A 115343-nucleotide genomic window follows, 5' to 3' on the forward strand; every position below is an offset into this window, starting at 1 on the left:
TTACGCATTGGTGGATCCTTAATCGATGATTTTAATAAACTGAAAATATTGTATAGATTAACACGGTTTAACGGCATATTTATATTTAGGTGTTTTGCACTGTTACGGTGCGCTAATGTGCGACTGCGCACACTATTGTTGCATTTATAACAATTCAGAAGATATTGAGTTGATTATAGATCGCTTAAAATGAGACGTCTATCGAACTGTATCGTTTGTTAATTCTATCAATTGGTATATTTATTGAACTGTTGTTGTTTGCTTTTTAGGTTGTTAAGTTGTGTCTGCTTGAAGGCGATTTTTTTGGTATCTAATTTGCTATTTGCTTCTCAAATTAAATAATCTTATGGGACAAAAAAATGGATTTAACAACCAAAGAGCGTCATTGGTTACCCCTATTTGGAGCAACTGGAAAGCTAGCAATGAAAAAAGCGTGTTGGCTGAACCGAGGACGAGAAGCGGCCTTAGCGAAAACATTTACCAGCATTGCTAATACACGTGTGCGTATTTTAGAATCTTGGGTTAATACACAGTGGCATTTTTTAGCAGATGCCGCGCTATATATTACTTCAAAAAATAACAGTGAATGGCCGAATGCTTTGCAGGCATTAGTAAAACGAAATAATGATTTATCTGAGTTATTTATCGTTTATGCGGATGGGAGTGTTGGAAGTTCAAGTTGTACTACATTTCAAGGGCGTCAAGTTGATCGCAAAATATTAGACAATGGCATGCAAGCGCCATTTTTACATGGTCCCTACATTGATCAACTAACGAAATCTATTGGGGCATCCAGTTCGTCTTTCCATGATGCGGTTACACTCATGTTCTATCAACCACTTAAAGTAGATGATGAAGTGATTGGTTGCCTCTGTGGCCGGGTACCTAATGATGTCATGGGAGATCTTATTCAGCGTGAAGCTGGGCATGTATATAGTGAATCGGGCGATAACTATATATTTATGGTTGACTCTAAACTTGATCCCTCCATTCAATCTGGCACTGCACTTTCACGCTCGCGATTTGAAGATAACACTTTTTCCCACGGGGAAAATCTAAAATCGGGTGTTACTACTCAGTGGGGGACCGTACGAGTCAATAACCATACTGAATTTGAGATTAGATTTACCGATCCTGCGACAAACAGCTGCATCCAGGTGTAAGAGAGACTATACGTAACGGTGAAAACCTTTATGTTAGCTATCCGGGATATTCTGATTATCGCCATATTCCAGTAATAGGAAAAGGGGTTACGTTTCAGTTACAGGGTTCACCTGATATATGGGGGATGATGTGTGAAGCTGATTTAGAAGAAGTCTATCGGCATCGTTCTTTAACCTACAAACTTGGTAAAAAGATTGCACTAGCAATGGCCTTCCCTGTATTAAGTAGCGTAATTGCGAATAGTCTATTTACGCTTTCTGCGATACAAGCTAATTCGCTGTTGTTGTTAACGTCATTAATTGGCATTGCTTGGTTAAGTTTCGCTGCAATCAAGCCCATCACCAAGCGACTACAACATATGATAGAAGTCATTCAAATGCTCGCAGAAGGGGAGGCTAATTTAAAACAACGTTTTGCGACTGGTGAGCTCAGTGCGGACGAATCAGGCGATTTGGGGCGTTGGATAAACAGTTTTATAGATAACCTCGATAATATGGTTCGTGAGATGATTCACGCTTCGAGTGAAGTTAATGAAGTGAGCGAATCTATGTTACGCCGTTGTAGCCGTGTCGATAGTGCGAGTAAGGCAATGGGCCATTCAATTGGATCGTTGTTGGAGTTATCAAGTGGACAACAGGATGAAATAGCCAATGCGACTATTTCTGCACAAATTATGCAGGAGCTGATGCGTGAAGAGGTGGCTAAATCACAGCAAGAATACGAACAGGCCGTGAGTACGACCGCTAAGATAAAAGAAATTGTATTAGCGTCAGCGCAAAGTGTTAATGATGTTAATGGGCAGATGAAAGAGATTGGTGCCATCGTCGGATTGATAACAGAAATTACCGAACAAACTAATTTACTTGCATTAAATGCTGCGATTGAAGCTGCACGAGCAGGTGAACATGGGCGGGGCTTTTCAGTGGTCGCTGATGAGGTACGTAATCTCGCGACTAAAACATCACAGGCAGCGAACCACATTGGTAATATAACTAAAAAACTAAGCCAGGAATCGGAAATGGCGGTGAAATATATGCAGCAAGGCGTTAAAAATGTAGATAAAGATGATTTTGCCTTAGACTCAGGTGAGCGTAGTTTACAGTTAAAACAAGCAGTTGAAAATATGTTCGAGACGATGAATCAAATTGCCAGTAATAGCCAGCAACATGGTACAACCGCAAAGGAGGCGCAAAACACTACTGCCACAATGGAAATATCATCTCAGCAATTGCTGCGTCGTACCACATTAGTAAAAAATGCCATTTTACGTTTGAACCAGTTAATTGGACGATTTGAGGTGTCAAAACAGGGCGCATAATATTAATCCCTTGCATCTTTTAACCTATTTAGGTGAGCAATAAATGGATGTTAGCATTGCACTGATTGCAGTAACCCGTTGCACAAATTGAACCATTAAGCACCAGGGAAAGCAGTTCACTGCAAGCTAGCATTTATTTAACAAATATGAATGAGTAGATAAAAAAAAGATTTGCTCTGCCTACGGAGTGTTATACCAATAGAAATAAATAGCTGATCTATTTTACTGGTTAAAATAACTTACTTTTTTGTTGTCAGTTTCGCAAAGAGAACAACCATTTTCGTCAACTTACGCCTCAAATTAAGATCACATACTTAATCCGATTGTATTAGCTCAAAATCAGTGCGGTGTTGTAACGCTAAAAGTGAAACCCCATTACCTATTGTGCTGTCTCGCGCCACTATTCGAAATGGCGTTTAACAAAACATTTCGCGTGAAATGGGGTTATTGTTCGTTGGATGGGGCGTTATATTTGTCTTTGTATTTAAACGGCTATGCCAGAGTAATTTAGTGAATGAATATCGTTTACAAAATATCCATCGTTATAAAATTTAGCTCGTGCAGGTGAAAACAGGTACCCCTGTACAAACTGTGCTCCGAACTCACTGCAACATCATACTGTTGCGGCGTTTCTATTCCCTCAAAAATTAGGACGATGCCTCTTTTTTTAGCGAAATTCGCAAAAACTTCAATTAAATCTTGGGTATAGTTGCTAACTAATGAGCGTTGAAATAACGCCATGTCTAGCTTGATGATATCAGGCTCAATTTCAAGCAAACGTTCTATTTGAGAAAAACCAGTACCAAAATCATCGATCGCGACTTGAATGCCCATTTCGCGATAGGAACGAACAAAATGGTTAATGAGATCTTTATCGCCATCATATTCGGTTAATTCTATGATAATCCGACTCGGATCAATACCGCACTCTTTAAGCATACTCAATGTTGGGACTTCATAGCTTTTAAGTTGCAGATGGGGGGCATGTAATGAAAACCATGAAGGTGATATATTTATCGATAAACGTGCATTGCCATCATAGGTTTTAAATTTCTCCAATGCTTTGTTTCTCACTTGTTTATCAAAGCATATTCGTTTATCAATGGGGAGGTTTTCAGATGAAAAAATACTACCAGCTGAAATGTAATTATTCTTATTATTTTTTATCCTTGCAAGGACCTCATTATAGGCGATTAAACCATTTTCAACATTGATGATAGGTTGGAAAAAGGGCTCTAAAATTAGCCCTGTGGTCTTGTTTTTTATCATTTATTGTTCTCAAAGCAGGCTTACCAGTAATACGCAGAGATTGTTCACTCATTGGTTAGGTTGGTAATATTATGCGACAAAATTGTTATGTTTATTCAATACTAGCAAGAATTAAACCAATAATGCTTTTCACTAACTTGTTGATATATATCGTTTAATATGATGCATTTAGGAAGCCAATATTTATTTGCTCAATGTTGGTGCTGAATGATAGCAATGAGGCATTATTATTGTGCTGTTAGCAAATGTGATTAGTGATAGATAAGGAGTTGAAACTAATCGTGTAATTGTGTACTGTTTGTAAATACAGTGCGTATCCGTTTAGTGGTGATTAATGAAGCTTTATATTGCAGAGAAACCGAGCCTTGCAAGAGCGATTGTAGATGCGTTGCCGAAACCTCATCGTAAAACTGAGGGGTGTATTCATGTTGGTAATGGCGATATTGTTAGTTGGTGTATTGGCCATCTATTAACACAGGTTGATCCTGAAGCATATAACGCTGATTTTAAACGATGGAAGTTTGAGCACTTGCCAATAATTCCAGAAAATTGGAAATTAAAATCCGTAACGCGAACAAGCAAACAATTAACACTTTTAAAAAAGCTCATCAAACAAGCGGACCAATTAGTTCATGTTGGCGATCCCGATCGAGAAGGGCAGCTTTTGGTCGATGAAGTGATCCATTTTAGTGGAACCAAAGGGAATAAATTAAAACAAGTTGAGCGTTGTTTAATTAATGATTTAACTATTAATGCAGTGAAACGATCACTACAAAACCTAAGATCAAATCAAGAATTTATTCCTTTATCTACATCCGCCCTGGCAAGGACAAGAGCTGATTGGCTATATGGATTAAACTTAACTCGCGTATATACCTTGCAGGCTCAAAAGTCAGGCTATCAAGGTGTGATTTCAGTTGGGCGAGTACAAACGCCCTTGTTAGGACTTGTTGTGAGGCGCGATAAGGAAATTGAAAACTTCGTGAGTAAACCTTTCTATGAGGTGGAAGCACATTTGATAACCGATCAGCAAAATGGATCAGAGTCCTTCACTGCGAAATGGAAACCGAGTGAGGCTTGTGCCAAATATCAAGATGTAGACGGCCGCGTGATTGTTAAAGGGCTAGCAGATAATGTCGCGCAACGAATATCTAAACAAGATGCCATTGTTAAAAGCTTTATAGCGAAGAATAAAAAACAGATAGCGCCTTTACCTTATAATCTTTCATCATTGCAAATAGATGCAGCTAGGCGTTATAACTATAGTGCTCAGCAAGTTTTAGATGTTTGTCAGGCGTTATATGAACGACACAAACTGATCACTTACCCTCGCTCTGATTCACGTTATCTGCCAAGAAATCACCACAGTCAAGCAAAGGCTGTCGTTCAGGCAATTGCTAAAAACGAACAATCGTTAATAGATGCAGTAAAGGGCGCTGATTTGGCGATTAAAGGGCGAGCTTGGAATGATGCCAAAGTTGATGCCCATCATGCAATTATTCCGACTGACACTAATAAGCCGTTAGGCAGCTTAGATGACATGTCACAGAATATTTATGATTTAATCGCGCGTCAATATTTAGCTCAATTTTACCCCGATTATAGTTATGCCGAGTGCGTCGCGGAAATTGAGATATGTAATGGTTTGTTTGTCAGCAAAGCCAAAGCAAAACTGCGTGACGGGTGGAAGGTGTTATTTAATATTCAAGATAAGGATACGTTTTTACCTAAATTATTAAAAGGGCAGCATTTATTCTGTAATAAGGGGGAAGTCATTGAAAAAAATACCAAACCGCCTTGTTCTTTCAATGATGCAACCCTGCTAGCAGCAATGAGTAATATTTCCCGTTTTGTTAAAAATGATAGTTTAAAGAAAATTCTTAAAGAGACCGATGGCTTAGGCACAGAAGCAACCCGTGCAGGTATTATTGAATTACTATTCAAACGTCAATTTTTAAAACGTAGTGGTAAAATAATTCAAGCAACGGAAGTGGGAATTAAATTAATAGAAAGTTTACCAGAGCAATTAACCTTGCCTGATATGACCGCAGAATGGGAAATGCAACTTAATGCAATTAGCGAGAAGCAACGGACTTATCATAGCTTTATGCAACCTTTACAGGCGCAATTAAATAGTCTCGTTGCCAATGCAATTATGGCTGGCCCACAGGGTTTAGTTAACTTAACAAATGGTGCTGATAATAACCTAAGATATGCTAGAAAAAAGGGGCGGAGGAGAACGGCTAACAAAAAAGTTAAAAAATTTAGCTGAGTATTACCCAACTAAATTAAAAACTGTCCCGAGCTACTTGAGAGTAAACGTCAGTAATAAAAGTCGTATCGACATGCTTGGTAAAAATTTAAGGGTAGTTATCTACATAACGATTTGATGACAAAGCAATGATAAATTATACGACATCTTCATCGATGATACGATGTTTTTCACCCACTAATAGAGCCTGTGAAGCCGTGCGAGCTTGGTCTGTATCGCCAGCCATAATCGCTTCATAAATTGCTCTATGCTCTTCGATGCATACGCCGCCGTCTTTTGATGAGTAGAGGATAAAGCTCATGAAAATAGTGGCTAATACATTGCCGAAAGGCAGATAGAAATCGTTACCAGTGGAAAGGAAAATTAAACGATGGAAATGCATATCCACCTCAGCCCACTTTTTATGATCAAAGTTTTTAGCAACCTCTTCCATCTTTTGAAATGTAGCAGAAAGCTCGATGCGTTGTTCTACTGTGGCGTTTTTCGCTGCTAATGCACAGGCTTCAGGCTCAATAGCTTTACGTAATCCTAGGAATTGACGATAGAAAACGGTTGAGTTTTCGATGCCATCCATCCATTCAAGTAGTTGAGGGTCAAGGAAATTCCAGTTATTTTTTTCAATAACGGTTGTACCAATTTTAGGTTTAGAGCGTAGCAAACCTTTAGATGTCAGTAATTTAATCGCTTCACGTAACGCAGTACGACTAATACCGAATTGTTCACATAAAGCCATCTCATTAGGAATTATTGAGCCTTGTGCTAATTCACCAGACAATATGCTACGTGCAATTGTACGCGCTACTTGCACGTGCAAACTACGTGTTGATCCTGAAATTGTAGTAAAGTTAGAAGAAGACATTTGTTCCCTTAATGTAAATTAGAAAAAGTATAACGGATACCAGAGCAAGAGGTAACGTGAGGTAATTGTTATACACTTTTACCGTGTTTATAAAGCAATTGTTGACTATTATACCAATCGGAGTAAATAGCTGATCTATTTTGCTGGTTAAAATAACTTACTTTATTGTTGTAAGTTTCGTAAAGGGAGCAACGATTAACAAAGCTTACGCCTAAAATTAAGCCATTTTTCCTGCGCAAAATTTAGATCACATACTTAATCCGATTGGTATTATATTAAAATTGCTTAATTAATACAATAATATGATAGTGTGGCACAGTTTGTAGTGTTACGGTTTTTTACAGGATAAATTAGCTAATACCTTGCTGAGTATATCACGGGGATTCAGTAGCTAAATGAGGTAAAACGTCTTGAAGTAATATAGATATAAGAGACAAACGCCTAACAAAATATCTTGAATTAAGACGCCTATAATAACAAGAAGAGGTTAAAATGAGTAAATTAAATCAACAATTAGCAGCACTAAAAATCATTCCTGTGATTGCGATTAATGATGCCGATGATGCAGTTACTTTGGCTAAGGTCCTCATCGAAAATGGTATGCCATGTGCTGAAATAACATTCCGCACACCAGCAGCAGCAGAGGCAATCCGTAATATACGGGAAGCCTATCCAGATATGTTGATTGGCTCTGGTACCATATTAACAACGGCACAAGTAGATCAGTCGATAGCCGCAGGCGTTGATTTTATAGTCAGCCCAGGCTTTAATCCAACAACAGTCAAATACTGTCAACAACGTAATGTACCAATAGTTCCGGGGGTGAACTCTCCAAGTCTAGTCGAACAGGCAATGGAGATGGGATTGCATACATTGAAATTTTTCCCGGCAGAACCCTCAGGTGGTGTTGCAATGCTAAAAGCATTGGCTGCGGTATATCCTGTTAAATTTATGCCTACAGGTGGTGTTACGCAAACCAATATCAACCAATATTTATCAATTTCTGCCGTGCTTGCTTGTGGCGGTACTTGGATGGTGCCAACAGATCTTATTGATAAGAAGCAGTGGGATGAATTAGCTGTATTAGTGAAAGCGGCAGTGGAAAGTGTAAGCTAATGCGAATTGGTATAATGTATGGTCAGCTAGGTTGTACTAATACTAATCTGCATCTAGATGCATCTGATGGATATTTATCACAGATAGGCATTATATTAACTATCTGTGATAAAAATAAACAATTTACAATTGTGGAGCATCGTAGTTATTGGGCTGATCACTATAAACAGAGACATTGTAATCAGCAACTAAGCCGCTATCTGATACACAGTGCGTTTCAAAAAAATCAACGATTTCTTGGCGTTGACAGTGTGCCTCAAAGCTGACTTTATCGCGCCAAATTTCATTAAATACAATAGGAAAACTCTGCCCCTGTGCAAAGTCATTGGGGATATGCCTAGTGACGGTATACTGAATACAGCCATCTTCACGATGGGCGTTAGGTTCGAGTGCCTGTAATACAGTAAAGAGTTCATCAAGTTTTCCCTCTTTAGGTTGAAACATGGCAATACAATAGATTTTTTGCGACATAATATCCTTCATTATTATAATAATTATTAATGGTTATACTTCTTCAACGGGCGCTACGGTTAATAGACCAACTTCCATCGCGATTATCTTAACTTCACTACCCGTGGGTAATGGTTGTTTAGCTTTTACTTGCCAATTAATCCCCGAATAATGATAAGTAATCGTCTGACCTGGTATTAATGGCTGAGTTAAAGCAAAGCGATGACCAATGATGTCATTATTAACCGTTTTTGAGCCAACCTTATTTTGCATTTGTTTCATTGGTTTCCAGCTAAGCAATGCCACGATGGTCGATATGATTGCCGACCATAATAAAGAATTAGGCACCGTATCAGGGATAATGGACATTGCCATTAAAGCACCGGTGACGATGGTGCCGATGCCAATGAAAAAAAGAACAAAGGTTGAAAAACCTAAGACAAGTACTTCAATAGCCAATAAAATAATACCAATAGTGACCAATACCTGTGGTAAATGTGAATAAATATATTCCATCATGCGCCTTTATTTAAGCTATTAATGATAGTCATTGCTTGTGCGACCACCGAAGCGGCATCATTGCCACTATCTGGTAGCAATACAACCGAGGATTCTTTAGCAATTGCGGCTTTCGCTTCAATTGCTTTGGTCGCTAAATCCAGTTGAATGGCTTTTTGTCCTTCGGTGGTATTGGCAGCTTCACCAACTTTACGCAATGCTTCGGCTTGAGCCTCTGCAACAGCAATAATGGCTTGTGCTTCACCCTGTGCTTTTAGCACCTGCTCTTCTTTTTCGGCTTCAGCATTTAGCACCACTGAACGTTTCTGACCTTCAGCAACGTTAATAGCTGCTTGTCTATCACCTTCTGATTCTAAGATTTGTGCTCGTTTAATACGTTCTGCTTTCATTTGTGTTTCCATCGCTTCCATAACGGTTTGCGGTGGAACAATATCTTTTATCTCATAACGTAGTACCTGAATTCCCCAAGGGCCAGAGGCATCATTAATCGCTGCAACGATATTAACATTGAGGACATCCCGTTCTTCAAAGGTTTTATCAAGTTCCATTTTTCCAAGTTCAGAACGCATCGTTGTCTGGGCTAATTGAGTAACCGCAAAGACATAATCATCAACACCATAACTCGCTTTATAGGGATCTAACACTCTGAAATAGAGAACACCATCAACACTTAATGAAATATTGTCTCTGGTGATGGCACTTTGGCTAGGTACATCGACGGCCTGCTCTTTCAAAGAACGATCAGAACCAATATGGTCAATAAATGGAATAATAAAATTTAATCCTGCTTCTCGGGTTGATTGATATTTACCAAAACGTTCAATTAAAAATGCTCTGTTTTGTGGTACAAAAATAATTGATGATTTGAGGATCACAATAACTAACACAAGGATTACAACTTCTACTCTGAATAAATATTGAAATAAAATGTCCATATTAAGTTCCGCTAGTAACAAGAAAGGGTTCTATGATAATAACGGGTTGTATGGGTAAAGGAAAACACAAAACGTGAGTTAGCGCAAAAATCATTGTTAAAGTGTATATTGACGTCTCATAGCTTATATAACAAATAATGGATATGATTATAGTTAAAAGAAATATCTTTTGGTACAGAGACTGTTTAACTCTAGACTCGTAACATTCTGATTATTTGATAATAATTAAAAGTTATGGGGTGCTTGACAGCTTACATTTGTATTTTTCAGCTATGATTATGTTTAAGTGTTAGTAATATATAAATGGAGTTAATTATATCATGCTAAACAGTTCCAATTGCGTCGTAACTTGTTTGCCCAATAGGCTGCAAAAATTCGTTTTGTTCTGCCTATTTTTGCCCATACTAATGGTTACATCTTCCTTTGTATATCCTGCTAGCGAAACCTCGACAGATGAAGAAAATTTGCACAGTTTGCATGATGATATCGATATTTTTCCAAACATCTCAGAAATCATTCCAACTTCCGTTAATTTGACGACTAACTTATCTGTTCAAACTTCATATTTTAATAAAAGAGAATACGATGATAGCGAGTTTACTTTCATAAAAATGAAGTATAAAGATATTGCAGGTAAGGTTGATAAGGTTTATAAGCAATTTAATTCATTAAAAAAAATTGATGAGAATAATTATCTAAAATATTTTGTATTAAAACAGTCATTAATTGATGAAATTGAGACCCTAAAAGAATTAAGTAAACCCTTAGCAAAATCGATACAACTTCTCGATAGTTGGAATGAAAATTGGTTGAAAGAGGGCGTACGTTGGCAACGCTGGCAGGAATATTACAGCCATCAAAACCCATCATCACAACTAACTACTCTCTTTAATTTAGCACTTGGCACCATTCATGATGGAAAACAACAAGTGATTCAACATATCGATCCTCTACTGTCATTACAAGTCGAAGGGGCTGCTATTCAAACAAAAATTAACATAATAACTCAAGAGATAACTTATCTTATTAAAGAGCTTCGAGTCGAGTCGTTATTTGATCAATCACCGCCATTTTATTCCCCCGTATATGTAGACCAATTCAAAACAGAAATGCTAGATAGCACATGGCAAGGGGTGAGCTTATCAACTTGGTTTAATATGCCATTTTTAGCAAGGCATGGTATTGCCTATTCAATTTTATCTATACTATTTGTCATTTGTGCCGTTATTATCAGAAATAATAGAGCAAATCTACTTGAGTCAAAAGAGTGGACATTTTTGGCCAAACGTCCTATCGCCAGTATCTTTTTTATTGGCAGTTTACTCAGTGGAATCCAACTTGAACTGTGGGAAGTGCCTAAAACAGTGGCACTAATTAATTCGATTGTTGGCGGAATAGCTTGTGCTAGGTTATTAGATTATATATTAAGTGAGCGTTGGTTAAAGCAAGCTGTATATAGTGTCATGATTGTCTATCCACTCACGGTGTTATTGATTGCAGCCGGTACACCTCCTCCAATTTTTAGGTTATATGTATTTATGGCTTCTATATTAGGATTGATTTTCTGTATACGTTGGAATAAAAAAAACTACAATAACCATCTCAATGGTAATGATAACGTCATATCGGCTGCTTTATATAATAAAATACTTCATTTCATGTCATTGTTGTTTTTACTCATTATCATTATCGAGTTTTTTGGCCAAGATGGCATTGCTACCTATTTGTTTAAATCGACTATTATCACGATGGCCATCATTGTGCCTATGCTGCTTTTTTTCTTTATTATACGTGGTGCAATGAAGTGGATTTTTAACTCTCCATTGGTATGGCAGATTAAATTAATACGTAATGATGCCAATGAATATGCTCGCCAAACTGGAATATTTATCGAAGTATTGATTATTTTCTTTTTTTTAATACCCGCCATACTGAGTAGTTGGCAATTATACCCAACATTAACAGATGCCATTTCCGGTATTATGGCGTTAGGCTTTAATATTGGAGAACTTAGAATTAGTTTAGGCTTGATTGTTGTTTCTACCTTAACTTTATTTGCAACCGTTTTTATTTCTAAAGTTATTCCGAAAATATTACTTGATGAATCAGTGAGTGGTAAATTGATTGAGCGTGGTGCGCGCACCTCGATAAGCCATTTATTACAATATTTCATCATCATTGTTGGCTTTTTAATTGCCGTTTCAATGATAGGATTTGATTTGACCAAGGTTACTATCATTTTAGGTGCATTAGGGGTAGGTATCGGTTTTGGTTTACAGGGAATCGTTAATAATTTTGTTTGTGGTTTAGTTTTATTATTTGAAAGACCATTGCGAGAAGGGGATACAATCGATATAAGTGATGGGTTATCAATGGGGGTGATAAAAAAAATCGGACTACGAGCAACGATAGTTCAAACCTTTGATAACGCCGATATGATTATTCCAAATGCTGACTTGATTAGTAATCAGGTAACTAACTGGACATTACAAAACCGGCAGGCGAGATTGTCAGTCCCTGTTGGTGTTGCCTATGGTAGTGATGTGGTATTGGTGAATACTATTTTGTTGGAGTGTGCAAAAAATCATCAAGCCGTACTTAAATCACCCCCACCCTATATTTTATTTATGGATCTTGGTGATAGTTCGTTGAATTTTCAATTACGAGTGTGGCTTGCTGACGCGGATGAGCGTATTACTGTACGTAGTGATTTATACCATGACATTGTTAATAAATTTGCTGAAGAAAATATTGAGATACCATTTCCACAACGCGATCTGCACCTACGTAGTGTAGATTTGGATGTATTTAAAAACCTACAAAAACCAATATCGTGAAATTGGAAACAGTTTGAAGAAAAAAAGATCGGTAAAAGTGAGAGGGTAGTTAAGCGAATCGATGCGGTGATAATTTACCATCAATTCGCTTAGCTTAGCAAAGGCGCTACTTATCTGCACGCCCCATAAATTTATGCTCGACTGTATTTATTTTGATTCTTTCACCCGAAGAAATGTGCTCAGGTACTTGTACAACAAGACCCGTTGTCATTGTTGCAGGTTTTGTGCGTGCACTTGCTGAAGCCCCTTTAATTGATGGTGCTGTCTCAACGATTTCAAGTTCAACACTCGAAGGTAATTCAATACCAACAGGTGAACCACTGATTAGGACAACTTGTATACCCTGGGTGTTTTCATCAACAAATAGTGCTTCATCGGCAATACTCTCTTTATTTAGATTGTAAGGTGTGTAGTCCTCGTTATCCATAAATACATATTCGTCACCATCTAAGTATGAAAACATAGCATTACGACGAACAAGATCCGCTAATGTTAACATTTCACTATCTTTGAATGTTTCATCTGTTTTAGAACCAGAAATAACATCGTACATACGCATACGATATAAACTACCGCCAGCACGGCCTTGCGGTACAGAACGTTCAATATCTTTAATGATATATACGCGGTTATTAAATTCTATTGCCGTATTTTTTTTAACTTCACTTGCCTTAGGCATGTTGTGTTCCTTATTTGGATATTTGATGGTTGAAAACTATCTAATTTAAAGCTGAAATAGGGCTAGATACAACGAGCAGGCTTAGGCAAACCTGCAATCTTGGTCGCTTGTTTTGCTGGGCCGTTGGGAAATAATCGATATAAATAACGACTACTTATTTTCTCTTTACCATATTTAATTTCTAATGCCTTTACCAATGCACGAATCGCAGGAGAGGTATTAAATTCTAAGTAAAATTCACGTACAAAATAGATGACTTGCCAATGTTCGTCTGTGAGAGAAATATTTTCTTCTTGTGCAATAAAATTTGCCAGAGATTCAGACCATAACGTGTAGTCCAATAAATATCCCTGAGAATCTGTTGCATATTCTTGACCGTTAAAATACAAGTTATGTTCCTAATTTGCCGATTTACTATTGAAATTGAGTTGCTGTAAAAGAAGTTGTATATCTAATGCAGTAAAAGCGATTAAACGTAACTGTTCGACGATTAAAAGCTCTTCACCGTTAAAATCAATCTTATACTCTTCAAATTTTTCAATAGTATCATTGATTTCGTTCGTATCAAGCAGTTCGATTTTATTTGCTCGATTTATCTGTAAATAGGTGGCATTAACGAGGTTTTGCAAGGCAATATTGTCTTGATAATTATCCATTTTATGGCGATGCGAAGCGAGTGCCGCAATATAGGAAACCAAGGCATCACATCTATTTGCCAATGCATAGGCTTCTTTGTGTAATTTTTGTTTTGAATTAGGCTCAATGAGCATGCTTTGCCAAGCTGTTGTTAACATAGCATCGCTATTAAATGTTTCAAATCGCGTGATCCGGTAATTCAGATTTTCACTGCGGCCATATTGATATTGATCACTGACTTGCTTGAAGTAACGTTCACTATAAGTTAATAATTGATTAACTAAGGCCGGAAAGCGTAAAAATTGCCAGTCTGGAAAAATAAAGGAAATAGCCATCAAACTAAGTATACAACCGAGTAAAGTTTCTCCAATTCTCGCGGGTAATATGACCATACCAGCCCCGTTGAGTAGGTTGAAAATAAACATAACAAAGAGAGTAATAAATATAACGGCTAACCCATAATTGGTACGTAAATAGTTAAAGAACAAAAAGGCAGATAAGAGTAAAAGAATGACTTGAGCCCAACTACTCTCTATGAACATGATAATTGGGTAACAAATTAATATACCGAGTAGGGTGCCGATAGTGCGCTGAACAAGGCGCTTACGTGTTTCGCTGAAACTTGGCTGGCAAACGAAAAGCACGGTGAGTAGAAGCCAAAAGCCATGTGTTAAACTAAATTGATATTGTAATATGTAGGCAATTGATAGACATATACTAATTCGCATTGCATGTTTAAAGGTCATGTTGCTGGGTTTTAGTGCATTAGAAAAGGTTTTTCTGATACCCAATTTTTCAGCTGTTACCATATCCACAGGTACAACGGTTGTTTGTATAGAATTGTCTTGTTGTGCTTTACTAATTTCTTTTAATAAATGACTGATTTCAGAAATATTATCAAATATGGTTTGTAAAGCTTGCATTGCTTCACTCTCTTTTTTAGTGAGGCGATCCTGTTGTTGTAGTAGATGTAGCTGATCTGACAGCGCTCTGACATTCCATTTTAAACGGCGACTGTGTTGATAATTTTTTTTATCGGTAATGGAGAGACCTAATTGATAGCAGTCTTCACTGAGCTGCAATAAAAGCTGGTGATAACCTTCTAAAATCTGACTTTTACCAAATTGACTCTCTAATTGACTATAGGAGTATTGGCTGGCACAAATTCGCTCATGAATTTGTTCAGCGACAAAATATAAGTAATTTAGGCGATTAAGCTCTTCTTGTTTATGAGAAATCTGAAAACGTGATTGAATAATATTTTTAGAGTTTACTAAACGCGCCATAATGGAAATGTTTATCAGTGCTAACTGCTGGCGAATCGCAAAAATATCAGAACGCTTACGGCCTTCCGATTCATTAAATAACATCGCTTTTTGAAGTTGATAACGGCTTAACGTAAAGAATAGTTGTGCTAATTGCACTCTTAATGATTGATAGGGGCTACAAATATTCCAGATGATTGAAAAAAAACCATACCATAATGCACCCAGACTGAAATATAAGGGTTGTATATACCAACTTGTCTCTGTTTGGTAACCAATCATCGTATAAATGGCAATTAAGACAGCGCCAAAACCGATTTTGTTATAATGCGTTCCATAGACAGCTAACATCATAAAGGTGAAACTGGATAAAAATAATCCTATGGCAAACAAAATAGGATAGGGCATAAGTAATTCAATACTGGTAGAGGCGATAAAAAAACAACCAGCAATAGTAACAATAAATTTTCCTCTACCTTTATAGTTATCATCCGTTTCTACTATGGCACTTGCCATTACACCTAAACAAAGATAAATCGATAGCGTTAATGTCTGTTGATTAAAAATATTTTCTAAACTAGGCTCTATTGCTGGGATAAAGGTGATAGCCATTGCTATTAATACCCTAACCCTGCATGTATATTTGTATCGGATATTAATTTACGTAACAGCGAGTTTAAAAAATAATTTGAGTTAGATGTCTGCATCGATTAATTGTGTGAATCCATTAATTATTGAAAGAGGGTACTAGCATAGAAACAAAAATTAAAAGATCGTTGCTCATAAACTATTCATAGATGCTAGATTATTGAATTTTAACCTTTAGCTATACAATAGAAAAGATAAATTACAGTGTTATGATTAATGTGACATATCCGTATTGTTTTGCGACAATAGCGACCCAACATTTTATTTTTAGAGAGTTTAATAATGTCTGCTCAAATCATTGATGGAAAAGCGATTGCAGCCGCGATTACAGATAAAGTTGCCCACGGTGTTCAAGCTCGTGTTATGAAGGGACTGCGAGCGCCTGGTTTAGCCGTTATCTTAGTGGGAGGAGATCCTGCCTCTCAGATATATGTACAAAGTAAACGACGTACTTGTGAAAAGGTCGGCTTTAAGTCCAAAGCGTACGACCTGCCTGTCACCACGACCCAAGAAGCGTTATTAACACTTATTGATCAATTAAATAAAGATAAAGAGATAGATGGCATTTTAGTGCAATTTCCATTACCAGAAGGGTTGGATGAGACACAAGTTATTGAACGTATTCATCCACATAAAGATGTTGATGGCTTTCATCCCTATAATGTGGGTCGCCTTGCTCAACGTATTCCACTGCTACGTTCCTGTACGCCACGGGGTATGATCAGCATGATTGAATATATTGGCGTTGATATTAAAGGTAAACATGCCGTTGTTGTTGGTGCATCGAATATTGTCGGACGACCAATGACTTTAGAATTATTACTTGCTGGATGCACAACAACGTGTTGCCATCGTTTTACAGAAGATTTACAGCAATACGTTAAACAAGCCGATATTCTAGTGGTTGCTCGCGGCAAGGCGAATTTCATTCCCGGTGAATGGATAAAAGAGGGGGCCATTGTACTTGATGTAGGTATTAATCGTTTAGAAAATGGAACAATTGCAGGTGATGTGGACTTTGAAAGCGCCAAACAGCGTGCAGCTTGGATTTCTCCGGTACCAGGTGGTGTTGGACCGATGACCGTCGCAACGCTTATTGAAAATACCTTACTCGCCTGTGAAAAATTTCACAGTTAATAGTATCCAGATAGATAGTAACCAAGAAAAAGAGCTGCGGCTCTTTTTTTATACCCGTTATTTTAATACCAACCAGCATAAGTATCTGATCTATCTTGTTGGTTAAAATAATAAGAGTGAGGACAAGATTTTTTTGGTAAAAAAAAGCCCACGTTACGACGCAGGCTTCATTTTATCTATATGCGAGTTTCTTATTTAGAAACGTGTGCAATTAAATCTAGAACTTTGTTTGAATAACCGATTTCGTTATCGTACCAAGATACTAGTTTAACGAATTTGTCAGTTAGAGCAACACCAGCTGCAGCGTCAAATACTGAAGTTTGAGTTTCACCGATGAAATCTTGAGAAACAACAGCTTCGTCTGTGTAACCTAAAACGCCAGCCATTTCATTTTCAGAAGCGCGTTTCATTTCTGCACAGATTTCTGCGTAAGTAGCAGGAGTTTTTAGGTTAACAGTTAAGTCAACAACAGAAACGTCAGCAGTTGGTACACGGAAAGCCATACCAGTTAGAAGACCGTCAAGCTCAGGTAATACTTTACCTACTGCTTTAGCTGCACCAGTTGAAGATGGGATGATGTTTTGAGAAGCACCACGGCCGCCGCGCCAATCTTTATGAGAAGGACCGTCAACAGTTTTTTGAGTTGCTGTTGTTGCGTGAACTGTAGTCATTAGACCAGACTCAATACCCCATTTGTCGTTAAGTACTTTAGCGATTGGAGCAAGACAGTTAGTAGTACAAGAAGCGTTAGAAACGATATCTTGACCTGCATATTTCTCAGCATTAACACCCATAACGAACATAGGAACGTCGCCAGAAGGACCAGTTAGAACAACTTTTTTAGCGCCAGCTGTGATGTGTTTACGAGCAGTTTCGTCAGTTAAGAAAAGACCAGTACCTTCAGCAACAACTTCAACGCCTACTTCATCCCATTTTAGATCTTCTGGGTTACGCTCAGCAGTTACACGAACAGTTTTTCCGTTAACAACTAGGTTACCGTCTTTAACTTCAACAGTACCGTTAAAACGACCGTGAGTTGAGTCATATTTAAGCATGTAAGCCATGTATTCAACATCGATTAAGTCATTGATTGCAACAACTTCTATATCAGTACGTTCACATGCTGCGCGGAATACGAAACGGCCGATACGACCGAAGCCGTTAATACCTACTTTAATTGTCATTTTTTTGATCCTTATGGATAGTTGATTTTGAAACTTGGCTTCATTATAGTTCTCAAAAATAGCATTAACTTGATATGAGTCAAGTTAATGTGGTTGAGTCATTATTTTTGAGAGCTATGAAACACCAAATTGTAATTTAATTACCATGTTGCTTAAAAATAAAGCAATCAAATAGTTAATTACGCTGCTATTTTATGTTCTAAGCGTTAGAAAAGAAAGCTAAACAGTTTGATAACGGCAATATAAGTCAGATATTGATGGAGGATGCCGAGAATTTAATCAAGTTAGTTTAGCGGATTATATTCTTAAGTTATTCATTTATCGTTATTTAGGCGCAATTTCACACAGTCGATAACAATTTCTACCCGCTTCTTTGGCTAAGTATAATTGTTCATCGGCGATTTTTAAGGCTTCTTCAACACTACTATCGACATCAGGAGTGAGGCAACATATTCCCACGCTAGTAGTTATATAATTTACATTTTTATTATACTCATGAACTATATTTTGGGATTTTAAGTTTTCTTGAAAACGTTCTACGACTTTGATTGTCCCTTCTTTATCCGTATTCGCTAAGCACATAATAAACTCTTCGCCACCAAAACGTCCGACAACATCCTCTGGGCGCATTGCAGAATTTTCCATGATCCGTGCAACTTCTTGTAATACTTCATCACCACGTAGGTGGCCATAATTATCGTTATACATCTTAAAGCAATCTATATCGAATAATACAAATGAGATTGGCAATGAATACCGTAAACAATTTTTCCAATGGGTTGTAGTAAAGCGGTCGATCCCCCTGCGATTTAATAATCCCGTCAGAGGATCTTCTATCGATAGTGATTCCAAGCGATCATTTTCATTTTTTATAAGTTGTAATTCTCTAATCGTCTCTTTTAGTTCTTCAGCCTGTTGTTTAATTAAACAAAATTGTTCAAAAAGATCCTTAAACAACTGGACTTTGCTACGTAAAACAATCGGATCGATTGGTTTCATCATGTAATCTATCGCACCGACTTCATAGCCCCTAAAAATAGCCGTTTCTTCTTTACTATATGCAGTAACAAAAATGATAGGTGTTGTTTTAGTTTTACTGATACTTCTTAGTACTTCTGCGGTTTCAAAGCCGTCCATGACCGGCATTTGTACATCGAGTAAAATAAGGGCAAAGGAGTGTACTGCACATAATGCTAATGCTTCCTCTCCGGAGTTTGCTGAAACTAAGTCAACATCACTTCCGGCAAGGATACTTTCAATGACAAAAATATTTTCTTGTATATCATCAACGACTAAAATTTTTATTTTATCTTTCTTTATCATTGCTGATCCTGCTTTTGTATTTTCAATTTTGTTGATAGTAATGCGCTTATTTCTGTCAAACATAACACACTGTTCGGGGTTAATAATCTCAACGCACTTTCAGGCATTTCTTTTGCGTAAGCTTCTGTTGGCGATTGTATGATGGTGTAGCCCCCATGATTTTTAATAGCAAGTAGTCCCTTCGCACCATCGCAATTAGCACCAGTTAACAACACACCAATTAACGTATCCCTGAATGCATCAGCCGCTGTTTCGAATAAAACGTCAATGGCTGGACGTGAAAAATTGACCTTTTCATCTCCGGATAATGAAAAAGTGTAATCTTTCTCAATTAAGAGATGATAATTGGGTGGGGCAATATAAATACGGCCCGGTAATATTTTTTCTTTATCCTGTACTTGTTGCACTAACATTGTTGCTTTTTCATTGAGAATATTAGCCAATTTACTATCATAATTAGGACTTAAATGCTGTACCACGATTACAGGAATAGTTAATTCTGTTAATTGTGCAAAGAGATAACTAAGCGCCTCTAATCCTCCTGCGGAGGTACCAATTACGATTGCCTGATATTGATGAGTCATCACAAATGTTTATTCATTTTTTGGTATGTTGGCATTTTATTGTCAATGGTGCTGTATTTAGGATAAATATCCGCATATTTAAGTGTCTCTTGGGAACCAAGACAAAGTACGCCATTATTAATTAAACTTTTATCAAACAGCTTAAATACTCTATTTTGTAGTTTGTTATTAAAATAGATGAGTACATTGCGACACACTATTAAATGCATTTCTGCAAAATCGCCATCGGATACAAGGTTATGGTGCGCAAAAATAATGTTTTCTTGTAAGTTAGAATTTAAAATAATTGATTTTCCATCGGTAATAAAATAGTCAGAAAAATCTTCCTTACCGCCCGCAGCAATATAGTTTTTTGAGTAACTTTTCATGATCCCAATCGGGAATATTGCTTCCTTCGCCACATTCAATATTTTATCATTGAAATCAGTGGCATAGATTTGAGCTCAATCATAGAGTCCTTCTTCTTTTAGTAAAATAGCCATCGAGTAAACTTCTTCACCGGAAGAGCAACCCGCATGCCATATTTTTATTTTCGGATAGGTTTTTAGAATTGGAACGATTTCGTTTCTGAGCATTTGAAAGAAACTAGGATCTCTAAACAACTCCGTTACATTGATGGAGAAGTCCGATAATACCCGCTCAAGGTAACCCGGTTGATGAAATAGTAGGTGTTGTAACTGTGATATCGAATCAAGCGAATCGGTAACCACGCGTGCTAGCAAACGGCGTTTTAGATGCGCTTTAGAATAGTTTCTAAAGTCATAACCAAATTGACGATATAGACCTTCGATTAGAAGGTCTAACTCGATATCTTGAACATCGATATTAGGCATCATGCTAACCACACTTTTAATACGGATAATAGTTTCTCTGTATCTATGGGTTTAGTGATATAGTCATTTGCGCCAATTTCTAAACATTTTAAACGCTCATTTTGCATTGCTTTAGCGGTTAATACGATAATAGGCACATCCTTACCTTTTGGTAAATGACGAATTTTTTCAATGGCTTGATAACCATCAACTTTCGGCATCATAATGTCCATTAAAATAATATCAACATGTTGGCCAGCTGCGATAAAATCAATAGACTCTTGTCCATTTTCAGCAATATCAACCTGTACGTCGAATGTTTCTAATAAACTTTTCATGGCAAATATATTTCGTTCATCATCATCGACAACTAAAAATCGTTTTCCTTTTAATAGGTTAACGTTTTCCGATGAAGGCAAATCGGTAAGCTCATCATCGCTTTTATGATTTAATTGATGTAAAAATAATGATATTTCATCTTTTAATCTATTAATACTTTTCGGACTTTTTAAAACAATAGTATTCGACAGGCTGCCAAAAGTTTGCATTTCAGCGTCACTGAGCACTTGATCGGAATAGATAATTACAGGCGTATTTTTATGTTCACTAAAGAGTCTTAAAAACGCCGCATTTTCAGTTGCATAAAGCAACTTATCGACAACCATACAGCCGACTGGTTCATCTTTTAATAAGCTTAGTGCTGATTGGACGGTTAACTCTTTCATTACCTTAAGCTGTCCAAGTTTACTAAAGTTATCAAAATTCTCGTTGCCACATTCACCGACGATTAATAGTGTTTGTGCATTTTCTTGAACATTATTTTCAATAGTCGCTAAGGTTTTATAGATGGTTTTTATATCGACTGGTTTCTTTAAGAAACCGATAACGTTATTAGGCAAATTTTCTTCTTTGATATTGTCTTGGCCACTGATGATATGTACCAATGCATTTTTAGTTGCTTCCATAACCTGTAATTTTTCAGCAACGAGATCGCCACTCATATCCGGTAAACCGAGGTCTAATAAAATAACGCCAGGGGCGAAACTTTCGCTATGCTAAGCGCCTCATTACCACTATGAGCAATACGCGTTTCATAGCCCTTGTTGGTACTTAGTTCGCGCAATGTTTTGGCAAAATTCTGATCATCTTCGATAATAAGTAAGCGATTATTATGCTGTTTAGGCTCAACGACTGGTTGAGGAATAGGAGCTTCGCTATCTGGTATCGCTTTTAGTGCTTTTTTTACGGTGACAACGGGGGCATTCGCTGTGCTTTTTTTCGGCAATAATAAAGCAAAGGTAGACCCTTTGCCGAGAGTACTTGTAACAATAATCTCCCCACCTAATAACCCTGCAAGCTCTTTCGATATAGTCAGCCCTAAACCTGTACCACCGTAGTTTCGAGATGTTGTACCATCTTCTTGTTTAAATGCTTCAAAGATGATGCCTAATTTTTCCTGCGCAATACCCGATCCCGTATCATTCACTGCAAAAGCGACATAATCTCCCTCTTTGTCTAGTGTGGACAGTAAATCTCGTTCGTTGGCGGTGATAGGGTGTATCGATAAGGTGACTTCACCTGTGGAGGTAAATTTTATCGCGTTAGAGATCAAGTTCTTTAAAATTTGTTTCAATCGAGCTTCATCAGATTGAATTGGTTGCTGTAATTCACTACTTACGTTTGTTGCAAAGCGGATTTTTTTAGATTCGGCAACAGGTTGGAACATCTGCTCACACTCTTTAGTTACCTTATCAAGGTGCACGCTTTCAATCAGTATATTTAAATGGCCAGCCTCAACTTTTGACAGGTCAAGAATATCGTTAATAATCTTCAGTAATCTGTACCTGATGAGTGAATAGTCTGTGCAAACTCAAGTTCTTTAGCTGATAGGGGTTGAGACCCTTTTTTACTGGAAAGCAGTTGTGATAGCACGATGATGCTATTTAATGGCGTTCTTAATTCATGGCTCATATTAGCAAGGAATTCAGATTTGTATTTATTAGATTGTTCTAACGCCTGTGCCTTTTCTATGATTTCCGTCTGTTTTTGAAGTAAAACATTATTTTTATTATCAATATCTTTCTTCTGCTGTTCGAGTAAGTGGGTACGCTCTTCTAGCTCTTCATTGGTAACGCGGAGTTCTTCCTGTTGTACTTGCAATTGTTGCTGGGAATCGCGCAAATCTTTAGTTTGAAGCTCTAACTCGCCATTAATTTTACTCAGATTCTTCTTGCTGAACGGTCATTTCTTCTGTTTGTAGCGTTGTTTTTTCAAGTAAAATACGCATCTCACTGCGCATTTTTGTTGAATTCACGGCATTGGCAAGGGAAGTGGCTAATATATTAATGAGTGCTAAGTGGTCACTGGTGATCTCTTTAACAGAGGCAAATTCAATAATGGCCAAAACTTCATTTTCATATAGACAAGGTATAACCGCAATATTCTTCGGTTTGCTGCCACCTAATCCCGATTGAATAGTGATATAGTCATCTGGTGTATCATTAATAATAAACGCCTCTTTTTCAAGTAAGCACTGTCCGACAAGACCTTCACCCGAGTGAACTTTATTTATAACACTTTTACGATTGGAATAGGCATAGGTGGCACTCAATGATAGTTCATTTCCATCACGTAGATAAATGGCGCCCATTTGCATATTTAGCAGTTTACATAGATAACTTAATGTTTCTTTTGTTAACAGGGCGTAATCATCTTTGTCACGAATGATCTCATTGAGCGTATTTTTCGCCGTTTCAACCCGGTTTTGAAAATCAAACTCCTCAATCATCAATTTAAGTTTCGCCATAAATTTATTAAATGAGTTAGCAAGATGGCCTATTTCGTCATCTGTTTTTATATCAAGACGGAAATCGACATCAATTTCGCCCGTTGCAATATCAGTAAATGTACTATTTAGTGAATGTATTGGCGAAAGAATACGCGAAATGATTACCGCTGCTGCGATAAAACTGGCTATCACCACCATTACAATAATAAGCAGTAGTGTTTGCTGCATACCATTTAACGTAGCGGTTGCTTCTGTTTCATTAACCTCAACAACCAGACCGATTAAATAATCGCCTATATCTATAACGGTGTAACTACCGATAACCTCCATATCATGATAACTTTGGTAGATAGCAGTATCGGTAAAGTTAATATTGTTATCTCTAATATGTTTGCCAAGTGCTTGTGTCGCTTTTGTTGTTAATGTTTGTTTAAATGCACCACCTTGATTGTATAGAATCACTCATGGTGTCGGTTAACAGTAATCCGCTAGCATCGACCATGAATACATCTTTCGTATCGCCCAGCTCCGCAGCGCCAGTGTCGATATAACGCGTTATACCATCGAAGTCGATGGGTAGAATAAACACCCCGACCAGGTTATTGTCGATATAAATTGGACGAGCATAGGTAATAATTTTAGTCAGCGTAACATCGGAGTAAAAAGGTTCAGAATAGGTCGCTTTTTTCGTTTTTAACGCTTTTTGCAAATAACTTCGTGATGATAAATCGGCGCCTAAGTATGAAGCTTTATTAGCGGCAATTATTTGCAATTTATTATCAACAACGACCGTATCAAGTGAAGTGATTAAACCCGATATGTTCGTCAACATCGAGTTCATAACATCTTGCTGTTCTTTCTTTTTTGATGGGGCGTCTAGTTGTTGTAAGGTTGCTAATTGCGTATCGAGTTGCAGTGTTTTAATGGTTAATTCAACTTCTTTTTCAATATTTGAAAATTGATTTTTAATCCCTTTTTTATAGTAATCCAATGCCATTCTATTTTTACGATATGTTTCTGCTGTTAATTCCTGTCCAGCTTTGCTAATGGTATAATAACTGACAATGATTAATGGTAATAACCCAGAGACGATAATAAGCAGAATAATTAATTGTTTAAAACCTAATTTGTTCATATTTGTATATATTCCATTAATGTAAACATTAGCAAGCGTGCTATTACTAATCGTTATTACATCCTATTGCAATAAATCTTACAATGGATAATTATTCTAAGATCTTCGCATATAATGAATCGCAAGGTAATTGGCGGATAATAACTCTGTGAACTGATCTTGTTAAATTTACTCATAATACATAGCGTTCAATAACTTGCTATGGTGAAATAGCCCTTAAACCGTTAATAACAAAGAAGTCCACATAAATGAATGACAAACATACTTCCTTAAATCTGCAACTTGCTAACGAATTACAAGTGACCATTAAACAAGTTGATTCATTTATCACCCTTTATGATGATGGTAATACCGTGCCGTTCATCGCGCGTTATCGTAAAGAGATGACAGAGGGGCTTGATGATACACAATTACGTTTGTTGGAAACGCGATTAATATATATGCGCGAGTTATATGAAAGACGTGACACAATCATCAAAAGTTTAGTTGAACAAAATAAGCTTACTGATGCGTTATCACAACAACTTAATGCGATTACCAGCAAAAATGAATTAGAGCGGCTTTACCTTCCCTATAAAAGTAAACGTGTTAGTAAAAGTGAACTGGCTATTGCTGCCGGTCTTGAGCCCCTTGCTGATATATTGTGGTTTCAAGATGATGGCAGTATCAACAATCACCTTGTTCGTAAATATATTAATCTTAAAGCGGGGTATACCGATCCACAATTGGTATTGGATGGGGCATTAGCCATTTTAATTGAGCGAATATGCCGCGACAGTATTGTTATTGACCTTCTTTACAAGCATCTTTTTTCGCAAGCCGCGTTGGTCTGCAAAGCCGCTAAAGGTGTCGATTTAAGTCATAGTAAATTCAAAGACTACGCCGATTACAGTGAGCGGGTTAATAAAATTCCAGCACATCGAATACTCGCGATAATGCGCGGCAAAACAGAGGGCGCATTACAAGTTAAATTAGAGAGCGATCCTGGAAAAGATAAATCCTCTACAACGAGTTACTGTGAAATATTAATCGCCCGCCATTTAGGTTTTTCATTAACGGCTATATCGAATACAAGCTGGCGTGCACAGGTTATTAAGAAAGCCTGGAAAGCTCGTCTACAGGGACAATTAGAGACACAAATTTTCGCTTATTTAAAGGAAAAAGCATCGGATAATGCAATCGATATATTTGCCAGTAACTTAAAAGAGTTGTTAATGGCTGCGCCTGCCGGTAATAAAGTGGTATTGGGATTAGATCCTGGTTTTAGGACGGGTTGTAAAATTTCTGTAATTGATGAAACAGGAAAGTTATTAGACTACGCAACTATCTATCCACATCCCCCTCAGCTTAACGTAAAACAAGCGCAGCAGAAACTAACGGAATTAATAGAGAAATATTCCGTTGATTTAATTGCGATTGGTAATGGCACCGCATCGCGTGAAACCGATCTTCTCGTTCGAGAATTAATACCGAACTTATCGCGTACAGTCACACAACTCATTGTTAGTGAAGCAGGAGCATCGGTATACTCAGCTTCAGAGCTTGCTTCACAGGAGTTTCCTGATTTGGACGTTTCCATTCGAGGGGCCGTTTCTATTGCAAGGCGTTTACAGGATCCTTTAGCTGAGTTAGTAAAAATAGATGCAAAAGCGATTGGGGTAGGGTTATATCAACATGATCTTAACCAAATGCAGCTCGCACAACGATTGCAAGCAGTAGTCGAAGATTGTGTTAATTCAGTTGGAGTTGATTTGAACAGCGCATCGGCATCACTACTAAGTTTTGTTGCAGGGCTTAACAGTACCGTTGCTCAAAATATTATCGATTATAGAGATCAACATGGGGCGTTTACTAACCGTAACTCACTTAAGAAAGTGCCTAGACTAGGGAATAAGGCATTTCAACAAAGTGCTGGTTTTTTACGCATAGCGAATGCAAAAAATCCATTAGATAATAGTGCCGTACATCCAGAGTCTTATCCTCTTGTAACCGCTATTGCAGAGAAACAAGGCGTGAAAATAGCAGCATTAATTCAGAATGAAACGATTCTTAATAAGCTGCAAGCTGAAGATTTTGTAACAGATAAAATAGGCTTATTAACAGTAAAAGATATCATAAATGAATTAATTAAACCGAGTCGAGATCCCCGTCCTACCTTTACCACAGTGCGTTATGCTAAAGGCATTGATAAAATAACTGACTTACAAGTAGATATGTTACTGCAAGGGGTTATATCTAATGTGACCAGTTTTGGTGCCTTTGTGGATATAGGCGTTCATCAAGATGGTTTGGTGCATATTTCTCAATTGGCGGATAGATTTGTAAGTGATCCTCTACAAGTTGTTAAACCAGGGCAAATTGTGCAAGTGAAAGTGACTCAAATTGATATAGATTGTAAGCGCATTGCTTTAACTATGCGCCTATAGGGATTGAGTCTTGAAGTTAAATAGATTAAAAAAGAGTGCACGTCTACAAACTATTGAGCAGTTAGTAACGTCAAATTATACCCATATATGGGATTGTTGTTGTGACCATGGTTTATTAGGGATTAATCTACTCAATGGTCAAGTCGCATCAACGGTGCATTTTGTAGACATAGTGCCTCGGATATTATCCGAACTGCAAGGTAAATTAGAAAAGTATTGGCAAGGTGATATCGATGCTTGGATGATTCACTGCACAGATGTGAAGGCCTTAGCATTTGATAATTATGGAAAGAGCGAGACGCACTTAATCATCATTGCTGGTGTCGGAGGTGAATTGATGATGGAAATTATCTCTTCATTGTTAGCAAAAATAGCCAATATTGATGCAGAATTTATTTTGTGTCCCGTTCATCATAACTATGAAGTGCGTCGATTTTTAATCGGTCATGGCATGGGGTTAATAGATGAACATTTGGTTTTCGAAAATAAACGTTTCTATGAAATTATGCATGTGTCGAGAAAGGCTAGGTCAAAAATCAGTTGTATTGGTGATAAAATGTGGGAATTACAGAATCCTTTACACAGGCAATATTTGCAAAAAAAAATAAAACATTATCAAACGTTAGTTAGTAATAGTAAATATGATGCTGATGATGTTAATAAAAGTTATCAAGCTTTACTCGATAAAGTGATGGATATCAATGAACGGCAATAGTTACTTATTCTATAGGAAGTTGTTTATTTAAGACAAATTCAATGCCATACAGTGACATTGCGGTGCTGGTGGCTTTATTTTGTTGTAGTGTTGCACCTAAACGAATCTCCTGTTGTTTTGCCTGTTCAATGAAACTGAGCAGCTCCTCGCCAGGGGTAGTTAATAATTTATGGCTAATGGATTCAGAGAATATTAAATCTGAGATAGGGTAATTTTTCAGCACATCAACGGAGAATTGTGTTTCATTTTTAATATACCAGTAAATTTTAAAATGCTGCAAACGTGCCATGACTAATACCGCAAAAATAGGTGAGGTACTTGGAATTGTTTCAGGTGAGTCAATATAGAGATCGATTTGAGATGCCTGACAGTTTAAATAGTCTGCTAACGCTGACGCTGATTTTTGTGATACCCCCTCTGGGAACCATTTATCTAAAACGAGCGCACTGATAACTCGGCGCACACTCTCTTTATTCGGCAAGGCTACAATTTGCTCTCGTTTCATCTCCTGCGAACAAAAATAGCTCTGCAGCTGTTGATCCTCTAGATTATAAATGCCAGATGCCCGCATTACATCGGGTGTTTCATTAATCCAATGCTTGACGTAAACATCACCACACAACAAAAGTAGCATTTGCTCCCATTGTTGCTGATTGGGTGTTGAATTAAGCGTAGCTAGGATGGTAAATCCGAAATTTACGGCTAGCTGTCTGGCAGCACGACACTGATTAGCACTTAAATCGCCAAACAAAATAAGTGTAGGGAATCTATTGTTCAGCGCTAAGTGCTTGAGAATACCGATAAATAAAATATTGGTTGTGGTCAAGTCTATGATAAGCAGTTGATCATTTATAATATTATTTTCAATTTTTGTACCATTAAATATCTGTAGCTGTGACAGCCCTGTTGCGGTTAATGCAGTTGATACCTTATTGTCTTCATTATTCGATATTAAGGTAACATGATAGTTCATTAACCATCGTTTGAACCAATATTCAATACGTTGAAACCACTTTAATAATTGGTCATGTAGTTGCTCACTATTTTGACAATGAATAAAAAAATCCAACTCAAAATCCATACTTGGCATTTTGCCAAGCCAAAAAATGGGGATATCTTGGCGCATTTTTAATAGTGTTGTTAACTTATTTAGTAGTGGGTGGGTGGTTATATTGTCCGGTAACACCAAGACACTTAGACGCGGGCTGGCACTGAGTAGTAGAATAAGTTCTTCAATGGTATTGGTGAAATTAATATGGTAGTTATCATGGTTAATATGTACTTTATAGGTGTAAACTGACAACTTTATGGTTTGCTGGGTGTTTATAGGTGACGTTAATAACGTTAACTCCTGTTGATCTAAAATAGCACTATTAAAGTTAGTATTTGCCATCACCAATCCCCGAAGGCGTTTTATGGTTGCTGTAATATGTTGGAGGGCAATTCTGGCAATGAGTCGCCATCATTTTTCGCACAAATCAGATATTCATTATGAAACTTAACATTTGATTTTGCGGCTCGCTTTTTATACAAAAATATATTTTCTGTAAAAGCAAGGTCGATCGCACATTGTTGCTCACCACGAAGATATAAAGAGAGTGGTTTTGTTAATATTTGCTGCTCATCGAAACAGTCATTAAGTTGCTGCACACAAACAATCAGTGAATTTTTGCCACCGCTATGACGGTTTAGTCGATCGCCCACAACGAGGTCTGTCGTAACTAACCAATCTTTTGACTCAAGGGCGGAGAATAATTGAATTAATTGGCTTTTATCTATATTTTTAACCTGATTCTGCTCATCTAAAATTTGCTTATAACAGTGTTGTAAATGAATAAATTGCTCTTTTAAACGGGCGTTTTTATTTAAACTACGTACCTGTTTTTGCCAATCTTTTAAAGTCTCCAATAATATAGAATCGAAGCGTTTATTCTTTATCGCCGTTGTGATCCAAGCAGCGAAGTAATGTGCTTCACTGAGCGCATTTTTAGGTGTTTTGCCAGTCGCTTGTGAAGCCGCTAAGTCAGTCAATGCACTATTAACGAGTGTATATATTTCCTGAGAAAAAAAAGCCATGTAAATCCTATCTGTTTAGACAAAATGAGACTATTTTAGCACTTTTATCTCAGTTGTTGCTATTATATTTAAAAACCAATTTTTAGGGTTCCTATTGATGTCAAATGATAAACAACAGTTAATTAATGCAACACAGGCATGGGTTGAAAAAGTCGTCGTTAAATACAATATATGCCCCTTCGCGCGGCAAGAAGTAGAACGAGGCTCAATTCGCTATAGAGTGGTTGAAAGTAGTGATGTGGCTTCTGTATTAACATCATTAATAGAAGAGTGCTTTTATCTTACTGCTAACGAGGACACAGAAACAACCATTATGATTTTAGCCAATGGCTTTGAATCTTTTGATTATTTTCTAGATCTCACTGATTTAGCCAATGAATTACTCTACGAGCAAGATATAGAAGGCATTTACCAGCTAGCCCATTTTCACCCAGATTACTGTTTCGCTGGCGAACCTGCTGACGATCCAGCCAATTATACTAACCGTTCACCTTATCCAGCGCTGCACATCATTAGGGAAGCTACAATGGAAAAAGCATTGAAAAACCATCCCGATCCCGATCAAATCCCACAACGGAATATACAATTTTCACGTAAAAAAGGGCGCGAATTTTTTATAAAATTACTCGAATCATGCCACAAAAATGAACGTTAACGCTCTATCAGAATCAGTTATTATAATTTAGCAATGGCGCGATACGTTGAAATTAACGAATAACGTAAAAGAGATTTGAAATTTATAAGTAGATAGTTAATATACCCCCATTATGTAGAGGGAAACCTTCATTGTGCTGCAAAAGCGTTCTTTTGGACAATGAAAATTTGCTATATTAGGCCATTAGTTTGAAAATGAGTCGTGTTTATTATTCCTCTCGCTTAACTTCCCTTAGATAGCCAACAGACAAGGAACTCCTATGGCCCAGCAAGCCTATTCATTATTGCGTATTATTATTATTGACAGTTTTTGGCCCGGTCAAGTCAATCAACTTGAATTGAGTGGACATACGCAACTTGAAGGCACAAATGGTGCCGGTAAAACATCACTAATGCGATTATTGCCCTTATTCTACGGGATGCGTCCAAGTGATATTGTCAGTAAACTTGATCAAGCGCGGAACTTCGCCGACTACTATTTACCCCGAGACTCCAGTATGTTGATCTATGAGTATCAACGGCCGTTTGGGCAAACTTGTATGGTACTTGCTTCTAGTGATGGTCGTGGGGTGCAGTTTAAATTGATCGATGCAGCCTATGATAGCAGCAACTTTATTGATGAAAATAAGCAAGCGTTAGCTATTCGCGATGTGGAACGAAATTATAATAGTGCTGGCTATTATTGCTCGAATTATCTTGGTATTGATAAATATCGACAGGTTATTCAAAATTTACGTAGTGGACGCAAAATAAAAGATATTCGCCAATTACAAAATCGTTTTTCATTTAGCGATCTCCCGATGCCCCACATTGATAAAGTTATTAATGGAACGATTGAAAAAAATCTCGATTTTGATGCTGTCAAACGGATGCTGGTGGAGATCTGTAGTGACCATTTAGCGCGAAGTAATATCGCTGAAAAAGAGCAGATAAATCTTAATAAAGAGGAGATAAGCCATTGGTTAGCAGATATCCAAGCTAGTCGCGCGATTCAAAAAGTCGCAGACAAAATTACGCTTTGGCAAAATGATTTTAATAATCTAGATAGCTTATTAATCAAATTGCAGCACTTACATTTTGAAATCATCGAACACCAAAATAAACAAAATGAAAAACAAGAAGGACGCAAAACGCTTAAGGCGTCAACGCGAGATTCTCTGGATAAATTAGAGAGTGAATTAAAGAATGGCAGGGAATCACTGCAGCGCGATATTGCACAGTTAACGGCTAAAATTGAAGCTGATCAAAGCCGTATAGAGTTACTTGATCAGGATAAACAGAGTTATGATGATAATGATGCGGCAAGCTTTCAGATAAAGGCGGAGCAAGCGCCTCGCATTCAGCAACAACTTAATGAAGTCAATGAAGTTATTGCGGCGTTTGAAGGCAATATTAACAAAATTCAACTAAAATTTGATAAGTTAATTCAAGATTTAACGCTGCAAAAATTAACGGATATCAGTGCAACAAAAGAGAAGATTTCTGCAATTAAAGAAGCGGGAAATATACAGTTAACAATAGTAAATGAAAACTATCAACACCAGCTAAGTCAGCTAAATGAAGCACTTAATAATACCTTCCTCAAACTTAATATCGAACAGAAAACGGTTGAAAACCAACTAACTCAAGCACAATTAGAGGCTCAAAATCCTGCCTTAGATAAAGAGTTGTTAGATGCGATCGAACATAATCAACGCCAGCTGCATGAGGCGCATGAAAAACAGACGCAACTATTGCAGCGACAAAATAGCGTCACGAGTCAGTTAACATTGCTTGAAAAGCAACGTGATAAGTTACTTGATCTACATAAAAAAGAAAATCGGATTTATGAACAACTTAAACAGGAATGTTTGGCCGTTGAGCAGCAACTATTGCCCGATGAAGGTAGTTTGCAATATTTTTTATCTCATGAACCTTTAGCGCTCAATTGGAAAGAAAATATTGGTCGTTTACTCTCTTCCGAGCTGCTTGCACGCAAAGATCTCGCTCCGCAATGGGTCGGCCATAGTGACAGTTTTTATGGTTTACAAATAGAGTTGCAACAACTCAAAGATAGCGATCTGCAACTGACAGAAAATGAATTACGAGAAAAAGCGGCATTATTAGATAACAAACGGGCAGAGAAAGTTGCGCAAATAAAAATAGTTGAAGAGCAGCTGACAAATATCAAAAAACAGCTAGATAGTCATCAAATCACGCTTACCGAGGTGAAACAAACCTCTCAACAAAATGAACTCAAACTTGTGCAACTAAAAGTGCAAATGGATAATTTTGCGGATAAAAAATTACAGGCAATCAAAGAGGCAAATGTCATTGTTGATGGACGCATTAAAGAAATTCAACATGCGCAAAAAAATAACAGCAAAAAAATTGAAGAGTATCATGCAACGGCAAAAGAGCAGCGCTTTGAATTAAACAATCAAATGCTTGAACAGCGGATGATGATTGAGTCTGATAGAGATAGCCAATTAGAACAATTAGAAGCACAGCTTAATGCGATAGAGCAAAGTACAAAGAGTCGTTTACTCGATTATAAAAAACAGAAGAATAGTGCCTTGAGCGACTTAGATCCCGATGGCGAAGTGGATAAACGTAGCCGTGAGCGTAAAACCTTACAGCAAACACTCGATGAATGTGCTGTTTGGGCACGTAAAGCGCGTGAATATAGTCAATTTATGAACGAACGGTACGTTCATCGTGATCAATTAGTTGAATTAAACCAGCATCGTAATATTGAAAAACGAGGATTTGAAAATAGCCTTGAAGATCTCATTATTGAAAAGGGTGAATTAATCAGTAATGACCAAAAGTTGCTTAAAAAATTGAATATACAGTTGCGAGAAAGCGATGAGCTATTAGCACAATTAGCTGAGAGTCAGCGATTATGTGAAAACAGCGGGATTGCGGTCTGTGTATGTGAGAGTGAACCTAGTAATCCAGCTGATTTAACAGTTAGTTTCTGCTTTGATTGGCTTAAAGAGTTTAAAACGGTCGAAAAACGATTAACTGAGCAGCTAAACCGTTTTAATGACACTTTCAGAAAAAATCATTCAAGCAGTGAATTGTTTGAAAATTGGTTAAAATTAGTCGCAGATAATGATACTTATGATGGCGCCAAAAGCCTGTTCAAATATCGTAGTGCCATTGCTGATCTGCTCAGTAGTGCAGAGCAGAAACAGAAAAATACTTACCAGTTAGTTACGGTTAATGCCAATATGATTAATGAATTTTATCAGCATATCGAAAATTTTGGTCGCCGTATAAAAATTATTGGTAAAAAGCTTTCCGAAAATGTCACCGCATTGGCACATTTTGATGCCCTTGCTGATATCAATGTATACACGGTGATGAAACAAGAAGAGTTAGAATATTGGGGACCATTGCAACAATTTTCTAAATTATTCGAGCTGTATCGTGATGACCTACGTGAAGGACGCGGGGAAATTCCCGATGATCTTGTTTATGCGATGCAAAAACTATCCACTTATTTACCCAGTGAAGGCTTTGTATTAGCACATGATAACCTCTTTGATATCGAGTTTTCTATCACTGAAAAAGGGCAGTTGAAACATGCCCGAAATGCGCGCCAATTAAAAAAAATCAGTTCAACAGGACTCTCTTATTTAGCAATGTTGTCTCTGTTTGCCGGGATACTAGGAATGCTTCGTGGCGCCACTGATTCAGCTTCGGTGGTGATATTGCCCGTCGATGAGCTCGGTGAATTAGCTGCAGAAAATATAGATCTATTATTAAAAATGTTTGATGATAATAACATAGCGATGTTATCCGCCTCGCCTTCAACAGACCGTCACATACTTTCACTTTATAAGCGTCATTACAAATTAAAAGATAACAAAATTTACCATGCAGAAATTCCAACATCACGTTTAGATGAACTACTCGCCCAACGTAAAATGGCGGACAATGCTACGGAGACCGTGACTCATGTTTAAACAAACCGTCCAACAGTTATTAACCGGTGCGGTGATCTGTGAAACTGCATTTGCTGAATTATATGCATATCTTAAAATCACAGAAAATGAATCGCGTGTTAGTGATTTTTTAGCAAACTTAGATAGAAACCTAACCTATTTGGAGAGTGCGGATGCTTTTTATTGTACCTTTCAAGAGGTATCTCAAGAAAACAGCGCAGAGTTAACGTCATTGTTTACTGAGGTTCGCACCGTATTTAGACCGTTAGTGGAGTTCTTAGATCTCCTTTTAACGGCAACTCAGACGGACTTACCCTTACGTGCGAAAGCGATGGTAAATATTAACAAATTATTTGACCCCTTTGAAAACGACCAAACGTTGCGTCAACATCTGCGCAGGATCACAGCCAGTAAGCCATTTAAAACGAACAAGCTAGAAGCGCGCGAGCAACTGGTATTTATGTTTCAAAAATTGGAAGAGATGGGCTATTTAGTGCGCAAAAATAGTGGCAGTAGCCGTTACTACGCTACCGCACGGTTTGACATTATTTATCTCTTCATCGAATTTTTAAATGATTCTGAACGCGTGGACTTACCAGAAACAGAGCAACAACAGCAAGAGGAGTTACTCTTCTAATGGCAGGTTATGATGCTGGCGATGTTACTGATTTATTGAAACAAATTGGCAGTAATTCACAAATACTTGCCGAAACGTATGTGTATGGTTCGATTTCAGGGGATCAAATAGATGCCAATAAGCTTAATGCTTTACAAAAAGCAGGATTAATTCGTCCTGATGATGAGCCGGGTGATTACCGTACTACTTCTGAATTAAAACGTATGCTTAATCGTTTAATGCGTAAACAGAGTAGTTATCGCCAATTGACTGACATGGGAAAAGTTATTGATGTGCTCGATGATACCGTGCAAGATTTTCAGCTATCGGTACAACAAAATCAGCATGATGATGCCGAGTATTATATCGATCAATTAGATGATTTACTCTATGAGGCAAAGGAAAATCTGAATGTTAGTTTAGATAATATGCATTATGCCATTTCTAGTCAGTTTGGCTTTGTGATCAGTTTAAGTGCTAAGGTTCGTGAAAACGAGAAAGCCTTAGATTACGCGCAAAAATTATTAACGGAATTACAACAAATTGATCCTGAAGCATGTTATGAATGGACTAATTGGGCATGCCCGATCGATTTCGCTCGTAAAATTAGCGCATTTATTTATTGGTTTAAACAGACACTCGCACGTCTACGTTTTATTATTGATAACATGCGTTTGAGCTTGTTTAGGCTCAGACGTGATGAAAAACAGGCAAGTTTGTTACGTAATATGGCCCGTTTTTTACGCAAACATCCTGAATTTGAGATCAGTGATGGGCTTTTTGAAGACCCTAACTTGAACGATAATCTTAAATTTGCACCGCCACTAAGAAATTTAAAAACCTACGTTGATCTCAAAAACAGCGCACATGAAGAGCGGTTAATTTCTATTGTCCAATCGCTACGTAAATATAATAACGAATTACCAATAAACAAACGTCAAACTAATAGGGTAGAAATATCACCAACGGAACCGTTAATTACAAGCCATGATTATTTTGAAGAGCAGGCAGAGCAGTTATTTGAACAAGCGATTATTACCGGTAATAAAATATCAGCAATTCAATACTGGCAAAATCAGCAGCAAAGTGAGCAGTTAATAGATCACTATATTGATCCCAAAGAGTGGATTGAATTAGTTTTTAGTTGTTATTGCAAATTGACCAATGAACAACAACATGCATTAGAGATCAACATGAAAGGTGTAAAAGTTGGCGGTACGACTGATAACTACAGCTACAGCGATGTGCAGATATTTTTGAGAAGTTAATATGGATAAAAAACTATATCAATTTTGCCAGCGCAACTTTAAGACCCTGTTAAATGGAAAGTTAAAATATGCTCCATTATTATCACGTTTAAATTTAGAATATGGTTTTGGAGAAAGAAGAGGCGATTACCTCTATTTTGATGATAATGATCGGCAGCGTTTAATTGAGCGTGTTCAGCAAGAAAATGATGTACATCTTTTTAGGCAGGATTATATCGACAGTAAATGCCGTGTCGATAATGCGTTAAAGCAGCGCAACGAGAAAGTAAATTCCCAACCTGTTAGTGAAGGTTTTGTGCTCATTAATGCAATTGATCATTTACGTATCAATGGCCAACACTTAAAGCTGCTCAATTTAACCTCCTTAGGCTGTTATATAGAAGCTTCTGAGATCACCGCCATTGACCACCCGTTTATCGTATTAGTTGAAAATCTCGCCATAATGGCAAAATTAGATGCCTTAATATTGCCAGAAAAGTTACGCGACGCGCTATTTATATATCGCGGTGATATAAAGCCAGCACAGCGAACAAATAGCGCCTACCAACTGTTTCGCCATTTTAAATCATCGCATCAATTAGTCTGCTTTAGTGATTTAGATCCCGCTGGAATACAGATTGCAGTTACCTGTGGAGCACATTTTTGGCTTGCCCCTGAAGATTTTACTTTAGTTAATTCATCATTAACTGGCGATGAGCATGAGTGGTTCAATCAGTCAGAGGCGATAAAATGGTTAGCACGCAAAAATAATTTACCAAAAAGTTGCCAAACTGCACTTATTACCATGCAAAACAGTAAAAAGACGTTAAAACAAGAACATATTTTAGCGCATAATATCAAAATGAATTTATACCCATTGGATTAACACCAATCCCGTCAGTGAAAAGGATATTCGCTATTTGTTGACTTGTAAAAGGTCGTTAAGCGTCCCTTCATGATGCAATTGAAAGGCGACAAACCCTTTCGGATCAATAGTAGTCTCAAGTTCATACTTAATTGAATCAGCATTTTTGTTATTTAAAAATGCCATCATCTGTATAAGATCTAAAAGATGAACACGACTCGAGACTTTTACTTCGGTTTCACTATATCCTTTTAATACAGGAATATCGTTGGCAACACCCGATAATATTTGTTGGTTATCAATCTCTAATTGAAAACTCATTCCTTCTATTACTAACTCCTCTGAGTTTGGGTTAGTGATCAATAAATGTATATTGAATCTTGGTGAAATTGATTGCAGGTTATCGGGTTCTATTTTTATTAAATCAACCTGTAAATCTTGCAATGTTTGCAAATTAGTACAACCAGAGAGCGCTACAGTAATTGCAATTAAAAAATATTTTAAGTAATACATATATCCCACCGGCATAAAAAAGGGTGTACGTGACTAGCCAAAATTGACTAATATACCACAAAGAATTATGACATTAATCTTTGTGAAATAATAACTTAGATGCTAACTTTAATTTTAATATCCAAAATTATTTTTGAATAATTGCTATTAATGTGCTGCCACCAATTATTTCAGAAAGGAGCATTCATGTTTAAAAAAAAATTATGGTTAAAGATTAAAAGAATATATGTCATCGCTATTTGTTCACTGCCAGTCTATTCCTTCGCAGAGATAAAACCAACTAAAGTTGCCATAGATATTGGTGAAAGTCACGATAACATCGACATTTATCGTATCGGTTTACAACAAGAGTTCTCCAATTGGTTAGATGAAAAAGGTATCCCATTGGGCGGATATTGGGAAGCTTCATTTAATTATTGGGATGGGCAGCAAACTGATCTCTATGGTCTGTTCCTTGCGCCAGTACTGTTTTATCAGTTTTGCGACAGCTGTCGCCTTTCTCCTTATATAGAAGCGGGAATAGGGGGGGGATTCATTAATAAAAAAGAGATGGATAATAAAGATATGTCTACCCATTTTCAATTTGAAGAGCGTATTGGGGTTGGTGTAAAAATGGGCCGTTTTGATCTCAATTTACGCTATATGCATTATTCAAATGCTGGTATGAAAAGCCCTAATCCAGGAATGGATATCTATTTACTAGGTGTTAGTTATCAATTTTAATCATTATAAGATACCCGCTTATATGGCGAGTATCTTATATATTATTAGGGGTTAAATTTAAGCAAATTCGGCACCGTCAAAAACACCAGCAAATAGTGCCGTTGACAGATAGCGTTCACCAGAACTTGGTAGGATAACAACAATATTTTTATCTTTATATTCAGGTAACTCAGCTAAACGAGCGGCAGCAAAAACAGCTGCACCCGAGGATATACCCGCCAGAATACCTTCTTCTTCCATCAGACGGCGAGCCATTGTGATTGCATCATCATTACTAACTTGCTCTGCACGGTCGATAAGTGAAAGATCTAAATTTTTAGGAATAAATCCTGCACCAATACCTTGTATTTTATGTGGCCCTGGTTTTACTTCTTCGCCAGCAAGGGTTTGGCTGATAACAGGAGAATCAACAGGTTCAACGGCAACACTGATAATTGCTTTACCCTGTGTTTCTTTGATATAGCGACTCACACCCGTAATCGTTCCACCTGTACCCACACCTGCAACAAATATATCAATTTCACCATCGGTATCGTTCCAAATTTCAGGACCGGTTGTTTGTTCGTGAATCGCTGGGTTAGCTGGATTTTCAAATTGACGAACGACAAAGTATTTACCCGGTGCAGAGTTTGCTAACTCTTCTGCTTTATTGATAGCACCTTTCATGCCTAATGCACCATCTGTTAATACTAGATTTGCACCGAGTGCTTTAAGTAATTTACGGCGCTCTAAACTCATTGTATTTGGCATTGTTAGTGTGATTTTATAACCACGAGCAGCGGCGACATAAGCAAGCGCAATTCCAGTATTACCACTGGTCGCTTCTACTAATTCAACATCTTTAGTTAACGTACCGTTTTTTTCAGCTTTCCAAATCATGTTGGCACCAATACGGCATTTAACGCTGAAGCTTGGATTACGACTTTCTATTTTTGCAAACACATTACCAGAAGTAACATTATTTAAACGTACAAGCGGGGTATTACCAATAGTTTGAGAATTGTCACTGAAGATTTTAGTCATAATATACTCTCTATGATTTATGTGATTAGAAATAAGTGAGATAAGAATAGCGGATGCATAAATATAAGAAAGTAAAATTTAGTTATAGCATATAGACTTTAGTGATATATCCCATTACGTAGCATATCATTGCTATCGCTTGTTGAGAAAAAAGAAGGAGCGATGGCTCTGATGTCGGAGCTAGAAAGTATATGAGGTAATTGTATTCACTTTTCGAATTACAACGCAGGGATGGTTCTTGAACTAGTCCCAGTGCACCAATCTACGTTGTTAGAATTGATTTTAAAAACTTTTCTCGTAGCCAAACAAAGCGGTACTACCACCGTAACCAGGCATCGTATTGTTTGAAAAAATAATTTTAAATTTGCTAGATTGATCTGCTTTAAAACTAAAACCAGCCCCAAAAGCCAAATTGCTCTCGTAAATGTTCATCTCTTCAGAATTTGAAACGTAGTCGTACATTGCTTGATCTGCGTTTAGATTTGCTAAATCTTGTTTGGCGGGATCATAAAAGTTCCCAAACACCTCTACCTCAAAGCGATCACTATCTAATGGCATTATTGGCAATGAAAAGATTTGATAATGTGCATTATCCACAAAAGTACTATCAGTGATAGAAGTTGTAAAATTAAATGAACGATAAAAACTTTTGAACACTTGATTGAGATATTGATACGTTGCTTGCGGAACTTGTGATATTGACTCTATATCAAAATAACTTGAGGAACCAACCTGAACTTGCTGTTGATATTCAACTTGCAATGTATTCGATGGCGACTCCTGTGCCAAGCAACAAGCTGAAGCAAAATAAAAGATAAAAATTCCATTTTTAAACAAAATTGCCTCCTTGATTGATAATTCTATTTAATGTAATAACCTTAATAAAATTATTGTATATCAAATCACCGTTAGTTACTTAATAAATAATCTAAATAGTGATGCAAGTTAGCTAATAATTGCATTTTTTCAGGTTGATTTTGATAGTCCAATACCAAGGCGTCCAGTTTTTCCACGTAAGCTTGGGTATTTTCTAAAAGGTATGCCTGACGGTGCCTATGCCATTTTTCCTGTTCCTCTATAGATAGATATTCAGGCGCATTTCGTGCACGATAATGCCACAGTAAAGAAGTCAAACGGGGATCATCAAAATCAAATTGAGTATTAGCTAATGTTTTCCAATCACTGCTAGCTATTTGATTTATTTTGTTTTTATCATTATTTGAAAAGAAACCTCCGCTATATAACATTTCCTCTGGGCTACTATATTTAGTCTCTCTATGCTCATCGCTAAACACCTGTAGACACTTATTAACGATATCTAAATTATTTTTAATTAACTCTAAAGAAGAACGACATTGCACGCGATCAATACCTAATTCATCGGCTCGATGCTCCGATAATGTTTTAGCAGGGGCTATAATTGGACATTTATTGATATGGATTAATTTAATGGCAGGGCGATTAATTCCCTCTGGAAGATCAGTTAATGACGTGTACAAATAATGGCGGATCTCTGCAACACTCATCGTTAATAAATTGTTCAAATCTTTATTTAAGTCAACTGCAATGATGGCATTTTTATTAACAGGGTGCTCAATCAGTGGAAGCACATAACTAACACACCCCTGTATAGCTGGAAACATACCTGAGACATGTACAACTGGAGTAAAACTCCCTAACTTCAAGGATGATAATGCATTTGATTTTTTGCGTAGATTAAAACAATAATCATATAATTTAGGGTGTGTATCCTTGATTAATTTAGCAATAGCAATTGTGGCATAAACATCAGACATCGCATCATGTGCTTGCTCATGTGCTAAATCATTTTCTTTAGTGAGCAACTCTAAACGGAATGAAGGTACATCATTATTATCGACAGGCCAATTAATACCCTCTGGGCGCAATGCATAACACGCTCTCACTAAATCAATAATATCCCACCGAGAACAGCCGTTTGCCCATTCTCGTTGATAGGGATCTAGAAAATTACGATATAGGGTAAAGCGCGTTACTTCATCATCAAAACGAATATTGTTATATCCTAAAACACAGGTATTTGTCTGGCTGAATTCACCATTGATTAATTTAATAAATTCATTTTCGCTAACACCAAGTTGCAGTGCTTTTTGCGGAGTAATTCCGGTTATAAGGCACGCCTCTGGATTAGGTAGGTAATCATTAGGTGGACGACAAAACCACTCATTTGCAACGCCTATAATGTTGAAGTCAAGATCTGTTCTTATACCAGCAAACTGCGCAGGCCGATCGGAACCTGGATTTAAACCAAAAGTCTCATAATCGTGCCAGTACAAAGTAGTTGGTGGCGTGTTTTGTTGTGATGAATTGCTCATTTTATATAGTGATTCCAGCGAATATGTTCAATGTAAATGATAGCTAAGTTATTTGTTGTTACGAAATATTATATTCCTATGTCACGTAAAGCTCAGGTGAGTTAGCACGCCGCAGGGAAAACAAAATAGCACCATCTACTTTGTTATAAAATCTCTATATGCTCTGTACTTGTGATACTACATCTTGAGGCACAATGGTTATACATTAAATCATATTCTAACTAACTTAGCATCAAGGCGATAGGCGGCGATGAAAATGAAACAGCGATCACAAACCATTTATCGTTTACTTATCTTTGATCTGCAACTAAATATCAATACAGATCACAAATTCATTAACGCGCTCAGGAAAAAGTCAAAAAATAGCAACTTAGAGATATAATACAAAGGCACGTATTTAAAAATATATATTAATATCTGTCGATCAGATAATAATACATTTTTGTGCCATAATAAAAATGCAATTAATGAACAGCTCCTTTGTTTATTATTAATTTATAAAACAGTAAATAAGGAAGAGAAATGAATAAATTAACGCTTATTAAATCAATTACTTCTGCTTCGATATTAGCTGCAGCACTTATTAGTCAATCTACAATCGCTGCTGAAAAAATAACATTCGAAGATTTTACAAAAATGAGTTACGAGCAACGTGTACAAGTTTGTGCTGAATTTGTAAACTCTAGTGATATTGGTCTTTGTGCTGCAATAACAGCGAAACCAGATATGGCTGCAACAGTTGCTCCTGCTACACGCAATAAAGCTTTGGTTGAGTGTGCAAAAGAAGAGAATACAACTAGTCCTCAAGACTTAAGCGCTTGCGTTAATGACAAACTCAATACCTCTGAAAAAGCTGCGGCGTACACAGATAAAGAGTTCCATGCTGCACTGAAAAAATGTGCAAAGGATAAATCATTAGATGGAACGAATGAAGTGTTGCAATGTACTTATGGTAAATTAAAAAATTAATTATTAATTACCCGTTTTCGTAATAGGTTAAACCAAGAAAATATTGGTTTAACCTAATTCAGTTACATATTCTCAACCCATTCATAAAGATTGATATTAATAACTAATCCTCTTTGCAACTCTGTTTTTGAGCCACAATATCCCAATCAATCATGTCATTATTAGTAAATATTGTATCGTAATTAAGTTCTTCAGCAGGTTCACTATTACTTGTTTCATCAGGTGTTAATGGTGAATGTACCTCTATATATTTTTCACCATTTGGTTCTTTCGTTATTTTTATAGGGTCATTAATGACTTTTACCGACTCCCCCGATTTAACTTTAGCAAATAACCAAGCAATATCATCGGGATTCATGCGCACGCAACCTGCACTGACACGCATACCAATACCAAAGTTTTTATTAGTTCCATGAATTAAGTAAGTACGATTACCATAGGCAAGACGTAACGCATATTCACCCAATGGATTATTCTTACCCGCGGGAACCGTTTGTGGTAATTCTGTGCCATGCTCTGCAAAATGATCTTCTCGGCTCTGTTTGGTCGGAGTCCAAGTTGGATTCGGAATTTTGCTAAAGATAGTGGTTTCCATAACTGGGGTAGATTGATCTATACGCCCAATACCAATAGGAAAGACATAGACAGTATTATTTGTAAAATAGTAAAGTCTTAATTCGGGTAAATTGATGACAATCCCTTTATAGGGAGCATCGGGGAGTATAATTTGACTCGGTATAACTATTTTAGTCCCTACTTGTGGTAGTAGCGGATCAACCCCCGGATTCGCATCCATTAAAGCAAGAAAGCCGACATTGTATAAATTCGCCAAAGCATGAAAATAGTCACCTTCTTTCACAGTATGATATTCAGGCTCACCTATTAAGCGAGAGCCATCAGCGGGGAGGGCGTACGCTTTCGCTGATACTTGATTACTCAAAAACAGCATGAAAATGAGTGTAACTGCAATACAAAATTTTACACACTTGCTAAATAAAGGTGTAATAAGCGATAACCTATTGTTACGATTCAATACAAACATATAAAACCTGAAATTTATAAAAAGATTAAGACGTTATGCCAATTATACCATATGTAAACCATTATCATTGACAAATATAGTCGGGTATAAAAAAAATTGTTATACCCATGTTAGCTAGAAATGCTTTGTCAGATAATTGTCAGGCAGTTAGTTATGTGAAGTTGAGAAACTGAAATCAGCTAATTAACTCGATTTAGTAATAGCAATGCAGCAATATTCCGTGCTGTCATTTCTAAATTTACGGCAGCATCATGAAACGCTTGATCTAGGTTAACCACATTTGGGACGATACTAAATACACTATCAATACCGTGTTCATGGACTATCGCATAGTCTTTCGATAAACAACCTGCAATACCTATCACAGGAATACCATACTGCTTCGCCACTCTAGCGACCCCTATCGGGGTTTTACCGCAAATTGTTTGGCTGTCAATGCGTCCTTCGCCAGTGATAACTAAATCAGCATTGGCGATAATTTCACTGAAATTGACGGCATCCATGACGATATCAATACCCGGACGTAGCGTTGCATTAAATAGCCCTAAAAAGGCTGCGCCCATGCCACCAGCAGCCCCTGCACCTGCGCTGTTTATAATATCATGACCCAGTTCATTTTTAATAATAGCGGCATAATGCGCGAGGTTTTGATCTAAAAAATCGGTCATATCTGCTGTTGCTCCTTTTTGTGCAGCGAACACATGGGAAGCACCAGTGGGCCCACATAGGGGATTGTTGACATCGCAAGCTATTTCAAGCGACACATGGCGTAAACGAGGATCAAGCCCGGTTGTATCGATATGGCATAAATTGGCCAAAGCGGCACCGCCATAACCAATTTCATCACCATTGAAATCAACCATTTTAATACCTAATGCCTGTGCCATGCCAATACCACCATCATTTGTCGCGCTGCCACCGAGACCAACAATAATATGATCAACCCCCGCATCCAGCGCAGCTTTAATCAATTCTCCAGTACCAAACGAGGTCGTTAATGTAGGATCGCGTTGTTCAGGAGTGACTAAATGAAGCCCTGATGCAGCAGACATTTCTATAACGGCGGTATGTCGATCACCTAATAGTCCATAGAAAGCAGAGACAGGTCGACCGATAGGGCCTGTAACAACGCAATTTATTAATAATCCACCCGTTGCATCTATTAATGACTGTACAGTGCCTTCACCACCGTCGGCCATGGGTATTTTATGAATCTCAGCATTTGGCATAATCTGTTTAAAGCCCGACTCAATGGCATTGGCAACTTCCATCGCGGTGAGGCTTTCTTTATAAGAATCAGGCGCAATTATAATTTTCATAGCACGATCTCTTTTTAATTATGGGCTGCTATATGCATATTTTATCTATAAATAGTGGTTGTAAATTGTTACGCTATCGCTATTGTTTGACGATATTCATTATGTCATTGATTATAACCATTGCTGTAATTAACTGCTCTATTTAGGCGCAGCAATGAAAGCATAATAACGAACTATTGGTTGTAGTAACTCATTGTTATAATAATAAAATAAATAACAATGGCGAAACATGCTTTCACTTAACGTTAGCACTCTTTTTATTAACCATTAATGAGCAGGTGAATATAGGATTGAGTATTACCACTTGCCAGTAAATATATCGCGCTTGTAACTCTAGAGGAAGTCTTAATGCATACCTGCCCATTATGTTCATCTCTTCAAACCAATTTTTATTTTGAAGATAAAAATCGTAGCTATATGCAGTGTGCACGTTGCCAATTAGTCTTTGTACCTAAGCAGCAAAGACTTGATCCAATCAAAGAAAAAGAACACTACGACCATCATATCAATAATCCCGATGACCCAGGCTACAGGCATTTTTTATCTCGTTTAACCATCCCTTTGCTAGAGCGCATAGAGTTAGGATCTCACGGTTTAGATTTTGGCTGTGGCCCAGGACCTGCACTTGCCCAACTGCTACAAGAGGTCGGACATAAGGTAGATTTGCATGATATTTACTATTATCCAAATGCAGAATATTTATCTAAACAATACGATTTTGTAACGGCGACAGAAGTCATTGAACACCTTTATGACCCACATCAGATATGGAAACTATGGTTGCAGATGGTGAAGCAGGGGGGATGGCTCGGCATCATGACTAAGTTAGTCGTTGATCTAGAGGGTTTTAAAAATTGGCACTATAAATTTGACCCGACCCATGTCTGTTTTTATAGCCAAGCTACTTTTCGTTACCTTGCTCAGAGAGATAAGCTTGAGCTTGAATTTATTGGTAGTGATGTCATTTTACTGCGAAAATTAGCCTAGCACAGAAATTACCATGGCTATACCACCACTTTTTTAACCTAAGGAGATCTAAAAATGATTGCATTAACAGCTTTACAGTGTCGCGTGATTGGTGTGATGCTTGAAAAGGAAATTACCACACCAGATCAGTATCCTTTGTCATTAAATTCACTTACAAATGGTTGTAATCAAAAAAGTAACAGAGAGCCGGTACTCTCTCTATCTGAGACACAAGTACAAAGTGTGATCGACGAATTAATTGAAATGAAACAGTTGTTTGTAGAAGTAGGTTCATCGGGTCGAGTTAATAAATATAAGCATAGGTTTTGTAATACGGCATTTACCAATTTACAATTAAGCGCACAACAAAAAGCAATTATCTGCCTATTATTCCTTCGCGGACCTCAAACAGCGGGTGAGTTACGCACGCGTAGTAACCGCCTCGCTGAATTTAACAATGTAAATGAGGTAGAAGCAGCACTTGAAACATTACAAGATATCAATAACCAGCAATTAGTGAAAAAATTACCAAGAGAAGCAGGGAAAAGAGAGTCGCGTTATATCCATCTATTTACCGATCTTTCTGATGTTGAACTAGAATGTATGGACACAGACACTAATCTATCACCTACAGAACCTAATCAACTTGAGCATAGGGTTTCGTTATTAGAAGATGAAGTCGGAGCGTTAAAAAATGAACTCGCTCGTTTAACCGCTTTAATTGAGTCTCGTTAGTCTTTATCATCATGATCGTTACTAAAACCTGATGCATATATTTCATTAAATTAGAGTTTTTACCTATGTCAGAAAAAAAAATTAAATTCATCGCAGCAGATATGGATGGCACGCTACTAGATAGCAATGGCCACTTACCCGAGGAATTTTTTGATGTTTTTCATCAATTAGACAAAAAAGAGATCCTATTTGCAGCTGCCTCAGGGCGACAATATTATAGCTTACTTAACATGTTTTCAGCTGTGCAAGAACGCATGCTGTTTATTGCTGAAAACGGTACATACGTTATGCATCAAGAAAAAGAGTTATATAGTTGCACTATCGACATTGATTCAATTCATCGGATAATTAAAGAGGCACGCTCAATCAATGGTGCACATATTGTTTTATGTGGTAAAAAATCTGCCTATATCGAAACGCAAGCGCCAGAAGCATTGGATGAAATGCAAAAATATTATCATCGTTGTGAATATGTTGATGACCTGCTAAAGGTAAACGATGATTTTATTAAAGTGGCAATCTGCCATTTTGATGGTTCACAGGAACATGTATATCCGATTATTTATGAAAGATTTAATCGAGACCATCAAGTTGTAGTCAGTGCGAAAATATGGCTTGATATAATGAACATTAATGCATCGAAGGGCGCTGCAATCAAACATTTACAAGAACAATTTGCCTTTGATTATGAGCAAACCATGAGTTTTGGTGATTACTTTAATGATATAGAGATGTTACAAGCGAGTTTTCATTCCTATGCTGTAGAAAATGCGCATCAACAAGTAAAAAATCACGCCCGTTTTACTGCACCGAGTAATAGTGAAGCAGGGGTATTAACGGTTATCAAAGCGTATCTAGCTGCTTCGGATACTTCTTTATAATTATTGCTGACAGCCAAGATGAATTAGGCATGTCACTCCTAATTCATCTAAATTATCCACAACGCCTTCATGTTATCGATGTAGACTCAACGTTTAAGCAGCATTGGGTTTAATCATTGCATCATGTTCAGCCGTTACTTCCATCTCTTCAGCTAAGGCATCCTTTTGTTTATCGTGTTTAGTTTCAGCGCCATGCATCCAATCAACAAGTTTATCAGATATAAAATAAAGGATGATGCCTGAAACAGCCGCAGTAATAGCGATACCCGCAAATATTGACATAGCATTAGCCAGTTGATCTTCAACGGCATCACTATGACCGATTAATGCACCAACAACACCCGCAACTTTATTAGCGATCGCAATAAATAGGAACCAAGCTCCCATCATGAGTGAGGCGATACGTAGTGGTGCTAATTTAGTAACCATTGACAGACCAATTGGTGATAAACATAGTTCTCCCATAGTATGGAAGAAATAAGCACCAACTAGCCATAACATACTCGATTTTGCATTATGATCGCCATTCATTTGCACAACAGCACCGATCATGAATAGGAAACCAACCCCTAATAATATCAAGCCAAGTGCAAATTTGGCTGGAGAATTTGGTTCATTTTTCCCAAGTCTTATCCAAATAGAGGCGATAACAGGTGCAAATACAACAATGAATAATGCATTAAGAGATTGAAACCAAGCCGTTGGCACCTCCCATGAACCAATCATGCGATCCGTAAAATTGTTAGTAAACAAATTCATTAAACCGCCAGCTTGTTCAAACCCAGCCCAGAAAATAATAGTGAATAAGCCCATAACCATGATCACTTTGATGCGATCTCGTTCAATTTTAGTAAGGGGAGTCTTTATGGTTGCGCCATTTTTTAGATTCTTATCCTGTGCAATTTTAGCCGCTGGAACGGTACCTATATCACCTAGCAATTTTTGGGCAAAGAAGAATTGAATGATCAAAGATAAAATCATACCAATACCAGCACAAATGAAACCAGCTTGATAGCTTCCACCAAATGCAGTCACCACGTAACCGACAACGATACCAGATAAAAATGCACCAAGGTTAATCCCCATATAGAAAATAGTAAATGCACCATCTCGTCGGTTATCACCTTCTTTATATAAGTCACCGACCATAGTAGAAACATTTGGTTTGAATAAACCATTACCGATGATTAAAGCGCCGAGTCCGAGGTAAAACATAACTGTTTCCATACCTGGTATCCATGCATGTGGTGTACCTAACATAAACTGTCCTACAGCCATCAATGCACCACCAATATATATCGCTTTACGTTGCCCTAAATAGGTATCCGCCAACCATCCTCCGATAAGTGGCGTAAGGAAAACTAATCCCGTAAATGTCCCGTATAAAGATAATGCTTCTTGTTGAGTCCAACCTAGACCATGACCGCCCTGACTACCAACTTGATCAACCATATAAAGCACTAAAATAGCACGCATTGCGTAGTAACTAAAACGTTCCCACAACTCCGTTGAAAATAATAAGAATAACCCTTTAGGATGGCCTAAAAGCGTTCCTGAGATTTTATCTGCACTCATATTAAGTTTCATACCTTAAGCTTGTGTCTTGCTGCAATACAATCCGCACTACAGTATTTCATTTGAATTTAGCGCCTAAAAAATCGATCTCACTTAACAAGATAAATTGAAAATGCTAACAAAGATGATATTTAGGTTTAGTAGTTGAATGGTTTCTTCTATGAATGTCACTCGTTTGATGGCAATGCAGCTTGGCATTAACCGATCATGTTTATACGCTGCAAGATAAGTAATAGTCAAGAGTTAACCCGGTAAAAAAGTGCGCAATTAACATCCCTATAACAGCCAAGTTACCTGATTAACATTATGGCAATTATTTTGTCTCATATATCATATAAAAAAAACAATTCCGATCGGTTTTATATGTAATCATGCTCTATTACAGCAGCAGAGTGCTGTTAATGTAACCAACTATTGATATGCGTTTATTTTTTCATAGATTAATCTATGGCAAGTAGGGCAATATTGAGTGTGACCCACTTCTCATGAAAGCGCTTACATGTGTGACTATAGTAAATTTTTACACTATATTTAATTTTTATAATCTATACTCTTTTTTGGAGAGGCTTTACTGACTTTCAGCCACTAAATTTATCAATTTGTAGCGACCTGTTGTTAATTGATTATATTTGTAATCCTTAAATTAAATAGATTAATTATTTTGCCAAGCAAAGTAACCGCTTACATTATAAAGGCGTTAAGTTGCTGTATAGGGATATTTTTTATGAGGGAAGGGGAGTATGAGGCAATAGATAATTAAACTGAAAACATCAATTTACTTTATTTTAATTTATGAAATAGCAATAGGTGAAAAAATGAAAAAATTAACTTTAATCAAATCAATGTGTTCCGCTACTATCTTAGCTGCTGCATTTATCAGCCCAGCAATAATGGCTCATGATGTAACAATGACAGAAGAACAACGCGCCATTGTTTGTTCTGGTGATGAAGATGCGGCTGAAAATGAAATGTGTGCCGCTTTAGAAGGAAATATGGATAAATCGACTTTACCTGCAGAAGGTAAACGCACAACAGCTGAAATTATTTGCGCCGGTAATGAAGATGCAGCAGAGAATGAAATGTGTTCTGCACAGAAGGATGAAAACACTTCACCTACGCCAGATGAAACTATGGAAGAGGAAACGCGGGACATCATTTGTTCTGGCTCAGAAGACTCTGCAGATAACGAGATGTGTACACCTGAATAATGACCGTTACAGCAATTATCACTATTTAGTCTAATTCAGAAAAGACAAAACTTACGCTAGTAAGTCGTGATCTAAAACGGCTTACTAGCGCTTGATTAAACAGTACACTTAAAGTGTTTAACGATAAAATGCTTCAACCGAGCCTTTTACGGTTCGTAAAAGTGGCTGGCCACGACGATCTAACGCTTTATGCGCCGGAATTTTAACCCAACCTTCACTTATGCAATATTCCTCAACATCAAAACGCTCTTTGCCATTAAGTTTAATACCAATATCATTATCATTTTCAAAAATTTCAGCTACATGATGCGGGCTACGAGGGTTAACCGACAGACGATCTGGTAAAGTGGGTAGCGTGCTAGTGTCGTTCATGTTTGTGACCTATAAGTAAATTAAAAGTGAGCCATTGTAGATAATATATTGAAAACGCTCAATAGCTGTAAGCTCATAATATTAATTTAAGGAATAGAGTTAAGTTACACATAAATATTTTTAGATTATGTAGGAAGCGTAAAGGCTAGTTTATCTAAGTAGATTGAATCGACACCAATAATCTAGACACTTTCTAGCCTTTTTTGATAGCGCTTTTCATAGTCTACTGGCGACAATAAATTATTGGAACCATGTTTGCGTTTGTTGTTATAAAAAATCTCAATATAATCGAATATTTCGCTTCGCGCATCTTCCCTTGTAGAGTAGATCTTCTTCTTAATACACTCTCGTTTTAATAATTGAAAAAAGCTTTCAGCCACGGCATTATCATGACAATTTCCTCGACGACTCATGCTACCTTCTAAATTATGAGCATCTAAAAAAGATTGCCAATCGTGGCTTGTATATTGGCTACCTTGATCAGAATGAACCATCACTTTAAATTTTGGCTTTCTCCGCCATACGGCCATTAACAATGCATCGAGTGCTAACTCTTTGGTTATCCTTGACTGCATTGACCAACCAATAACGCGACGAGAAAATAAATCAACAACAACTGCTAAGTACAGCCATCCTTCATGTGTTCGAATATACGTTATATCAGTTACCCAAGCCCTATCTGGAGAATCTGGGTTAAATTGTCGCTGAAGGTTATTAGGCGTAACGATATTAACTTCACCACTTTTTTGACGCGGTTTTCTATATCCAACCTGAGCGCGTAATCCTGCTTGTGACATTAATCGATATACGCGATTAATTCCGCATTGCTTACCAGTATCTCGAATATCTGAATGGATCTTACGGTAGCCATAAACCCCGCCAGACTCTAGCCAAAACTGTTTAATCAGCCCAGTCAGTTTCTTATCAGTTTGTGAGCGCTTAGAGTTGGGCTGCTTTATCAAAGCATAATAGCCACTGGGATGAACATTTAATATTCGACACATGCTTCGAACCGACCAGCATTGAGCGTTGTCCTTTATAAAGGTGTACCTCAATCGGACTGGCTTGCGAAGTACACCGCGGCTTTTTTTAATATATCCCGCTCTTCTGTTACCCGTTTTAATTCCCTTTTTAACTTATTTATCTCTGCTTGCTCAGCTGATTTTGCCTGATGTTCGGCTGAACCTGGGCCAAATTTTTTAACCCAAGCATAAAGACTATGTGTTGTAACATCTAATCGTTTAGCGACAGATGCAACACTATGTCCTCGCTCAGTCACTTGCTTAACAGCTTCAATTTTAAATTCTTCGGGATAACGTTTACTACTCATATTGACACCTCTTTTTGAGTCATTTTATCTAATTAGGAGGTGTCTAGTAAAATGGTGTCGATTCAGATAACTCAAAATTATTTTCTAAAAACAAGCAACGCTATCTCCTGCTAAATTAAGTAACCTGCTTTGTGTTTAATGATTGGATTGTTAGTATGAAACATGAGAGTTACCTTTTGTTGTTTTGAAATAAAGATTCGACACCTTTATCAAAACGGGTAACTCTCAACTTTTCAAGTCGAGATGTCAGATTTAGTCTGAACTAATACAAATGAGCCAAATTAACAATACTGAGTCAATATTCAACACTATCCAAAGTTTATGAGTAAATTTACCCTCCCTTTGAGAACTCGTAAATATCCTTTATCACGGGGAGTGCAAGATATAGAAATCCACCTTTTTCCACCTGGGTGTAAAAGGCGTGGATGTCGTTTACCTTTGATAATTGACCAACCTATTTTTTCTAATGAGCGGACATACTTTCTAACATCTTTGTTGTTACAAACCATAATGACCTCATAAACAATTCTTGATTTCAGTAATGGTTTCATTGCTCAGCACATTACTCATTAGCTGATTGTCAGGCGCGTCTGCATAGATAGACCAAATGTTTTCTATTGCACGCATCTGGTACTCAGGCCACGGTGCATTAGCTGCTGAATTTTCATTAATCTCAACTCTATATATATTTAGTCGTACCCCTCTTGTTTTATCACTTTGCATATTTGGAAATACATCAAACTGGACATTATTGTTAGATTTAAAGTTATATTGAACTGTAATTGATTTAGATGGGTTATATTGATTTAGGATAAGCTGAATGGCTCTAACTAATTCATTAAATGTATTAGTTTCAATAGATTCATACTTAATGAAACTTAAAGCTAATTGCTTCCAAGCCTCTTGATATTTTTCAAATAAGATAACTTCATCGATAGAGTGGTCTTTGCTTAACAAGTTAATCACATCATTTTTTTCTGACTTTGAAGGTAACTGTACAATTTTTATTAGGTATTTATGCTCAATCAATTCAGTAGAAATTAATGGATTAACATAGGTTGAGCGTTTGTAAAACAGCTCTTTTAGTGATTGCTCAACCCAATGATACTTAAAATCTGTAAAGTTAGTCCATGTTAGCCCCGCATCGGTTAATTTGATTAATTTAACTTCAATTTTGAATTGTTCAGTATTATCACTTTCTCCATAAGAAACCGATGCCAATAAAGCGTTGGTTGTTTTATCTAAATAGTATGAAGATATGATGTTAGGAAGCTCCGTTGGATACTGTGAAGCAGGTAGGAACACATGCTTATCAATGAAATCTAGCAAATCGAAACTATTTTCAAAAACAGCCCCTAGTTTATTGATAGGTACAAATTCACCGTTTGTATCTTCGTCATAGATTTGCACCCAATAATGTAGAGTTGGCTCTTCTTTGCCTTGTAAATAATCCAAAGTAACACCAAGTGCTTCTGCTATTTTTATTGCTATTTGGATTTCTGTTTTCTTTCCATTTTCAATTCGATTGATTGTAGCTCTTGATACTGGGATATTTGAATTCGTAAGTTGTAAACTTAGTGTCTCTTGATTGTGTCCCAATGCCTTTCGGGCCTTTATTAAAAGTTCTGCATTTAGTTGAATTGGTTGTCTGTTATTCATAATTTTCTCTCTCAATTAATGGAAATCAGAGTATATGAACAACAATGGTGTCACATATAGGTAATTGATGTAACACCATGTAACAACAAAATTCAATAATAGCTGTTGGGTTTCATTAAATTCAGTACAAAATATCCCTCAATTTACCTTCAGATCATATAAAATCATCTACATAAATGCCACAATACAACTCATTGAAATATAGCTTACATAGGTGGTTTTACTTCATGCAAAACAACACGATAAACAAAGCAAAGCTGACAGAAACAGACATCATCACCAAATTCATTCTTCCAAGCATTAAAGATGCGGGTTGGGATGATATGACGCAAATACGCCAAGAGGTGAAACTGCGTGATGGTAAAGTGATTGTGCGTGGTCAACTGGGCATGCGCCAAACGGTAAAATCTGCTGATATTGTGTTGTATCACAAACCAAGCCAACCACTGGCTGTGATTGAAGCTAAAGCCAACAAACACGATGTGGGTAAAGGCATTCAACAAGGTTTAGATTACGCACGTTTATTAGAAGTGCCGTTTATCTTTGCCTCTAACGGTGATGGTTATATCTTTCATGATAAAACTAACCTACAGCAACTAGAAACAGAAATCAGCCTTGAACAGTTCCCATCGCATGAAGAGCTATGGCACAAATACTGTATCTGGAAAGGTTACAAATCAGAACACCTTCCTGTTATCACGCAAGATTACCATGATGATGGCAGCGGTAAATCACCACGTTATTACCAACTACAAGCGATTAATAAAACGGTTGAGGCAGTCGCACAAGGTAAAGACCGAATTCTATTGGTGATGGCAACGGGCACAGGTAAAACTTATACCGCCTTTCAAATAATTTGGCGCTTATGGAAAGCAAAAGCCAAAAAACGTATCCTATTTTTAGCCGATAGAAACATCTTAGTTGACCAAACCAAGACCAATGACTTTCAGCCCTTTGGTCAAGCGATGACCAAAATAACAGGGCGTAAAGTTGACCCTGCTTACGAGATACATTTAGCGTTATACCAAGCCTTAACGGGCCCCGAAGAATACCAAAAAGCTTTTAAGCAAGTTGACCCAGACTTCTTTGATTTAATCATCATTGACGAATGTCACCGTGGTAGCGCCGCAGATGACAGTGCATGGCGTGAAATACTCGAATACTTTAACTCTGCAACACAAATTGGTTTAACGGCCACGCCAAAAGAGACAGATGAAGTCTCTAACATCGATTACTTTGGTGAGCCTACTTACTGTTACACCCTTAAAGAAGGCATTGATGATGGCTTTTTAGCCCCTTACAAAGTGGTACGTGTTGATATTGATGTTGACCTGCAAGGCTGGCGACCAACCAAAGGGCAAACCGATAAAAATGGTGAGCTAATTGATGATCGCATCTATAACCAAAAAGATTTTGACCGTACCTTAGTCATTGATGAGCGTACACAGTTAGTGGCTGAAACCATTACCAGTTACCTAAAACGTACCGACCCAATGGCAAAAACTATTATCTTTTGTAACGATATTAATCACGCTGAACGTATGCGCAGAGCATTAGTTAACCTTAATCCTGAGCAAGTCGCTAAAAACGAAAAATATGTGATGAAAATTACCGGCGATGATGAAATAGGTAAAGCCCAACTAGATAACTTTATTAACCCTAAAAAGGCCTACCCTGTTATCGCAACGACTTCTGAGTTAATGACAACAGGGGTTGACGCTAAAACCTGTAAATTAGTGGTACTTGATCAAAACATAAAATCGATGACTAAATTTAAGCAGATCATTGGTCGTGGAACGCGTATTGATGATCGCTTCGGTAAACTGTGGTTCACCATTTTAGACTTTAAAAAAGCCACCGAACTGTTTGCCGATGATGATTTTGATGGTGAGCCAGTGCAGGTGATGACCCCAACAGCCGAAGATATTATTGATGGCACGGGCGACATTGATAGCACAACAGAGCAAGAAGATGAGCAAATCAGTGAAAATGACTCACCAGATTACGATGCAACAACAGTTGAAAACACAGGCGATGAAAGTAATGAACAGCCACCAAAGAATGAAGATTGGGGTGAAATAGCTAGTGGTGATGATGAAGAGCCACGTTTTATTAAATTCCATGTATCAGGCGTCACCGTTAAAAAAATGGCAGAGCGTGTGCAGTATTACGACAGTGATGGTGGCTTAGTCACCGAGTCATTTAAAGACTACATCCGTAAAACCATGCAATCGCAATTTAGCTCGCTAGATGACTTTGTTAAACGCTGGAACGATGCTGAGCGAAAACAAATCGTGATTGATGAACTTGAACAAGCGGGCATTATTTGGAAAGCACTTGAAGAGGAAGTCGGCGTCGATCTCGATCCCTTTGATATGATTTGCCATGTTGTTTACGACCAACCCGCTTTAACGCGCAAAGAACGTGCAAACAACGTCAAAAAGCGTAACTATTTCACTAAATATTCGGACACAGCACAAACCGTGTTAGATAATCTCCTCACCAAATACGCGAATGTGGGCGTACAAGAAATTGAGTCAAAAGATGCGCTCAAAGTACAGCCTTTCACAGATATTGGTAGACCGCTTGAAATAAAGAAAAAAGTGTTTGGCGGTAAATCAAAGTACGAGCAAGCCATTAAGGAGCTGGAATCTGAAATTTATCAGCGTCCACCAAAGCAACAAACAGCATAAAGTTAAACATTTATCGTCATATTCGCATCAAACAAAGAGAAAACTATGTCAATCAGTTCAGTTATTAAATCAATTCAAGACATCATGCGTAAAGACGCAGGGATAGATGGTGATGCACAGCGTTTAGGGCAAATGTCATGGTTACTATTTTTAAAAGTATTTGATGCACAAGAAGAAGAGCTTGAAGATGAACTAGACAATTATAAAGCGCCTATTCCAGAGCAATTTTTATGGCGTAACTGGGCTGAAGATGCTGAAGGTATCACGGGTGATTCATTGCTTGATTTTGTTAATGACGAGCTGTTTCCAAACCTTAAAAACTTAACAGCACCACTAGACTTAAACCCGCGTGGTTACGTGGTGAAAGCCGCGTTCAGTGATGCCTTTAACTACATGAAAAACGGCACGCTGTTACGTCAGGTGATTAACAAGTTGAATGAAATTGATTTCACCGACTCGCAAGAGCGTCACATGTTTGGTGATATCTACGAACAGATTTTAAAAGACTTACAAAGTGCAGGTAACGCTGGTGAATTCTATACACCACGTGCCATTACTAAGTTTATTGTTAAAGTGACCGACCCAAAACTAAACGAGTCTATTATTGACCCTGCTTGCGGTACAGGTGGCTTCTTAGCGTGTTCGTTTGACCATGTAAAAGATAACTACGTGAAAAACAGTAGTGACCATCAAGCATTACAAAAACAGATCCACGGTGTCGAGAAGAAGCAACTACCACACCTATTATGTACCACCAACATGATGTTGCATGGCATTGAAGTACCCGTGCAAGTAAAGCATGGCAACACCTTAAACAAACCGCTTGCCAACTGGGATGAATCCTTTGATGTGATTGTTACTAACCCGCCATTTGGTGGCACAGAAGAAGACGGTATCGAGAAGAACTTCCCAAGTGAGTTCCAAACCCGTGAAACAGCCGATCTATTCTTACAGCTGATTATTGAAGTGCTAAAGGATGGCGGACGTGCTGCCGTGGTATTACCCGATGGCACACTGTTTGGTGAAGGCGTAAAAACTAAAATCAAAAAGCTATTAACTGAAGAGTGTAACTTACACACTATTGTGCGTTTACCCAATGGTGTGTTTAACCCTTACACGGGCATTAAAACTAATATCCTCTTCTTCACCAAAGGTACACCGACCAAAGATGTATGGTTTTACGAGCACCCGTACCCAGAGGGCGTGAAAAACTATAATAAAACCAAACCGATGAAGTTTGAAGAGTTCCAAACAGAGTTAGATTGGTGGGGCAATGAACAAGATGGCTTTGCTTCACGTGTTGAAAACAACCAAGCGTGGAAAGTATCCGTTGATGACATCATTAAACGTAACTTTAATTTAGATATTAAAAATCCCTACCAAGGTGAAGTGGTTAACCACGACCCAGAGCAACTGTTAGCAGAGTACCAAACACAGCAAACAGAAATCAGTGAACTGCGACACCAGCTTAAAACCATTTTAGGTGATGCCTTAAGTTCAAATAAAGAATCTTCAGGCGAGGTTAAGTAATGCAGATTGAAAACTTAATCACCGAGCATATTGAAACGTGGACATCTGCCGTAAAGAAAAAAAATGCAACAGGGCGCGGTTCTAGCAAGAAGATAGAACTGTATGGTATTAAGAAACTACGTGAGTTGATTTTAGAGTTAGCGGTACGTGGTAAATTAGTGCCACAGGATGCAAGTGAGGAACCAGCTTCTGTTTTGCTTGATCGTATTGCAGAAGAAAGAGCATTGTTAATTAAAAATAAAACGATTAAAAAACCAAAGACACTTGGTGATATTTCAATAAAAGAATTACCGTTTGTATTACCTTTGGGTTGGCAGTGGGCTCACAATATTGAACTGTTCACACTTACTAAAGGCAAAAAACCAAAAGAGCTATCGGATACCTTATCCAAGTTCCCATATTTAGATATTGAAGCGTTAGATAGGCACAACATTAGAAAATATACCAATGATGAAAAGTGCCCTATGTCCAAAGAGAACGACCTTCTAGTTGTTTGTGATGGTTCTCGTAGTGGACTAATTCTTAATGGTAAAATAGGTGTTATAGGTTCGACAATTGCTAGAATAGATACCTATAAATCTGTAAAAAATTATATTCAGTTATATTTCAAACAAGCATTTACGCGTCTAAATTCCTCAATGAAAGGTGCTGCTATACCTCATTTAGACACAAAACAGCTCAGAGAAGACTTTCTAGCTTTGCCACCACTAAACGAGCAACACCGCATCGTAGCGAAAGTAGATGAACTAATGTTGTTATGTGACCAGCTTGAACAGCAAACAGAATCGAGTATTGATGCCCACAAAACCTTAGTTGAAGTGCTGTTAAACACCTTAACGGATGCAAAAGATGCTACCGAGTTACAAACAAACTGGGCACGCGTGAGTGCGTTTTTCGATACCCTGTTCACCACAGAGCACAGCATCGACCAACTAAAACAAACCATCCTACAACTCGCCGTGATGGGCAAACTGGTTCCACAAGACCCAAGCGATGAACCTGTAAGTGAATTAATTGATAAAATATATAAAGAGCAATTCTCACGTAAATTAAACAGCAAAGAAAAGTTAGCCGTTGAAAATGAATATGAGTATGCAAGAAATACAATCATTAATAATCGAGTATTAGTAAAAGCTAGATTTATCTGTGATTTCATTACAAAAGGAACAACACCGTCTAAACCTGAGCTATTAGATGACGGTGCCGTTCCATTTTTAAAAGTTTATAACATTGTAAAAAACACATTAGATTTCGCATATAAACCCATATTTATTTCGAAAGATACACACACAGGTAAACTAAATCGATCAAGAGTTTTTCCTGGTGATGTCATCATGAACATTGTCGGTCCACCATTAGGAAAAGTCGCCATTATTTCAAATGAGTATCCAGAATGGAATATGAATCAAGCATTAGCAGTATTTAGACCTTTAGCAGGTATTAATTCTCAGTATCTATATTTCATATTACCAACTGACTCTATTTTGTCCTCTGTCTTAAATGAAGTTAAAGGTACAGCTGGTCAAGATAACCTTTCACTTGAGCAATGTAGAGATTTGCAAATACCAATCCCATCAATAAACGAACAGAATAGAATAGTGTCTAAAGTTAAAGAGTTAATGGCAATCTGCGACCAACTAAAATCACAACTCAACCAAGCGCAACAAACTCAGCTTAACCTCACTGATGCAATAATAGATAAGGCAGTATAACCATGAGCAAAATCTATAATGTCTATTGTGATGAGTCATGTCATCTTGAAAATGACGGTATTAAATCGATGTCTTTGGGGGCAATGTGGTGCCCGCTGGATAAACGTGCTGAAATTGCTAAACGCATTAGGAGTTAGCACATAATGACGATGCCACGCCCTGTTCGAATATTTCATATCACCGCGATTGATAACTTAGATCTCATTTGTGAGCAGGGGGCATTAGTTTGCAAATCGTTAAGTGAACAGCAAGGTGTTGAGTATCACAACATTGCGCATGGCGGTGCACAAGGTATTCGCTCAAATAAACAAACGCCGAATCCACCGGGTGGATTAATACATGATTTTGTTCCCTTTTATTTTGCACCTCGTTCACCGATGTTATCGGCAATTCACAATGGTCAGGTGCAAGGTTGTTTGTATGATCAAACAGCTATTATCTATTTTGAAACGACAATAGAAATTGCGTATCAGAATGGATTACAGGATTTTGTATTTTATGATCGTAACGCAACCAAAGCTTACAGTCAGGATTGTACAGATTTACAAAAACTGAAAGATATAGTTGATTGGCAGACATTGACTGAAAATCCTACGTTAGATGGATTTTGTAAGTACTTTTTTGATAAGCATAACGAGCCTCGCTATGTTGATAGAATGGAAAAAAGACAGGCTGAATTTTTGATTAAAGAGCAAGTTCCGCTCAATTGGATGACACGTATTGGTGTGATCGATACAAACCGAGCGCAACAAGTTAATGCCATTTTGGCTAAACATAACGTAAACTTAACGGTAGATGTAATGACAGATTGGTATTTTTTAGGGCAATAACATGGCAATTGATTCAGTAACAGGCAACCTTTTAAAACAGCACGATGTTGATGCAATCGTTAACACTGTCAACTGTGTCGGCGTGATGGGAAAAGGTATTGCTTTACAATTTAAGAAACAATGGCCGGCAAATTTTAAAGCTTATGCAACGGCTTGTAAAAATGAACAAGTGAAACTAGGCAGCATGTTTATTTATGAACTCGGTACATTAGCAACGCCTAAATATATAGTCAACTTCCCAACCAAAGGGCATTGGCGCAGTGCTTCAAGATTGATTGATATTGAAAGGGGTTTACAAGATTTAGCAAAGAAAATCACACAGCTGGGTATCACATCAATTGCAATTCCACCCATTGGTTGTGGTCTCGGAGGTTTGTCTTGGTCAGAAGTAAAACCGCTTATCGTGAAGTATTTAGGTAGCCTTGAACATGTAGACGTTCGATTATTTGAACCAAACGAAGCAATCGGCGCAACAGAAATGCTAAACAATACCAAAAAACCGAAAATGACGGCAGGTCGTGCAGCTATTCTTACTTTGTTAGAAACGTATCAAGCGGTCAATTATGGTTTATCTAAGATTGAAGTACAAAAACTCGCTTATTTTTTGCAAGAGGCGGGCGAAAACTTAAAACTTAATTTCATAAAACACAACTTCGGCCCATACGCAGATGCACTACGTCATGCATTAAATACAATGGATGGTCATTATATAAAAGGTGTTGGAGATGGGGTTGTTGAATCACAAATCACGCCCGTTGATGAAGCACTTGAAAGTGCAAAACAGTTTTTAGCTGAATCTAACACAGATATAAATGAACGAATAAGTAGAGTAAGCGAACTGATTGAAGGTTATCAATCCCCTTATGGTGTAGAGCTATTATCTACAGTACATTGGGTTGCAAAACATGAAAATTGCCACAATGCTAATGACGCTTTTCATGCAATTCAACATTGGAATTTACGTAAAAAACAGCTTATGTCTGAAAAACATGTGCAAGCAGCGTGGGATCATTTGACTGCAACAGGATGGGTTAATTAGATAGTTTTTCAATACAAAACAGTTATATAAGCACCTGGCAAGTTAAACGTAAAACAGCGGCAGGGTGGGTAAACTATTCTTAAAAAGAATAACCAAACAGAGTTAGCGTTCAGCACCTTATTACATTATTTAGATGAAATAAAACCTGTATTGCATTGGTTGTATCAACCAATTTCAGGTGAATACCCGCTAAATTTTATTAAAGCAATTCAACCAATATTTTGTGCGCATTCGATTGTCATTGCTGACACAAACCAAACACTATTAGACATTATTGATCATGTTTGCCGAAGTCTTACCATTAAGCCAAACATTAATGGTTATCACATTGGAAAATTAAACAGAGCATTTAAGCAGTTGCAAACTTTACCTAAAAGAACTCGGTTCAAATAATTATGAAAATGATGATTTCAAATATAATTTACATGAGTTACTAATGATACCTGATAGGCACTCAGTGAATTAACTGAACAGTTATCGAGTTTTAATTAAGAAATGGATCATGCTGCCATTCATTTATTGTCTGCATTATATTCTGAAGCAAGCATTATTGTTGCAAGCAAAAGTGAACAGAATTATCAATCAGCAATGAGTTGACTGACCAACTTTATAATTACATAAACTTAGGGTTGCAACGAAATTTGCAAACAAGCTTACCCAAGAAATCGGATTGCATAGCTGTTAATGATATTAGAGAAAGCTGTGAACCAAATTGGCAAAGCCATATTGCACAACAGCAAAAAAGTTGTCAGAAATATTTTCGTATTATTTTGGAAGGTTAAAAGTTTAACTAATCAGAGAATTTGAAAGCAATTTTCCTAAACCATATTTTCTAATAATTTAGTCGCGTAGCTTTTATTAGTTAGGGCGAATGCCTTAATGACGCGTTAGATTTTAACACAGAGCGCCTAAATATTATTCAAACTGTTAGTTAGTGCCAATAACGACAAGGGTTTCAGAGGATAATTGGTTAAGAGGAATGATTGCAACAAACTGATAAATAGCGATTTATTGAGTTATTTAGTAAACAAATCGAAGCCAGTCTAATAGAAATGATCCAGTGCTAAATTTCCATAGCGTATTTTAGGCATTACCAACCAGATAAGTAAGAACAACAGCAAGCTGCGAAAAATATTATATAACAGTATGTTATACATTTTATGTTAAATAGCATTATGTTCAATAGTACGAAACCCAAGACTAGATCGAGCTAAAGTTAAACTTTAAATAACATAGCTTTGTTATCGTATTTAACATAATATACATTATGCGCAGTTGTTGGTGTTGCCGATACAATATGTTTTATAAGTAACATCTCGTATTATTAGCATGTTTGTGAATACTCAAATTGAAATTTATTAGTAAGTAACTATTCATTAAATGCCTTAATTAAAAATAACACGGATGGTTAAAGAAATTTATCTACTTTAATGGCTTTAATACCTGATTTATGCCACTGAGTTTGTTCCGAGCAAAAAATTTGCGCGTCTACTCTTTTCGTTGGTTCTGTGTTTAAGCTTCCTGCTGGAACAAGTAAATATCTACCGCTTTGTGACAAAAATGGTAAAGCTGAGCCACAAACAAGACAAAAGTTTTTAGAAAATGAACGCGTTGGATGGATAAAACGCTTTATTTTATCCTGTCCAGCAATCCAACGTATATTATCAGGCTCAGTAAATAAATTGGATGCATGTGCTGAACCGGTTAGTTTTCTACATTGTTCACAATGACAAAAATAAAAGTGACTAAAGTTATCTTCAACAGCAAAACTGACCGCACCACAGCAGCATCCACCTGTTAATTCTTTATTCATATTAGGACTCCATATTATGTTGCAAAGCCTGAGAAGCTGGTTTGAACTATCAATCATTAATAAACTATTAGTGACAATATCTGAGATACAATTACTAATATAAAGTATATCCGTGCGCCCTATTAAAAATCTACCTCGGGTTAATTACTTCGAACTCGATACACTTGTTCTTGCAGACTTTGTATCTTGAAGTATTATGACCGCAAAGTGCAGTATAACGATATTAATGGAGATAGCGAATGTCTGAAAAAGTAATAAAATTTGAATTTGAAAAACATAATAAGAATAGCATTCGCTATAAAGAAGTCCCTGAAGATGGCATGCCTCCTATTTTAGGCTCGATTTATGTGCAAAAGTGGTTTGCTGGCGAGAATGAACAGATTGAAGTTACCATTAAGACTAAAAGTAAATAAATCAAAACGTGTTTTATTTCCTCGATTTTTCAGCAGGTTCAGTGATCATACTTTCTTCACTATCTGCGCACATATAGGCTCGGCTAGAGCAAAATGGTGTTAATGGTAAAGCTGAATTTAATGGCTGTTCATCTTCCTCGGTTATAGATGGTTTTGCATCACTCTCTAAATGATGCAACACACGTTGCGCCCAGAACCAAGCTAACAGTCCGAAAATTATCGAACCAATAGCCTGCCCAGTTATAACGCCAATAGCACCAAACCATTGACCACCAAAATATACAAATGGAATAGTACCAATCGTTGCTTTTCCTATATTCATAATGGTTGATGTTGTTGGATAGCCTAGATTATTAAATGCAGCATTCGCGATAAAAAGAATGCCATTAAAGGTAAAGGAGACACATATCCATGTGCAATAAAAACGGATTAACTCAGCCCCGTCAGCTTGTGCACCAAATAGCTGAATAATCAGGTTTTGGCTAAGATAAATAATTAACGCAAGCAAAATAACATAACAGGATGTAAATTGTATGGCACGCGTTAAGCTTAATTTCACGCGATCATATAAAAGCGCCCCATAGTTTTGCCCAATAATAGGACCAACAGCACCAGACATGGCGAAAATCATGCCAAAGGCAACTGGTATCAATCGTCCAATAATCGCCCAACCAGCGACGTAACTATCACCAAAGGATGCAATCGTCATCGTGACATAAGCGTTACCTAATGGTGTTGCGACATTGGTTATCATAGCCGGGATAGCAATATTAAAGATCTCTCTTTGATCCGTTAGCCATAATTTATAGCGGAATCGACTAATTAATTGATGTTTAACCATAACCCCATACAGTGCAACCCAAGCAACCGCAAAACGTGCGACAACGGATGCAGCCGCTGCACCATGCAGCCCTAAACCAAAAGTAAAGATAAACAGCGGATCCAAAATGGCATTAACACCGCCGCCAGCTAAGGTTGATAGCATTGCCCTTTTCGCATCACCGACGGAACGTAACGCTGCGCCAGCACTCATCGCCACACCTAAAACAGGCAATGACGGAAGTAATATACGCAGGTAGTCAACGGCAAAAGCGTGTGTTAGGCCGCGCGCACCAATTAAAGTAAGTAGTTCAGGTGTAAAATACCATGCGATTGCAGCGACAATAGCGCTAATAATAAAGCCCGTAACCATAATATTAATGACTAATTGGCATGCTTTTTTACGATCTTGCTGCCCTATCGCTTTTGATACTAAGGCACTCATTGTTATGGCTAAACCGATTGAAATCGACGTTGTAAAAAATGCGATTGTGCCGGCATACCCCACTGCGGCTGCCAGTTCAATTTCGCCTAATAAACTGATAAAAAATAGATCTGCAAGGTCAACAAGAAATAATGCAGTTAAGCCAATGGCATTGGTTGATGACATAACAACAATATGCTGAAAAATATTACCAGTGACGAATTTGCCTTTTTGCATGACGAAGGTTTATCCCTTTAGGTGTACTTGAACTAAAAAATTTGAATTGCAATTAACGAAGATGTAATAAATCAGATATTAAACAAATATAGCATCGCTTAATGGATAAGAAAGCATTTAGACTATTTAGGAATATTGATAGAGGTTAAGTATTTAACCTCTTCCATGACCACATAAGTACGAGAATCTTTGATATCCGGTAATGAAAGCAACGTTTGGTTTAAAACTTTACGATAAGCAGACATATTAGCAACACGGGTTTTTAATAAATAGTCAAAATCACCAGAGACAAGATGGCATTCCAAGATTTCATCGATTTGGTTAGCTGCACGATTAAATCGCTCAAATACATCCGCACTGCTTCTATTTAATGATATTTCGATATAAACCAGCATCGCGGCATCAAGATATTGCGGGTCTAATAACGCAGTATAGGATTTAATAACCCCCTGCTTTTCTAGCCGTTTTACCCGTTCTAAACAAGGGGTAGGACTTAAACCAATCCTTTTCGCTAATTCCACATTGGATATTCGGCCATCATTTTGCAACTCTCGTAAAATGTGTTTATCGAACCTATCTAGAGTCATCATCTGATTGATTTTCATAATTCAGTCTATTCCACTATAAATATCTATTTTTTTAAAATTATATGCTGAAAATGAAATAAATAAACAAAAAATAAAGACAAAAACACCAACAAATCTATTCTAATATATACAGACGTTGAATCATCCGTGTTCATATAGTTAAAAGGAAATAATTATGTTTATTGGTGTACCTAAAGAAATTAAAAACCATGAATACCGTGTTGGCATGACGCCTGCCAGTGTGCGTGAACTTGTACAAAATGGCCACGATGTTCTAGTACAAAAAGATGCGGCGGTTGGGATTGGCTTTAGCGATGCAGATTATATCGACGCTGGCGCGACCATTGCGCAAGATGCAGCCTCTATTTTTGCAGCAGTTGATATGATTGTGAAAGTTAAAGAGCCACAACCGTCTGAATGTGCAATGTTACGTCCAGATCAAATTTTATTTACCTATCTTCACCTCGCCCCTGATTTACAACAAACCGAACTGTTACTCAAATCTGGTGCGATTTGTATTGCCTATGAAACGGTTACCGATAATAAAGGTGGTTTACCCTTGCTAGCTCCCATGTCCGAAGTGGCTGGACGTATGTCTATCCAAGCGGGCGCGCAGGCATTGGAAAAATCTAATGGTGGACGGGGTATCTTGTTAGGCGGAGTCCCTGGCGTAGCACCTGCTAAAGTGGTTGTGATTGGTGGCGGTATGGTAGGCAATAATGCTGCACAAATGGCCGTAGGCTTAGGTGCAGAAGTAACCATTTTAGACCGTAATATTAATACCCTACGAGCTTTAAACATGCAGTTTGGTAATTCAGCGAAAGTGCTTTTTTCAACAACGGAAGTATTAGAGCAAGAGGTGCTTGCTGCCGATTTAGTGATTGGTGCCGTATTGATTCCCGGTGCGGCAGCCCCCAAATTGGTGACTAAAGAACATATCGCAAAAATGAAACCCGGTGCGGCGATTGTTGATGTAGCTATCGATCAAGGGGGCTGTTTTGAAACATCACATGCCACTACCCATCAAGATCCGACCTATATTGTTGATGATGTGGTGCATTACTGTGTCGCTAACATGCCAGGGGCTGTATCACTCACGTCATCATTTGCCCTAAATAATGCAACGCTGCCCTATATTATTAAACTCGCAAATTTAGGTTACAAAAAAGCATTGCAAAGTGATCGCGGATTAATGCAAGGGCTCAATGTTATTTCAGGAAAAATCGCCTGCGAAAGTGTTGCCAAGGCACATAATATGCCCTTTGTTGCACCCGATCTTCTTTTACTGTAACGACACTAACTATATAAAAGGAGCTAAACTAGCTCCTTTTATATGCTTTATCCGCGATAATAACGCTGCGCTACAAAAGGCATTTTTTCAACTTTCATGGCTAATTTCTTACCACGTACTGAGGCATAAAGTTCAGTGCCAAGTTCAATAAATTTACTGTCAAGATAAGCCATCGCAACGGGCATACCCTTGCTTGGTGCAAAGCTACCGCTTGTGACGATACCTATTTCATTATCTTGAGTATCAAAAAGTAGTGTACCTTCGCGCACGGGGGCTTTACTAATACCCAATAAACCAACTCGTTTACGCTTGATTTTTTTTGTTTTTATTTGCGCCAGAATAATATCTGCGCCAAGAAAGCCCCCTGCTCTTTGCCCATCTTCACGACGCACTTTACTCATCGCCCATAACAGACTGGCTTCCACGGGTGTCGTAGTTTGATCAATATCATGACCATACAAACAGAGGCCACACTCCAAACGTAACGAATCACGCGCGCCCAAACCAATCCATTCTACCTCCGAAAATGCCTGTAAAGCACGGGCCAATACCTGCGCATAGTCCGCTGGCACCGATATTTCAAAACCATCTTCACCCGTGTAACCTGAGCGGCTGACGTAACATTCAATATCGAGCAGTTGCATGGTGGTGCAATCCATGAATCGCAACTCATTAACGGCGGGATTAATCTGCGATAATATCTTTGCGGCGAGCGGCCCTTGCAGTGCCAGCAGTGCGCGATCATCTATGACTTCAAGGCGTACATCATTGGGCAAATTTGCCTTTAAGTGATTAATGTCTTGCTTCTTACATGCTGCATTAACCACAATAAAGAGATGGTCGCCAAAATTACTGACCATAAAATCATCAAGGATGCCGCCCTGCTCATTGGTAAAAAAGGCGTAACGTTGCTTGCCCTTCTCTAAATCAACAATATCAACAGGCACTAACGCTTCTAACGCTTGCGCAGCATTTTCACCTATTAAACGTATTTGCCCCATGTGTGACACATCAAATAAACCGGCCTTTTCGCGGCAATGTAAATGCTCTTTAAGTACACCTAATTTATATTGCACGGGCATATCATACCCCGCAAAAGGGACCATTTTTCCGCCCATTTCAATATGTAGTGCGTGCAGTGGGGTTATAAGTAATTGTTCTGACATTGGCAAATACTCCATATAGTGCAATGGTTGAATTAATGGTTAACGTAGTTAGGCGATGGATGAATGTCATGCCCATCAGGTTCGTTCAAAATCTCCTTTTATCTTAAGCATGTTATCGGTAAAAATAACCGTACGGCATAAATAATGAGAATATTCCAAGCGCATAATGATCAGTTTGAATTTTAACAAAAAAGTTACATCACCCCTTTTTTTAGCTAAGATTTATACGATTGTTGTTTAAAATATAACTCACTTAGAAACTGAAAATAACACTTTATGCTTGATTTAGTAAAGCATTTGGAATAATTTCTATTATAAGAAACAGATGTTCGCTTATTTTTACCTGACTTTTTACCACCATTGAAAAATAGATTTCAGCGATGAATACGCTCAATAAATTAGTTAAGGATATGCTATGGAAAGTACATTGAAGTTTACAGAAACACACGAGTGGGCACTTGATAATGGTGATGGCACCATCACGATGGGCATCTCGAACCAAGCACAAAAGTTTTTAGGTGATGTTGTTTTTGTTGATTTACCAGAGGTTGGAGATGAGGTCGATGCTGGAGATAGTTTTTCGCTAGTTGAGTCGGTAAAAGCCGCATCGGATCTTTATGCCCCCGTCTCAGGTGAAATTATCGAAATTAATGAAGAGCTCGAATCAAGTCCCGAGCTAATAAATGAATCCCCCTATTCAGCAGGCTGGATAGTTAAAATTCAACTATCAGATCCAAGCGAGCTCGACGACTTGCTTTCAAGTGAAGAATATTTGGCATTAAACGAGGATGAGGACGAAGACTAATAACGCACTCAATTTATAAATAGTTAGGTGGGATGTATATCAACCCGCCGCTGTTTTCACCCCTATTGCTATCGTTAACGCTGCTCACTGCCACCGTCTAGGAAAGTACATGACCGATACCTCGCTGCTTGATCTATTATCTAATAACAATGAATTCGCCACCCGTCACAACGGACCAGATAGTGAACAACAAAAGGTGATGCTTGAAACCATCGGCGTTGATAGCCTTGATCAACTGATTGAGGAAACTGTGCCTGCTGCGATCCGCTTACCTAAAAAATTGCAACTAGGCAATGCGCAAAGTGAATCGGAGATGCTAACTTCGCTTAAGGAGCTCGCCAGCAAAAATGTCTGTAACCGTAGTTATATCGGGCAAGGTTATTACAACACCTTTACCCCTAATGTGGTGTTGCGCAATGTCTTAGAAAATCCCGGCTGGTATAGCGCCTATACCCCTTATCAGCCTGAAATATCACAGGGGCGTTTAGAATCTCTGCTAAATTATCAACAAATGATCATGGATTTAACCGCCATGGAAATAGCAAATGCTTCATTATTAGATGAAGCAACCGCTGCCGCTGAAGCGATGACCCTTTGTAAACGCGCAGGCAAAAGCAAAAGTAATACCTTTTTTGTCTGTGACGAATTGCACCCACAAACGATTGATGTACTACACACTCGCGCCGAGTATATTGGTTTTGAAATTATCACAGGCGCACTCGATGAAATGGACAAACACGATATATTTGCCGCCATTTTACAATACCCAAGTACCACGGGGAATGTGCAAGATTTAACGGAACTCATTAGCCAAGCACACAGTAAAAATACTTTAGTAGCGGTTGCCACGGATTTACTCGCCTTAACACTGCTCAAAGCGCCCGGTGAAATGGGCGCAGATGTCGTTATTGGTAGTGCACAGCGGTTTGGTGTAGCGATGGGCTTTGGTGGGCCACATGCTGCTTTTATGGCAAGCAAAGATAAATTCAAACGCACCCTGCCGGGTCGCATTATTGGCGTTTCTAAAGATAGACGAGGTAATAGCGCCCTGCGCATGGCAATGCAAACACGCGAACAACATATCCGCCGTGAAAAAGCGACCTCTAACATCTGTACGGCACAGGCATTGCTTGCCAATATGGCGGCATTTTATGCAATTTATCATGGTCCCGCAGGCCTGCGTAAAATTGGACGGCGCGTACACCACCTAACGGCGATTCTTGCTGCAGGGTTACAAAGCGAAGGGATCGAACTACAACACGCTCACTTTTTCGATACCTTAACCATCAATTGTCCTGATCACGGCAAAGCGATTTACCATCGTGCACTAGCTAAAGGTATGAATTTACGCAAATTCCCCACCGCAGATAATGTGCCCGTACAACTTGGTATCAGTCTCGATGAAACTTCAACCATTAATGATGTCGATGATTTACTACTTACAATCACGGGAAAATCACTCCAAGCGAGCGACTTTGCCAACGCTATTAGTGCCGATGAATTCGCTGCAATTCCCTTAACTTGTCGCCGCGAGAGTGATTATTTAACGCACCCTGTTTTTAATAGATATCACAGTGAAACGCAAATGATGCGCTATATGAAAAAATTAGAGAATAAAGATTACTCCTTAACACATGGCATGATCCCACTGGGCAGTTGCACCATGAAACTTAATGCAGCCGCTGAAATGTTGCCGATCACCTGGCCTGAATTTTCTCAAATACACCCTTTCGCACCGACCGAGCAAAGTTTCGGTTATCAAGCCTTAGCAGAAAAATTAACGGAGATGTTATGTGAGATTACCGGTTACGATGGCTTTTCATTGCAACCCAATTCCGGTGCACAAGGTGAATATGCTGGGTTGATTGCGATTCAACGTTATCACCAAAGTAACGGCCAAGGTCATCGGAATATTTGTTTAATACCCAGCTCTGCCCATGGCACTAATCCCGCCAGTGCCGCCATGGTATCAATGCAGGTTGTGGTTGTTGCCTGTGATCCCTTAGGGAATATCGACCATGCGGATCTAAAGGTAAAAATAGAAACGCACCGTGATAATCTCTCATGTATTATGATCACTTATCCTTCAACGCACGGTGTTTATGAAGAAGGGATTCAAGAAGTATGCACATGGGTACACGAGGCAGGTGGTCAAGTTTACCTCGATGGTGCCAACATGAACGCACAAGTTGGGCTAACAAGCCCCGGATTTATTGGCGCTGATGTTTCCCATTTGAACCTGCATAAAACCTTCTGCATTCCCCATGGCGGTGGCGGCCCCGGCGTGGGGCCAATCGGCGTAAAAGCGCACCTCATCCCATTTTTACCCGGACACATTGAAGTGACTGAGTCTGCCGATAATAAACACTATGCCGTTTCCGCAGCGGAACTCGGATCAGCTTCTATTCTGCCAATCTCCTACGCCTATGTTGCCATGATGGGTGAAGCGGGATTAACACAGGCGACTAGGCTTGCCATACTCAATGCCAATTACATTATGGCGCGTTTACGTCCACACTACCCAGTTTTATATCGCGGTAAAGCGGGTCGTGTTGCCCACGAATGTATTATTGATATTCGCCCTATCGAAGCAGCATCGGGCATTTCAGGCGAAGATATTGCCAAACGTTTAATGGACTACGGCTTTCACGCACCAACCATGTCTTTTCCCGTTGCGGGCACATTAATGATAGAACCAACGGAATCGGAGGATTTAGCCGAATTAGATAGATTTTGTGATGCCATGATTGCGATTCGCCAAGAAATTGCTCAACTGCAAAGCGGCGTGTGGACAGCTACGGATAACCCATTAACCAATGCCCCTCATACACAGGCCGATTTAATGGATGATATATGGCCACACAGTTACAGTAAAGAAGTCGCTTGCTTCCCCACTCAACAGAGTAAAGAGAGCAAATACTGGCCAGCAGTCAATCGCGTTGACAACGTCTTTGGCGACCGCCACCTATTCTGCGCCTGCCCAAGTATTGACAATTATGAGTAGGGTGAAAAATGGTTGATGACTAGAGCATTACCCCACCTATAAAACTAATTAAATTTTTAATAAATTTTGTGAGTAAGTTTTATCATATTCGCGACTTTCAACTATGAAACTAATTTGTTACGCCCATTGTCTTTTGCAATATACAGTTTTTCATCGGCTAGCCTCATCATTGATTTAAGATCTTTTTTTATACCATGAAATAAACCGATGGAAACGGTAACATTAATCTTTACACCATCTTTTTTATATGACGTTGATGCTATTTTTTTTCTCAAGATTTCAAAAACATCAATAGCTTTCTTTAGCGTCAAATCAGAAAGAACAATACAAAACTCCTCTCCACCATTCCTAACAATAAGATCTTTTTTTCTGAGGCTAGATTTCAAAACTTGGCTAATTAATTTTAAAATATCATCACCAATATCATGGCCATAAGTATCATTAATAAGCTTAAAATGATCTATGTCTATCATTGCAACAGATAAATAACTGTTAGAAATAAGTGCAGATTGTATTAATTTTTTAGACTCGCTTTCTAAAGCACGTCGATTTTTTAGTTGAGTAAGCGGATCAATTGTAGCCTCTATACTTTTTTCTTTTATAGTATCTAGCATTTCGAGCACTTGCATAATTCTAAGAGTTAATTGCTCTTTAACAAAAGGTTTAGTAATAAAGTCATTTGCTCCTTTTTTCAAAAATTCAATAGAAAGTTGGCTATTGTAACCATGTGGTGTAACACCAAGAATTCCAAGAGTAGTAGATGGAAATTGCTCTCTTATATCTTCAACAAGCTCTACACCTTGTATTTCTCCACTTATATCAAGAATCAATTAAAACAAGTTGAATATCTCGGTGCTCTTTTAATAAAGCTAATGTGTTCTGGGCATTATTACTTTGTAAAGAGTCTAATCCAAATTGCTGTAAATTTTTTGCTAATTTATTACGAAAACTCTCCGAACCATCAACAATTAATGCCTTACTAAAACTATTTTTATATACGCGCTCAATTAGCCTTGTACTATAAAGAATGTCACTATTGGGTTTTTTGAGTAAATACTCAAAAACACACTTATCTAACAATATCTCTCTGATTTCATTAGAGTACTCTTCTGTATACACAATAGTTGGGATTTCATTTTCAATGAGTAAATCAACTCCCTGCCCATCCATTGCACCTTCAAGATAATAATCAAGCAAAGCAATAAATACATTATCTTTATTAGTTTTTAAGTATGCTTGAAGTTGATGAAAATTAGCTACACTATCTACAGGGTAAGTAAAATTTTCATTTAATTCCTCAATCTTCTTTTTTAATAATTGCGGATTATCTTCTATTAATAATATTTTTTTCATTTAAAAATTACCCGTATCACATAAATCAGTCAAACGCTTTAAATTTCTATCAGCTGTTTCTTTCGTTAAGGTGCGAACTACATTAGGGTACTTTTGGTTTGACCAATATAGTTGCAATGCAGCGATGCTTTGTTTGAGTAATTTTTGTGATAATTTCACATTACTCGCTCTTTGCGTTTCAATACTTTTTTGTATCTTGTTAAGAAAGACTTACCAAAAGTCATACCATAACACTCAAAGGTGAAGATATACATGGCTTGTATAAATCGCTTTTTTTACAGCAGTAAGGTAAATACCAGATAAGTTTTTACTTTTATTTAGAAAAAACTTTAAAATAGCTTCATTTTCAAAGGCAACGGTATACTGCGCAGGTGTCATACCATTGATATATTCAACATTAGGATTAAACCCTTCATCAATAAAAAGGTTTGTGTGTCCCCTATTAGCGATGTTTCTTTAAATACACAACTCTATTTTTACAGATTTTCTAAAAAGTGAATATTTTGTTTTATAGTCGTCAATGATTGAAAACAGCTCTTTCATCGCTTTATCGTATTTTATATCTCCCTCTCTGTCATCAAACCTTCCTCCTCTATCACAGTTCCACTGGGGGTGTAGACATAACAGATAATTATCAGGGTTTCTTGGGCCGTATATATAAAAGTTATTGATGAGGAAATCATCAAGTTTCCTGGTTAACGGGACAAGAGAATCAAACGATTTCGAGATATTTTCAATAACAAAAGAAATTTTAACTTTTTCTACTTCATACATAAAGTCAGTTAATGGCTCCAAATTTTTGGAGTAATACGCATGATTTACTTCTACGTCATCAAAGAAACTCATTAATGTCTCATCATCGAGCATTTCGTTTAATTTATTAAATAATGCAATGTCATGATCAATTGCTTTTTGGTTAGTTTCACTTTTGTAATTTACTTCAATTTTGGTTTTTTCTCTTTGAAGCAATATATTATGCGTTAGCCCTAAACTTATTAATAAGACTCCAATAAGTGAGTCATAAGAACCAAGTATTTTAATGTTGAATTGTGTCACTAGGACGGCATTTATAATACTTTGAAATATGGATGTCGTAGTAAGGCCTAAGCCAGCAATCACAACGGCCCAAGTAACTTTATTAGAAAACTCTGGAAAGAAAAGCCTAAATGCTTTTTCTATTGTTTCCCACGATATTTGCAAAACATTCCCCTGAAACATAACGAGGCTGTAGAATTTCTCATTTTTAGCCTGATTTTTTTAAATAAAAAAACACAATAATTCATAATTTATTGATATTCAATTAAATATTCTGTTTATGATAACTAACTGATCAAATTGAGTGATATATCGCTGAATTGGCTGGATTAGGGAGCGTCCATCTCATCACCCAAACCTTATAATTGATTTACATCAATAAAAAGGTTTGGATGTTCTGCACCATACTCGGGGACATCCATATTTGATCCCAACAAAATCAATGCATTAAAACCTTTGGGGGCGAAAGCGACTTAAGTTTATCAGGATATTATAGTCACAGTATTTATTTCCATACATCAATGGTGCAGAGAGCAAATAAAAACCGTGGTTAGCTCATTCAACCATTTAACCATTTAATCGAGAAGTAACAACTCTTTGCTACTGTAGGCAAAAAACAAAGACTTGATCCTGATGGTGTATCCCTTTATTTTTATTACTCGGCTAAAAAGCGGACTCCACCATTTTCAATTAATTTATTATCAAAATCAAAGAAGGTTGCATTTTCCCATGATGAACCGGATTTTTGTTTAAACCCTGATGCAGAACAAGCATTACTAACCCAAGCTGGTTCCCAATAAATAATGCCAAGAACACTTTGTTTAATCGCCTCTTTTTTTAAATCTAACAACCAACGCGCCTGATTTTCTGGGCTTGCAGGTTGATATCCTTTGGGCATGACGGCCAAAACATTATGTAGTTGGTCATTCCATTTATCTGTCCAAGGTAAAGCAGTTTCTACAATCATTACATCTTTAGTATAGCGTTTTTTAAGCGCTTTTATATTCTGGCCGAGCTCTGCGATATTTAATTCAGACCATTGTGCATAATAGGATAAACCGATTATATCAAAATCAGTGACACCAGCATTTTTTGCAGCCCAAAACCAATGATTAGCATTTGATGCATTGGCTATATGAATGATGATTTTTGCCTGACCATTTCCTTCTTTACGCGCCGCTTTTATTCCTGCATTTAATAATGCAGCATTACGTACCCAGTTAATTGGGTAGCCTTTGTTATCCCATGGGACCATTATTTCGCGATCTATCTCATTGCCTATTTGAACATAATCAGGACTTAATTGTGCAAGTGCAAGTCTAGAAAGAACATCATTGCTATATAGGTATACTCTTGCAGCTAACGAATCCGTATCCCCTAGATATTTTTCCCAAGCTTTAGGGATAATTTGTGCACTAGGATCTGCCCATGTGTCAGAATAATGAAAATCAAGCATGACTTTCATGTTATTAGCCTTTGCTTGTTGAATGCTTAATTTGACATCTGCGTAGTTTGAATAGTGATTAACCTTGCCATCCGCGTCCTGCCAATTTGGATTTACCCATATCCGGATCCTAGCCAGATTGCCACCTTGCTCAGATATAATCTGGTAAACATTTTTTGCGCCATCACGATCATAAAAAATGATCCCACAATCTTGCATTTGATTAGCCGATGAAAGGTCAACGCCACGAATGAAATTGTTTTCAACAGAAGACACTATATATGCAGGTAGTACAAGCGCTATTAGGCAAAATATTTTTAGATAATTTGTGTAAAAATACATGTTAGGAAATACCTTTTTAGGCAGTCAATTAATTGGTAAATAAAATCTGTAAACGTCTATGGAATCGCATTTTGAATTTTTACAATTCAATGAAACAATCCATATCATTAATTTTATCTGTTGAAATCATACGCACGTTTAATTTCAACCATTTGCACTGTAGTATGATTGATACCATTTATTACGACCAATTTTTTGCGCTAAATAATGGTCAGGATCACGCTTCCACTGCAAAATTGCCTCTGCAGTTTCCCAGTAAGAAATAGCCATTTCTTGTTCGCCGGCGGTTGCTGCAACAACATCAATGCAGTCATACATGCAAATACAAGGTTTCATTGATACTGGGCATGGCTGTATTGCCAGCAAAGATCCTAAGACCGAACTCTACTCCCATCATTAACGCCATCGTTGATAAAAAATTAATTTCTTTTTTTGCATCAATATCGGTAGGATTCATTCGCTTACAGAAAAGCTAACGCTATTCATCTCAAAGGTTAAGTCACTTGTAAATTTTCCTCGCTAAATTTTCTTTTTTACCTATTAAGGTCTTTATGAATACACTTATTAAGAAAGTGCTTTTTTCGCTTTCACTTGTACTATCGACAGCTTCTGTTATCGCTGCCAATCAATCTAACGACTCCTTCAGTCGTGCTAAAAAAAACATGGAGAATGAAGTCTATAGCAACAATCGTTCTACCCTATATTGTGGTGCGGCATTTGATAAGCGTAAAAATATCACCCCTCCCACGGGTTTTGAAACTTCGACACACTTGAAACGCGCTAAAAAAGTTGAATGGGAACATGTCGTGCCCGCTGAAAACTTTGGCCGTACATTTTCAGAGTGGCGCGATGGCGATAAGCAATGTGTGAATAGCAAAGGTAAGGCATTTAAAGGTAGACGCTGTGCAGAAAAAGTTAATCAAGAGTATCGCTATATGCAAGCGGATATGTTTAATTTATACCCCGCTATTGGCGCTGTAAATGCGTTAAGAAGTAATTATAATTTTACGATGCTACCTGCCGCAAAAAACAGTTTTGGTAGTTGTGCGATGAAAATAGAGAATAGTAAAGCAGAGCCACCAGAAGCGGCAAGAGGCCAAATTTCTCGTACTTATTTATACATGGAAGACACTTATAGCCGTTATCGAATGAGTAACCAGCAGAGACAACTGATGAATGCATGGGACAAAATGTACCCAGTCAGCGCGTGGGAATGTCAGCGGGCTAAAAAAATAGCAGCCCTGCAAAAAAATAGTAATCATGTTGTGCAAAGTCGCTGCGAAGCTAAAAATTTGTGGAAAAGATAATGTTCTAAATGGGCAAATATCATTAATAGGTAATGATATTTGCCCATTTATATTGCATCTGTTTTGCTGTTTTTTCAGCGAGCGTTGCCGATGATAATCGCGAAACTAAATATAAACTCATATCGATGCCAGCAGAAATGCCTGCAGAGGTGATATATTTACCCGTATCTATCCATCGTTTATTGTCGATCACCGTTAAGGCCGGATAATCCGCTTGTAGGTCGGCAATGTCCTGCCAGTGTGTGGTAACAGATAAACCATCAAGTAAGCCCGCCTGAGCTAATATGAAAGCGCCAGTACAGACGGAAAGCACCATATCAGCCCTATTTGCGACCTCCTTAACCCAGCTAATGACATTTGTTTTTTGTACTTCTTGGTCATGAATACCGCCAACAACTATTAAAATATCGATATGCGGATGATCTGAAAAGTCGTAATGAGGTTTGACTAAAAAACCACCTCGAGCAGTGACAATATCCGCAGATTGTGCGACAAAAAATATATTCCAGTCATTAAAAGCAAGCCTACTAGCAGTACTCAACACTTCAAATGGGCCCGAAAAATCAAGCACTTCTGCATTATCATAGATATATATCGCGATATTCATTGTACTCACCTCTACTGATCATACCAATTCCGGTAAGTATGTGATCTACATTTTGCGCAGGAAAAACAGCTTAATTCAAGGCCTAATTTGACGTAAATGGCTATTCCCTTTGCGAAAATTACAACGCAGCAGTAAGTAGTTTTAACCAGTAAAATAGATCTGCTATTTATCGGAATTGGTATTAAATGTGTTCATTCACTTGTGCATTGTATATGCTAGATACAGTTCCATTAATAGGTTAGTTTATATGCACAATAAATATTCTTTATTTTTAACTTTTGTTATTTCAATTATCTCCCTGCCTTCGCTTGCCAGTGAAGAAACATTGGTCACATTAGAAAATGGCAAGGTAGTGAAACTCAATCCTGATTTCACTTGGCAATATGTGGTTGATATTAATTCCATAAAAAAAGATCAAGCATCCACTTCCGTTGCAATTGAACAAAAGCAGTCGCCTACCATTGTAACTAATCCGAAAAGTCAGTGGCTTAGCCTAAATGATGTTACTCAAAAAAATGATGTCAATGTAAAACTACTTTCAACCCAGTGGGAAAATGGTCGCCTTGGCTTGATTTTTGAGTTAGCCAGTCAGAGTCCTGACAATTACGTAACCATTGACTTAGCCGTTAGTCTATTTTCAGATAGCGGTGAGTTGCTAAAAGAGGACCATATCAATGTTTGGCAAGCTACCTTTAGATTGCCTGATAGCTATCTACGAAAAGGGCAAGTAAGAGAAAGTCGTATTTTTTGGTTCTCAGGTATTAATAAAGAACAATGGACGAAACAGCTAATTAATATCAATATTGAGAAAATGGAATCGCGCGGATAACGATACCCATGCAACTTCATGATGCGATGCTGCTATTTTCCATCCCCCACGTGGTAATAGCACATAACGCAGCGATATTATGATAAGCAACAATATAAATCAGCTACTTATATAGATTGGTATAAAGCCGCTTCAATATCATTAATCAGTTCTTGGGGCTTGGTTGTTGATCCATAACGGGTAATAGCGCCACTTTTACTGATTAAAAATTTAGTAAAATTCCATTTAATGTTTTCAGTGCCCATTACACCCGGTGCAGTTGTTTTGAGCTCTTTATATAGCGGGGCGGCATTACTGCCATTAACGTCAATTTTTGCAAACATAGGAAAGGTCACACCGTAATTTTTCTGACAAAATGTGGCAATATCGCTATTACTGCCCTTCTCTTGTTCAGCAAATTGATTACACGGAAAACCAAGAACAACAAACCCCTGATCTTTATATTGTTCATATAAGGCTTGTAGACCTTCATATTGATAGGTAAAGCCACAGTTGCTGGCTGTATTTACAATCAATACTACCTGACCTTGATAAACGGATAAGTCTTGTATATCACCTGAAAGTAACGGCATACTTTTATTTAAGATAGACATAGTTTGGCTCCATTTTATAACGCTAAAGAAACATTAAAATAGCAAGTTCCAACCAGTTGCTTTCCAATATTGTTGCTCAGTGACTAAATCAGCCTGTAACAATTTATTATTCTCTAACCAATCGATATCTTCACAGTCCAGCGTCCATTCATCATCACGGGCGTCAATTGTGATATTCAGTGAGGGTTGATCATTACGTTGTGCATTGAGCACGATAGCAAGGCGTAATACGCGAATCAGAGCAATAATATGTTTTTTCTTAAACAGGGTAAAGTCATCGATTTCAACTAATTTAAGTGATTTGCGCTGATATCTCACTAGCATAGAAATAACTAATTGTTGTTCGCTGTTAAAACCCGGCATAGTCGTATGGCGTAAAATATAAGCGGAGTGGCGATGAAAGCCCTGCAAGCTAATACTTAATCCGACTTCATGTAATAGTGCAGCCCAAGATAACAGATCAAACAACTCACTCGATTTTTTTAACCCAACCTCAGAAGCAACCTGATCTAATAATGCGATAGCTTGCTCCTTAACATCCGTTGCATATTTAACATCAACTAAATGTTTGCTTGCAAGGTTTTCCGTGGTGCGCAAACGAATATCAGCACATTTAAAACGATCTTCCATCTCATAGAGTAGTCCTTCTCGCAAGGCACCGTCAGAAAAATGCATCTCTTTGATATTTAAGGCTTGAAATATTGCACTTAAAATTGCCACACCAGCCGCAAAGACGGGCTTTCTTTCATCGCTAAGCCCGGTAAGTTGAATATCATCAATAGTTGACCATTCGCATAAGGTCGAAATGAGTTTGGATAACCGATCTTCACTAATAATGCCATCTTCATAGCCCATACCAACGAGCACTTCATTGATTGCTTTAATTGTCCCTGAGGAACCAAAGGCTAAATCCCAGCCAAGCCTGCGATACTTGTAGTCAATAAACTCAAGGCTTTGTGCTGCTGCAAGTCTTGCACTAGCAAAGTTTTTATTTGAAAGCTTGCCATTTTTGAAAAATCGATTGGAATAATTAACACAGCCCATCGGGGTACTGTTAACTAATACGGGTTCAAAACCGTTTCCAATAATGAGTTCAGTGCTGCCTCCTCCAATATCAACCACTAACATAGAATCGGCTTGTGGTTGCGTATGAGCAACACCGAGGTAGATTAAACGTGCCTCTTCAGTTCCAGGGATGACCTCTATAGGAAATGGTAATATTTCTAAGGCGCGACGTAAAAATAGGGTGGCATTTTTTGCTTGTCGTAATGTATGTGTCGCTGCGATCCGCACATTATGAGGCTCAAAACCTTGTAAACGTTCGGCGAACATAGCCAAACATTCCAGCCCTCTTTGCATTGCTGCTTCATCGAGGTGTTTATGCTCATCTAAACCATCCCCTAAACGTACTCTTTGTTTATGGCGGCTTACTAACTGTAAATCTTGATCATTAACTTTTGCAACAACCATGTGAAAACTGTTAGATCCAAGGTCTATTGCTGCAATATCTTTAATGTCAGTTTCATTTGATAGAGTTTGATTCATCACCATTACGCATCTCTTTAGATCTTCGGGTTTGTCTTTCTAAGTTTTTAATATAATCATAGGTCGCTAATTGAGAACGTACATTTTTTCTGTTACCACGATCGACATACAGGTTACTCATCTCTTTATCGATAACTCTGGCTTTAACGGTGTCTGTAAATTGAATATTAATAATATCAATAATACGCTGTTTTAAACGTTCATCACGAACAGGTGCCCCCACTTCAATACGATTATCTATATTTCGCGTCATCCAATCTGCTGAAGATATATAGACTAATGGATTGCCTTCATTATGGGTGATCAGAACGCGAGGATGCTCTAAAAAGCGATCAATAACACTAATAACTTGAATATTATCACTCACCCCTTCTACACCGGGAACAAGCGAGCACATACCACGAATAATCATTTTAATTTTAACGCCGACACTACTTGCGGTATAGAGTTTATTAATCAATCCATTATCGACTAAATTATTGACTTTTAGGGTTATGGCTGCTTTTTTTCCCACTTTGGCATTACTAATTTCATTATCTATTAGACGATATAACTGGTTACGGGAATTACGAGGTGAAACAATTAAATGGTCAAAATGTACTGGGCGGTATGGGTTTTCTATGTAGCCAAAAACATTTCTCACTTCAGTGGCGAGTTCTTGATCGGAAGTTAGTAAAGAAAAATCAGTATAAATACGTGCTGTTTTTTCGTGGAAATTCCCTGTGCCCATATGGGCATAACGGATTATTTCTTCGCCCTCTTTACGACTAATGAGTAACAGTTTGGCGTGAATTTTCATACCAGGGGCACCAAAAACGACTTGCACACCTGCTTCGGTTAAAACGCGTGACCATTCCATGTTCGCTTCTTCATCAAAACGCGCCTGCAACTCCACAACGACTACGACTCGTTTACCGTTATGTACAGCATCGACAAGGGAACTCATCAAACGCGAGTCTTTCGCAACCCGATAGATATTAATCTTGATACTAATCACTTTGGGATCAAAGGATGCTTGCCGAACCAGTTCCGTAATATGTTCAAAGGAGTGGTAGGGATAGTGAAGTAAAATATCACGAGCACGAATGGCATCAAAGGCATTGGCATATCCTTCGAAATCGGCACATTTAAGCGGTGGTAACGATTTATTTTCTAAATAACGGGGCCCGACATTAGGAAAGCTAATGAAGTCTTTAAAATTTTGGTAGCGTCCACCGGGAAGTAAGCTATCGTAGTTTGAGATTTTTAGTTTATCACAAAGAAATTTCAGCAAGTTGCTCGGCATATTACTTTCATAGACAAAGCGAACGGGCATTGCAGTTAAGCGCTGGCTTAACCCTTCCGATAATTGCTCAATTAAGCTGTACTCGACCTCATGGCGTAAATCATACTCAGCATCACGTGTCATTTTCATTGCATAACCAGCAAGCTCCTCATATTCGAGAAAACCTCTGAATATATCATCCAAACAGTAACGGATAATATTATCTAATAAAATAATTGTTTTACGTCGTTTACCCTTTTGCTCGGGAACCATAATAAAGCGAGGAAGATGATCCGTTGGAATTTCAATGAGGGCATATTGGCTTTGATCTTGTTGTTTTAAATCAACTGCGATATAAGCATATTCATCTTTGAGAAACTGCATTACATCAATATCTTCACGCATCAATAGTGGAGTAACATGCGGTCGAACTTCGCTATGAAAATATTTACGAACCCAAATTTGTTGTGTTTCATCTAACTGAGTTTCGTTAACAAGAAATATACGTCGACGAGCCATTTCTAAAATAAGCTCATTATATAAATCATCAAAGTCTTGATTAAGTTTAAATGCTTTACTCTGCATACGCTTTAACAGATGCTTGGTGTTGTCATTTCCTCCGCGCTCTCGGTTAATTAATATTTGTCTTTTAACATCGGAGAAACGAACTTTGTAAAATTCATCCAAATTATTTGAGAAAATACCTAAAAAGCGAATTCTTTCAATAAGTGGAACCGATTTATCCGCCGCTTCTTGCAATACTCTCTCATTAAATGAAAGCCAGCTTAGTTCCTTTTCTATATACAACTTTTCAGCAATCATAATTAAATTTTAACCTGTCAGTTATTATTATTTTTAAATAGTCTATACCCATGTTACCTCAAAATGCTTTGTCAGGCGCTAGCTTGGATACCAGAGCAAGACGTAACATGAGGTAATTGTTATTCACACATTAATTTTGACATCAAGATGACACTTAAATGAACCGTCACACAATTGTAATATTAACAGCTTAGAGTATAGCCCGTATCTGTGACACTTTTATTACATCTGCTAAAAATCTATTTGTAATACCCCCAACACAACAAACTAGTCACCGTGTTTTAGTGCTTGATGGTATAACAATAGGAAAAACTTACCAGTAACCAGCCTGAAAGCCGAAGACCTTCATATTTATTCAAGCTTATAACATACGCGCAAATAGATTTATACGTTTTAAAGCAATAATTTACAACCCTGTGCAATAAGCTACACCACCTGTGGCGGCACTAAGTGATAACACTTGTCTCGTTACTGCGCGATACCGCATGCAATATAACTAAATGATGAAGCTTAATCCCATCTTAGTGCACTTTTTCTTGCTCACTTTGCATCTTGAAGTATCATGGAGACATGCTGGCCAATATTAAAGGATACTAATATGATAACCGTTGCTACACCGTCAGGATTTGAATGGAATGAAATAAATAGTCATTGGGTTAAAAATTACTTAACTCGTAAAACCGCCCTCCTTCAAAAATTGACAGGCGGCATTGGTGTCGATATTCATAATCTTAACCAGTATCAATTCCAGCAACTCTGTGAACTGTTGGAAACGACAGCAGATGGTCGTGAATTACGTAACCAGTTATTTAAAGCTTGGCGTAGTAAAAAATCCCGCGATAGTGATAATGGTAAAAAACTCTATACATTCAATATGTCCATTAAAGCGGGTGATCAACTAAAAAAGTTAGCCAAAGGTAAACCGCTTAATCAGACCCTAGAGAAACTTATTTTTGCAGGAAAACAAGCTTCTCAAGCAACACAAAAAGAGCAGTTAAAAATAGCACGACTCAGCCAAGAAAATGGACAACTGAGAGAAAAATTAAATACCCTTGGTGATACTAACAATTCAGAGGAAGCCCATATGCAATCGCTGATCAATAAGGATCTACAGGTAAAAGCATTAGCCGAACTTGAAAAATCACAATTAATTAAACAAATTTTACTGTTGAAACGCAAAATCAATCAGCTTAGTTAATGCGCTTCATTGTTTCGCACTTGTTGTAACACAAAATCACAAAATACTTGATTTGCTCTTGATAAGTAACTATCTCGACGCCAAGCCAAGCTCAAGTCGATGATAAATGGCTCTGCAAAGGGACGCGTCACTATTTGATCATCCTCTTGGATTGCTAATCTCCACATCGGTGAAATGGCGTATCCTTTGCGAATTACCGATTTAATTAAGGGAAGCAGATTGGTTGTAAAGGAGACCTTAGGGATTGTCTTTTCCTGACGGCTGATTTTTTGGATGAATCCATGATGGTAATAACTATTACCAAACAACACCAACTCGTGAGCGAGAAAGTCCTTTGATTCGATTTTCTCTAAATCTGCTAAAGGATGTTCAGGTGCCATACAGACTACCATTTCAACCTGTATTAATTTATGGCTAGCTAACTCTGGTAATAAATCTTTATCGGCAATAACCCCTAATTCAATGTCTCCATCTAATAATTTTTGCCTTATATTACGCGTACCAGTATCTATGATATTTTGGCTTAAGCCAGGATATTGATGTTTAAAAGCCATTAATATAGGTGGGAAAAAATACGATCCTAGTACGCTTGGTAAGCCAATTTGTACCTCACCCTGCTGTAAACCATCAATCGCTTGAATGGCTAATTTAGCATCTTTAGCCTGTTGTAAAATTTGCCTAGCGTGTTGTAAAAATTGCTGACCAGCTTTGGTTAATCCCACCCCCCTTTCGCGACGGTGAAAAAGCGGAACATTGATATCACTTTCTAGTTTTTTAATGCTAGAACTGATGGCAGGCTGCGCCATATTTAAGTGTCTTGCTGCCGCTGAAATAGATCCCGTTTCAACAACAGTGATAAAATGGTGCAGTTGCCTAAATTCCATCATTATCCTCCACTAAGGTAACTTTTATTCCCGACTTTGTATCTTGATGCATCACAGGTATAGATTATATCTATGGGTGTCATAAAAACAACATTATTTATTTATTGATAAATTGAGCATATTCTTATTTTGTGTATGAAATAACGTGATGATGCTATGAAGAATATAACCCATTATAATTCCTTAACTATCTCAATTTGCCTTTGCTCGATTGTAACCTTTTTAAATATCTATTGGTTACAACCGTTGTTACCACTATTACAGCAAAGTTTTGCAATTACCCCTCTTGCGGCTAATCTTGCCATGTCAGCGCCCTTTCTTGGCATGGGGCTTGGGTTATTAATACTAGCAAGTTTGTCAGATGCGATAGGCCGGTATCCCATCCTATTATGCGGCACAGCAGCGGGTTTATGCGTTTCACTATCATTACCACTGGTAGAAAACTACACCTTATTTATATTTTTACGATTTATACAAGGTGCTTTTTTAGCTGCTTGCCCTGCGGTTGCGATCCCTTTTTTCCGGGAGGAGTTAAGAAAAAGTTGGTTACCAAGCGCTGTGGGTTTTTATATCGCATGTAATACCTTAGGCGGTATTAGTAGTCGGCTAATCAGTGGTATTGGGATTGAATATTTCGATAGTTTACGCGCTACTGGTTACATTATCGCGCTGTTAAGCTGCGCACTCTTTGCTTTGGTCTTTCTATTTCTGCCGAAACAACGCCATTTCATCGCAGAAAAGTTCAATTTAACAACCAGCTTAAAACAATTTTCAATACATCTTAAACGCCCTCAATTAATATTGATCTACCTACTTATTGGCTTGGCATTTGGTTGCTTTGTGAACTTATTCAGTTATTTAATGATTGTTCTTGAAGGTAGCCCCTATGATTTACCCAGCTGGGCACGTAGCTTAATGTTCCTCACCTTTTTAGGCGGGACACTGAGCGCATCATTTGCTGGTCAGTTCGCCAAAAAGCATGGGCAGTTAGCGGGTATTATTACCGGGATCATCATTATGCTCGGTGCCAATGTTTTATTAAGTAACTCAGATTTAACTTTGATGGTGATGGGGATGGTGACCATCGCAATAGGTTTCTTTTTTTGCCATACCCAAGCCAGTACGTTGGTTGGAAAAATGGTCAATAAAGGCAAGGGAAGCGCGCAGGCACTATACAGTTTATTTTACTATACAGGTGCCAGCTTGGGGGTCTTTTTCATTGATCCATTCTATCAACATTGGGGATGGCCAGGCGTCATTGCCAGTACCACTATTGCCTTAGTTATTTGCCTTGTATTGGTCGCGATTTATCAACTAAAATTTTTGCCACAGCATATACTGGTACTTCAAGATGCGAAATCAGCAAGAAAAATAGTGCCGCGATGCTAAGCATAAAACTAAAATACAGTCATCTACATAACGTTTTTATAACAAAGCAGATGGATGCTATTTTCCATGCCCAACGGTGCTCTAGCGCTATCCTCACTAGATTTTTTCTAGTATAGCTGGTTAGTATGTTAATCATTTGCTTGCTGTATCAACTAACTGGATGTATATTCCGCATCAATTTGCTGCCAAAAAAATTAAGGAAAAAGGATGCGTTTTGACTTTCCAATTATCATCATTGACGAAGATTTCCGTTCAGAAAATACCAGTGGTTCAGGTATAAGAGAGCTTGCCGAAGCGATTGAAAAGGCGGATATGACGGTTATTGGCTATACACATTACGGTGATTTAGCTGCTTTTGCTCAACAACAAAGTCGGGCTGCTGGTTTTATATTATCTATCGACGATGAGGAATTTGGTAACGGTGGTGAGGAAGATAGTGAATCAGTCCTACTTGAGTTACAAAATTTAGTTAATAATATTCGTCATCGCAATCCTGAAATTCCAATATATCTATATGGTGAAACACGTACAGCTCGTCATATTCCTAACCAAATATTACGTGAATTGCATGGCTTTATTCACATGCATGAAGATACACCTGAATTTGTGGCCCGCCATATTATACGTGAAGCAAAGAGTTATTTAGATAGTTTAGCTCCCCCGTTTTTCAAAGCTTTAACACATTATGCTGAAGATGGCTCATACTCATGGCATTGCCCTGGCCACTCTGGCGGCGTCGCATTCTTAAAATCACCCGTTGGCAGAATGTTCCATCAATTTTTTGGTGAAAACATGTTAAGAGCTGATGTATGTAATGCCGTAGAAGAGCTAGGCCAATTACTTGACCACACAGGCGCTATTGCTGCATCAGAACGTAACGCAGCACGAATTTTTAATGCAGACCATCTCTTTTTTGTCACCAACGGGACCTCTACATCCAATAAAATAGTTTGGAATTCAACGGTAGCACGTAATGATATTGTCGTCGTTGACCGTAATTGTCATAAATCGATTTTACATGCGATTATGATGACTGGGGCGATTCCTGTTTTCTTGATGCCAACACGCAATCACTATGGAATTATCGGGCCAATTCCCCGTCAGGAGTTTGAACCTGCTAAAATCCGTGAAAAAATGGAAAACAATCCTTTTATTAAAAAATTATTAAGCGAAGATGCTAATTTAAAACCACGTATTTTGACTATCACTCAATCAACCTACGATGGTATTTTGTATAATGTCGAAGAGATTAAATCATTACTCGATGGTGAAGTTGATACGCTGCATTTCGATGAGGCTTGGCTGCCACATGCTGCATTTCATGATTTTTATGGTGATTACCATGCAATCGGAGAAGGACGCACCCCTTGTAACGAGTCTATGGTATTTTCCACCCAATCAACACATAAGTTGTTGGCTGGTCTTTCTCAAGCATCACAAATTTTGGTACAAAACGCCACAAACAATCATTTAGATACGGATCTATTTAACGAAGCCTATCTAATGCACATGTCGACAAGTCCACAGTATGCCATCATTGCATCTTGTGATGTCGCCGCGGCAATGATGGAAGCGCCCGCAGGCACGGCTTTAGTTGAAGAATCACTAGACGAAGCGTTAGAGTTTCGTCGTGCGATGCGCAAAGTAGATGATGAATATCAAGAAGATTGGTGGTTTAAGGTTTGGGGACCTGACGATTTAACCGATGAAGGTTTAGATGAACGCGACTCTTGGATGCTACGCGCCGATGAGAATTGGCATGGTTTTGGTGCGATTGAAGAAGGCTTTAATTTACTCGATCCGATCAAAGCGACCATTTTAACGCCCGGGCTTACCGTAGATGGTGGCTTTGAAGAGACGGGTATCCCCGCCGCGATCGTCGCCAAATATTTAGCTGAACATGGCGTAGTCATTGAAAAAACGGGTCTATATTCATTCTTTATTATGTTCACTATTGGTATCACCAAAGGTCGTTGGAATACCATGGTGACGACGTTACAACAATTTAAAGATGATTATGACAAAAATGCTCCTTTGTGGCGTATTTTGCCGGAATTTATTATTCAATATCCGCAATATGAGCGCGTTGGTCTACGCGATTTATGTCAGCAGATTCACCAGATATATACGCAACATGATGTCGCGAAACTAACCACATCAATGTATTTATCGGATTTGGTCCCTGCAATGATCCCCGCCGATGCCTTTGCAAAAATGGCACATAAAAAAATAGAGCGTGTGCCACTTGATGACTTGGTTGGTCGCATTACTGCGGTGATGTTAACCCCATATCCACCGGGCATCCCTTTATTAGTGCCAGGGGAAGTGTTTAATGAAACGATTGTTAAGTATTTAAAATTTGCCCGTGAATTTAATCAAAAATTACCTGGTTTTGAAACTTTTATACATGGCTTAGTTGCCCAGGAAATAGAAGGAAAAATGCATTATTTCGTCGATTGTGTGATTGAGTAAAGACCCCCTAACAGGTGTACTTATACGCGATAATCATTAAGGATGGATTAAGCTTTCTACCTTGATGATTATCGCAAGACGCGCATTAACAGCATCGACTTTTTATTAATTCTCAGTGACACGTTGAAATTAATTTAATTGTTAATTGCATACTTTTATTGGTTATATATGGTTAAATCTGTGCCTATATATTGACTCTTGTATCAATAAATTTTAAGTTAATCTATTCCTTACAAAATCAGATATTGCTAGCGCACGCTTATGATATCTCAGCTATTCTTAAAGTTGCTTATATGTTACTCCAACCAAAACAACCTCTCTACTTAGCCCTATTACTTGCTTTTTTTACCATTATATTAAGTATTTTTTACCGCCCACTTTTTCCTATTGATGAAACAAGATATATCTCAGTCGCTTGGGAGATGTGGCAGGGAGATAATTGGTTAGTGCCGATGAAAAATGGTCAGTTTTATACGCATAAACCCCCTGCTCTTTTTTGGCTTATCAATCTCACTTGGGCCACCTTCGGTGTCTCTGAATTTAGCGCTCGAATTATCGTACCTTTCATTGCTTGTTGTAATTATTTACTCATTGTTAAGTTAGCAAAACTAGTCTATCCAAACTCAGCGCAAGCAGCAAAATTTAGCCCTATCATTTTAATCAGCTTCTTAGGGTGGTTTATATATGTCCCGTCATCAATGTTTGATCTGTTAATTACCGTTTTTATCCTTATCACCTACATTAATTTATATCGTTTTGCATTAACGGCTAAATATAGTTACGCATTAATTGCAGGGATAGGCTTTGGCGTCTCGTTGTTAATTAAAGGGCCCGTTGCCTTTGTTTATACGCTGCCAATGATAATAACCTATCGGTACTGGCGCACTGCCACAATGAGTGAAAATAGAACTTGGTATATGGGGAGTTTAATTGCGCTTGTATGTGGTATCGCCATTGTTTTATCATGGGCAATTCCCGCTGTTTTGACGGGAGGAAAAGAGTATGCAAATGCCATTTTTTGGGAACAATCCGCCGGACGAATAAAGAATTCATTCGCCCATGCTAGGCCATTTTATTGGTACTTGGTTGCCTTGCCTCTTTTATTACTGCCTTGGTTAGCAATGAAACAATTTTGGAGCTCCAACTTTTTCAAACCCAGTAACGAAACACGAGCGGGAAATAGGTTCTGTTTACTAATATTCGTATCAGTATTGGTTCTGTTTAGCTGTTTTAGTGGTAAACAGGTACATTATCTTTACCCTGTTTTGCCGATAATAGCCCTCTTTTTAGCCTCTAATATGCCATCAACAATGCAATCTAGAGAGCCATTTTTAGCGCTATTGATGATTATCACGTCGATCGTTATCTTTTCTTCATATTATTGGCTCGGCAATATCTTTTATAATGCGAGTATGGATGGTTTAAACTATTCATGGGGGGTGATACCAATCATTTGTAGTCTCATACTCATGAATCTCCAAACTATTCATAATAAATTAAAAATAGACTCACTTTCTATCGCCTTAATCTCCTTTAATTTTGGTCTATTTATACTCATTCCATTTTTATCACCCATATTATTCCAGCTGTATGATGTCAACGCGACGGCTAAATATATACATCAACTTCAGGATATGGGGCGTGAAGTTACCTATCGAGGGGAATACCATAATCAATTTCAATTTTCAGGACGGCTAAAAACGCCAATCAAAGAGATAAAACATGATAACTACCTCATTGATGAAACGCCTAACTCACAACGTAATACGGTTATGGTGATGACTCAGCGCCATTTAACTTCAGAGGATAAGCAAAACAGCCTATTTTATAGCTCATATAGAGGCAAGTTTATCGTTATTAAGGGGATAACAGACTTAGACGAAAATATAGATTAACTTGCTGAGACGGCGATGGTGAATTGCAGCGCACATCGCCTTCTTTTTCACTAGCAAGAGGCAAATTTTAGTTAAACGGATTGGTACAAGTAGATCTATCATATAAAATTATAAATTGATCGACCCATTGCCGCTTATTAAAATGAACGCGAATTTGAACTAAGATTAGGCGCGAGATTTTTTTACAATTGGAACAATCAGTTACTGCTAGCCTCGCAATCACCCATTTATGCCTGCGCCTAAATAGAGTACATAATCAAAGTAATTAGTAACGTAATATACCCTTTTAAAATTGTTATTTTGATAATTGCACTACATGGTATCTATTATTATAAATCTTATCCCAGCCTTTTTTAAAATCAGACACCCCAAAAAATAATTTATCAAAACTACCATCTGCCAATGCTAAATTGATCCCTTTTTCTAAGCGCTCTGCTAGTAAGGTATTGCTCTTATTCAAATAGAAATAATATTCACCTGAATAACAGATTAGTAGTTTCTCAAAAATAGTGAATTTTTCTTCATTACTTGCCAATTCCGACCAGACTTCATAAGCACCGCGTAGCACATAATCAAACCGATTAGCGCCTAATAGTTTTAATATGTCATGATTAAGGGTAGTGACAACGGGCAAATCGTTTTCAAAAAGTACTTTTGTATCACTCCAATATGTACCAGATCCTGCAGTAAACGCGCGTAATTTTGTCAAATTATCAACTGCATCAAAACGTGCTTTGTCTGAAGAACGGATAACAATGAAACGAAATCTATTCAATCCCTTTAGTAAATTAACTTTTACGGGTAAATACTTTTCATCTCGTTCTTTACTACTAGAGCTCCATAAAACAGTAACATCTTGTCCAACCATTAAAGAGTGACGTAATCTTTCTGTTGATGCTTCTTTATCATAGGACTTTAACTCAAATTCACCATATTCAGCTTCTGTTTTTTGCAATGCCAATTCGAGTACTTTAGAATAAAACTCAGATCGTTGACTATGTTTTGGATAAATAACTTCAGTGATGGTGGCAGCAAGCGTTGTTGAGGGCTGTAATAATGTTATTGCAGCAAAAGCAGTTAAAACGATATTCAGCAAGTATTTCTTAATAAGTGAAACTGTTTCACGCTTATTTTTAATTTTGTACTGCAGATTCACTTATCACCCTCTCATACACCCCTATTTCATAGCGGCAAAATTGTTGTTAATTAGAACTTTAAAAAATATCACGTAGTTCAAATAATTTATTTGGCATAATAATACCTGAGCATATTTTAAAAATACCAATCAAACTCACAAAAAAGAATTAAGAAGTCAATAGAGTTGCTTCACCTTGTTCTTTACCATTTTTCATCAACAACCAGGACTACAATAATAGGCGGAATAGTATAATCGAATAGTTACTCTGCTTTGTTTGATGGGTCATCGTATTTCTCTTTTATACGAAGAATCTCAGGTAATATTTCTATAAATTTATCTACTAACATAGGATCAAAGTGTTGCCCGGATTCTGACTTTATTAATTCAATTGCTTTTTCAACACTCCATGCTTCTTTATATGGACGTGGCGTTGTTAATGCATCAAATACATCCGCTATAGCAACAATTCTGCCTACAAGTGGGATCTCTTCACCTTTTAAACCATCAGGATACCCTGTGCCATTAAATTTTTCATGGTGTGTTAAGGCAACCGTATAAGCCATATCTAGTAGCTCTCCTGGTAAATTTTTTGAGCCAAGTATCTCTGCACCGTAGGTCGTATGCTTACGCATTAAATCCCATTCATCGTTGTCTAGCTTGCCTTCTTTTAAGAGTACATTATCTGGTATGCCTATTTTTCCTATATCATGCATTGGGGCAGCATGAAGTAAAATATCAGCTTCTTCGATTGACATCGCAATAGCTTCTGCCAATGCATAACAGTAGTGACTCATCCTAACGATGTGCATGCCGGTTTTCCCAATCTTTAAATTCAGCGGCTCGGCCTAATCGCTCAATGATCTCCCGTCTACTTGCGATTAGCTGCTGTGTTCTATCTTGTACTTTTCGTTCTAGCTCTTTATTTTGATTTGAAAGTGCTACGTGCGTCTGTACACGTGCTTTGACAATAACGGCATTAACAGGTTTGGTTATATAATCAACTGCACCTAACTCAAAGCCGAATGATTCGTGTTCAGTATCATCTTTAGCCGTGACAAAAATGACGGGAATATTTTTTGTACGAGGATCATCCTTTAAACGGCGACATACTTCATAGCCATCCATTTCAGGCATAATTACATCCAATAAAATAAGATCGGGTGGATTAGTAAAAGCCACTTTTAATGCCCTTTCGCCCGTCGTTGCCGCTTTAATTTTATACAACGGAGAGAGGATATTGGTTAATACATCAATATTAACTGCGGCGTCATCAACCAATAATATTGTTTGTTTGCTTTGAGAGTTATCCACTATCTATTCCTTAATATGGCTTATACAATTAACTAAACATTAATAATAAAACACAAAAACACCACCAGCGTAATTATCAATTATATACCGAACCTCTCAGTACGCTTTTCTTGATGGCTTTGTATTTTTACGTGTCAGAGATCTATACTTTCTTGTAACGTCGTTAGCGTGTTCAACGCACTATCAAAATCATATTCACTAAGCGCGTTAGTTAGCACTTGTAATGATAAATCATATTTTTCAATGCCAGGTAATTTATTGAGTTGTTCCAATGCTTTGTTCGCAGCGGTGTCATTATCTTCAATTAATAATTTTAGTTCAGCTAACAATGAAGAAAGTTTCTTCTTATCAAGAAGCTGTCCATCTTTAACTTGAGCAGGCGCATTTTCTAATTGTTTTATCCCTTCAATCACCAAGGATAATTCACAGCTGAGCTCATCTAACAACGGTGCAAATTCCTGCTTGTCTTGGCTATCTCGACAAGCTATTTCTAAAACAGAGGCTATGTTTTGTACACTTTGAGCACTGATATTACCTGCTACACCTTTTATTGTATGGGCATAACGGAAAGCTAACTCCATATCATCATCAGCGAGTGCAGCTCTAAATTTATCGGCGAAATCAGACTCACTTTGAGCAAATTTCAGGAGTAGTTTTTTGTAAAATTCACTGTTCCCCTGACAGGTCTCTAACCCTTGAGTAACGTTAATACCATATAGTGTTGGTAGCCCCATTTCAGATCCTTTTTTAGGTACTATTGCGTTAGCTGTACAATTGGGTACTGCAGGGGAGATCCATTTGGCCATTATATGAAACATCTCATTGACTCTAATCGGTTTAGATATATGGTCGTTCATACCAACTGCAAGCACTTTTTCTTTATCAGTAGACATAGCATTGGCTGTCATTGCAAGTATTGGCAAATCTGCAAAACGTAATTGGGCGCGTAATAATTTAGTTGCTGTATAACCGTCCATCACCGGCATTTGGCAATCCATTAACACACCATCAAAGTTTTCCTGATTTAATAACGCAATTGCTTCTTGTCCATTATTAGCGACCGAAACTTGCAAGCCATTGGTAGTCAACAAATCCAAAGCAAGCTCTTGATTTATTTCATTATCTTCAACCAATAATATTTTGGCACCACTGAGTTTGGCAATATTTTCATCAACTTCACCTTGTTTGTCCATAGCGCGGCTTTCAATTAATAGCTCTTTGCCTATTGCATGCATGATGGCATCGAACAATGTCGATGAGGTTACAGGTTTTGTTAGAAATGAATTTATACAAAGGCCCTGTCCTGCTTGTTGTGCTTCTTCACGTCCATGTGCGGTTAACATAATTACTGTCGGTACTTCATTTATATCTTTATTTAACTGCATAATTCGCGTGGTTTCAATACCATCCATATTTGGCATTTTCCAATCCATTATAACCAGGTTATAGGGCTCTTTAGCGCTGTTTTTAGTGATCATATCTAAGGCCTGTTGTCCTGAATACGCTTGCTCAACACGTAATCCAAAACTTACTAGCATGCCACTGAGTATCTCTTGAGAGGTCACATTATCATCAACAATCAATACCCGTAATGCCCCTAATTCTCTGCTATTGACATGACGCTGCGACTGTACACCTTGCTGTTTACCTAACCTCACCGTAAATTGAAATATGCTACCTACACCCGCTTCGCTTTCTAGCCAAATCTCCCCTCCCATTAATTCAGTTAGGGTTTTTGATATGACCAAACCAAGCCCGGTGCCGCCATATTTACGTGTTGTACTGCTATCTGCCTGTGAAAAAGATTGGAACATTTTTGCTTGCTGTTGCGCATTCATGCCGACCCCTGTATCACGCACAGAGAAGTGTAATTTAACTTGCTGTTCATCCTCTTCCATGACCCTCACTGAAATAACAATTTCACCTTGATCAGTAAATTTTACGGCGTTATTACCAAGATTAAGTAAAACCTGCCCTAAACGAAGTGGATCGCCGATTAATGCAGTCGGCAAACCAGCTTCAAGGTCGAACATCAATTCAATATTTTTCTCTTCTGCCTTTAAACCGAGCAGGTTAGCAATATTATCAAGGACATCTTCAAGGCGAAAATCAATGCTTTCAATATCTAATTTACCCGCTTCGATTTTTGAGAAATCTAAAATATCATTAATAATCCCGAGTAACGCATCCCCTGAACGGTATACTTTATCGATATAATTTCGTTGTTTACTATTGAGGTCTGTTTGTAAAGCAAGATAGCTCATGCCTATAATCGCATTCATAGGAGTACGTATTTCATGGCTCATATTTGCTAAAAAGTCAGATTTGGCTCGCGTTGCAGACTCCGCTTTTTCTTTTGCAACAATAAGCGCCTCTTCCATCATTTTTCGTTGGTTAATATCAGAAATAGAACCAGCATCACGATAAGCAACCCCCGCTTCATCATGTAATGCTTTGCCCCGTATTTGAAACCAGTTTATATCGCCTTGTTTCGTTAATAAGCGACACTCAACGTCATAATCGCTACCATTTTCGATATGTGATTTAAATGTAGCGAGTGCAAATTCTCGATCTTCCTCGTATAACGCGTTTTCCCATGATTCAAGGTTATTGGGAAAATCTTGTTCATTTTTATAACCTAACAGTGTACGAAAGCGTGGCGAAAACCATATTTTTCTCTCTTTAATATCATAATCCCATAATCCATCCCCGCTACCTGAGGTCGTTAAAGCAAAGCGTTCTTCACTGACTTTAAGCGCATTAAGCGCCAGTTTTTCACTGGTTATATCTTGGTATGCGCCATACATATAAAGTAATTTTCCATTGTCATCATGGACCAGCTTACCGGCGGCATGAACCCAAACAACTTTACCTGTGATTGGACTTTTATAGGCATAAGTAGCTTCATAAAAATCGTATTTGCCACTGACAGCACCATCATATTTCTCGGCCGTAATCGTTGCCGCTGCTTCGTCTCCTGCAACAACATTGGCAAACCATTCACTCTGTAGATGGTAACGTCCATCGGTTCTTAACGGGTCTCCCAAAATTTTTGCGGCACGATCAGATTGGTAGTAATAGTCAGGATCGCTGTAGTCAATATGCCAATAACCGCTTTGCGTCAATTCGAGTGCAATATCCGATAAAAAATTAACATGACGTATTTCTTGCTCTGCCTTAATCCGCTCGGTTAAATCATGCAATACAGTGAAAAACACCGATTTACCATCTAATTGCATGTGCGTTAAAATCACTTCAACGGGAATAGTTGAACCATCTTTACACTTATGACGCCAATCGAAACTGTGACGCCCTTGTTTAAGCGCCAGAGCGGTTACCTCTTTGACTTGCGCTTCTGAACTCTCACCATTTGCTTGATATTCAGGTGAAATGTCACTTGGTTTTTTAGCTAATAATTCGCTTTTATTATCATAATGAAGGAGGTCAATAGCCGCTTGGTTGCAATCAACAAAACGTTCGCCATCAAAAATTAAAAATGGATCTGCAGCTTGATCAAACAAAACGCGAAAACGTTCAATGCTTGCTTGAATTTGAGTTTCACTGGCGATTCTTTCGGTTATATCTCGAAAAACAACGACAGCCCCACTAATTTGCCCTGCTTCATCAATTGGTGTAGAGGTATATTCAACAGGAAATGCGCTGCCATCTTTGCGCCACAATACTTCATTACTAATATTGTGGGTGACCCCTTCTCGGTACGAAGCGCACATGGGACAATCTTCTAAGTGGTAAACTGTCCCATCGGCATTTGCATAATGAATGTGACTATGCATCGACAAGCCAATTAATTCGCTTATTTCATAACCTAACATTTGTGCTGCCGCATGATTACAAAAAGTGACTAAACCATTAGTATCTAAACCAAAAACCCCTTCCCCTGCGGAATTCAATATCAGTTCAGTTCTTTGTTTATGTTCTTGCAACTCCTTAGTACGAATATCAATGAAGTGAGCAAGGCGACTACGTTCTTTATTGCCCATCCAAAAGATGAAGAAGGTTAAAGATAAGGAAATGATGATCACCGAAATTAATACCGTCATGATTAAATTACGCATGTTACGGTAGGATACCAACACCTCCGCCAGATCAATCTCTGTCACGATACCTATCTGTAACTCGTCTGACCAACTCCATGCTCCTGCAACTTCTACACCTCGAGCATCACGATATCCTTGTATATTGTAGCCACTTTCGCCCGCTCTTAATGCCATCGCTGCGGTTGTCAATGGCCATTCCTGAGATGTTAAAGTGGGCTTATAACCTGTGCGTAAATCACCGCCGGGGTCGCGCAATGTAATACCTATCACTTCTCTGTAATCAGGATAATTTTTGGCTAACGTTAGTAATTCCGATTGCAGGCGAGGCGCTGTTAATAATTGCGACTCCCTATCAATAAAATAGGTTTCTCCAGACTTTCCAACCCACCCAGATTTAATTATTGAATTAAGTGAGATAAGCGGATCAAAGGCCACGGCAAGCAGTGCAATAATTTCGTCGGCTTCATTTTTAATTGGTCTAAGAAAAAACATCACAAATTTCTGTTGTTGATATGAATTTTCTACAACAAAAAGGTCTGAATATATAGGCGGAATAAATACACTTCTCCCCTGTAACGCTTGTGTTAGCAACTCAGGATATTGCTTCCTTAATAGGTTAGTTTTACCAATATCATGCTTAATGGAGGAAGCAATGGTGATACCATCAGGCGAAAGAATATAAAAACCGACGGCATTGAAATAGCGTTTTTTGGAGATATATAACTGTTGTAGTTCAGCGAATGCGTCGCTGTTGATCAATTGATTTTCTTCTCGAGGTAAGGTAAGCAAACGTGACACATCACTAACGATTCGTTCATCACTAAAAATAAGGTTAGTTTTATCCCTGCGGCTACTTTTCCAAATAGATAGCGATTCATTAACAGAGTTATTAACCGTCACCAAGGTATCTCCAAATTCGTGACGAAAGCCCTTTTCCATCTGCTCAAGCGCGTACCATGAGACGACCAAAACAAAACAGAGAAAGAACGAAATGAGAGTTGTAAAGATAATAGATTTATTACGTTTATCAAAAATCAAACTTCGCATATGGGTTCTCTCTATATAAATGGGAATACACATTAATTACAAAAAATAGTTAAGAATAAAATCATATAATCAATAAGTTAATATGCACCCTAGCAAAAACCATTGTGATAGCAATATTTATATACCTATGTTACCTAAAGATGCTTTGGCAGGCGCTTGCCTTGCAAAAAGGTGGAAATTTATTTGCAAGGCGATAAGTTACTTATTACAGGAATAATAGTCAAAATTATATATGAAAACAGAATGAAATGTTAAATAAAAGTCTAATTTACATAAACCATTTTATTTACCTAAGTTATACAACTTTTTATTTAAACGTTGCAGAGAGATGCTGCTTGCTTGAACAGTTAGCCTTATACCTCCTTCATGGTAAATTTCTTCAATCACGCGCATTTTACTGTGTACATCGCCAATGATCGCACGACAGTTGTATGGAATATTAAAACAAGCGGAAATCATTTGATCGGCAAGTGCATCTTGAATTTTTTGATGCAAAAGTGCTATATCATCACCGTTATGGGCGCAAATTTGTAACGCACTTGGGTATGCATTCGATAAAACATTTCGTTGAGTATCTGGTAAACAATCAACTTTATTTAACACCAATAATCGGTTCTTTGAATCAATCTGTAGTTGCTGCAACACCTGTTCAACAAGTGAAAGCTGTGAACTAAAATTTTTATCGGCAGCATCGACGACATACAAAAGCAAGTCTGCTTCTTTCGCTTCTAGTAATGTTGAATGAAATGATGCGATTAAATCATGCGGCAGTTTTTTAATAAATCCCACCGTATCTGATAGTAAAATAGGCGGATACGTAGCTGGAGATAAAAGCCTTACTGTCGTATCTAAGGTTGCGAAAAGTTTATCTTCAACAAGCACATCGGCCTCTGTCAAAGCACGCATTAATGATGATTTACCTGCATTGGTATAGCCAACTAATGCAACCGTCAACTCTTCTGCTCGACTACTGCGTTGCTCTTGCATTTCATTTTCAATACTCTTTATTTCTCTCCTGATTTCTGCCTGTTTATCACGAATACGACGACGTTCGATAGCAAATGGCGTTTCCCCCGAGCCTCGTCCACTATGACGCTCATGATCGCCACTATATTCACTGCGCACTCGTGGTGCTAAATAGGTTAAACGTGCTAATTCAACCTGTAACCGGGCTGTACGTGTACGTGCATGGCGGCTAAAAATCTCAATGATAATTCCACTGCGATCAAAGACTTTAACGCCTAATGCATCTTCAACATTGCGTAACTGCCGAGGGCTTAGTTCGCAATCAAAGACCACGACATTAGCCTGCGGACCATTATTTGTTTGATTTAAAAATTCAGTTAACTCTTGCTCATCGATATTTGCCAGAGAATCATCTATATTAGTTTTTTCATGGTCTCCTGTTATACGTGCTAACTCCTGTAATTTCCCGGTTCCAAGTACAGTACGCCGTTTAGTGGATGTTTGCCGCTGTGTTTGTGTTGCCAACACTGTAAATCCGAGGGTAGTGACTAATCGTTGCAATTCAGCTAGCGACTCATCAATCTCATCGATAGTAATATGTGGAGTACGAATGGAAATTAATAGAGCACGAGGAGTCGTCTCTAAAGTAGTTATTGTCATCATAGCGCTCGCTAAAGGAATCATATTCGGTCATTGCTAACCGCGTCACTATTATATACCTGTTAATAGTTAAAGCATGTATTTATCGGCGCTTAACTGATAAATTATATTAATACCAATCGCAATAAATAGCTGAGCTATTTTACTGGTTAAAATAACTGACTTTTTTGTTGTAAGTTTCGTAAAGGGAACAACCTATGCATAAACTTACGCCTCAAATTAAGCCTTTTTTCCTGCGCAAAATTTCGATCACAGACTTAATCCGATTGGTATAACCGTAAGTGACACTAGATTAACCAAGAGGTGGTGATGCCCGACAATTTACCTATATGCCCTAAATGTCAGTATCAGCGTACTGAATACGACGCATTAGTTCATCAAGACGTCTGCCCTGCCTGCGGCATTGTCTATAGCAAATGGAGTGCTCAGGAAACCAGTACCAGTAACAATACCCCGTATATGGAAGATAATGTCGATGATACAACCATGAGTCGCTTGGAATTACTAAAGGATCTATTTTTATCGGTTCCCTATCAGGTTGACACAATCGCTTTATACGGGCGTACTTTAACTTTTTTACTTTTTTTTATATGGGGTTGGTCGTTCATTTTAGGTGGCATTGATTGGCAAAGTATTGGCAGCTCTTTTTTACATAACGCCAATTTACCCTTTCACGAGTTTGGCCACTTTCTTTTTATGCCTTTTGGACGGTTTTGGTCTATTTTAGGCGGCAGCTTATTTCAAATAATGTTACCCTTACTGATCCTATTACTTTTTACTATTCAGCAAAAAGACAATTTTGCCGCTTCAATCATGCTTTGGTGGTGCGGTCAGAATTTTATTGATATCAGCCCCTATATTGCAGATGCGCAACATCGCTTGCTCCCTTTAATATTGAATAAAGGCGAAGAAAGCCATGACTGGGGAAATTTGCTTAGCATGACGGGCAACCTTGCACACACCCAAACAATTGCAACCATTGCTTTTACTATAGGTAGCATACTGATTTTATTAAGTTACCTTTGGGGGGGGTATTTGCTCATACAACAGCATAAATTAGCTTTGCAATAATACCTATTAACATTGGTCTGCCGCGTTAATTGCTATACCATACTCATACAAATACCAAACCCACTTTTATAACGACAGTAGTAATAGAGAATAATACAGTGATAACAACGATAAGACCTTTGCTACTGCAACTATCTAGTAGTTTTTTACTCATGCTAGGTTATGGCCTTAGCAATCTTTTGTTACCCGTGAGAATGCAGGTAGATGGTGTTAGCCTCAGCCACATTGGTCTTGTTTTATCAATGTTATCCGTAGGCTTTTTATTCGGTGCTATTTACAGCCGTAAACTATTGCAACGGGTTGGTCATATTCGCATCTTTGCCATGTCTGGTAGCTTAACCTCGGTCGCCATCCTCTTATCTGGCCTCTACCCAGACCCCTATATACTTGGCTTAATGCGTATTGTAACTGGATTTTCTGTGGCCTGTGCATTTGCCACAATCGATAGCTGGTTAAGCCATAGTGCGACTGAAAAAAATAGAGGACGTATTCTATCCATTCATCAGATGGTCATCATGAGTGCGCTTTTCTTGGGGCAATTTTTATTAACATTCGCCCCTGTATCGGAAATAACACTGTTTGTTATTGTCGGTATTTTATTTAGTTTATCGATCACCCCCATTGTTATTAGTAAACAAAAAGGACCACAGATTGAAGACAGTCCATCCATGTCTTTAATTACACTTTTTAAGTTATCACCCTTAGGTGTGGTTAGTTGCTTTTATTGTGGTGTACTGTATGCCGGATTGCTTAATATGTTACCAATATTTGCAGGCAATAACGGCATAACAGGGTTAGATTTATCACTGTTCATGGGGGCAGCAATCTCTGGGGCAATCATCTTGCAATTTCCTATAGCCTACCTATCTGACCATTTTGACCGACGTAAAGTCATGCTGGCAATGCTCGCAACTATTATTATCTTGTCCCTATTAGTCCCTTTACTGGTCACGACAGCAATGTTTAAATTAAGCCTTACAACTATTGCTATTATTACAGGAATTGTGGCCTGCCTGTACCCTATGAGTATGTCAGAAACCTTTGATAAAGTGATTAAGGGACAAATTTTAGCGGCCATGTCTTCGCTATTATTCATCTATGCATTAGGTAGTATTTTAGGCCCCTATTTCGCATCCGTTGTGATGAGTGCTTTTGGCAGTAATGCTTTATTTGCTTTCATCTTATTTACCGCTATAACATTGCTCATTTTTATAATCGTACGTATGCAGCAGCGCGTTGCATTGCCTGCTCAAGAGCAGGAACATTTTATTATGCAAACCCCATCAGGTGCTGTATCAGCACTAGATCCTAGAACCGAATATACCCCTTCGTTTGAGTATAAAGAGGAAGTTGAAGCCGCAATTAATTTAGCGACAAATAACCCCGCTGCCGCAGTAAATATGGCCAAGGCTTTAGCTTTACGTGATCCTATTCATGCATCAAATTTAGCTGCAACATTAAGTACTATCGAAGAGATTGATATTGCAAAATTATATACAGCAATTACCGCTGCAGCGCCAGAAATGACGTTACCAATTGCAACAGCATTGACCAACGCTTCACCCGACCAAGCGGAACAGTTAGTTGATTGGATAACAACCGAATACCCTGAGCAATATACTAAAATCATTGTCGCGATTGCCAATGCGATGCCGGATAATGGTGTCACCATCATGGAATTAGCCGCGGAGAACATGCATCAAAATCATCCTAGTGAGCTCTTAGAAATAACGCAAAAATATATGGAAAATTTATCTGAATCACTCTCCGAAATGCGCCCGGTGGACCGATGTGCAGCGGCTTCTCAAGAGACGGCAACGGAGTTATATAACCGCTTATCTGAGGTCTCTCCCGAGCAGTCTGCCGAATTGGCATTAACCGTCTCAGAAGCATTGCCTGAATCTGCTAATATGGTCGCAGAAGCCTATGTACATAATCTAATTTTGCATGAAGGTAAACAAACATCAGCGCGAGAGGCCGCTGAAAACGTAGAGCATGCAGTCAATGACTATATTGTACAAGTTGTAGAGCATATCCCAGAGTATGCCATCGAGGTTGCCACAACTATCGTAGATTCAGTGCCTGATGTAGCTTCACAAATGGTCGAATTACTACAAGATACAGACGCAGTTTCTAATCAAGAGTTAACGCTTTCTATTGATGATAAACCTGAACAAGACCCGATAAAGGATCAGCTATTAGATGCGGTAAGTACTCAGCAGCAGGAGATAAACAGTGAGGCTATAGAAAATCATAAATAATAAACTAAGCTTTATTTACTTTTGGAATAGTAAATAAAAAACCCCTAATTAGCATTTTTTGATGGCGAAACCAAGCCGAGTGAGGCCATCACATAATTCCTGAAAGGCTTTTTCTAAAATGAAAGTTTTTTCACCGATACCCGATATGGACATAATAATATCCATCTCCGGTTTTTCACCAATCGTTGTCGCTAATGACTTGGTATATATTTCGGGATAGTTTTTCACAACGGGCAGCAAAACCGATTCGAGCAGCGATTCATCGTTGCAACTGACCGTTACGCGCTTCGATATAGCAGCACCACCGACAAAAACGCTATCTAAAAAGGGTTGCAATGATTGTTCAATAATTGCTTGTAATTCCGAAGGTACACCCGGGACACTTATTATGGTGGTCTGTTGTAACGGTAAAAAAACCGCTGGAGCAGTACCAATGGGATTAATAATTGGCTCACTGCCAACAGGCAAATAAGCCATTTTTTCCCGTGCAGGGTTTAACCCACCCTGTGACATAATGCCCGCTTCGAAAAAATGATCATACTGCTTACGCACCAATTCAAGTGCTTCGCTATGTAAGACAAGGTCGCGGTCACTCCCTTTTGCCACCGCTTGAAGTGTTAAGTCATCCGACGTTGGTCCTAAACCGCCAGAAGTAAAAAGGATATCGACCTGCCTTGATACAGCAGCACGAACCGCGTCGGCAATAACTTCGATAACATCCGGGACGACGGTTACACGGCTTACCGCCCCTCCTCGTTGATGAATAAATTTACACAACCAATTCGTATTACTATCAACAATATCACCACTTAATATTTCATTGCCAACAATCAGTATCTCTACATCAGCAGTTTTGTTCATCAATTAACATTCCTTGTACCGATAAAATATAGCTAAATCTATAAAACAAAAAGGTTAGCCACCCGGTTTAGCGCTGACGATTAATCGTTAGCGAGCCATCAATATGTACATCACGTTGTGGGAAGGCAATAACGATATTATTTTCACTAAATAGCTCATCGATTCTAAAACGGATATTACTACGGACAATACGCAGCCCCCCTTCTACATTGGAATTAATCCAAAAATTCACCTCAAAAATAAGGGCGTTATCACCAAAATCTTCAAAGGATACAATGGGTGGTGAATCTTTTAAAACTTCAGGTTGCTCCTTAGCGGCTTGTAGAATTAAATCTGCTACCTGACGTGCTGATGAGCCATAAGCCACTCCGATACGTACAGATGTTCGAACTAGTTGGTCGACCAGCGTCCAATTGATAACGGTGTTTTCCAATAATTTACTATTTGGAATAAGCATATGGACGCCATCAATACGACGAATTTTAGTCGAGCGCGTATTAATCTCCTCAACTGTCCCCTTTGCCCCATCAACTTCAAGGAAGTCTCTAATTCTAATCGGCTTTTCCCATATTAAAATCCAACCACTGATAAAATTGTTAATGATATTTTGTGCACCAAAACCAAAACCGATAGCAATCGCACCTGAGAGAAAAGCAAAGGCGGTAATCGGCACATTAATCATGTCTAATGTGGTGATAACTAAAATGACAATGGCTAAAACATAAAAAAGTCGTTGCAGCAAATGAATAACATTGGGATTGGTATTACGTGAAGCTAAACGCTTAGTAATAAACTTCACCATAAATTTGGTGAACCATAATCCAAAGACTATAAATGCGGGAATAATAAGTACATTACCCACGGTAATGGGCTGATTACCGATTGTTATCACATTTAGATTAAAAAAGGCAGCAACTTGTGAAAATGTTATCATGATTTACCTAACGATTAATGGGTTGACTTTTGTACTAGCAAAGAGCTATTTACAATCAAAAAACAGCTCGGCTAACAGGTGTCGACAATATTATGCTAAATCAGCAATTAATACACTATTTTCAAATTGTTATTTATTGCGCCCTATATCATACAACTGTTCAGCCATGACCTGTATATCTTGCGCTTGTGTGATTTTTTCCAGCCACTTAGTAGGGATCCCTTGCAAACCATAAAATGCGCCTGATCTGCCCACATACGGCGGCGGTGGTATCTGCATCATCTCCTAAATTAGCAGCAAGCAGTACCGCGTCCGCGTAATTATCGCTCTTAGCAAAACACCATAGTGCCGCTTCTAAACAGTCGACGACATAACCACTGCCCTTAATATCCATCGCGCTTTTTTCTCGGTAAGCCTGTTGCTGAATGGCTTTTATTTTACGCGTCGTCGGTTGATATAACGAACAACTTAAAATACGCTCTTTATCTTCACCTGAAAATGCGCAATGAAGCAACGAGGCAAAATAGCAACACGCATCAATACACTCCTTGGCGGCATGTGTGGTACGAGAACTTTCACCAGCAAAATGGATAACTTGGTTTAAATTAGGACTATAAAACATCACCACTGGGGCAAGACGCATTAATGATCCGTTACCTGCTGAAAAGGGATTTGTGGAGCCTGCATAGGGGTTACCATCACTTAGATATTGACTCAACGCCTCTGAAACGGTAACGCCAATATCAAAACAACGGCCGTTGCTACTCATATACCCCTGTGTACGCCAGTTGTTGTAGCGCTGCATTTGATCGTCGGCGTCAAAGCCATTACAGCTTAGTAGTGATGTGGCAAGACATAACGCCATTGATGTATCGTCCGTCCATTGCCCAGCCTGTAAACGAAATGGTCCACCGCCGACAAGATCCATTAAGGGCTCAAAGCTACCTCGCTCTTTGAACTCCAATGTGGTGCCCAGCGCATCCCCCGTTGCCAACCCCAGTAGCGCACCTAGATAACGCTGTTTACGATTTTGCATTATTTATATCCCTATTTTCGACAACACTCTGACCGCGCATTTTTTGGTGAATTTGCATCTCTAACGGTGATGGGTATATATTATCACCATGACCGATTATCATATAACAGAACATCGCGACTCAAAAGTGTGTAAAGCCCCCTGCGCCTCTTTACCGATGTTTGCTTACACTTCGCTGAACCGTTGTAATGTCCCTGCCTATATACTAGGCAGTCATACATATCAACAGCACCCGATTGCACTCTCTATCGATTGTGTTACGGCGTTACATCACGATTTTTTCAACGCATTAGCGAACATAACAAGTAAAGAGGTACGCGCGCTACACTTTCATCAATATATGTGTTCAGCGTTCCTATTAGGCAAAAGTGATGAAGCAGGTTTTACACCACAAACCGGTTCTATAAAACGCGATAAAGCCGATTACCTTCGTCTCTTACGGGGTTGGATGTTTAATGCAGAAGGTGTCGAAGCGGCTGTGATGAAGCGCTGGGTTGAATCGCGTTTTGGACTGCTTACCCTTAACCACAATGGCCTACTCAACGATCCAAACTGTATCATTAACCGTGCCTATCAAAGCGACTATGTCCGCGGCCTATATAACAGTAATGCGTTAGAAGCGCAGTTGGATTTACTCTATACCTATTGCCAGTACGAACTTCAACGTATCCTACCTTTAAATACACACTACTTATTATATCGCGGAGTTAACCACCTTGAACAGCACCACAAAATAGGCAATATTAGCGACAATCAACCACTGTTATTACTAAATAATCTCAATTCATTTACTAGTGATCGTGATTTTTCTGGCACCTTCGGGGATGTCATTCTTGAGACTCAGGTTCCTTATAGCAAAATACTTTACTTCCCAGAACTGTTGAACGGCGTACTGAAAGGTGAAAATGAATATTTAGTGGTTGGAGGAATCTACCAAACGACAATAACTCGATAACCTTCCTCGATTTATATACCCATGTTAACTAACGACTAAATCTTTTTGCTGATAGACAAGAACATGCGATACTTCACATATTATAGCCAATCCTATAATTATCTATGCATTAATGGTTGTTAAAATAAATTCTAGTTTCGTCATATATTTTCAATTAAAACAACCAATTGTAGTAATCCATGCCTCGTTAATATGCATTTATTTCTACACATAAATAATTTATATAATTAAAGGGATTACTATTACATTTTGTATCGATAAAACATTCAAACGCCAGGAATAATATGGATAAACCATTACAAAAACAGCTTACCGCTTGGTTAAAAAAACAGAAAAAGATATGTGGTTTTTACCTAAATCTAACCGTTATTTTCGGCCTGTTGAGTGGTTTTGCATTAATATTGCAAGCCTATTTAATCTCTACAATTTTACATGGCATTATCATTTTAAACCTGCCTAAATCTGAATTTAATGACGCGTTTATAGGGTTGCTAGCCCTACTTCCAGTACGCGCACTACTGGCATTTGCTCGTGAAAGAAGCTGTTTTGAAGCAGGTAAACGACTCAGACAGCATATCCGCCACGCTGTACTTAATAAACTTAATGAATTAGGGCCCGCGTTTGTAAAAGGCAAACCTGCTGGCGCATGGGCGACCATTGTGCTTGAACAAGTGGAAGATCTACATGATTTTTATGCCCGATATTTACCACAAATGTTACTGGCTGTTTTTATCCCGTTTTGCATTTTAATTGTCGTTTTTCCTGTCAATTGGACAGCGGGATTGATTTTACTTTGTACCGCGCCACTGATCCCGATATTTATGGTGCTTGTTGGCATGGGCGCAGCTGACGCCAATCGAAAAAATTTCACCGCCCTCGCTAAATTAAGCGGACATTTTATGGATCGTTTGAAAGGTTTAAAAACCTTGAAATTATTCAACCGTGGTGAAGCAGAAGGAAAGGAAATAGAAGCAGCATCTGAGTCGTTTCGTCAAAAAACCATGGAGGTACTACGTATTGCCTTTTTAAGCTCCGCTGTTTTAGAATTTTTTGCAGCCATCTCTATTGCCTTATTAGCCATTTACTTTGGATTTAGTTTCCTAGGACATTTTAGTTTTGGTGATTATGGTGCAGGCTTTAGCCTATTTGCGGGAATGTTTATATTAATGCTCGCACCTGAGTTTTATCAACCACTACGTGATATGGGTAGCCATTATCATGCTAAAGCACAAGCGATTGGTGCTGCACAAGAGCTAATGAGTTTATTAGAATACAAAGTAGAAAATAATCCTCAAGCAACAACGAGCAATGAACAGATCCCAGCTGTAGACTGGCAAAAAAGCGTCGATATTATTGCTAACGATTTCTGCGTACAAAGTCATACCGGAGTCACCCTTGCTGGCCCACTCAATTTTCAACTTAAAAGCGGGCAACATATCGCCGTAGTCGGCCCAAGTGGAGCAGGTAAAAGCAGCCTAATAAATGGTTTATTAGGCTTTCTACCCTATCAAGGGTCACTAACCATTAATGGGATTGAATTAAAAGAAATCCCCATCTCACAGTGGCGTTCTCATTTAGCTTGGCTTGGCCAAGAGCCTCAGCTTTTTCATGGCACAGTACGTGATAATATCGCTATGGCTAATCCGAACATGAGCGATGATAAAATCTTCTCTCTATTAACAAAGGCGCAAATAGCCGATTTTATTGAGCAGCAACCGCTTGGATTAGACCATCCCATTGGTGAACAAATGAGTGGCGTTTCTGTGGGACAAGCGCAGCGCATTGCATTAGCCCGAGCACTTGGACAAGAGGCTGCACTTTTTTTACTCGATGAACCAACGGCTAGTTTAGATAGACATAGCGAACAAGCCGTACTTGCTGCATTACATTCGGCCACCAGCGGTGCCAGTAGTTTAATGGTCACCCACCGCATTGATCAATTACAAAGGGTAGATACTATTTGGGTGTTAGAAAAAGGCCGTATTGTACAACAGGGAAGCTTTACAGCATTGCAAAATAGCGCAGGGTTATTTAAACAAATGCAAGAAGATGAACAACAAGCAAATACGGAGCATCATTCATGAGAGCCTTACTGCCCTTTATAAAATTATTTAAACATCAGTGGCTAATGATGATATTAGGCTTATTTTTAAGCATTGTGGCTTTAATGGCTGCCATTGGCCTGTTGTCACTCTCCGGCTGGTTTTTATCCGCCTCTGCAGTGGCAGGGTTAACAGTTGTCAGCGCACAGGCTTTTAATTATCTAACCCCTGGAGGTGGTGTTCGCTTTCTATCAATCGTACGCACCGGCAGTCGCTACGGTGAACGTTTAACAACCCATGAGGCAACTTTCAAACTACTTACGCAACTACGCGTATGGGCTTGGCGTAAAGTATTGCCGCTAAGCGCGTCCAATATGCAAGGCGTTAGACAAGGTGATTTACTTAATCGGCTAGTTGCAGATATTGACACCTTAGATCACCTCTATCTACGTTTAATTACCCCCATGTTGGCAGCATTAATGATGCTTGCTGGCTTATATCTGTTTGTTGCTTGGATAGATGCGCAAATCGCGCTCATTTTTTGTGCCAGTCTCCTGCTCATGTGGCTTATTTTACCGTGGCTATTCTATTATCTAGGGCGAAAACCTGGCGTACAGGAACTAGAAAAAAGACGTATTTTACGCGTACAACTATTAGAGTTTGTACAGGGATTAGCAGAGATCTCCCTGTTTGCCGCACATGACCGTTTCCGTAAAAAAATAGCAGACTCTGAAGATCAACTTTTAGCAAGCCAAGCAGCCATCGCTAATATTGTCGCCTTTAGCCAAGCCGCCTTGATCCTATTACATGGCGGTATTGTCGTACTTGTACTTTATATTGCATCTTCTGGTATTGGCGACCAGCAACCGCCGGGACCTATGTTAGCAATGCTGACATTTATGGCACTCGCCTGTATTGAAATGCTGATGCCTATTGCCGGTGCTTTTCAACATTTATCATCTTGTATTAATGCCAGCAAACGCGTTAATGAATTAGTAGAGCAAACCCCTGACATTGTATTTAATCAAGGTAATCAATATGCCATAAAAAGCGGTAGCATTACCCTCAAGGATATCTGTTTTTCATATCCCGACAGTGAAGAAATAATTAAAGGGATCAATTTATCAATAAAAGCAGGGGAAAAAGTCGCATTGCTGGGCCAAACAGGTTGTGGTAAATCAACCCTTCTATCACTAATTACAAGAGAATGGGAAGCGAGTTCGGGTTGCCTACTAATAGATGAACAGCCTATTAATCAATATAGTCAGGCAGCGCTGAGCAAGGGACTCTCTATCGTGAGTCAGCGAATCTACCTATTTGCTGGCACATTACGTAGCAATTTAACGCTAGCACAACCCGATTTAGTTGAATATTCAACCTTTACGGAGCAACAACAGGCTCAAGCGGAAAATGACAAACGCCTTATTGAGGTATTGAGAAAAGTTGGCCTTTCTATACTAACAGAAGGAGAGAATCCACTTGATATCTGGATAGGCGAAGGAGGCAGACAGCTTTCCGGCGGTGAACAAAGGCGTATTGGTGTTGCACGTGTCTTGCTACGTAATGCACCTATTTTACTGTTGGATGAACCAACGGAGGGGTTAGATAAGCGTACTGAACGTGAAATTCTCTCTGTACTGCTCGCATTTGCCAAGGATAAAACCGTTTTAATGATCAGTCACCGATTAACCGCAATGAGTGCAATGGATAATATTCACTTGATGGAAAATGGCGTATTGCGTGTATCAGGAGAGCATGCTGAGTTATTAACAAAAGATGCCTATTACGCCAGTCTTTATCAACAATTAAATTAGCGCATATTAATAATGACCGTAATCTATTTGGTTACGGTATAGCCCTAGATGCACTTCACATACATCTACTTGCGCCTATCAATAAACAGTTCGGTGATATCACAAAGAAGTGTGATTCACCAGTTCATCTTACCACTGAGGCCCCCCTATATTCTACTCAAAAAAAAGACTACTGCTTTTGTTATGAAGCAAGGCCACACCTCAGTTATGAGGACTGTGAAAATTAAACAACTGATCAAAATATCGCTTTTTTGGATTGCATTAACCCGTTAATGAGAGCAGAAAACAATTCAAAAGTTTGAAATTAGACGTTAGATTAAATTAAAGTGATAAAGAAATGACATAAGTCAAGGGAAAGTAAAAAACAGACTGCTAAATATTAGATGTCTGACCATAATTACTCAAGCCTGTAGGCAGTGTACAAATAAAACATTACTACTCAGTTAAAACGGAGTTAATTATGACTACAATTATTCATATCAGCGACCTCCATATTCACGGCTCTAATAAACACCCCGACAACATAAATGCAAAGACACTTGTAAGCTACATTATGAAAAACTATGCAAGTCAACCTATTACAATTTTAATTACTGGTGATATCACAGATGATGGTAGTGAGGAACAATACGAAAATGCTCTCAATATATTAAAACCATTAGTAGAAGCTAAGTTTACTGTATTACCAACACCAGGTAATCATGATTATGGATACAAAGGAAATATCTACACTGAAAAATCACAGCAATTATTCCAAGAATACATGCTAGCAAAACTCATTAACCATAAAGAAGCAGAAAATCCATCAATAAAAATGGAAAATATCTACCCTATGATAACTGAGATAGATGACACCATTTTTATTGGAGTAGACTCGGTTGTAGGTAATGAAAATCAACTGCTTCACTTTGCGAGCGGAGAAGTAGGAGAGCCACAAAGAATAGCAATTGACAAACTATTAAAAAAATACCAAGGAAATAAATCTATTGTTGTCTATTTTCACCATCACCCTTTCGATTGAAAATTTGGGATGGAAATGGATGATGCTAAGAAATTATTGCGCATGCTAGCCTCAAGAGTGGATATCCTTTGCTTTGGACACGATCACAAATCAGAAGCTTATAACGGCCAATTTGATATTGATTGGATGCTGGCTTCTGGAAAATCGACTGAGCAAACCCCTCATGACAGATTACAGTTTCGTGAAATTATATTAAGGCATAACTTAACATCTGTCGCACTCACCTCCTTTTAATTGTGACATTCAGTAAGGGCGATGATCAATCGATACTCGCCCTAAGAGGGCAATAACATGACAAAATATATCTATAATTGCCACACTCATATATTTACCCATAAACACATACCCGACCGATATTTCTATTTAGGTTTTGTAAAAGCTGCACGGATTAAATGGCTAAGAAAAATCATTCAAACTGTGATGAAAACTATTATTCCATTTTCTGAAAATGATTTGGCACATCGATATGCAGGATTTGTAGAAACAGCTTATCGCGATACACAACAAGAAAATGCAGATGCACTAATAAGTTGTTACAAACAATACCCTAATATGAAATTTATAGTTTTGCCCATGGATATGGAGTTAATGGAGCGAGGAAAAGTAAAAGAAAATATTGATAAACAACATAAGGAGCTAGTCGAACTTTGTAACGACGAGAAATATCGAGATAAATTAATACCGTTTGCACACATAGATCCTAGGCAACCCAATGCACTATCAAAATTAAAAGAGCTTGTTGAACAAAATGGGATTAAAGGAGTGAAAATATACCCACCTTTGGGCTACCGCCCTGATCACCCTGTGCTCATCAATGATATTTATCCATACCTCATGCAAATGAACCTTCCATTAATGGCACATTGTGCAAAAGGGGATGTTTATCAGGGCTATCGACGCTTTGCCAAAAATAGAAAAGCTGCGCTCGAATATATGAACCCAATACATTACATAGAAATATTAAAAAAATTTAAAAAATTAAGAATATGCCTTGCACACTTTGGCAGTGATAGTGACTGGCAGAGCATCAGTACCTCAAGTATTAACCCCAAAAATCCAGACCATTGGCATAGCATCATAAAACAGATGATAAACAGCAATCAGTATCCAAACCTTTTCACTGACATTAGCTACAGTTGTAGTGCAAAATCTAACAACCTAAATGTGCTAGCTAATATGATGGAAGAAGAAGCCCCGATAAACTCGCGTATTTTATTCGGTACCGACTTTTATATCGCAACAAGCAATAAAATTAAAGAAAACGATATAACAACCAATATCCAAGATAAATTAAATCCAAAACACTTTGATTTAATAACACGTAAAAATCCAGAAACATACCTTTATGGCAAGTAAAAATTGTGTCTAGTGACAGGAGAAGAATATGAGTGATATTAATAGTGTATTTGAAGCAATTAGCCTATATCAAGCCCATTATTCACAAGTTGACAAACTGTGGGATTATTTCAGCGTAGTTTCAATTTCAGTTGCAGGCTTCGTTATAGGGAGTCAAAAAGCAACGAAAAGCTTCAAGGAAGCATTAATAATTGCTGTAGCCTATCTAGCATTTTGTATTGGCAATAATTTAGCATTAACAAATGGACAAAAGCAGTTACAGCAGCTAGCCCAAATTGCAATAGATTTAGGTAAGGAAACTGGGATAGATGTTTCAGCTTTAGCGCCATTATCGACCTGTCATGTAGCTACCTTTCAAATATTAATTGCTTTATCTGTTTCTATAGGCGTGTTATTCATTGCATTCTTACGAAGAGAAAAAAATAATTTAGAATAGACATGCAGTAGCACAGTAATTTTGCCCGGCTAAAGAAAGGTAAATAAATTGACCGAAGCATCCTGCATTAGCATATTTTGTAATCAGATCACACTTATTTACATTCAAAAAATAATAACTTGTAACTCTATTTTTTAGTGTTACTTTATCCACACATACAATTCACAGGCCATCAGCCTGATTAGTATTAATGAAATGCTTCCTATCAGGAAAGTTTCATGGCCGGCCGCCATTACTAATCGATATAAGCAATCTGCTATATAGTGATTTGAAATTGGGAGTAGTGCGTTATGCCTACTTGGTTCGTTTACAGGAAGCCATACCTGTCATACGGCATCAATTTTAAATTGGGATCACTATGCCTATAAAAAACCAAGCACCGAAACAATCTTCAAAAAAGCACTACGAAAACATCTCTTTTGAAACACTAGCAACAAGCTGGTTACTCAACGATGGGTGGGAAGTATACGAACCTAAAATTGACCACGGAATGAAAACTGATTTACTCATTGCAGACGGTCAAAAATATTATCGTATTCAAATTAAAACTCTAGAAAGTAACAACGAAGATGTGGTAGTACAAAATATGTGGGGATGCAAATATCGATTTTGTGATTTACTTTTCAAAACATGACAACTGGGGCTACCTAGCCAAGCCGTTTCCACAAAGAAGTAAACCACTAAAATCAGAAGACCATATTAGATTTCACAAACACCCTAAGCCCTTTGCAAAAGCGTTTGAAGCTATTTAGATTATTCAAGGCCGTCATCATTGACGGCCTTTCTGCATAAAGAAAAAATAGTCAATCAACTACTCAATGGCTATCAACACAAGCAATGCAATTACCTAAGTGATCAGAGTGTTATTCAAGCTGAATCACTATAAGCGCTTAAACAGACACTG

The 115343-nt window shown here is 38.1% G+C and carries 95 protein-coding genes and 2 pseudogenes (1 of these 97 running past the window's edge); 45 read left to right on the forward strand and 52 right to left on the reverse strand.

All coding sequences use genetic code 11. From position 1 onward, the window contains the following. Positions 1-8, reverse strand: partial view of a hypothetical protein gene (locus AB2N10_RS05200; RefSeq protein WP_369434424.1) — the start only. It extends 139 nt beyond the left edge of the window; only the first 8 of its 147 coding nucleotides appear in the window; its start codon is at positions 6-8; its stop codon lies off the left edge, out of view. A gap of 351 nt (positions 9-359) precedes the next feature. Between AB2N10_RS05200 and AB2N10_RS05205 the strand changes: the two genes are divergently transcribed. Then, complete coding sequence (locus AB2N10_RS05205) at positions 360-1163, forward strand: hypothetical protein (protein WP_369434425.1); 804 nt, start codon at positions 360-362, stop codon at positions 1161-1163. Between the two features lie 125 nt (positions 1164-1288). Continuing rightward, a complete protein-coding gene (locus tag AB2N10_RS05210) occupies positions 1289-2482 on the forward strand; it encodes a methyl-accepting chemotaxis protein (protein WP_369434426.1) in 1194 nt (397 codons plus the stop codon). A gap of 525 nt (positions 2483-3007) precedes the next feature. On the opposite strand, the gene AB2N10_RS05215 is transcribed toward AB2N10_RS05210, so the two are convergent. Beyond that, positions 3008-3751 (reverse strand): EAL domain-containing protein, encoded by a 744-nt coding sequence (locus AB2N10_RS05215; RefSeq protein WP_369434427.1) that lies wholly within the window; start codon positions 3749-3751, stop codon positions 3008-3010. 334 nt (positions 3752-4085) lie between these two features. On the opposite strand from AB2N10_RS05215, the gene AB2N10_RS05220 reads away from it, so the two are divergent. Next, on the forward strand, positions 4086-6023 hold the full coding sequence (locus AB2N10_RS05220) for a DNA topoisomerase III (protein ID WP_369434428.1): 1938 nt from the start codon (positions 4086-4088) through the stop codon (positions 6021-6023). Positions 6024-6159: 136 nt separating this feature from the next. Here the strand turns inward: AB2N10_RS05220 and AB2N10_RS05225 are convergent, their stop codons facing one another. Further along, positions 6160-6882: a FadR/GntR family transcriptional regulator gene (locus tag AB2N10_RS05225; RefSeq protein WP_354625766.1), complete on the reverse strand. Its 723-nt coding sequence runs from the start codon at positions 6880-6882 to the stop codon at positions 6160-6162. A 492-nt stretch (positions 6883-7374) separates the two neighbouring features. On the opposite strand from AB2N10_RS05225, the gene AB2N10_RS05230 reads away from it, so the two are divergent. Further along, positions 7375-7998, forward strand: coding sequence for a bifunctional 4-hydroxy-2-oxoglutarate aldolase/2-dehydro-3-deoxy-phosphogluconate aldolase (locus AB2N10_RS05230; RefSeq protein WP_369434429.1), 624 nt, complete (start codon positions 7375-7377; stop codon positions 7996-7998). Positions 7999-8121: 123 nt separating this feature from the next. On the opposite strand, the gene AB2N10_RS05235 is transcribed toward AB2N10_RS05230, so the two are convergent. From AB2N10_RS05235 to AB2N10_RS05245, 3 genes are read right to left on the reverse strand one after another with little or no spacing between them, the layout of a single operon-like run. Beyond that, positions 8122-8469 carry an antibiotic biosynthesis monooxygenase gene (locus tag AB2N10_RS05235; RefSeq protein WP_354625769.1) on the reverse strand — a complete coding sequence of 116 codons (348 nt, stop codon included), beginning with the start codon at positions 8467-8469 and terminating at the stop codon, positions 8122-8124. A 33-nt stretch (positions 8470-8502) separates the two neighbouring features. Next, entirely contained in the window at positions 8503-8967 is a 465-nt protein-coding gene (locus tag AB2N10_RS05240; protein WP_369434430.1) for an NfeD family protein, read from the reverse strand. Continuing rightward, positions 8964-9902, reverse strand: coding sequence for an SPFH domain-containing protein (locus tag AB2N10_RS05245; RefSeq protein ID WP_369434431.1), 939 nt, complete (start codon positions 9900-9902; stop codon positions 8964-8966). The genes AB2N10_RS05240 and AB2N10_RS05245 overlap by 4 nt, the downstream gene beginning before the upstream one ends. A 407-nt stretch (positions 9903-10309) precedes the next feature. Between AB2N10_RS05245 and AB2N10_RS05250 the strand changes: the two genes are divergently transcribed. After that, positions 10310-12739: a mechanosensitive ion channel family protein gene (locus AB2N10_RS05250; RefSeq protein WP_369434432.1), complete on the forward strand. Its 2430-nt coding sequence runs from the start codon at positions 10310-10312 to the stop codon at positions 12737-12739. Between the two features lie 106 nt (positions 12740-12845). Here the strand turns inward: AB2N10_RS05250 and yeiP are convergent, their stop codons facing one another. From yeiP to yccS, 3 genes are all read right to left on the reverse strand, one after another. Then, positions 12846-13418 (reverse strand): elongation factor P-like protein YeiP, encoded by a 573-nt coding sequence (gene yeiP, locus AB2N10_RS05255; RefSeq protein WP_354625773.1) that lies wholly within the window; start codon positions 13416-13418, stop codon positions 12846-12848. Between the two features lie 62 nt (positions 13419-13480). After that, positions 13481-13807, reverse strand: coding sequence for a TusE/DsrC/DsvC family sulfur relay protein (locus tag AB2N10_RS05260; protein ID WP_369434433.1), 327 nt, complete (start codon positions 13805-13807; stop codon positions 13481-13483). Positions 13808-13816: 9 nt separating this feature from the next. Continuing rightward, positions 13817-15931 carry a YccS family putative transporter gene (yccS, locus tag AB2N10_RS05265; protein ID WP_369434434.1) on the reverse strand — a complete coding sequence of 705 codons (2115 nt, stop codon included), beginning with the start codon at positions 15929-15931 and terminating at the stop codon, positions 13817-13819. 318 nt (positions 15932-16249) lie between these two features. On the opposite strand from yccS, the gene folD reads away from it, so the two are divergent. Then, complete coding sequence (folD, locus tag AB2N10_RS05270; protein ID WP_354625776.1) at positions 16250-17104, forward strand: bifunctional methylenetetrahydrofolate dehydrogenase/methenyltetrahydrofolate cyclohydrolase FolD; 855 nt, start codon at positions 16250-16252, stop codon at positions 17102-17104. Between the two features lie 191 nt (positions 17105-17295). Here folD and gap read toward each other — a convergent pair whose 3' ends face one another. The 9 genes and pseudogenes from gap to AB2N10_RS05315 form a co-directional block, all read right to left on the reverse strand. Further along, a complete protein-coding gene (gene gap, locus AB2N10_RS05275; RefSeq protein WP_354625777.1) occupies positions 17296-18288 on the reverse strand; it encodes a type I glyceraldehyde-3-phosphate dehydrogenase in 993 nt (330 codons plus the stop codon). Positions 18289-18612: 324 nt separating this feature from the next. Then, positions 18613-19611, reverse strand: coding sequence for a diguanylate cyclase (locus AB2N10_RS05280; RefSeq protein WP_354625778.1), 999 nt, complete (start codon positions 19609-19611; stop codon positions 18613-18615). Beyond that, positions 19608-20195 (reverse strand): chemotaxis protein CheB, encoded by a 588-nt coding sequence (locus AB2N10_RS05285; RefSeq protein ID WP_354625834.1) that lies wholly within the window; start codon positions 20193-20195, stop codon positions 19608-19610. Before AB2N10_RS05285 ends, AB2N10_RS05280 begins: the two co-directional genes overlap by 4 nt. Next, a pseudogene (locus AB2N10_RS05290) lies at positions 20195-21031 on the reverse strand (protein-glutamate O-methyltransferase CheR). Before AB2N10_RS05290 ends, AB2N10_RS05285 begins: the two are co-directional and overlap by 1 nt. Then, positions 21028-22008 (reverse strand): response regulator, encoded by a 981-nt coding sequence (locus tag AB2N10_RS05295; RefSeq protein WP_369434435.1) that lies wholly within the window; start codon positions 22006-22008, stop codon positions 21028-21030. The pseudogene AB2N10_RS05290 and the gene AB2N10_RS05295 overlap by 4 nt, the downstream one beginning before the upstream one ends. A 17-nt stretch (positions 22009-22025) precedes the next feature. Continuing rightward, positions 22026-22733: an ATP-binding protein gene (locus tag AB2N10_RS05300; protein WP_369434436.1), complete on the reverse strand. Its 708-nt coding sequence runs from the start codon at positions 22731-22733 to the stop codon at positions 22026-22028. Positions 22734-22837: 104 nt separating this feature from the next. Next, on the reverse strand, positions 22838-23188 hold the full coding sequence (locus tag AB2N10_RS05305; protein ID WP_369434437.1) for a histidine kinase dimerization/phospho-acceptor domain-containing protein: 351 nt from the start codon (positions 23186-23188) through the stop codon (positions 22838-22840). 34 nt (positions 23189-23222) lie between these two features. Beyond that, complete coding sequence (locus AB2N10_RS05310; protein WP_369434438.1) at positions 23223-24257, reverse strand: GAF domain-containing protein; 1035 nt, start codon at positions 24255-24257, stop codon at positions 23223-23225. Next, complete coding sequence (locus tag AB2N10_RS05315; RefSeq protein WP_369434439.1) at positions 24226-24930, reverse strand: cache domain-containing protein; 705 nt, start codon at positions 24928-24930, stop codon at positions 24226-24228. The genes AB2N10_RS05310 and AB2N10_RS05315 overlap by 32 nt, the downstream gene beginning before the upstream one ends. A gap of 248 nt (positions 24931-25178) precedes the next feature. On the opposite strand from AB2N10_RS05315, the gene AB2N10_RS05320 reads away from it, so the two are divergent. Continuing rightward, entirely contained in the window at positions 25179-27356 is a 2178-nt protein-coding gene (locus tag AB2N10_RS05320) for a Tex family protein (RefSeq protein WP_369434440.1), read from the forward strand. A 10-nt stretch (positions 27357-27366) separates the two neighbouring features. Beyond that, the gene (locus tag AB2N10_RS05325) at positions 27367-28071 is read left to right on the forward strand and encodes a tRNA (adenine(22)-N(1))-methyltransferase TrmK (protein WP_354625784.1); all 705 of its coding nucleotides are present in this window, start codon (positions 27367-27369) and stop codon (positions 28069-28071) included. A gap of 4 nt (positions 28072-28075) precedes the next feature. Here the strand turns inward: AB2N10_RS05325 and AB2N10_RS05330 are convergent, their stop codons facing one another. Together AB2N10_RS05330 and AB2N10_RS05335 are read right to left on the reverse strand one after the other, a co-directional pair. Beyond that, positions 28076-29464: a hypothetical protein gene (locus AB2N10_RS05330; RefSeq protein ID WP_354625785.1), complete on the reverse strand. Its 1389-nt coding sequence runs from the start codon at positions 29462-29464 to the stop codon at positions 28076-28078. 20 nt (positions 29465-29484) lie between these two features. Beyond that, on the reverse strand, positions 29485-30147 hold the full coding sequence (locus tag AB2N10_RS05335) for a DUF2913 family protein (protein ID WP_354625786.1): 663 nt from the start codon (positions 30145-30147) through the stop codon (positions 29485-29487). Between the two features lie 97 nt (positions 30148-30244). Between AB2N10_RS05335 and AB2N10_RS05340 the strand changes: the two genes are divergently transcribed. From AB2N10_RS05340 to AB2N10_RS05360, 5 genes are all read left to right on the forward strand, one after another. Next, the gene (locus tag AB2N10_RS05340; RefSeq protein WP_369434441.1) at positions 30245-30802 is read left to right on the forward strand and encodes a DUF1415 domain-containing protein; all 558 of its coding nucleotides are present in this window, start codon (positions 30245-30247) and stop codon (positions 30800-30802) included. Between the two features lie 259 nt (positions 30803-31061). After that, positions 31062-34754 (forward strand): ATP-binding protein, encoded by a 3693-nt coding sequence (locus AB2N10_RS05345; protein ID WP_354625787.1) that lies wholly within the window; start codon positions 31062-31064, stop codon positions 34752-34754. Then, positions 34747-35370, forward strand: coding sequence for a hypothetical protein (locus tag AB2N10_RS05350; protein ID WP_354625788.1), 624 nt, complete (start codon positions 34747-34749; stop codon positions 35368-35370). The genes AB2N10_RS05345 and AB2N10_RS05350 overlap by 8 nt, the downstream gene beginning before the upstream one ends. Beyond that, positions 35370-36617: a hypothetical protein gene (locus tag AB2N10_RS05355; protein ID WP_354625789.1), complete on the forward strand. Its 1248-nt coding sequence runs from the start codon at positions 35370-35372 to the stop codon at positions 36615-36617. Before AB2N10_RS05350 ends, AB2N10_RS05355 begins: the two co-directional genes overlap by 1 nt. 1 nt (position 36618) lies before the next feature. Continuing rightward, the gene (locus AB2N10_RS05360) at positions 36619-37482 is read left to right on the forward strand and encodes a hypothetical protein (RefSeq protein ID WP_354625790.1); all 864 of its coding nucleotides are present in this window, start codon (positions 36619-36621) and stop codon (positions 37480-37482) included. Between the two features lie 30 nt (positions 37483-37512). On the opposite strand, the gene AB2N10_RS05365 is transcribed toward AB2N10_RS05360, so the two are convergent. Continuing rightward, positions 37513-37974, reverse strand: a complete 462-nt coding sequence (locus AB2N10_RS05365; RefSeq protein WP_354625791.1) for an LEA type 2 family protein — start codon at positions 37972-37974, stop codon at positions 37513-37515. Between the two features lie 186 nt (positions 37975-38160). Between AB2N10_RS05365 and AB2N10_RS05370 the strand changes: the two genes are divergently transcribed. Beyond that, entirely contained in the window at positions 38161-38697 is a 537-nt protein-coding gene (locus tag AB2N10_RS05370; RefSeq protein WP_354625792.1) for an acyloxyacyl hydrolase, read from the forward strand. A gap of 57 nt (positions 38698-38754) precedes the next feature. On the opposite strand, the gene cysK is transcribed toward AB2N10_RS05370, so the two are convergent. The 3 genes from cysK to sbcB form a co-directional block, all read right to left on the reverse strand. Further along, positions 38755-39720 carry a cysteine synthase A gene (gene cysK, locus AB2N10_RS05375; RefSeq protein ID WP_369434442.1) on the reverse strand — a complete coding sequence of 322 codons (966 nt, stop codon included), beginning with the start codon at positions 39718-39720 and terminating at the stop codon, positions 38755-38757. 282 nt (positions 39721-40002) lie between these two features. After that, the gene (locus AB2N10_RS05380) at positions 40003-40557 is read right to left on the reverse strand and encodes a hypothetical protein (RefSeq protein WP_369434443.1); all 555 of its coding nucleotides are present in this window, start codon (positions 40555-40557) and stop codon (positions 40003-40005) included. A 71-nt stretch (positions 40558-40628) separates the two neighbouring features. After that, on the reverse strand, positions 40629-42074 hold the full coding sequence (gene sbcB / locus AB2N10_RS05385; RefSeq protein WP_354625795.1) for an exodeoxyribonuclease I: 1446 nt from the start codon (positions 42072-42074) through the stop codon (positions 40629-40631). Between the two features lie 522 nt (positions 42075-42596). Here sbcB and AB2N10_RS05390 point away from each other — a divergent pair. After that, positions 42597-43043 carry a hypothetical protein gene (locus AB2N10_RS05390; RefSeq protein ID WP_369434444.1) on the forward strand — a complete coding sequence of 149 codons (447 nt, stop codon included), beginning with the start codon at positions 42597-42599 and terminating at the stop codon, positions 43041-43043. A gap of 103 nt (positions 43044-43146) precedes the next feature. Here the strand turns inward: AB2N10_RS05390 and AB2N10_RS05395 are convergent, their stop codons facing one another. Together AB2N10_RS05395 and AB2N10_RS05400 are read right to left on the reverse strand one after the other, a co-directional pair. Beyond that, on the reverse strand, positions 43147-43992 hold the full coding sequence (locus tag AB2N10_RS05395) for a L,D-transpeptidase family protein (protein ID WP_369434652.1): 846 nt from the start codon (positions 43990-43992) through the stop codon (positions 43147-43149). A gap of 272 nt (positions 43993-44264) precedes the next feature. Beyond that, positions 44265-45404, reverse strand: coding sequence for a glycerate kinase (locus AB2N10_RS05400; RefSeq protein WP_354625799.1), 1140 nt, complete (start codon positions 45402-45404; stop codon positions 44265-44267). A 348-nt stretch (positions 45405-45752) separates the two neighbouring features. On the opposite strand from AB2N10_RS05400, the gene AB2N10_RS05405 reads away from it, so the two are divergent. The 3 genes from AB2N10_RS05405 (at position 45753) to AB2N10_RS05415 (ending at position 47986) form a co-directional block, all read left to right on the forward strand. After that, the gene (locus AB2N10_RS05405; RefSeq protein WP_354625800.1) at positions 45753-46391 is read left to right on the forward strand and encodes a class I SAM-dependent methyltransferase; all 639 of its coding nucleotides are present in this window, start codon (positions 45753-45755) and stop codon (positions 46389-46391) included. Between the two features lie 54 nt (positions 46392-46445). Then, entirely contained in the window at positions 46446-47105 is a 660-nt protein-coding gene (locus AB2N10_RS05410) for a YceH family protein (RefSeq protein WP_354625801.1), read from the forward strand. A 65-nt stretch (positions 47106-47170) separates the two neighbouring features. Beyond that, positions 47171-47986: an HAD family hydrolase gene (locus tag AB2N10_RS05415; protein WP_354625802.1), complete on the forward strand. Its 816-nt coding sequence runs from the start codon at positions 47171-47173 to the stop codon at positions 47984-47986. Positions 47987-48079: 93 nt separating this feature from the next. Here AB2N10_RS05415 and AB2N10_RS05420 read toward each other — a convergent pair whose 3' ends face one another. Then, positions 48080-49561 (reverse strand): peptide MFS transporter, encoded by a 1482-nt coding sequence (locus AB2N10_RS05420; RefSeq protein WP_354625803.1) that lies wholly within the window; start codon positions 49559-49561, stop codon positions 48080-48082. Positions 49562-50376: 815 nt separating this feature from the next. Between AB2N10_RS05420 and AB2N10_RS05425 the strand changes: the two genes are divergently transcribed. After that, positions 50377-50769 (forward strand): hypothetical protein, encoded by a 393-nt coding sequence (locus AB2N10_RS05425; RefSeq protein WP_354625804.1) that lies wholly within the window; start codon positions 50377-50379, stop codon positions 50767-50769. A gap of 117 nt (positions 50770-50886) precedes the next feature. On the opposite strand, the gene AB2N10_RS05430 is transcribed toward AB2N10_RS05425, so the two are convergent. From AB2N10_RS05430 to AB2N10_RS05440, 3 genes are all read right to left on the reverse strand, one after another. Beyond that, positions 50887-51141: a DUF3297 family protein gene (locus AB2N10_RS05430; RefSeq protein WP_369434445.1), complete on the reverse strand. Its 255-nt coding sequence runs from the start codon at positions 51139-51141 to the stop codon at positions 50887-50889. Between the two features lie 182 nt (positions 51142-51323). After that, positions 51324-52471 (reverse strand): IS3 family transposase gene (locus AB2N10_RS05435; protein WP_354625806.1). Its coding sequence is split into 2 segments (ribosomal slippage): positions 51324-52234 and positions 52234-52471, totalling 1149 coding nucleotides; the frame shifts between segments, so codons are not numbered across the junction. Positions 52472-52987: 516 nt separating this feature from the next. After that, entirely contained in the window at positions 52988-54130 is a 1143-nt protein-coding gene (locus AB2N10_RS05440; RefSeq protein WP_354625807.1) for a helix-turn-helix transcriptional regulator, read from the reverse strand. Positions 54131-54357: 227 nt separating this feature from the next. Between AB2N10_RS05440 and hsdR the strand changes: the two genes are divergently transcribed. The 6 genes from hsdR to AB2N10_RS05470 are packed head-to-tail and all read left to right on the forward strand — an operon-like array spanning position 54358 to position 61934. Further along, a complete protein-coding gene (hsdR, locus tag AB2N10_RS05445; protein WP_354625808.1) occupies positions 54358-56823 on the forward strand; it encodes an EcoAI/FtnUII family type I restriction enzme subunit R in 2466 nt (821 codons plus the stop codon). 45 nt (positions 56824-56868) lie between these two features. Next, on the forward strand, positions 56869-58353 hold the full coding sequence (locus tag AB2N10_RS05450) for an N-6 DNA methylase (protein ID WP_369434446.1): 1485 nt from the start codon (positions 56869-56871) through the stop codon (positions 58351-58353). Beyond that, the gene (locus AB2N10_RS05455) at positions 58353-60065 is read left to right on the forward strand and encodes a restriction endonuclease subunit S (RefSeq protein ID WP_354625809.1); all 1713 of its coding nucleotides are present in this window, start codon (positions 58353-58355) and stop codon (positions 60063-60065) included. The genes AB2N10_RS05450 and AB2N10_RS05455 overlap by 1 nt, the downstream gene beginning before the upstream one ends. A gap of 2 nt (positions 60066-60067) precedes the next feature. Continuing rightward, positions 60068-60202, forward strand: coding sequence for a hypothetical protein (locus AB2N10_RS05460; RefSeq protein WP_354625811.1), 135 nt, complete (start codon positions 60068-60070; stop codon positions 60200-60202). A 6-nt stretch (positions 60203-60208) separates the two neighbouring features. Continuing rightward, positions 60209-60895, forward strand: coding sequence for a DUF4433 domain-containing protein (locus AB2N10_RS05465; RefSeq protein WP_369434447.1), 687 nt, complete (start codon positions 60209-60211; stop codon positions 60893-60895). Between the two features lies 1 nt (position 60896). Continuing rightward, positions 60897-61934 (forward strand): macro domain-containing protein, encoded by a 1038-nt coding sequence (locus AB2N10_RS05470; RefSeq protein WP_354625812.1) that lies wholly within the window; start codon positions 60897-60899, stop codon positions 61932-61934. 1408 nt (positions 61935-63342) lie between these two features. On the opposite strand, the gene AB2N10_RS05475 is transcribed toward AB2N10_RS05470, so the two are convergent. Further along, on the reverse strand, positions 63343-63747 hold the full coding sequence (locus tag AB2N10_RS05475) for a GFA family protein (RefSeq protein ID WP_354625813.1): 405 nt from the start codon (positions 63745-63747) through the stop codon (positions 63343-63345). Between the two features lie 239 nt (positions 63748-63986). Here AB2N10_RS05475 and AB2N10_RS05480 point away from each other — a divergent pair, with 239 nt between their 5' ends. After that, positions 63987-64160 (forward strand): hypothetical protein, encoded by a 174-nt coding sequence (locus AB2N10_RS05480; protein ID WP_354625814.1) that lies wholly within the window; start codon positions 63987-63989, stop codon positions 64158-64160. A 13-nt stretch (positions 64161-64173) separates the two neighbouring features. Here the strand turns inward: AB2N10_RS05480 and AB2N10_RS05485 are convergent, their stop codons facing one another. Together AB2N10_RS05485 and lrp are read right to left on the reverse strand one after the other, a co-directional pair. After that, on the reverse strand, positions 64174-65640 hold the full coding sequence (locus AB2N10_RS05485) for an MATE family efflux transporter (protein ID WP_369434448.1): 1467 nt from the start codon (positions 65638-65640) through the stop codon (positions 64174-64176). 122 nt (positions 65641-65762) lie between these two features. Beyond that, complete coding sequence (gene lrp, locus AB2N10_RS05490) at positions 65763-66245, reverse strand: leucine-responsive transcriptional regulator Lrp (RefSeq protein ID WP_354625817.1); 483 nt, start codon at positions 66243-66245, stop codon at positions 65763-65765. Between the two features lie 157 nt (positions 66246-66402). Between lrp and ald the strand changes: the two genes are divergently transcribed. Then, positions 66403-67518, forward strand: coding sequence for an alanine dehydrogenase (ald, locus tag AB2N10_RS05495; protein ID WP_354625818.1), 1116 nt, complete (start codon positions 66403-66405; stop codon positions 67516-67518). Positions 67519-67565: 47 nt separating this feature from the next. Here the strand turns inward: ald and gcvT are convergent, their stop codons facing one another. Further along, entirely contained in the window at positions 67566-68684 is a 1119-nt protein-coding gene (gene gcvT / locus AB2N10_RS05500) for a glycine cleavage system aminomethyltransferase GcvT (RefSeq protein ID WP_354625819.1), read from the reverse strand. A 415-nt stretch (positions 68685-69099) separates the two neighbouring features. Between gcvT and gcvH the strand changes: the two genes are divergently transcribed. Together gcvH and gcvP are read left to right on the forward strand one after the other, a co-directional pair. Then, complete coding sequence (gene gcvH / locus AB2N10_RS05505) at positions 69100-69489, forward strand: glycine cleavage system protein GcvH (RefSeq protein WP_354625820.1); 390 nt, start codon at positions 69100-69102, stop codon at positions 69487-69489. Positions 69490-69598: 109 nt separating this feature from the next. After that, positions 69599-72493, forward strand: coding sequence for an aminomethyl-transferring glycine dehydrogenase (gcvP, locus tag AB2N10_RS05510; protein WP_369434449.1), 2895 nt, complete (start codon positions 69599-69601; stop codon positions 72491-72493). A gap of 101 nt (positions 72494-72594) precedes the next feature. Here the strand turns inward: gcvP and AB2N10_RS05515 are convergent, their stop codons facing one another. From AB2N10_RS05515 to AB2N10_RS05540, 6 genes are all read right to left on the reverse strand, one after another. Then, the gene (locus AB2N10_RS05515) at positions 72595-73323 is read right to left on the reverse strand and encodes a diguanylate cyclase (protein ID WP_369434450.1); all 729 of its coding nucleotides are present in this window, start codon (positions 73321-73323) and stop codon (positions 72595-72597) included. After that, positions 73313-73846, reverse strand: coding sequence for a hypothetical protein (locus tag AB2N10_RS05520; RefSeq protein ID WP_369434451.1), 534 nt, complete (start codon positions 73844-73846; stop codon positions 73313-73315). The genes AB2N10_RS05515 and AB2N10_RS05520 overlap by 11 nt, the downstream gene beginning before the upstream one ends. Then, a complete protein-coding gene (locus AB2N10_RS05525; protein WP_354625824.1) occupies positions 73847-74005 on the reverse strand; it encodes a hypothetical protein in 159 nt (52 codons plus the stop codon). 297 nt (positions 74006-74302) lie between these two features. After that, positions 74303-75046: a hypothetical protein gene (locus AB2N10_RS05530; protein ID WP_369434452.1), complete on the reverse strand. Its 744-nt coding sequence runs from the start codon at positions 75044-75046 to the stop codon at positions 74303-74305. A 490-nt stretch (positions 75047-75536) separates the two neighbouring features. Then, complete coding sequence (locus tag AB2N10_RS05535; protein ID WP_369434453.1) at positions 75537-76601, reverse strand: arabinogalactan endo-beta-1,4-galactanase; 1065 nt, start codon at positions 76599-76601, stop codon at positions 75537-75539. A gap of 210 nt (positions 76602-76811) precedes the next feature. Further along, positions 76812-76985: a hypothetical protein gene (locus AB2N10_RS05540; RefSeq protein WP_354625291.1), complete on the reverse strand. Its 174-nt coding sequence runs from the start codon at positions 76983-76985 to the stop codon at positions 76812-76814. Positions 76986-77218: 233 nt separating this feature from the next. Between AB2N10_RS05540 and AB2N10_RS05545 the strand changes: the two genes are divergently transcribed. After that, positions 77219-77974, forward strand: coding sequence for an endonuclease (locus tag AB2N10_RS05545; protein WP_354625290.1), 756 nt, complete (start codon positions 77219-77221; stop codon positions 77972-77974). Positions 77975-77996: 22 nt separating this feature from the next. Here the strand turns inward: AB2N10_RS05545 and AB2N10_RS05550 are convergent, their stop codons facing one another. Beyond that, positions 77997-78581: a DJ-1/PfpI family protein gene (locus tag AB2N10_RS05550; RefSeq protein WP_354625289.1), complete on the reverse strand. Its 585-nt coding sequence runs from the start codon at positions 78579-78581 to the stop codon at positions 77997-77999. Positions 78582-78828: 247 nt separating this feature from the next. On the opposite strand from AB2N10_RS05550, the gene AB2N10_RS05555 reads away from it, so the two are divergent. Beyond that, complete coding sequence (locus AB2N10_RS05555; protein WP_369434454.1) at positions 78829-79410, forward strand: DUF3157 family protein; 582 nt, start codon at positions 78829-78831, stop codon at positions 79408-79410. A 107-nt stretch (positions 79411-79517) separates the two neighbouring features. On the opposite strand, the gene AB2N10_RS05560 is transcribed toward AB2N10_RS05555, so the two are convergent. From AB2N10_RS05560 to ppk1, 3 genes are read right to left on the reverse strand one after another with little or no spacing between them, the layout of a single operon-like run. Continuing rightward, complete coding sequence (locus tag AB2N10_RS05560; protein ID WP_369434455.1) at positions 79518-80003, reverse strand: glutathione peroxidase; 486 nt, start codon at positions 80001-80003, stop codon at positions 79518-79520. A 33-nt stretch (positions 80004-80036) separates the two neighbouring features. Continuing rightward, positions 80037-81554, reverse strand: coding sequence for an exopolyphosphatase (gene ppx / locus AB2N10_RS05565; RefSeq protein WP_369434456.1), 1518 nt, complete (start codon positions 81552-81554; stop codon positions 80037-80039). After that, on the reverse strand, positions 81526-83634 hold the full coding sequence (gene ppk1 / locus AB2N10_RS05570; protein ID WP_369434457.1) for a polyphosphate kinase 1: 2109 nt from the start codon (positions 83632-83634) through the stop codon (positions 81526-81528). Before ppk1 ends, ppx begins: the two co-directional genes overlap by 29 nt. Positions 83635-84232: 598 nt before the next feature. Between ppk1 and AB2N10_RS05575 the strand changes: the two genes are divergently transcribed. Further along, positions 84233-84832 (forward strand): hypothetical protein, encoded by a 600-nt coding sequence (locus AB2N10_RS05575; RefSeq protein WP_369434458.1) that lies wholly within the window; start codon positions 84233-84235, stop codon positions 84830-84832. Here the strand turns inward: AB2N10_RS05575 and AB2N10_RS05580 are convergent. Further along, positions 84829-85719 carry a LysR family transcriptional regulator gene (locus AB2N10_RS05580; RefSeq protein WP_369434459.1) on the reverse strand — a complete coding sequence of 297 codons (891 nt, stop codon included), beginning with the start codon at positions 85717-85719 and terminating at the stop codon, positions 84829-84831. The genes AB2N10_RS05575 and AB2N10_RS05580 overlap by 4 nt on opposite strands. Positions 85720-85872: 153 nt before the next feature. Here AB2N10_RS05580 and AB2N10_RS05585 point away from each other — a divergent pair, with 153 nt between their 5' ends. The 3 genes from AB2N10_RS05585 to AB2N10_RS05595 all read left to right on the forward strand — a co-directional run bounded on the left by AB2N10_RS05585 (position 85873) and on the right by AB2N10_RS05595 (position 91472). Next, positions 85873-87105 carry an MFS transporter gene (locus AB2N10_RS05585; protein WP_369434460.1) on the forward strand — a complete coding sequence of 411 codons (1233 nt, stop codon included), beginning with the start codon at positions 85873-85875 and terminating at the stop codon, positions 87103-87105. Positions 87106-87312: 207 nt separating this feature from the next. Further along, positions 87313-89577: an arginine/lysine/ornithine decarboxylase gene (locus AB2N10_RS05590; RefSeq protein ID WP_354625284.1), complete on the forward strand. Its 2265-nt coding sequence runs from the start codon at positions 87313-87315 to the stop codon at positions 89575-89577. A 293-nt stretch (positions 89578-89870) separates the two neighbouring features. After that, entirely contained in the window at positions 89871-91472 is a 1602-nt protein-coding gene (locus AB2N10_RS05595; protein WP_354625283.1) for a glycosyltransferase family 39 protein, read from the forward strand. 295 nt (positions 91473-91767) lie between these two features. On the opposite strand, the gene AB2N10_RS05600 is transcribed toward AB2N10_RS05595, so the two are convergent. The 4 genes and pseudogenes from AB2N10_RS05600 to hflX all read right to left on the reverse strand — a co-directional run bounded on the left by AB2N10_RS05600 (position 91768) and on the right by hflX (position 100652). Then, positions 91768-92628, reverse strand: a complete 861-nt coding sequence (locus AB2N10_RS05600; protein ID WP_354625282.1) for a hypothetical protein — start codon at positions 92626-92628, stop codon at positions 91768-91770. 242 nt (positions 92629-92870) lie between these two features. Continuing rightward, positions 92871-93924: pseudogene (locus AB2N10_RS05605) on the reverse strand (HD domain-containing phosphohydrolase). A 131-nt stretch (positions 93925-94055) separates the two neighbouring features. Further along, positions 94056-99026: a PAS domain S-box protein gene (locus AB2N10_RS05610; protein ID WP_369434461.1), complete on the reverse strand. Its 4971-nt coding sequence runs from the start codon at positions 99024-99026 to the stop codon at positions 94056-94058. Between the two features lie 282 nt (positions 99027-99308). After that, positions 99309-100652 (reverse strand): GTPase HflX, encoded by a 1344-nt coding sequence (gene hflX, locus AB2N10_RS05615; protein WP_354625323.1) that lies wholly within the window; start codon positions 100650-100652, stop codon positions 99309-99311. 309 nt (positions 100653-100961) lie between these two features. On the opposite strand from hflX, the gene AB2N10_RS05620 reads away from it, so the two are divergent. Further along, on the forward strand, positions 100962-101723 hold the full coding sequence (locus AB2N10_RS05620) for a hypothetical protein (RefSeq protein WP_354625278.1): 762 nt from the start codon (positions 100962-100964) through the stop codon (positions 101721-101723). 98 nt (positions 101724-101821) lie between these two features. Next, entirely contained in the window at positions 101822-103984 is a 2163-nt protein-coding gene (locus tag AB2N10_RS05625) for an MFS transporter (RefSeq protein ID WP_369434462.1), read from the forward strand. Between the two features lie 48 nt (positions 103985-104032). Here the strand turns inward: AB2N10_RS05625 and AB2N10_RS05630 are convergent, their stop codons facing one another. From AB2N10_RS05630 to AB2N10_RS05640, 3 genes are all read right to left on the reverse strand, one after another. Then, positions 104033-104845 carry a competence/damage-inducible protein A gene (locus tag AB2N10_RS05630; RefSeq protein ID WP_354625322.1) on the reverse strand — a complete coding sequence of 271 codons (813 nt, stop codon included), beginning with the start codon at positions 104843-104845 and terminating at the stop codon, positions 104033-104035. 67 nt (positions 104846-104912) lie between these two features. Next, positions 104913-105779 carry a mechanosensitive ion channel family protein gene (locus tag AB2N10_RS05635; protein WP_369434463.1) on the reverse strand — a complete coding sequence of 289 codons (867 nt, stop codon included), beginning with the start codon at positions 105777-105779 and terminating at the stop codon, positions 104913-104915. A gap of 208 nt (positions 105780-105987) precedes the next feature. Continuing rightward, the gene (locus AB2N10_RS05640; protein ID WP_369434464.1) at positions 105988-106815 is read right to left on the reverse strand and encodes an ADP-ribosylglycohydrolase family protein; all 828 of its coding nucleotides are present in this window, start codon (positions 106813-106815) and stop codon (positions 105988-105990) included. Positions 106816-106903: 88 nt separating this feature from the next. On the opposite strand from AB2N10_RS05640, the gene AB2N10_RS05645 reads away from it, so the two are divergent. From AB2N10_RS05645 to AB2N10_RS05680, 8 genes are all read left to right on the forward strand, one after another. Next, positions 106904-107770, forward strand: a complete 867-nt coding sequence (locus AB2N10_RS05645; RefSeq protein WP_369434465.1) for an NAD(+)--dinitrogen-reductase ADP-D-ribosyltransferase — start codon at positions 106904-106906, stop codon at positions 107768-107770. A gap of 284 nt (positions 107771-108054) precedes the next feature. After that, a complete protein-coding gene (gene cydD / locus AB2N10_RS05650; protein WP_354625273.1) occupies positions 108055-109854 on the forward strand; it encodes a cysteine/glutathione ABC transporter permease/ATP-binding protein CydD in 1800 nt (599 codons plus the stop codon). Next, positions 109851-111626 carry a cysteine/glutathione ABC transporter ATP-binding protein/permease CydC gene (cydC, locus tag AB2N10_RS05655; RefSeq protein ID WP_354625272.1) on the forward strand — a complete coding sequence of 592 codons (1776 nt, stop codon included), beginning with the start codon at positions 109851-109853 and terminating at the stop codon, positions 111624-111626. Before cydD ends, cydC begins: the two co-directional genes overlap by 4 nt. Positions 111627-112086: 460 nt before the next feature. Then, entirely contained in the window at positions 112087-112647 is a 561-nt protein-coding gene (locus AB2N10_RS05660; RefSeq protein ID WP_369434466.1) for a metallophosphoesterase, read from the forward strand. A 15-nt stretch (positions 112648-112662) separates the two neighbouring features. Then, the gene (locus tag AB2N10_RS05665; RefSeq protein WP_369434467.1) at positions 112663-112881 is read left to right on the forward strand and encodes a hypothetical protein; all 219 of its coding nucleotides are present in this window, start codon (positions 112663-112665) and stop codon (positions 112879-112881) included. Positions 112882-112938: 57 nt separating this feature from the next. Continuing rightward, positions 112939-114003, forward strand: a complete 1065-nt coding sequence (locus AB2N10_RS05670) for an amidohydrolase family protein (protein WP_369434468.1) — start codon at positions 112939-112941, stop codon at positions 114001-114003. A 28-nt stretch (positions 114004-114031) separates the two neighbouring features. Then, complete coding sequence (locus tag AB2N10_RS05675) at positions 114032-114439, forward strand: hypothetical protein (protein WP_354625269.1); 408 nt, start codon at positions 114032-114034, stop codon at positions 114437-114439. 358 nt (positions 114440-114797) lie between these two features. Continuing rightward, positions 114798-115073, forward strand: a complete 276-nt coding sequence (locus tag AB2N10_RS05680) for a hypothetical protein (RefSeq protein WP_369434469.1) — start codon at positions 114798-114800, stop codon at positions 115071-115073. Positions 115074-115343 lie beyond the last annotated feature (270 nt).

Origin of the sequence: Psychromonas sp. MME1 (assembly GCF_041080865.1) — a bacterium.
GTDB lineage: Bacteria > Pseudomonadota > Gammaproteobacteria > Enterobacterales > Psychromonadaceae > Psychromonas.

Excerpts from the sequence above, each read along its gene's own strand:
- AB2N10_RS05205 (WP_369434425.1), top strand. The coding sequence starts at position 360 with ATGGATTTAACAACCAAAGAGCGTCATTGGTTACCCCTATTTGGAGCA.
- AB2N10_RS05210 (WP_369434426.1), top strand. The coding sequence starts at position 1,289 with ATGATGTGTGAAGCTGATTTAGAAGAAGTCTATCGGCATCGTTCTTTA.
- AB2N10_RS05215 (WP_369434427.1), bottom strand. The coding sequence starts at position 3,751 with ATGATAAAAAACAAGACCACAGGGCTAATTTTAGAGCCCTTTTTCCAA.
- AB2N10_RS05220 (WP_369434428.1), top strand. The coding sequence starts at position 4,086 with ATGAAGCTTTATATTGCAGAGAAACCGAGCCTTGCAAGAGCGATTGTA.
- AB2N10_RS05225 (WP_354625766.1), bottom strand. The coding sequence starts at position 6,882 with ATGTCTTCTTCTAACTTTACTACAATTTCAGGATCAACACGTAGTTTG.
- AB2N10_RS05230 (WP_369434429.1), top strand. The coding sequence starts at position 7,375 with ATGAGTAAATTAAATCAACAATTAGCAGCACTAAAAATCATTCCTGTG.
- AB2N10_RS05235 (WP_354625769.1), bottom strand. The coding sequence starts at position 8,469 with ATGTCGCAAAAAATCTATTGTATTGCCATGTTTCAACCTAAAGAGGGA.
- AB2N10_RS05240 (WP_369434430.1), bottom strand. The coding sequence starts at position 8,967 with ATGATGGAATATATTTATTCACATTTACCACAGGTATTGGTCACTATT.
- AB2N10_RS05245 (WP_369434431.1), bottom strand. The coding sequence starts at position 9,902 with ATGGACATTTTATTTCAATATTTATTCAGAGTAGAAGTTGTAATCCTT.
- AB2N10_RS05250 (WP_369434432.1), top strand. The coding sequence starts at position 10,310 with ATGGTTACATCTTCCTTTGTATATCCTGCTAGCGAAACCTCGACAGAT.
- yeiP (WP_354625773.1), bottom strand. The coding sequence starts at position 13,418 with ATGCCTAAGGCAAGTGAAGTTAAAAAAAATACGGCAATAGAATTTAAT.
- yccS (WP_369434434.1), bottom strand. The coding sequence starts at position 15,931 with ATGGCTATCACCTTTATCCCAGCAATAGAGCCTAGTTTAGAAAATATT.
- folD (WP_354625776.1), top strand. The coding sequence starts at position 16,250 with ATGTCTGCTCAAATCATTGATGGAAAAGCGATTGCAGCCGCGATTACA.
- gap (WP_354625777.1), bottom strand. The coding sequence starts at position 18,288 with ATGACAATTAAAGTAGGTATTAACGGCTTCGGTCGTATCGGCCGTTTC.
- AB2N10_RS05280 (WP_354625778.1), bottom strand. The coding sequence starts at position 19,611 with ATGATAAAGAAAGATAAAATAAAAATTTTAGTCGTTGATGATATACAA.
- AB2N10_RS05285 (WP_354625834.1), bottom strand. The coding sequence starts at position 20,195 with ATGACTCATCAATATCAGGCAATCGTAATTGGTACCTCCGCAGGAGGA.
- AB2N10_RS05295 (WP_369434435.1), bottom strand. The coding sequence starts at position 22,008 with ATGAGTGGCGATCTCGTTGCTGAAAAATTACAGGTTATGGAAGCAACT.
- AB2N10_RS05300 (WP_369434436.1), bottom strand. The coding sequence starts at position 22,733 with ATGTTCCAACCTGTTGCCGAATCTAAAAAAATCCGCTTTGCAACAAAC.
- AB2N10_RS05315 (WP_369434439.1), bottom strand. The coding sequence starts at position 24,930 with ATGAACAAATTAGGTTTTAAACAATTAATTATTCTGCTTATTATCGTC.
- AB2N10_RS05320 (WP_369434440.1), top strand. The coding sequence starts at position 25,179 with ATGAATGACAAACATACTTCCTTAAATCTGCAACTTGCTAACGAATTA.
- AB2N10_RS05330 (WP_354625785.1), bottom strand. The coding sequence starts at position 29,464 with ATGGCAAATACTAACTTTAATAGTGCTATTTTAGATCAACAGGAGTTA.
- AB2N10_RS05335 (WP_354625786.1), bottom strand. The coding sequence starts at position 30,147 with ATGGCTTTTTTTTCTCAGGAAATATATACACTCGTTAATAGTGCATTG.
- AB2N10_RS05340 (WP_369434441.1), top strand. The coding sequence starts at position 30,245 with ATGTCAAATGATAAACAACAGTTAATTAATGCAACACAGGCATGGGTT.
- AB2N10_RS05345 (WP_354625787.1), top strand. The coding sequence starts at position 31,062 with ATGGCCCAGCAAGCCTATTCATTATTGCGTATTATTATTATTGACAGT.
- AB2N10_RS05350 (WP_354625788.1), top strand. The coding sequence starts at position 34,747 with ATGTTTAAACAAACCGTCCAACAGTTATTAACCGGTGCGGTGATCTGT.
- AB2N10_RS05355 (WP_354625789.1), top strand. The coding sequence starts at position 35,370 with ATGGCAGGTTATGATGCTGGCGATGTTACTGATTTATTGAAACAAATT.
- AB2N10_RS05360 (WP_354625790.1), top strand. The coding sequence starts at position 36,619 with ATGGATAAAAAACTATATCAATTTTGCCAGCGCAACTTTAAGACCCTG.
- AB2N10_RS05365 (WP_354625791.1), bottom strand. The coding sequence starts at position 37,974 with ATGTATTACTTAAAATATTTTTTAATTGCAATTACTGTAGCGCTCTCT.
- AB2N10_RS05370 (WP_354625792.1), top strand. The coding sequence starts at position 38,161 with ATGTTTAAAAAAAAATTATGGTTAAAGATTAAAAGAATATATGTCATC.
- cysK (WP_369434442.1), bottom strand. The coding sequence starts at position 39,720 with ATGACTAAAATCTTCAGTGACAATTCTCAAACTATTGGTAATACCCCG.
- sbcB (WP_354625795.1), bottom strand. The coding sequence starts at position 42,074 with ATGAGCAATTCATCACAACAAAACACGCCACCAACTACTTTGTACTGG.
- AB2N10_RS05390 (WP_369434444.1), top strand. The coding sequence starts at position 42,597 with ATGAATAAATTAACGCTTATTAAATCAATTACTTCTGCTTCGATATTA.
- AB2N10_RS05395 (WP_369434652.1), bottom strand. The coding sequence starts at position 43,992 with ATGCTGTTTTTGAGTAATCAAGTATCAGCGAAAGCGTACGCCCTCCCC.
- AB2N10_RS05400 (WP_354625799.1), bottom strand. The coding sequence starts at position 45,404 with ATGAAAATTATAATTGCGCCTGATTCTTATAAAGAAAGCCTCACCGCG.
- AB2N10_RS05405 (WP_354625800.1), top strand. The coding sequence starts at position 45,753 with ATGCATACCTGCCCATTATGTTCATCTCTTCAAACCAATTTTTATTTT.
- AB2N10_RS05410 (WP_354625801.1), top strand. The coding sequence starts at position 46,446 with ATGATTGCATTAACAGCTTTACAGTGTCGCGTGATTGGTGTGATGCTT.
- AB2N10_RS05415 (WP_354625802.1), top strand. The coding sequence starts at position 47,171 with ATGTCAGAAAAAAAAATTAAATTCATCGCAGCAGATATGGATGGCACG.
- AB2N10_RS05420 (WP_354625803.1), bottom strand. The coding sequence starts at position 49,561 with ATGAGTGCAGATAAAATCTCAGGAACGCTTTTAGGCCATCCTAAAGGG.
- AB2N10_RS05425 (WP_354625804.1), top strand. The coding sequence starts at position 50,377 with ATGAAAAAATTAACTTTAATCAAATCAATGTGTTCCGCTACTATCTTA.
- AB2N10_RS05430 (WP_369434445.1), bottom strand. The coding sequence starts at position 51,141 with ATGAACGACACTAGCACGCTACCCACTTTACCAGATCGTCTGTCGGTT.
- AB2N10_RS05440 (WP_354625807.1), bottom strand. The coding sequence starts at position 54,130 with ATGAATAACAGACAACCAATTCAACTAAATGCAGAACTTTTAATAAAG.
- hsdR (WP_354625808.1), top strand. The coding sequence starts at position 54,358 with ATGCAAAACAACACGATAAACAAAGCAAAGCTGACAGAAACAGACATC.
- AB2N10_RS05450 (WP_369434446.1), top strand. The coding sequence starts at position 56,869 with ATGTCAATCAGTTCAGTTATTAAATCAATTCAAGACATCATGCGTAAA.
- AB2N10_RS05455 (WP_354625809.1), top strand. The coding sequence starts at position 58,353 with ATGCAGATTGAAAACTTAATCACCGAGCATATTGAAACGTGGACATCT.
- AB2N10_RS05460 (WP_354625811.1), top strand. The coding sequence starts at position 60,068 with ATGAGCAAAATCTATAATGTCTATTGTGATGAGTCATGTCATCTTGAA.
- AB2N10_RS05465 (WP_369434447.1), top strand. The coding sequence starts at position 60,209 with ATGACGATGCCACGCCCTGTTCGAATATTTCATATCACCGCGATTGAT.
- AB2N10_RS05470 (WP_354625812.1), top strand. The coding sequence starts at position 60,897 with ATGGCAATTGATTCAGTAACAGGCAACCTTTTAAAACAGCACGATGTT.
- AB2N10_RS05475 (WP_354625813.1), bottom strand. The coding sequence starts at position 63,747 with ATGAATAAAGAATTAACAGGTGGATGCTGCTGTGGTGCGGTCAGTTTT.
- AB2N10_RS05480 (WP_354625814.1), top strand. The coding sequence starts at position 63,987 with ATGTCTGAAAAAGTAATAAAATTTGAATTTGAAAAACATAATAAGAAT.
- AB2N10_RS05485 (WP_369434448.1), bottom strand. The coding sequence starts at position 65,640 with ATGCAAAAAGGCAAATTCGTCACTGGTAATATTTTTCAGCATATTGTT.
- lrp (WP_354625817.1), bottom strand. The coding sequence starts at position 66,245 with ATGAAAATCAATCAGATGATGACTCTAGATAGGTTCGATAAACACATT.
- ald (WP_354625818.1), top strand. The coding sequence starts at position 66,403 with ATGTTTATTGGTGTACCTAAAGAAATTAAAAACCATGAATACCGTGTT.
- gcvT (WP_354625819.1), bottom strand. The coding sequence starts at position 68,684 with ATGTCAGAACAATTACTTATAACCCCACTGCACGCACTACATATTGAA.
- gcvH (WP_354625820.1), top strand. The coding sequence starts at position 69,100 with ATGGAAAGTACATTGAAGTTTACAGAAACACACGAGTGGGCACTTGAT.
- gcvP (WP_369434449.1), top strand. The coding sequence starts at position 69,599 with ATGACCGATACCTCGCTGCTTGATCTATTATCTAATAACAATGAATTC.
- AB2N10_RS05520 (WP_369434451.1), bottom strand. The coding sequence starts at position 73,846 with ATGAAAAAAATATTATTAATAGAAGATAATCCGCAATTATTAAAAAAG.
- AB2N10_RS05540 (WP_354625291.1), bottom strand. The coding sequence starts at position 76,985 with ATGTATGACTGCATTGATGTTGTTGCAGCAACCGCCGGCGAACAAGAA.
- AB2N10_RS05545 (WP_354625290.1), top strand. The coding sequence starts at position 77,219 with ATGAATACACTTATTAAGAAAGTGCTTTTTTCGCTTTCACTTGTACTA.
- AB2N10_RS05550 (WP_354625289.1), bottom strand. The coding sequence starts at position 78,581 with ATGAATATCGCGATATATATCTATGATAATGCAGAAGTGCTTGATTTT.
- AB2N10_RS05555 (WP_369434454.1), top strand. The coding sequence starts at position 78,829 with ATGCACAATAAATATTCTTTATTTTTAACTTTTGTTATTTCAATTATC.
- AB2N10_RS05560 (WP_369434455.1), bottom strand. The coding sequence starts at position 80,003 with ATGTCTATCTTAAATAAAAGTATGCCGTTACTTTCAGGTGATATACAA.
- ppx (WP_369434456.1), bottom strand. The coding sequence starts at position 81,554 with ATGGTGATGAATCAAACTCTATCAAATGAAACTGACATTAAAGATATT.
- ppk1 (WP_369434457.1), bottom strand. The coding sequence starts at position 83,634 with ATGATTGCTGAAAAGTTGTATATAGAAAAGGAACTAAGCTGGCTTTCA.
- AB2N10_RS05575 (WP_369434458.1), top strand. The coding sequence starts at position 84,233 with ATGATAACCGTTGCTACACCGTCAGGATTTGAATGGAATGAAATAAAT.
- AB2N10_RS05580 (WP_369434459.1), bottom strand. The coding sequence starts at position 85,719 with ATGATGGAATTTAGGCAACTGCACCATTTTATCACTGTTGTTGAAACG.
- AB2N10_RS05585 (WP_369434460.1), top strand. The coding sequence starts at position 85,873 with ATGAAGAATATAACCCATTATAATTCCTTAACTATCTCAATTTGCCTT.
- AB2N10_RS05590 (WP_354625284.1), top strand. The coding sequence starts at position 87,313 with ATGCGTTTTGACTTTCCAATTATCATCATTGACGAAGATTTCCGTTCA.
- AB2N10_RS05595 (WP_354625283.1), top strand. The coding sequence starts at position 89,871 with ATGTTACTCCAACCAAAACAACCTCTCTACTTAGCCCTATTACTTGCT.
- AB2N10_RS05610 (WP_369434461.1), bottom strand. The coding sequence starts at position 99,026 with ATGCGAAGTTTGATTTTTGATAAACGTAATAAATCTATTATCTTTACA.
- hflX (WP_354625323.1), bottom strand. The coding sequence starts at position 100,652 with ATGACAATAACTACTTTAGAGACGACTCCTCGTGCTCTATTAATTTCC.
- AB2N10_RS05620 (WP_354625278.1), top strand. The coding sequence starts at position 100,962 with ATGCCCGACAATTTACCTATATGCCCTAAATGTCAGTATCAGCGTACT.
- AB2N10_RS05630 (WP_354625322.1), bottom strand. The coding sequence starts at position 104,845 with ATGAACAAAACTGCTGATGTAGAGATACTGATTGTTGGCAATGAAATA.
- AB2N10_RS05635 (WP_369434463.1), bottom strand. The coding sequence starts at position 105,779 with ATGATAACATTTTCACAAGTTGCTGCCTTTTTTAATCTAAATGTGATA.
- AB2N10_RS05640 (WP_369434464.1), bottom strand. The coding sequence starts at position 106,815 with ATGCAAAATCGTAAACAGCGTTATCTAGGTGCGCTACTGGGGTTGGCA.
- AB2N10_RS05645 (WP_369434465.1), top strand. The coding sequence starts at position 106,904 with ATGACCGATTATCATATAACAGAACATCGCGACTCAAAAGTGTGTAAA.
- cydD (WP_354625273.1), top strand. The coding sequence starts at position 108,055 with ATGGATAAACCATTACAAAAACAGCTTACCGCTTGGTTAAAAAAACAG.
- cydC (WP_354625272.1), top strand. The coding sequence starts at position 109,851 with ATGAGAGCCTTACTGCCCTTTATAAAATTATTTAAACATCAGTGGCTA.
- AB2N10_RS05660 (WP_369434466.1), top strand. The coding sequence starts at position 112,087 with ATGACTACAATTATTCATATCAGCGACCTCCATATTCACGGCTCTAAT.
- AB2N10_RS05665 (WP_369434467.1), top strand. The coding sequence starts at position 112,663 with ATGGATGATGCTAAGAAATTATTGCGCATGCTAGCCTCAAGAGTGGAT.
- AB2N10_RS05670 (WP_369434468.1), top strand. The coding sequence starts at position 112,939 with ATGACAAAATATATCTATAATTGCCACACTCATATATTTACCCATAAA.
- AB2N10_RS05675 (WP_354625269.1), top strand. The coding sequence starts at position 114,032 with ATGAGTGATATTAATAGTGTATTTGAAGCAATTAGCCTATATCAAGCC.
- AB2N10_RS05680 (WP_369434469.1), top strand. The coding sequence starts at position 114,798 with ATGCCTATAAAAAACCAAGCACCGAAACAATCTTCAAAAAAGCACTAC.